This is a genomic window from Polaromonas aquatica, assembly GCF_042659145.1.
In the GTDB taxonomy this organism is placed as follows: Bacteria; Pseudomonadota; Gammaproteobacteria; order Burkholderiales; family Burkholderiaceae_C; genus Polaromonas; species Polaromonas aquatica.
The window spans coordinates 1-109,769 of record NZ_JBHSRS010000018.1 but is presented as its reverse complement, the minus strand read 5'-3'; the positions used below and the strand labels follow the sequence as shown (position 1 = coordinate 109,769).

Annotated in this window: 114 protein-coding genes, 1 tRNA gene and 2 pseudogenes (1 of these 117 running past the window's edge); 67 read left to right on the top strand and 50 right to left on the bottom strand. The window is 61.7% G+C overall.

Going from position 1 to position 109,769, the window contains the following annotated elements:
* The 3 genes in view from ACFQND_RS08950 to ACFQND_RS08940 are tightly spaced (at most 5 nt apart) and all read left to right on the top strand, a layout consistent with a single transcriptional unit that may run on beyond the window.
* On the top strand, positions 1 to 81 hold the 3' end of the coding sequence (locus tag ACFQND_RS08950; RefSeq protein WP_371439025.1) for a recombinase-like helix-turn-helix domain-containing protein. It extends 168 nt beyond the left edge of the window; the window shows 81 of its 249 coding nt (coding positions 169-249); its start codon lies off the left edge, out of view; it ends in the stop codon at positions 79 to 81.
* A gap of 1 nt (position 82) precedes the next feature.
* The gene (locus tag ACFQND_RS08945; RefSeq protein WP_371439024.1) at positions 83 to 1,117 is read left to right on the top strand and encodes a Rieske 2Fe-2S domain-containing protein; all 1,035 of its coding nucleotides are present in this window, start codon (positions 83 to 85) and stop codon (positions 1,115 to 1,117) included.
* Positions 1,118 to 1,122: 5 nt separating this feature from the next.
* Positions 1,123 to 1,902 carry an SDR family oxidoreductase gene (locus ACFQND_RS08940; RefSeq protein WP_371439023.1) on the top strand — a complete coding sequence of 260 codons (780 nt, stop codon included), beginning with the start codon at positions 1,123 to 1,125 and terminating at the stop codon, positions 1,900 to 1,902.
* A gap of 227 nt (positions 1,903 to 2,129) precedes the next feature.
* Here ACFQND_RS08940 and ACFQND_RS08935 read toward each other — a convergent pair whose 3' ends face one another.
* Positions 2,130 to 2,978 carry a ChaN family lipoprotein gene (locus ACFQND_RS08935; protein ID WP_371439022.1) on the bottom strand — a complete coding sequence of 283 codons (849 nt, stop codon included), beginning with the start codon at positions 2,976 to 2,978 and terminating at the stop codon, positions 2,130 to 2,132.
* A gap of 92 nt (positions 2,979 to 3,070) precedes the next feature.
* Between ACFQND_RS08935 and ACFQND_RS08930 the strand changes: the two genes are divergently transcribed.
* Positions 3,071 to 4,204, top strand: a complete 1,134-nt coding sequence (locus tag ACFQND_RS08930) for an AbrB family transcriptional regulator (RefSeq protein WP_371439021.1) — start codon at positions 3,071 to 3,073, stop codon at positions 4,202 to 4,204.
* Between the two features lie 74 nt (positions 4,205 to 4,278).
* Here the strand turns inward: ACFQND_RS08930 and ACFQND_RS08925 are convergent, their stop codons facing one another.
* The 3 genes from ACFQND_RS08925 to ACFQND_RS08915 form a co-directional block, all read right to left on the bottom strand.
* The gene (locus ACFQND_RS08925; protein WP_371439020.1) at positions 4,279 to 4,560 is read right to left on the bottom strand and encodes a BTH_I0359 family protein; all 282 of its coding nucleotides are present in this window, start codon (positions 4,558 to 4,560) and stop codon (positions 4,279 to 4,281) included.
* Between the two features lie 132 nt (positions 4,561 to 4,692).
* Positions 4,693 to 5,841, bottom strand: coding sequence for a DUF3108 domain-containing protein (locus tag ACFQND_RS08920; RefSeq protein WP_377413161.1), 1,149 nt, complete (start codon positions 5,839 to 5,841; stop codon positions 4,693 to 4,695).
* Positions 5,842 to 5,845: 4 nt separating this feature from the next.
* Entirely contained in the window at positions 5,846 to 6,646 is an 801-nt protein-coding gene (locus tag ACFQND_RS08915; protein ID WP_371439151.1) for an IclR family transcriptional regulator, read from the bottom strand.
* Positions 6,647 to 6,823: 177 nt separating this feature from the next.
* On the opposite strand from ACFQND_RS08915, the gene ACFQND_RS08910 reads away from it, so the two are divergent.
* Entirely contained in the window at positions 6,824 to 7,810 is a 987-nt protein-coding gene (locus tag ACFQND_RS08910; protein ID WP_371439018.1) for a fumarylacetoacetate hydrolase family protein, read from the top strand.
* 67 nt (positions 7,811 to 7,877) lie between these two features.
* Positions 7,878 to 8,846 (top strand): Bug family tripartite tricarboxylate transporter substrate binding protein, encoded by a 969-nt coding sequence (locus ACFQND_RS08905; protein WP_371439017.1) that lies wholly within the window; start codon positions 7,878 to 7,880, stop codon positions 8,844 to 8,846.
* A gap of 116 nt (positions 8,847 to 8,962) precedes the next feature.
* Here ACFQND_RS08905 and ACFQND_RS08900 read toward each other — a convergent pair whose 3' ends face one another.
* The 4 genes from ACFQND_RS08900 to leuC are packed head-to-tail and all read right to left on the bottom strand — an operon-like array spanning position 8,963 to position 12,442.
* Entirely contained in the window at positions 8,963 to 9,376 is a 414-nt protein-coding gene (locus ACFQND_RS08900) for a VOC family protein (protein ID WP_371439016.1), read from the bottom strand.
* A gap of 12 nt (positions 9,377 to 9,388) precedes the next feature.
* Positions 9,389 to 10,426 carry a LacI family DNA-binding transcriptional regulator gene (locus ACFQND_RS08895; protein WP_371439015.1) on the bottom strand — a complete coding sequence of 346 codons (1,038 nt, stop codon included), beginning with the start codon at positions 10,424 to 10,426 and terminating at the stop codon, positions 9,389 to 9,391.
* The gene (gene leuD, locus ACFQND_RS08890; RefSeq protein WP_371439014.1) at positions 10,414 to 11,022 is read right to left on the bottom strand and encodes a 3-isopropylmalate dehydratase small subunit; all 609 of its coding nucleotides are present in this window, start codon (positions 11,020 to 11,022) and stop codon (positions 10,414 to 10,416) included. Before leuD ends, ACFQND_RS08895 begins: the two co-directional genes overlap by 13 nt.
* 1 nt (position 11,023) lies before the next feature.
* A complete protein-coding gene (gene leuC, locus ACFQND_RS08885; protein ID WP_371439013.1) occupies positions 11,024 to 12,442 on the bottom strand; it encodes a 3-isopropylmalate dehydratase large subunit in 1,419 nt (472 codons plus the stop codon).
* A gap of 195 nt (positions 12,443 to 12,637) precedes the next feature.
* Here leuC and ACFQND_RS08880 point away from each other — a divergent pair, with 195 nt between their 5' ends.
* The 7 genes from ACFQND_RS08880 (at position 12,638) to ACFQND_RS08850 (ending at position 19,023) form a co-directional block, all read left to right on the top strand.
* The gene (locus ACFQND_RS08880) at positions 12,638 to 13,654 is read left to right on the top strand and encodes a Bug family tripartite tricarboxylate transporter substrate binding protein (protein ID WP_371439012.1); all 1,017 of its coding nucleotides are present in this window, start codon (positions 12,638 to 12,640) and stop codon (positions 13,652 to 13,654) included.
* Between the two features lie 16 nt (positions 13,655 to 13,670).
* Complete coding sequence (locus tag ACFQND_RS08875; protein WP_371439011.1) at positions 13,671 to 14,846, top strand: mandelate racemase/muconate lactonizing enzyme family protein; 1,176 nt, start codon at positions 13,671 to 13,673, stop codon at positions 14,844 to 14,846.
* 23 nt (positions 14,847 to 14,869) lie between these two features.
* The gene (locus tag ACFQND_RS08870) at positions 14,870 to 15,784 is read left to right on the top strand and encodes a ketopantoate reductase family protein (protein ID WP_371439010.1); all 915 of its coding nucleotides are present in this window, start codon (positions 14,870 to 14,872) and stop codon (positions 15,782 to 15,784) included.
* Positions 15,785 to 15,841: 57 nt separating this feature from the next.
* Positions 15,842 to 16,165, top strand: a complete 324-nt coding sequence (locus tag ACFQND_RS08865) for an antibiotic biosynthesis monooxygenase family protein (protein WP_371439009.1) — start codon at positions 15,842 to 15,844, stop codon at positions 16,163 to 16,165.
* A 241-nt stretch (positions 16,166 to 16,406) separates the two neighbouring features.
* Positions 16,407 to 17,258, top strand: coding sequence for a PhaM family polyhydroxyalkanoate granule multifunctional regulatory protein (locus ACFQND_RS08860; protein WP_371439008.1), 852 nt, complete (start codon positions 16,407 to 16,409; stop codon positions 17,256 to 17,258).
* 71 nt (positions 17,259 to 17,329) lie between these two features.
* The gene (locus ACFQND_RS08855; RefSeq protein ID WP_371439007.1) at positions 17,330 to 18,628 is read left to right on the top strand and encodes an FIST signal transduction protein; all 1,299 of its coding nucleotides are present in this window, start codon (positions 17,330 to 17,332) and stop codon (positions 18,626 to 18,628) included.
* A 2-nt stretch (positions 18,629 to 18,630) separates the two neighbouring features.
* Positions 18,631 to 19,023, top strand: coding sequence for a hypothetical protein (locus ACFQND_RS08850; RefSeq protein ID WP_371439006.1), 393 nt, complete (start codon positions 18,631 to 18,633; stop codon positions 19,021 to 19,023).
* A gap of 27 nt (positions 19,024 to 19,050) precedes the next feature.
* On the opposite strand, the gene ACFQND_RS08845 is transcribed toward ACFQND_RS08850, so the two are convergent.
* A complete protein-coding gene (locus tag ACFQND_RS08845; RefSeq protein WP_371439005.1) occupies positions 19,051 to 19,782 on the bottom strand; it encodes a helix-turn-helix domain-containing protein in 732 nt (243 codons plus the stop codon).
* A 203-nt stretch (positions 19,783 to 19,985) separates the two neighbouring features.
* On the opposite strand from ACFQND_RS08845, the gene ACFQND_RS08840 reads away from it, so the two are divergent.
* The 10 genes from ACFQND_RS08840 (at position 19,986) to ACFQND_RS08795 (ending at position 29,646) form a co-directional block, all read left to right on the top strand.
* Entirely contained in the window at positions 19,986 to 21,965 is a 1,980-nt protein-coding gene (locus tag ACFQND_RS08840) for an MFS transporter (RefSeq protein WP_371439004.1), read from the top strand.
* On the top strand, positions 21,962 to 22,318 hold the full coding sequence (locus tag ACFQND_RS08835) for a DUF805 domain-containing protein (RefSeq protein ID WP_371439003.1): 357 nt from the start codon (positions 21,962 to 21,964) through the stop codon (positions 22,316 to 22,318). The genes ACFQND_RS08840 and ACFQND_RS08835 overlap by 4 nt, the downstream gene beginning before the upstream one ends.
* Positions 22,319 to 22,344: 26 nt before the next feature.
* Positions 22,345 to 23,709, top strand: a complete 1,365-nt coding sequence (locus tag ACFQND_RS08830) for an FAD-binding oxidoreductase (protein ID WP_371439002.1) — start codon at positions 22,345 to 22,347, stop codon at positions 23,707 to 23,709.
* Positions 23,710 to 23,723: 14 nt separating this feature from the next.
* Complete coding sequence (locus ACFQND_RS08825) at positions 23,724 to 24,602, top strand: methyltransferase domain-containing protein (RefSeq protein WP_371439001.1); 879 nt, start codon at positions 23,724 to 23,726, stop codon at positions 24,600 to 24,602.
* Positions 24,599 to 25,636, top strand: coding sequence for a hypothetical protein (locus tag ACFQND_RS08820; protein ID WP_371439000.1), 1,038 nt, complete (start codon positions 24,599 to 24,601; stop codon positions 25,634 to 25,636). The genes ACFQND_RS08825 and ACFQND_RS08820 overlap by 4 nt, the downstream gene beginning before the upstream one ends.
* 19 nt (positions 25,637 to 25,655) lie before the next feature.
* Positions 25,656 to 26,645, top strand: coding sequence for an alpha/beta fold hydrolase (locus ACFQND_RS08815; RefSeq protein ID WP_371438999.1), 990 nt, complete (start codon positions 25,656 to 25,658; stop codon positions 26,643 to 26,645).
* 130 nt (positions 26,646 to 26,775) lie between these two features.
* On the top strand, positions 26,776 to 27,243 hold the full coding sequence (locus ACFQND_RS08810) for a YiaA/YiaB family inner membrane protein (protein WP_371438998.1): 468 nt from the start codon (positions 26,776 to 26,778) through the stop codon (positions 27,241 to 27,243).
* A 24-nt stretch (positions 27,244 to 27,267) separates the two neighbouring features.
* Complete coding sequence (locus tag ACFQND_RS08805) at positions 27,268 to 27,726, top strand: hypothetical protein (protein ID WP_371438997.1); 459 nt, start codon at positions 27,268 to 27,270, stop codon at positions 27,724 to 27,726.
* Positions 27,727 to 27,744: 18 nt separating this feature from the next.
* On the top strand, positions 27,745 to 28,560 hold the full coding sequence (locus tag ACFQND_RS08800; RefSeq protein WP_371438996.1) for a DUF2145 domain-containing protein: 816 nt from the start codon (positions 27,745 to 27,747) through the stop codon (positions 28,558 to 28,560).
* Between the two features lie 36 nt (positions 28,561 to 28,596).
* A complete protein-coding gene (locus ACFQND_RS08795; RefSeq protein ID WP_371438995.1) occupies positions 28,597 to 29,646 on the top strand; it encodes a serine endopeptidase in 1,050 nt (349 codons plus the stop codon).
* 3 nt (positions 29,647 to 29,649) lie between these two features.
* Here the strand turns inward: ACFQND_RS08795 and ACFQND_RS08790 are convergent, their stop codons facing one another.
* The 5 genes from ACFQND_RS08790 to queA are packed head-to-tail and all read right to left on the bottom strand — an operon-like array spanning position 29,650 to position 35,431.
* A complete protein-coding gene (locus ACFQND_RS08790; protein WP_371438994.1) occupies positions 29,650 to 31,419 on the bottom strand; it encodes an ArnT family glycosyltransferase in 1,770 nt (589 codons plus the stop codon).
* On the bottom strand, positions 31,419 to 31,934 hold the full coding sequence (locus ACFQND_RS08785) for a GtrA family protein (protein WP_371438993.1): 516 nt from the start codon (positions 31,932 to 31,934) through the stop codon (positions 31,419 to 31,421). Before ACFQND_RS08785 ends, ACFQND_RS08790 begins: the two co-directional genes overlap by 1 nt.
* Positions 31,931 to 33,181 carry a glycosyltransferase family 9 protein gene (locus ACFQND_RS08780; protein WP_371438992.1) on the bottom strand — a complete coding sequence of 417 codons (1,251 nt, stop codon included), beginning with the start codon at positions 33,179 to 33,181 and terminating at the stop codon, positions 31,931 to 31,933. Before ACFQND_RS08780 ends, ACFQND_RS08785 begins: the two co-directional genes overlap by 4 nt.
* Before the next feature lie 3 nt (positions 33,182 to 33,184).
* Entirely contained in the window at positions 33,185 to 34,348 is a 1,164-nt protein-coding gene (tgt, locus tag ACFQND_RS08775; protein WP_371438991.1) for a tRNA guanosine(34) transglycosylase Tgt, read from the bottom strand.
* Between the two features lie 30 nt (positions 34,349 to 34,378).
* The gene (gene queA / locus ACFQND_RS08770; RefSeq protein ID WP_371438990.1) at positions 34,379 to 35,431 is read right to left on the bottom strand and encodes a tRNA preQ1(34) S-adenosylmethionine ribosyltransferase-isomerase QueA; all 1,053 of its coding nucleotides are present in this window, start codon (positions 35,429 to 35,431) and stop codon (positions 34,379 to 34,381) included.
* Between the two features lie 17 nt (positions 35,432 to 35,448).
* Here queA and recG point away from each other — a divergent pair, with 17 nt between their 5' ends.
* The 4 genes from recG to ubiA all read left to right on the top strand — a co-directional run bounded on the left by recG (position 35,449) and on the right by ubiA (position 40,955).
* Positions 35,449 to 37,605: an ATP-dependent DNA helicase RecG gene (gene recG, locus ACFQND_RS08765; RefSeq protein ID WP_371438989.1), complete on the top strand. Its 2,157-nt coding sequence runs from the start codon at positions 35,449 to 35,451 to the stop codon at positions 37,603 to 37,605.
* 870 nt (positions 37,606 to 38,475) lie between these two features.
* The gene (locus tag ACFQND_RS08760) at positions 38,476 to 39,459 is read left to right on the top strand and encodes a LysR substrate-binding domain-containing protein (protein WP_371436755.1); all 984 of its coding nucleotides are present in this window, start codon (positions 38,476 to 38,478) and stop codon (positions 39,457 to 39,459) included.
* Positions 39,460 to 39,580: 121 nt separating this feature from the next.
* The gene (locus ACFQND_RS08755; RefSeq protein WP_371436756.1) at positions 39,581 to 40,081 is read left to right on the top strand and encodes a Dps family protein; all 501 of its coding nucleotides are present in this window, start codon (positions 39,581 to 39,583) and stop codon (positions 40,079 to 40,081) included.
* 13 nt (positions 40,082 to 40,094) lie between these two features.
* Positions 40,095 to 40,955, top strand: coding sequence for a 4-hydroxybenzoate octaprenyltransferase (gene ubiA, locus ACFQND_RS08750; protein WP_371436757.1), 861 nt, complete (start codon positions 40,095 to 40,097; stop codon positions 40,953 to 40,955).
* Between the two features lie 125 nt (positions 40,956 to 41,080).
* Here ubiA and ACFQND_RS08745 read toward each other — a convergent pair whose 3' ends face one another.
* The 3 genes from ACFQND_RS08745 to ACFQND_RS08735 all read right to left on the bottom strand — a co-directional run bounded on the left by ACFQND_RS08745 (position 41,081) and on the right by ACFQND_RS08735 (position 43,493).
* Positions 41,081 to 41,314 carry a hypothetical protein gene (locus tag ACFQND_RS08745; RefSeq protein WP_371436758.1) on the bottom strand — a complete coding sequence of 78 codons (234 nt, stop codon included), beginning with the start codon at positions 41,312 to 41,314 and terminating at the stop codon, positions 41,081 to 41,083.
* Positions 41,315 to 41,447: 133 nt separating this feature from the next.
* On the bottom strand, positions 41,448 to 42,281 hold the full coding sequence (proC, locus tag ACFQND_RS08740; RefSeq protein ID WP_371436759.1) for a pyrroline-5-carboxylate reductase: 834 nt from the start codon (positions 42,279 to 42,281) through the stop codon (positions 41,448 to 41,450).
* A 6-nt stretch (positions 42,282 to 42,287) separates the two neighbouring features.
* On the bottom strand, positions 42,288 to 43,493 hold the full coding sequence (locus tag ACFQND_RS08735) for an esterase-like activity of phytase family protein (RefSeq protein WP_371436760.1): 1,206 nt from the start codon (positions 43,491 to 43,493) through the stop codon (positions 42,288 to 42,290).
* A 93-nt stretch (positions 43,494 to 43,586) separates the two neighbouring features.
* Between ACFQND_RS08735 and glpK the strand changes: the two genes are divergently transcribed.
* The 25 genes from glpK to ACFQND_RS08610 all read left to right on the top strand — a co-directional run bounded on the left by glpK (position 43,587) and on the right by ACFQND_RS08610 (position 61,190).
* A complete protein-coding gene (gene glpK / locus ACFQND_RS08730) occupies positions 43,587 to 45,131 on the top strand; it encodes a glycerol kinase GlpK (RefSeq protein ID WP_371436761.1) in 1,545 nt (514 codons plus the stop codon).
* A 234-nt stretch (positions 45,132 to 45,365) separates the two neighbouring features.
* On the top strand, positions 45,366 to 46,952 hold the full coding sequence (locus tag ACFQND_RS08725; RefSeq protein ID WP_371436762.1) for a glycerol-3-phosphate dehydrogenase/oxidase: 1,587 nt from the start codon (positions 45,366 to 45,368) through the stop codon (positions 46,950 to 46,952).
* A gap of 251 nt (positions 46,953 to 47,203) precedes the next feature.
* Entirely contained in the window at positions 47,204 to 47,572 is a 369-nt protein-coding gene (gene rplN, locus ACFQND_RS08720) for a 50S ribosomal protein L14 (RefSeq protein ID WP_371436763.1), read from the top strand.
* A gap of 9 nt (positions 47,573 to 47,581) precedes the next feature.
* On the top strand, positions 47,582 to 47,902 hold the full coding sequence (rplX, locus tag ACFQND_RS08715) for a 50S ribosomal protein L24 (RefSeq protein WP_371436764.1): 321 nt from the start codon (positions 47,582 to 47,584) through the stop codon (positions 47,900 to 47,902).
* 2 nt (positions 47,903 to 47,904) lie between these two features.
* Positions 47,905 to 48,444: a 50S ribosomal protein L5 gene (gene rplE / locus ACFQND_RS08710; RefSeq protein ID WP_371436765.1), complete on the top strand. Its 540-nt coding sequence runs from the start codon at positions 47,905 to 47,907 to the stop codon at positions 48,442 to 48,444.
* A gap of 8 nt (positions 48,445 to 48,452) precedes the next feature.
* Entirely contained in the window at positions 48,453 to 48,758 is a 306-nt protein-coding gene (rpsN, locus tag ACFQND_RS08705; RefSeq protein ID WP_077592484.1) for a 30S ribosomal protein S14, read from the top strand.
* 18 nt (positions 48,759 to 48,776) lie between these two features.
* Positions 48,777 to 49,172 carry a 30S ribosomal protein S8 gene (gene rpsH, locus ACFQND_RS08700; protein ID WP_371436766.1) on the top strand — a complete coding sequence of 132 codons (396 nt, stop codon included), beginning with the start codon at positions 48,777 to 48,779 and terminating at the stop codon, positions 49,170 to 49,172.
* A gap of 25 nt (positions 49,173 to 49,197) precedes the next feature.
* Positions 49,198 to 49,731, top strand: coding sequence for a 50S ribosomal protein L6 (gene rplF / locus ACFQND_RS08695; RefSeq protein WP_371436767.1), 534 nt, complete (start codon positions 49,198 to 49,200; stop codon positions 49,729 to 49,731).
* 11 nt (positions 49,732 to 49,742) lie between these two features.
* Positions 49,743 to 50,108, top strand: a complete 366-nt coding sequence (gene rplR / locus ACFQND_RS08690; RefSeq protein WP_007869273.1) for a 50S ribosomal protein L18 — start codon at positions 49,743 to 49,745, stop codon at positions 50,106 to 50,108.
* A 17-nt stretch (positions 50,109 to 50,125) separates the two neighbouring features.
* The gene (gene rpsE / locus ACFQND_RS08685; RefSeq protein WP_188709721.1) at positions 50,126 to 50,644 is read left to right on the top strand and encodes a 30S ribosomal protein S5; all 519 of its coding nucleotides are present in this window, start codon (positions 50,126 to 50,128) and stop codon (positions 50,642 to 50,644) included.
* A gap of 21 nt (positions 50,645 to 50,665) precedes the next feature.
* Entirely contained in the window at positions 50,666 to 50,848 is a 183-nt protein-coding gene (gene rpmD / locus ACFQND_RS08680; RefSeq protein ID WP_293405198.1) for a 50S ribosomal protein L30, read from the top strand.
* 9 nt (positions 50,849 to 50,857) lie between these two features.
* On the top strand, positions 50,858 to 51,289 hold the full coding sequence (gene rplO, locus ACFQND_RS08675) for a 50S ribosomal protein L15 (protein WP_371436768.1): 432 nt from the start codon (positions 50,858 to 50,860) through the stop codon (positions 51,287 to 51,289).
* A gap of 19 nt (positions 51,290 to 51,308) precedes the next feature.
* On the top strand, positions 51,309 to 52,628 hold the full coding sequence (gene secY, locus ACFQND_RS08670; protein ID WP_371436769.1) for a preprotein translocase subunit SecY: 1,320 nt from the start codon (positions 51,309 to 51,311) through the stop codon (positions 52,626 to 52,628).
* Positions 52,629 to 52,646: 18 nt separating this feature from the next.
* Complete coding sequence (infA, locus tag ACFQND_RS08665) at positions 52,647 to 52,865, top strand: translation initiation factor IF-1 (RefSeq protein ID WP_007869286.1); 219 nt, start codon at positions 52,647 to 52,649, stop codon at positions 52,863 to 52,865.
* Positions 52,866 to 52,894: 29 nt separating this feature from the next.
* On the top strand, positions 52,895 to 53,008 hold the full coding sequence (rpmJ, locus tag ACFQND_RS08660) for a 50S ribosomal protein L36 (RefSeq protein ID WP_028820150.1): 114 nt from the start codon (positions 52,895 to 52,897) through the stop codon (positions 53,006 to 53,008).
* Between the two features lie 24 nt (positions 53,009 to 53,032).
* Complete coding sequence (gene rpsM, locus ACFQND_RS08655) at positions 53,033 to 53,398, top strand: 30S ribosomal protein S13 (RefSeq protein ID WP_371436770.1); 366 nt, start codon at positions 53,033 to 53,035, stop codon at positions 53,396 to 53,398.
* 12 nt (positions 53,399 to 53,410) lie between these two features.
* The gene (gene rpsK / locus ACFQND_RS08650; protein ID WP_371436771.1) at positions 53,411 to 53,815 is read left to right on the top strand and encodes a 30S ribosomal protein S11; all 405 of its coding nucleotides are present in this window, start codon (positions 53,411 to 53,413) and stop codon (positions 53,813 to 53,815) included.
* 131 nt (positions 53,816 to 53,946) lie between these two features.
* Entirely contained in the window at positions 53,947 to 54,570 is a 624-nt protein-coding gene (gene rpsD / locus ACFQND_RS08645) for a 30S ribosomal protein S4 (RefSeq protein ID WP_371436772.1), read from the top strand.
* Positions 54,571 to 54,663: 93 nt separating this feature from the next.
* Positions 54,664 to 55,653, top strand: a complete 990-nt coding sequence (locus ACFQND_RS08640) for a DNA-directed RNA polymerase subunit alpha (RefSeq protein WP_371436773.1) — start codon at positions 54,664 to 54,666, stop codon at positions 55,651 to 55,653.
* Between the two features lie 84 nt (positions 55,654 to 55,737).
* Positions 55,738 to 56,139 carry a 50S ribosomal protein L17 gene (gene rplQ / locus ACFQND_RS08635; RefSeq protein WP_371436774.1) on the top strand — a complete coding sequence of 134 codons (402 nt, stop codon included), beginning with the start codon at positions 55,738 to 55,740 and terminating at the stop codon, positions 56,137 to 56,139.
* Between the two features lie 18 nt (positions 56,140 to 56,157).
* Positions 56,158 to 56,234: transfer RNA gene (locus tag ACFQND_RS08630), tRNA-Met, on the top strand.
* Positions 56,235 to 56,468: 234 nt separating this feature from the next.
* A complete protein-coding gene (locus ACFQND_RS08625; protein ID WP_371436775.1) occupies positions 56,469 to 57,158 on the top strand; it encodes a DUF3348 domain-containing protein in 690 nt (229 codons plus the stop codon).
* A 2-nt stretch (positions 57,159 to 57,160) separates the two neighbouring features.
* Positions 57,161 to 59,779, top strand: a complete 2,619-nt coding sequence (locus ACFQND_RS08620; RefSeq protein ID WP_371436776.1) for a DUF802 domain-containing protein — start codon at positions 57,161 to 57,163, stop codon at positions 59,777 to 59,779.
* The gene (locus tag ACFQND_RS08615; protein ID WP_371436777.1) at positions 59,776 to 60,426 is read left to right on the top strand and encodes an OmpA family protein; all 651 of its coding nucleotides are present in this window, start codon (positions 59,776 to 59,778) and stop codon (positions 60,424 to 60,426) included. Before ACFQND_RS08620 ends, ACFQND_RS08615 begins: the two co-directional genes overlap by 4 nt.
* The gene (locus ACFQND_RS08610) at positions 60,423 to 61,190 is read left to right on the top strand and encodes a DUF2894 domain-containing protein (RefSeq protein WP_371436778.1); all 768 of its coding nucleotides are present in this window, start codon (positions 60,423 to 60,425) and stop codon (positions 61,188 to 61,190) included. Before ACFQND_RS08615 ends, ACFQND_RS08610 begins: the two co-directional genes overlap by 4 nt.
* A gap of 403 nt (positions 61,191 to 61,593) precedes the next feature.
* Here the strand turns inward: ACFQND_RS08610 and ACFQND_RS08605 are convergent, their stop codons facing one another.
* The 3 genes from ACFQND_RS08605 to ACFQND_RS08595 all read right to left on the bottom strand — a co-directional run bounded on the left by ACFQND_RS08605 (position 61,594) and on the right by ACFQND_RS08595 (position 65,620).
* Complete coding sequence (locus ACFQND_RS08605) at positions 61,594 to 62,826, bottom strand: phospholipase A (protein ID WP_371436779.1); 1,233 nt, start codon at positions 62,824 to 62,826, stop codon at positions 61,594 to 61,596.
* A 27-nt stretch (positions 62,827 to 62,853) separates the two neighbouring features.
* Positions 62,854 to 63,240 (bottom strand): hypothetical protein, encoded by a 387-nt coding sequence (locus ACFQND_RS08600; protein ID WP_371436780.1) that lies wholly within the window; start codon positions 63,238 to 63,240, stop codon positions 62,854 to 62,856.
* 247 nt (positions 63,241 to 63,487) lie between these two features.
* Positions 63,488 to 65,620 carry an ATP-dependent helicase gene (locus tag ACFQND_RS08595; RefSeq protein WP_371436781.1) on the bottom strand — a complete coding sequence of 711 codons (2,133 nt, stop codon included), beginning with the start codon at positions 65,618 to 65,620 and terminating at the stop codon, positions 63,488 to 63,490.
* A gap of 99 nt (positions 65,621 to 65,719) precedes the next feature.
* Between ACFQND_RS08595 and ACFQND_RS08590 the strand changes: the two genes are divergently transcribed.
* Positions 65,720 to 66,673, top strand: coding sequence for an AEC family transporter (locus tag ACFQND_RS08590; RefSeq protein ID WP_371436782.1), 954 nt, complete (start codon positions 65,720 to 65,722; stop codon positions 66,671 to 66,673).
* Between the two features lie 103 nt (positions 66,674 to 66,776).
* On the opposite strand, the gene ACFQND_RS08585 is transcribed toward ACFQND_RS08590, so the two are convergent.
* The 4 genes from ACFQND_RS08585 to ACFQND_RS08570 all read right to left on the bottom strand — a co-directional run bounded on the left by ACFQND_RS08585 (position 66,777) and on the right by ACFQND_RS08570 (position 70,608).
* Positions 66,777 to 67,922, bottom strand: coding sequence for a Bug family tripartite tricarboxylate transporter substrate binding protein (locus ACFQND_RS08585; RefSeq protein ID WP_371436783.1), 1,146 nt, complete (start codon positions 67,920 to 67,922; stop codon positions 66,777 to 66,779).
* A gap of 194 nt (positions 67,923 to 68,116) precedes the next feature.
* A complete protein-coding gene (locus tag ACFQND_RS08580) occupies positions 68,117 to 68,452 on the bottom strand; it encodes an aromatic ring-opening dioxygenase subunit LigA (protein WP_371436784.1) in 336 nt (111 codons plus the stop codon).
* Positions 68,453 to 68,560: 108 nt separating this feature from the next.
* Positions 68,561 to 69,529, bottom strand: coding sequence for a PDR/VanB family oxidoreductase (locus ACFQND_RS08575; protein WP_371436785.1), 969 nt, complete (start codon positions 69,527 to 69,529; stop codon positions 68,561 to 68,563).
* The gene (locus ACFQND_RS08570; protein WP_371436786.1) at positions 69,529 to 70,608 is read right to left on the bottom strand and encodes an aromatic ring-hydroxylating dioxygenase subunit alpha; all 1,080 of its coding nucleotides are present in this window, start codon (positions 70,606 to 70,608) and stop codon (positions 69,529 to 69,531) included. The genes ACFQND_RS08575 and ACFQND_RS08570 overlap by 1 nt, the downstream gene beginning before the upstream one ends.
* Before the next feature lie 120 nt (positions 70,609 to 70,728).
* Here ACFQND_RS08570 and ACFQND_RS08565 point away from each other — a divergent pair, with 120 nt between their 5' ends.
* Positions 70,729 to 71,697: a LysR family transcriptional regulator gene (locus ACFQND_RS08565; protein ID WP_371436787.1), complete on the top strand. Its 969-nt coding sequence runs from the start codon at positions 70,729 to 70,731 to the stop codon at positions 71,695 to 71,697.
* Positions 71,698 to 71,834: 137 nt separating this feature from the next.
* Here the strand turns inward: ACFQND_RS08565 and ACFQND_RS08560 are convergent, their stop codons facing one another.
* From ACFQND_RS08560 to ACFQND_RS08520, 9 genes are all read right to left on the bottom strand, one after another.
* Positions 71,835 to 72,692, bottom strand: coding sequence for a DODA-type extradiol aromatic ring-opening family dioxygenase (locus ACFQND_RS08560; RefSeq protein WP_371436788.1), 858 nt, complete (start codon positions 72,690 to 72,692; stop codon positions 71,835 to 71,837).
* Positions 72,689 to 73,405, bottom strand: coding sequence for a glutathione S-transferase N-terminal domain-containing protein (locus ACFQND_RS08555; RefSeq protein WP_371436789.1), 717 nt, complete (start codon positions 73,403 to 73,405; stop codon positions 72,689 to 72,691). Before ACFQND_RS08555 ends, ACFQND_RS08560 begins: the two co-directional genes overlap by 4 nt.
* 428 nt (positions 73,406 to 73,833) lie before the next feature.
* Positions 73,834 to 76,065, bottom strand: a complete 2,232-nt coding sequence (gene priA / locus ACFQND_RS08550) for a replication restart helicase PriA (RefSeq protein ID WP_371436790.1) — start codon at positions 76,063 to 76,065, stop codon at positions 73,834 to 73,836.
* Positions 76,062 to 76,391: a hypothetical protein gene (locus tag ACFQND_RS08545; RefSeq protein ID WP_371436791.1), complete on the bottom strand. Its 330-nt coding sequence runs from the start codon at positions 76,389 to 76,391 to the stop codon at positions 76,062 to 76,064. The genes priA and ACFQND_RS08545 overlap by 4 nt, the downstream gene beginning before the upstream one ends.
* A gap of 51 nt (positions 76,392 to 76,442) precedes the next feature.
* A complete protein-coding gene (gene hemE, locus ACFQND_RS08540; RefSeq protein ID WP_371436792.1) occupies positions 76,443 to 77,552 on the bottom strand; it encodes a uroporphyrinogen decarboxylase in 1,110 nt (369 codons plus the stop codon).
* Positions 77,553 to 77,715: 163 nt separating this feature from the next.
* Positions 77,716 to 78,450: a hypothetical protein gene (locus ACFQND_RS08535; protein ID WP_371436793.1), complete on the bottom strand. Its 735-nt coding sequence runs from the start codon at positions 78,448 to 78,450 to the stop codon at positions 77,716 to 77,718.
* A 10-nt stretch (positions 78,451 to 78,460) separates the two neighbouring features.
* Positions 78,461 to 79,444: an alpha/beta hydrolase fold domain-containing protein gene (locus ACFQND_RS08530; RefSeq protein WP_371436794.1), complete on the bottom strand. Its 984-nt coding sequence runs from the start codon at positions 79,442 to 79,444 to the stop codon at positions 78,461 to 78,463.
* Positions 79,445 to 79,506: 62 nt separating this feature from the next.
* Positions 79,507 to 79,938 (bottom strand): CoA-binding protein, encoded by a 432-nt coding sequence (locus tag ACFQND_RS08525; RefSeq protein ID WP_371436795.1) that lies wholly within the window; start codon positions 79,936 to 79,938, stop codon positions 79,507 to 79,509.
* 21 nt (positions 79,939 to 79,959) lie between these two features.
* Positions 79,960 to 82,155 carry a protein-disulfide reductase DsbD family protein gene (locus ACFQND_RS08520; RefSeq protein WP_377413124.1) on the bottom strand — a complete coding sequence of 732 codons (2,196 nt, stop codon included), beginning with the start codon at positions 82,153 to 82,155 and terminating at the stop codon, positions 79,960 to 79,962.
* Positions 82,156 to 82,286: 131 nt separating this feature from the next.
* Here ACFQND_RS08520 and ACFQND_RS08515 point away from each other — a divergent pair, with 131 nt between their 5' ends.
* The 4 genes from ACFQND_RS08515 (at position 82,287) to ACFQND_RS08500 (ending at position 87,330) form a co-directional block, all read left to right on the top strand.
* Positions 82,287 to 83,888, top strand: a complete 1,602-nt coding sequence (locus ACFQND_RS08515; RefSeq protein ID WP_371436797.1) for a B12-binding domain-containing radical SAM protein — start codon at positions 82,287 to 82,289, stop codon at positions 83,886 to 83,888.
* A 458-nt stretch (positions 83,889 to 84,346) separates the two neighbouring features.
* Positions 84,347 to 85,186, top strand: coding sequence for a creatininase family protein (locus ACFQND_RS08510; RefSeq protein ID WP_371436798.1), 840 nt, complete (start codon positions 84,347 to 84,349; stop codon positions 85,184 to 85,186).
* A 217-nt stretch (positions 85,187 to 85,403) separates the two neighbouring features.
* Entirely contained in the window at positions 85,404 to 85,862 is a 459-nt protein-coding gene (locus ACFQND_RS08505) for an Lrp/AsnC family transcriptional regulator (RefSeq protein WP_371436799.1), read from the top strand.
* Positions 85,863 to 85,986: 124 nt separating this feature from the next.
* Positions 85,987 to 87,330: a PQQ-dependent sugar dehydrogenase gene (locus ACFQND_RS08500; protein ID WP_371436800.1), complete on the top strand. Its 1,344-nt coding sequence runs from the start codon at positions 85,987 to 85,989 to the stop codon at positions 87,328 to 87,330.
* 57 nt (positions 87,331 to 87,387) lie between these two features.
* On the opposite strand, the gene ACFQND_RS08495 is transcribed toward ACFQND_RS08500, so the two are convergent.
* From ACFQND_RS08495 to ACFQND_RS08430, 14 genes and pseudogenes are all read right to left on the bottom strand, one after another.
* Positions 87,388 to 87,777: a thiol-disulfide oxidoreductase DCC family protein gene (locus ACFQND_RS08495; RefSeq protein ID WP_371436801.1), complete on the bottom strand. Its 390-nt coding sequence runs from the start codon at positions 87,775 to 87,777 to the stop codon at positions 87,388 to 87,390.
* Positions 87,774 to 88,322, bottom strand: a complete 549-nt coding sequence (locus ACFQND_RS08490) for a DUF4166 domain-containing protein (RefSeq protein WP_371436802.1) — start codon at positions 88,320 to 88,322, stop codon at positions 87,774 to 87,776. Before ACFQND_RS08490 ends, ACFQND_RS08495 begins: the two co-directional genes overlap by 4 nt.
* Positions 88,319 to 89,434: a saccharopine dehydrogenase family protein gene (locus ACFQND_RS08485; protein WP_371436803.1), complete on the bottom strand. Its 1,116-nt coding sequence runs from the start codon at positions 89,432 to 89,434 to the stop codon at positions 88,319 to 88,321. Before ACFQND_RS08485 ends, ACFQND_RS08490 begins: the two co-directional genes overlap by 4 nt.
* 138 nt (positions 89,435 to 89,572) lie before the next feature.
* The gene (locus tag ACFQND_RS08480; protein ID WP_371436804.1) at positions 89,573 to 89,857 is read right to left on the bottom strand and encodes a hypothetical protein; all 285 of its coding nucleotides are present in this window, start codon (positions 89,855 to 89,857) and stop codon (positions 89,573 to 89,575) included.
* 414 nt (positions 89,858 to 90,271) lie between these two features.
* Positions 90,272 to 91,417 (bottom strand): hypothetical protein, encoded by a 1,146-nt coding sequence (locus tag ACFQND_RS08475; protein WP_371436805.1) that lies wholly within the window; start codon positions 91,415 to 91,417, stop codon positions 90,272 to 90,274.
* 95 nt (positions 91,418 to 91,512) lie between these two features.
* A complete protein-coding gene (locus ACFQND_RS08470; RefSeq protein WP_371436806.1) occupies positions 91,513 to 92,181 on the bottom strand; it encodes a histidine phosphatase family protein in 669 nt (222 codons plus the stop codon).
* Positions 92,182 to 92,233: 52 nt separating this feature from the next.
* A complete protein-coding gene (locus ACFQND_RS08465) occupies positions 92,234 to 93,190 on the bottom strand; it encodes a threonine dehydratase (RefSeq protein WP_371436807.1) in 957 nt (318 codons plus the stop codon).
* Entirely contained in the window at positions 93,191 to 93,901 is a 711-nt protein-coding gene (locus ACFQND_RS08460) for a VOC family protein (protein WP_371436808.1), read from the bottom strand. It lies immediately after the preceding gene.
* A 21-nt stretch (positions 93,902 to 93,922) separates the two neighbouring features.
* Positions 93,923 to 94,879, bottom strand: coding sequence for a PhzF family phenazine biosynthesis protein (locus ACFQND_RS08455; protein ID WP_371436809.1), 957 nt, complete (start codon positions 94,877 to 94,879; stop codon positions 93,923 to 93,925).
* Positions 94,880 to 94,900: 21 nt separating this feature from the next.
* Positions 94,901 to 95,155, bottom strand: a pseudogene (locus tag ACFQND_RS08450) (glutathione binding-like protein); the annotation flags it as partial.
* Between the two features lie 270 nt (positions 95,156 to 95,425).
* Positions 95,426 to 95,584, bottom strand: a pseudogene (locus ACFQND_RS08445) (glutathione S-transferase); the annotation flags it as partial.
* Positions 95,585 to 95,607: 23 nt separating this feature from the next.
* The gene (locus ACFQND_RS08440; RefSeq protein WP_371436810.1) at positions 95,608 to 96,774 is read right to left on the bottom strand and encodes an aminotransferase-like domain-containing protein; all 1,167 of its coding nucleotides are present in this window, start codon (positions 96,772 to 96,774) and stop codon (positions 95,608 to 95,610) included.
* Positions 96,775 to 96,792: 18 nt separating this feature from the next.
* The gene (locus ACFQND_RS08435) at positions 96,793 to 97,752 is read right to left on the bottom strand and encodes a DMT family transporter (protein WP_371436811.1); all 960 of its coding nucleotides are present in this window, start codon (positions 97,750 to 97,752) and stop codon (positions 96,793 to 96,795) included.
* Entirely contained in the window at positions 97,749 to 98,360 is a 612-nt protein-coding gene (locus ACFQND_RS08430) for a LysE family translocator (protein WP_371436812.1), read from the bottom strand. Before ACFQND_RS08430 ends, ACFQND_RS08435 begins: the two co-directional genes overlap by 4 nt.
* A gap of 109 nt (positions 98,361 to 98,469) precedes the next feature.
* Between ACFQND_RS08430 and ACFQND_RS08425 the strand changes: the two genes are divergently transcribed.
* The 6 genes from ACFQND_RS08425 to gudD all read left to right on the top strand — a co-directional run bounded on the left by ACFQND_RS08425 (position 98,470) and on the right by gudD (position 104,631).
* The gene (locus ACFQND_RS08425) at positions 98,470 to 99,906 is read left to right on the top strand and encodes an aminotransferase-like domain-containing protein (RefSeq protein ID WP_371436813.1); all 1,437 of its coding nucleotides are present in this window, start codon (positions 98,470 to 98,472) and stop codon (positions 99,904 to 99,906) included.
* A 37-nt stretch (positions 99,907 to 99,943) separates the two neighbouring features.
* The gene (locus ACFQND_RS08420; RefSeq protein WP_371436814.1) at positions 99,944 to 100,300 is read left to right on the top strand and encodes a VOC family protein; all 357 of its coding nucleotides are present in this window, start codon (positions 99,944 to 99,946) and stop codon (positions 100,298 to 100,300) included.
* A gap of 57 nt (positions 100,301 to 100,357) precedes the next feature.
* Positions 100,358 to 100,981: a Pr6Pr family membrane protein gene (locus tag ACFQND_RS08415; protein WP_371436815.1), complete on the top strand. Its 624-nt coding sequence runs from the start codon at positions 100,358 to 100,360 to the stop codon at positions 100,979 to 100,981.
* A 156-nt stretch (positions 100,982 to 101,137) separates the two neighbouring features.
* A complete protein-coding gene (locus ACFQND_RS08410; RefSeq protein ID WP_371436816.1) occupies positions 101,138 to 102,172 on the top strand; it encodes a LacI family DNA-binding transcriptional regulator in 1,035 nt (344 codons plus the stop codon).
* Positions 102,173 to 102,323: 151 nt separating this feature from the next.
* Positions 102,324 to 103,286: a Bug family tripartite tricarboxylate transporter substrate binding protein gene (locus ACFQND_RS08405; protein WP_371436817.1), complete on the top strand. Its 963-nt coding sequence runs from the start codon at positions 102,324 to 102,326 to the stop codon at positions 103,284 to 103,286.
* A 10-nt stretch (positions 103,287 to 103,296) separates the two neighbouring features.
* Positions 103,297 to 104,631, top strand: a complete 1,335-nt coding sequence (gene gudD / locus ACFQND_RS08400) for a glucarate dehydratase (protein ID WP_371436818.1) — start codon at positions 103,297 to 103,299, stop codon at positions 104,629 to 104,631.
* A 147-nt stretch (positions 104,632 to 104,778) separates the two neighbouring features.
* On the opposite strand, the gene ACFQND_RS08395 is transcribed toward gudD, so the two are convergent.
* Positions 104,779 to 105,672, bottom strand: coding sequence for a LysR family transcriptional regulator (locus tag ACFQND_RS08395; RefSeq protein ID WP_371436819.1), 894 nt, complete (start codon positions 105,670 to 105,672; stop codon positions 104,779 to 104,781).
* 89 nt (positions 105,673 to 105,761) lie between these two features.
* On the opposite strand from ACFQND_RS08395, the gene ACFQND_RS08390 reads away from it, so the two are divergent.
* From ACFQND_RS08390 to ACFQND_RS08380, 3 genes are read left to right on the top strand one after another with little or no spacing between them, the layout of a single operon-like run.
* A complete protein-coding gene (locus ACFQND_RS08390) occupies positions 105,762 to 107,135 on the top strand; it encodes an acyclic terpene utilization AtuA family protein (RefSeq protein ID WP_371436820.1) in 1,374 nt (457 codons plus the stop codon).
* Positions 107,132 to 107,506, top strand: a complete 375-nt coding sequence (locus ACFQND_RS08385; protein ID WP_371436821.1) for an AtuA-related protein — start codon at positions 107,132 to 107,134, stop codon at positions 107,504 to 107,506. Before ACFQND_RS08390 ends, ACFQND_RS08385 begins: the two co-directional genes overlap by 4 nt.
* 15 nt (positions 107,507 to 107,521) lie before the next feature.
* Positions 107,522 to 108,505: a Bug family tripartite tricarboxylate transporter substrate binding protein gene (locus tag ACFQND_RS08380; protein ID WP_371436822.1), complete on the top strand. Its 984-nt coding sequence runs from the start codon at positions 107,522 to 107,524 to the stop codon at positions 108,503 to 108,505.
* 25 nt (positions 108,506 to 108,530) lie between these two features.
* On the opposite strand, the gene ACFQND_RS08375 is transcribed toward ACFQND_RS08380, so the two are convergent.
* Positions 108,531 to 109,334, bottom strand: a complete 804-nt coding sequence (locus tag ACFQND_RS08375; protein WP_371436823.1) for an alpha/beta hydrolase — start codon at positions 109,332 to 109,334, stop codon at positions 108,531 to 108,533.
* A 132-nt stretch (positions 109,335 to 109,466) separates the two neighbouring features.
* The coding region (locus ACFQND_RS08370) for a hypothetical protein (protein WP_377413111.1) at positions 109,467 to 109,769 on the bottom strand (303 nt) is incomplete at its 5' end.

The window sequence follows — 109,769 nt, the reverse complement described above, 5'->3', positions numbered from 1 at the left end:
AAGGGTGGCCCGCTTGGCCCCAACGGTGAGTTGTGGACTGCCGAGTCCTTTCAGTCCGTGATGAAAACATTGGGAGAGTGACATGAATACCGCAACCGCTACTGCAACTGCTGCACCCACCGCTGCCGACGTCGACAAGCTGCTCGAACGCGGCCTGTACGACCTCTGGTACCCGATCTGCCCTTCGCATTTCGTCAAGGAGCGCCCGGTGTCCCTGCGCCGCCTGGGTTACAAGATCGCCGTCTGGCGCGATGCGACGGGCGCCGTCCATGCGCTGGAAGACCACTGCCCGCACCGCGGCGCGCCGCTGTCCATGGGCGTCAACCTGGGTGACCGCCTGGCCTGCCCGTACCACGGTGTTGAAGTGCGTTGCGACGGCACGGTGACCAAGGTCCCGGCCAGCCCCGGCTGCACGCTGGAAGGCTCGCGCGCAGCGCGCTCCTTCCATGTGGTCGAGGCGGCCGAGTCGATCTGGCTCTACAACAGCCGCGAGTATGTTGAAACACCACCGCCCTTGAAGCTGCCTGAGGAAATCAGCGGCCCCGACTGGAGCTCTTTCCTTTGTTATGTCGAATGGCGCGGCGACTACCGCTACGTTGCCGACAACGTGATGGACCCGATGCACGGCAGCTTTGTGCACAAGCAGTCGCACTCCATGAGCGAGGGCGACATCAGCGCCAAGTTCAAGCTGCGCAAGACCGACACTGGCTTCATGTTTGAAAAAGACGGCCAGCGCGACGTGAACTTCGACTGGGCCGAGTGGGCTGATACCGGCACGCAATGGATGCGCCTGGCGATTCCTTATCCAAAAACCGGCGGCCCCGGCGGCAGTTTTACCGTGATCGGCAGCTATACCCCTGTGAGCCCGCAGTTGTCGGTGGTGTTTTTCTGGCGCTGCCGCAAGGTCAGCGGCTGGCAGCGCGACGTCTGGCGTTTCCTGTACCGCAACCGGCTGGAAGAGCGTCACTGGGTGGTGCTGGAGCAGGACCGCGTGATGCTGGAAACCATGGAGCCCGATGCCAACCAGCGCGAGCATCTGTATGAACACGACGTCGGCCTGTCGCGCCTGCGCAAGACCATGCAGAACCTGGCCCTCAAGCAGCTGACAGCAAAGTAAGCACCATGGATTTCGAAATTGCCGGCCGCAAGGCCCTGGTCTGCGGCGCCAGTGCCGGTCTGGGTTTTGCGTGCGCCCAGGCGCTCGCAAAAGAAGGTGTTGAACTGGTGATCGCCGCGCGTACCGAGGCGCCTTTGAAAGAAGCCGCAGACAAGCTGGCTGCGCTTTCAAACGCGCCGGTTTCATGGGTCGCCGCGGACGTGACCACCGCAGAAGGGCGCGCGCGCATTTTTGCGGCGCACCCGGAGTTTGACATCGTGGTCACCAATGCCGGCGGTCCGCCGCCCGGTGATTTCCGCGACTGGGACCGCGAGGCCTGGCTGCGCGCACTCGACGCCAACATGCTCAGCCCGATAGAGATCATCCGCCAGACGGTGGACGGCATGATGCAGCGCGGTTTCGGCCGCATCATCAATATCACCTCCAGCGCCGTGAAGTCGCCCGTGGACGGTCTTGGCCTGAGCACCGGTGCCCGCAGCGGCCTCACGGGCTTTGTGGCGGGACTGGCGCGTACTACGGTAGGCCGTGGCGTGACCATCAACAACATCCTGCCGGGCACTTTTGATACCGCGCGTCTGGCCGGCAACTTTGCGGCGCAGGCGCGGCGTGAAAACGCCACTGTGGAAGAGGTCCGCGAAAAGCGCCTGGTCAAACACCCGGCGCACCGCTTCGGCCGGCCGGAAGAGCTGGGCGCTGCCTGCGCCTTTTTATGCAGTGCGTATGCGGGTTATATCAACGGGCAAAACCTGTTGATGGATGGTGGCTCTTTCCCCGGCGCCTGGTAATTCATTCCATTTCTACTTCAGCGCGATATGTCGTTGCCCTGCCTTGCCGTGCTGTAGCACTGTCTGCGGCAGTGCGCCTAATCTCGCATTGAATTAGCAATGGAATTGGGGACCTTCTGCGCCGCGAATTCAGTGATACCCGTTCACCCCGAGCCTGTCGAAGGGCTTCGACTGGCTCGATCAGGAGGGTATACAGGTGCCCTACAGGTGCCCGTATAGCGTGCGTTCTACCGCCCGCTCTGGGCCTTGAATTTCGCGCAATAGTCAACTTCGGGCACGGCCGGCGTGGCCCAGGTGGCGTCGAAATTTGCTATCTTTTCAGTAGCTGCCTGCGTGCGTTCCACCTGCATCAGGACCGCTTTTGACTGAATATCTGGCGGCAGGTGCTGCGGCACGCCCAGTGTGCGGTCTGCATGCCCGCTGCCTGTCAGCAGCAGCACCACCTTGCCCGGCAGTACGGCCTGGAGCAGTGTGTTGGCCATGCTGATGTCCTTGGCTATCTGTATGCGCGTCATGGGTGTGATCTGGTTTTCGGGCAGCAGGTTGCAGTGGCCTAAACGAATCGACTGCTGCTGCGCCTTCAGCGCCGGGCCGGGCAACTGCATATCCAGCTTGCCATCGGCCATGCTGTCCTGCATGCGTGCGCGCGGCAGGTTGGCGCCCAGCACCGGAATGTCTGCGCGCACGGCCGTCATCACGGCGGGGCCATAGGCCTGCCATGGCCAACCTTTGTCGCTCCACTTCAATGCGCTTTTTACCTGCTGCTCGCTTGAGCTGGGGTGGAGTTTGGCTGTGCTCACGCCGGCATCGGCCATTTCCAGCGCTACGGCTGCCAGCTGCCCGCGTGCGGCCAGCAGCGCGATCACCTGCTGCTCTATCTGCTGGTGTTCTGCTGCATCGTGCTGTTCGCCCAGCAGCAGGACGCTGGTGGGTAACAGCGGGTCCAGCCGGGCTGCGGTTACGGCAGCCACGCTGTCGCTGAGCGGCCGCAGGACTGGCGCTTCAGGCTGGCTGGCGCAGCCGCCAAGCAGCGCCGCTGTGGCGAGGCAAATCAGGGCCTGGGATTGGCGTGGCAAAAAGAATGGGGGCATCGGTGGATACTAATGCCTAAAGCCGCGTTGCGTGTGTATCTCCGTACGCCGCGCCCGCCTCCATTTTTATCTCCGCCATGTCCCAGAACTTCAGCCAGCGCTTTTCGACCCAATCCCGATTTGCTCCCGCCCGCATTGTTTTGACGCTGTTGCTGGCGTTCGCCGCAGCGGAATTGTGTGTTGTGCTGCGCACGCCCCTGCCGTGGATGATTGGCCCCTTGCTGACGACGGCTGTGCTGTCCATGCTGGGCACGCCGACGCAGAGCTGGACGCCGCTGCGCAATACCGGGCAATGGACTATTGGCTGCGTGCTGGGGCTTTATTTCACGCCGCAGGTGGTGGCACTCGTGGCCGGTTTATGGTGGGCGATTGTGCTGAATATTGTCTGGGCCCTGCTGTTGGGCCTGCTGCTTGGGGCATGGCTGCACCGTGTGCACGAAGGGCCGGGGCTGTTTCATATCGCGGGGCTGACGCGCACCACGACTTATTTTGCGGCGCCTGTAGGTGCGGCTTCCGAAATGACGCTGATGGCCGAGCGCCATGGCGGGCGGACCGAGCTGGTGGCTTCGGCGCACAGCCTGCGGGTGCTTCTGGTCACGCTGATCATCCCCTTCGGTTTTCAGTGGGCGGGCCTGCATGGCCTGGACAGCACGCTGCCCGGCGCGCGTGTTGTGCACTGGCCTGGGTTGGCGCTGTTGGCCGTGTTGACGGGCGCGGGCTGCTGGGCCATGCTCAGGCTCAAACGTACCAACCCGTGGTTTATTGGTGCCTTGATCGTGTCGTTGTTGCTGACCGCATTTGGTGTGACCCTGTCGGCCGTGCCGCAGGCCATGACCAATGCCGCGCAACTGGTGATTGGCATCAGCCTTGGCGTTCGTTTCACCCGTGGTTTTGTGCACCTTGCGCCGCGCTGGCTGGGCTCGGTGGCGCTGGCAACGGTCGCGCTGATCTTGCTGTGCGCCGGTTTTGCCTGGGCACTGGCGCAGTTCATGCCTGTGCACTGGGCGACCCTGCTGCTGGGCACTTCACCGGGCGGTATTGCCGAGATGGCGATCACGGCCAAGGTGCTGCAGCTGGGTGTGCCGCTGGTCACGGCGTTTCATGTCACGCGGCTGGCGGCGGTATTGCTGATTGCAGAACCCATGTACCGCTGGTTGTATGAAGCCCGGGGCGCAGGCAATTTTCCGACGGGCCACCCCTGGGAAAATTAGCCCCCTCGGGGGGCATCCTTCGACAAGCTCAGGATGAACGGGGAAGTGCAGTGAGCGAGCGTGGGGCGGTATTGCTAATGGAGCGAAATTGGCGTGTTGGCCAGCCCGCTGTAGCTTTCCAGCGTGTCTTCAATCTCCTGCTGGGTCGGCGTGTTCTGTTCCCAGGCGCTCAGGCGCAGCTGGAACATCTCGGCCCAGGAGCCGTCGAGGTAGACCTCCTTGCCGGAGCGTTTGTCCACAATCTCAAAGCCGTTGCGGGCGAGTTGGGGAATGGTGGGGGCAGGCGCGGACTCTTCCGGGGCGTTGGCGTGAATTTGCACCACCACAAAAGATTCCGAGTCGTAGAGCATGTGCATGGATGTTGTCCTTTGGTATTCAGATAGCAACGAAGCTGCCAAGTTCAAGGCCTGCAGGACAAATCGGCGCGATTCGTAAAATCGCGCCCGCAAGTCCAAAAAACGCACACTTTCGACGGGTTTATTCAGCGTTCAGGGCCTGATGAGTTCGCTCAGCTGCTGGTCGACGAAGTCGCCGTTTTGCTGGGTGATCCGGTTGCGTACCGGGAGGTAGCCCAATGATGGCGCGTACCAGACCTCCACTTTCTGGTCGTACTCGCGGCGCGGCATGCGTGTCAGCTTGAGCGCCGTGACCTCGCCGTTGGGCAGGCTGAGTTTTTCTTCGGTTTCCACCGTGAAGGTCCAGGTGTCCGCATCGCGCGGCCCGGCAGTGTACAGCGTGATGCTGCTGCCGGCCGGGAAGGCGTCGGGTTTTCCGGCAAGCATGCCGCCCATCTGCAAAAAGACGCTCACACGGTCTTGCGCACCTTCGATCCACGGCAGGTCCGGCGTGTTGGCGCTGAAGGTGATTTTGCCTTTGTCCGCCTCGAAATGTGCGGCCTGCTCGCTCCTGAACTTGTCCGCAAAACGTATGGGCGCCAGCCCGGTCGGCGTGATCTGGCCGGCGCTTGTCATGCTGCGCGAGCCTATGAAAAGTGCGCTGACCTTCATGCTGGCTTCGTACTGGCTGCCGGCGTTTTTCCAAACCAGTTCCGCATCCGCCCGGTAGGTCAGGCCCTTGGAGGCGCCGATTGCCTTGTACTTGAGGAGCACCGAGTCCTGCAGGGCCATGGCTGTGACCGGCGTGGTTTTCGGGCCGGCCGGCAGGGTGCTTGTCGTTGCGGGTGTGCTGGAGGCGGCGCCCGATGCAGGCAGGTCCGGCGCGGCCGTGGGTGTCGCGCTGGCGGGTGTGCTGTCGGCGCCTGTGGGCGCACTGTCTGCGGGGTTTTGCTGGCCATCGGATGCTACGGAATCCATAGCTGCCTGCGCAACATCTACGGGGGGCAGGGGTTGATCTGATGCTGAATCGGGGGCTGGAGCGGGCTGCGCCGCGGGTTTTGGCCGTGCAGGCCTGACGGGTTTTGCGGGCCGTGCCGCTGGCGCCGGGGCGGCCTCGGGTGCGGGCTTTGGCTCGATGCTGCGTGTAGCAAACACCCGGGTGCTGAAGGCATCGGGGTCCAGCCTGGCGCCCAGCCGGGTTGGCGAAGCCTGCAGGACCAGCACATGTGCGGCAACCACCAGCGCGCCCAGCGCAAGCAGCAGGCGCCAGGGTGGGGCTCCTGATCCGGTGGCCATTGTCATGCGCTCATGCCGCCATAAAACCCAGGTCCGCAGAAAGCTGCGCCGCCGCCGCCTTGAGCGGTGTGGCCACCGCGCCGTCCCAGGCCGGGTCAAAGTTTGCCAGCGAACCCAGCGCCACCATGCCCAGCACCATGTGGCCATCGGCGTCAAACACCGGCGCGCAAAATCCGGCCACGCCTGGCAACAGGGTGTTCACCACTCTTGCCAGGCCGTGGTGGCGCACTTCATCGAGCCGCTCCGTCACCTCCGCCATGTTGGCCGGCACGTCCTGGTGCCCGGCCTTTTGCGCCCTGGCCAGTTCTTCCTTGAGCAGCAGGGCAAGCCGGTTCTTGAGGGCATTCTGGCGCGCCGTCATGAATGCGGAGAAACACAGGCCGGTGGCCGATGACAGCAGGGGCATCACATCACCCAGCCGCAAATTGACCGTGATGGTTTGCGGCGACTCTTCCCAATGGATCATGGTCGGCCCCTGGTTGCCCCAGACGGCGAGCGCCAGGGTCTGGCCTATCTGCTCCATCAGCGGGCCCATGCGCTGGCGTGCCAGTTTCACACTGTCAAGTCTTGAAAGGGAAGCAAGCCCTAACTTTAGGGCAGCAGGGCCGAGGTCGTAGCGGGTTGTTGCTGCATCCTGGATGACAAGCTCCAGCCGCTGGAAGCTGACCAGGTAGCGGTGCGCCTTGGCCGCACTCATGCCTGCGGCGGCGGCCAGGTCGCGCAGCATCAACGGACCCCGCGATGCGGCAAGGACCTGCAACAAGCTGAAACCCACTTCTACCGACTGTATGCCCGCGCGCTGTGGTGCCAGGTCTGTCAGGCTCGTTTCTTCTGCTGGATCAACTCTCTCGTTCATGCCGTTGAATTAGGATTTAGAATTACATTTAGGTAAACTGATTTCACTTATCGTAACTCCAGAATGCTTGGTAGCGGGTTGGCTTGATAGACTGACCCGGCAACAGGCTGAAAATTCACCGACAGGAAACTGATGAAACTCGCTACTTATAAAGATGGTTCACGCGACGGCCAGCTCGTCGTGGTCTCGCGCGACTTGTCTACCGCGCATTATGCGACGGGCATCGCCAGCAAACTGCAGCAGGTGCTGGACGACTGGAACTTCATGGCACCGCAGCTGCAGGACCTGTACGAGACGCTCAACAACGGCAAGGCGCGCCATGCCTTCCCGTTCGACCCGGCCCAGTGCATGGCCCCGCTGCCCAGGGCCTACCAGTGGGCCGACGGCTCGGCCTTTATCAACCACGTCGAGCTGGTGCGCAAGGCGCGCAACTCCGAGGTGCCACAAACGTTTTACACCGACCCGCTGATGTACCAGGGCGGCAGCGACGACTTTATCGGTCCCTGCGACGACGTGGTGGTTGCCGACGAAGCCTTCGGCATCGACTTTGAAGCCGAGGTGGCCGTCATCACCGCCGACGTGCCCATGCGCGCCAGCCCCGAGCAGGCGCTTGACGGCATACGCCTTGTGATGCTGGCCAATGACGTTTCGCTGCGCAACCTGATCCCGGATGAACTGGCCAAGGGCTTTGGCTTTTTCCAGAGCAAGCCGGCCACGGCCTTCAGCCCGGTGGCGGTCACGCTCGACGAGCTGGGCGATGCCTGGCAGGGTGGCCGCCTGCACATGACACTGCAAAGCACCTGGAACGGCCGCAAGGTCGGCATGTGCGAGGCCGGCCCCGAGATGACTTTTCATTTCGGCCAGCTGATCGCCCACATCTGCAAGACCCGTAACGTGCGCGCCGGCAGCATCGTGGGCTCGGGCACCGTGAGCAACAAGGACTGGAGCCACGGCTACAGCTGCATCGCCGAAAAGCGCGCGATTGAAACCATCGAAGACGGCAAGCCGAAAACCGCCTTCATGAAGTTTGGCGACACCATCCGCATCGAGGTCAAGGGCAAGGACGGGCAATTGGTGTTTGGCGCGATCGAGCAAAAAATCGCGGCATGCACTGCCTGACCAGCCGGTACTGGACGCATTAAATTCATTCAACCGTTAGAACTCACAACAAAAGGAAGACAAGCACATGCAACGCCGTCAATTACTTGCCGGGCTGGCTGCCACCGCAGCCGCCACCGCCACGCCCTGGGCCAGCGCCCAAAGCGAGCAGCCCATTCGCTGGATCGTTCCCTATCCTGCCGGGGGCGGCACCGACGTGCTGGCGCGCACCATGGCAGAGGCCATGCGCGGCGCCATGGGCCAGCAAATCCTGATTGACAACCGCCCCGGCGCTGCGACAAACATAGGCGCCGAGCTGGTGGCCCGCGCCAAGCCCGATGGCCTGACGTTGATGTCCGCCGACAACGCGGTGCTGGCCTTCAACGAGCACCTTTTTTCGAAACTGCCTTACAACCCTGAAAAAGACTTCACCTATGTAGGCGGCCTCACGCGCTTTGCGCTGGCGCTGGTGGTCAATCCGGCATTCGAGGCCAAGACCGTGCGCGAGTTCATCGCCTACGCCAAGGCCAACCCCGGCAAGCTCAACTACGCCTCGCCCGGCAACGGCTCGCCGCACCACCTGGCCATGGAAATGTTCAAGGTGCGCACCGGCACCTTCATCACCCACATTCCCTACCGTGGCGCGGCGCCTGCTGTGCAGGACGTGATGGGCGGGCAGGTGCCGTGCATGTTCCTGGACCTGGCCGCCGGCCTGCCGCTGATCCAGTCGGGCAAGGTGCGTGCGCTGGCCATAGGTGCGCCCAAACGGTTTGCCTCCTTGCCGTCGGTGCCCACACTGGCTGAAGCCGGCGTGCCGGACACCGAGGTGTTTGCCTTTCAGGGCGTGCTGGCCCCGGCCGGCCTGCCTGCCGCGCAGTTGCAGCGCCTGAACGGTGAAATCAACAAGGCGCTGGCCAGCCCCACCGTGCAAAAACGCATGGCCGACTTCGGCATGGAGTCGATAGGCGGCACGCCGGAGCAGTTCCATGCCATGGCACGTGCCGAATCGCAGCGCTGGGGCCGCATCATCAAGGCTGCGAATGTGAAGCTGGATTAAGCCGCCGGTGAAAGGCTGCAGCGCCTGATTTTTAAGTAAAAAAGGCCTGCAGCCCCAGATGTATGAGCGCAGCCAGCTATAAAAAGAGTAGCGAAGTTGCCGATCCTGTCGCCGGCTCAGGCCGCGTAAAGTGCGTCCAGCGACCTGAAGCCCTTGATCTCCAGCGGGTTGCCAAAGGGGTCGCAGAAAAACATGGTCCATTGCTCGCCGGGCTGGCCTTCAAAACGTACCTGGGGCTCCAGCACAAATTCTGTGTTGGCGGCCTTCAGGCGTTCTGCCATGGCCTGCCATTCGGGTAGCGCGAGCACCAGCCCGAAGTGCGGCATGGGCACCAGCTTGTCGCCGACGTGGCCGGTGCGTTCCGTCTTGAACGGCTCGCCCAGGTGCAGCGAAATCTGGTGGCTGAAAAAATCAAAATCCACCCAGGTGTCGGTGCTGCGGCCCTCGGCGCAACCGAGCACGCCGCCGTAAAAGCGGCGCGCAACATCCAGGTCCCTGACATTGAAGGCAAAGTGAAACAGGCTTTTCATACCTGAAGCTTATCAGCCCGCGGTCAGGATGCGGGCCGAGCCGCGCAGCACCAGCGAGGGTGCAAAACGCGACGGCTGCGGGCAGGCATCGCCGCCCGTCACGCGCGGCAGCTCGGTGCGCGCCAGCAGCAGGCTGGTGACATAGGCGCCCATTTCCTGCACCGGCAGGCGTACCGTCGTCAACCCGCTGCCCATCAGTTCAAACCAGACCGGGTCACCGTAACCGACGATGGAGACATCCTCCGGCCACTGCAGGTTGAGGCTGCGCAGCGCCTTCAGCGCGCCTATGGTGAGGCTGGAGCTGCCCATGACCAGCGCGGTAGGGCGCTGGCTGCCGCTCATGAGCCCATGCACCGCATGGTGCGAAAACTCGGGCCGCGGCTGGCCGAGGGCGACGCGGTCCGGGTTCAGCCCGTGCTCGATCATGACGGCGCGAAAACCCGCCAGCCTGTCCCTGCCGCAACTCAGGTCGGTGCCTGTGCCCACATAGGCAATGTCGCGATGCCCGTAGGTCACCAGGTGCCGGGTGGCGGCGCTGACGCCCAGGTAGTCGTCGATGACCACGGCTTCGTGCGGCAGGCGTTCGTCCTGGCGCACCAGTTGCACGGCATTGGCGCCGGCCAGCAGCTCCAGCGTCTGTGCCTTGGGCGATGCCGTGGGCGTGATGATGATGCCGGCGGCCCGCGCGACGATCAGCGCGCGCAGGTCGTCCATCTCGCGCTCGGGGTTGTCCTCGGTCACGCTCAGGGTCAGCTGGAAGCCGCGCGCCGCCGCCGCATCGGCCACGGTCTTGGCGATGGACGCATAAAAATCGTTCTGGATGTCCGGGATGATCAGCCCTATGGTCGGCCCGTGCTGGCCGCGCATGCTTTGCGCCGAGCCGTTGGGGACGTAACCCAGCTCCCGCGCCAGTGCGCGCACGCGCAACTTGGTCTCGGCCTTGATTTTCGGGTGGTCGGCCAGTGCGCGCGACACCGTGGTGTGCGACAGCCCGAGCGTGCCGGCCAGGTCGCGTATGGTGACGACGGGTTTGCTGCTTACAGTGTCCAAGGCCGTTCCAGTCCGTCATGGCGCGCAAACGCCGCAATGTGTTGTTCCATCTTCAGTGTCAGGGCGATTTCATCGGTGCCGTCCAGCAGGGCGCGGCGTCGGCCTTCGTCCATGGTGAATCCATGCACGGCTGCGTCAGGGCCTGTGACCTCCCTGCGCAACAGGTCTACGCGGCAGTGTACGCCGGGCGTTGCCTGGATTTGCCGCAGCATGGCAGCAACCGTGCTGTCCGGGAGGACGACCGGCAGCAGCCCGTTCTTCAGGCAGTTCTCGTAAAAGATCGGGCCGTAGCTGGGCGCTATCACTGCGCGTATGCCGTAATCCAGATGCGCCCACACCGCGTGTTCGCGTGAAGAGCCGCAGCCGTAGTTGGCACCGGCCACCAGTATGTTTGCGCCGCGGTAGGCCGGCTGGTTCAGCACGAAGTCCGGCTTGTCACCGCCCTGCTCGTCGTAACGCCAGCTGCCGAACAAACCGGTGCCCAGGCCGTCGCGTTCGACGGTGACCAGCCAGCGCTGCGGCACGATGGCATCGGTGTCCACGTTTTCGCGGTCCATGGGCAGGGCAATGCCGCTGACTTGATCGAAGGCTTGCATGTCAGGATTCCAGGGTTCTGTGGTCTACGATCACGCCGGCAATGGCCGCTGCGGCTGCGCTGGCCGGGCTGGCCAGGTGGGTGCGGGCGCCCGGCCCCTGGCGGCCTTCGAAATTGCGGTTGGAGGTGGCGACGCAGCGTTCGCCGGCGGCGACCTGGTCGGCATTCATGCCCACGCACATGGAGCAGCCGGAGTTGCGCCATTCAAAACCGGCGTCCAGGAAGACTTTGTCCAGCCCCATGGCTTTGGCCTCGCGCCGCACTGTCATGGAGCCCGGCACCACCATCGCCCGGACGGACGCGGCGACCTTGCGGCCCCTGGCTACACGCGCTGCGGCGATCAGGTCGGACAGCCGGCCGTTGGTACAGGAGCCTATGAACACGCGGTCAATCGCCAGCCCCTCGAGGCGCTGCCCGGGCCGCAGGCCCATGTAGGCATACGCCTTGGCCAGCACAGCGCGCTCGCTGTCGCTGGTGGATGTATCGGGCGCCGGCAGCGACTCACCTAAGCCAATGACCTGGCCCGGATTGGTGCCCCAGGTCAGCTGCGGCGACTGCAGGTTGATGTCCAGTTTGAGCTCGGTGTCGTAGCGGCTGCCCGGGTCGGAATACAGCTGGCGCCAGGCTTGCAGGGCTTCATCCAGCTTCGGGATTTGCCGGCCGTGCGCAGCCATATAGGCCAGGGTGACCTCATCGGGCGCGATGCAGGCGGCGCGCGCGCCGGCTTCAATCATCATGTTGCACAGCGTGAAGCGCGCCTCCATTTCCAACGCCGTGACAAGCGGGCCGGCAAGCTCCAGAAAACCAACCGAAGCACCACGCACGCCAATGCTGCGTATGACATGCAGGGCCAGGTCCTTGGCCGTCAGGCCCTCGGCCAGCGTGCCGTCCAGCGTCAGGCGCATGGACTGCGGGCGCTGCATGGCCAGGGTTTGTGTGGCCAGCACATGCTCGACCTCGGAGGTGCCTATGCCCCAGGCCCAGGCACCCAAAGCACCCAGGGTGCAGGTGTGGCTGTCGCCGCAGACCAGGGTCATGCCGGGCTGCACCAGCCCCTGCTCGGGCGCCACCACATGCACGATGCCCTGGTCGGGGTGGCCGATGTCGAAGTGCCGGATGCCGAATTCCTGCGCATTGCGGCGCAGCGCCAGGATCATTTCCGTCCCGCCCGGAACGGTGGCGTCGCTGCGGTCCACGTCGGTCGAGACGATGTGGTCGGCAATGGCCACGGTTTTTTCAGGGTGGCGCACGGTGCGCCCGGCCTGCCGCAAGCCGGAGAACGCCTGTGGGCTGGACAGGTCATGCAGCAGGTGGCGGTCTATCTGGATCAGGCTGCGCCCGTCATCAAGCCGGGCAATCTGGTGCGATGCCCACAACTTGTCGAACAGGGTGCGCGCGTGCTGGGAGGCAGGTTGGGCCATGGTTTGCAGTAAATGGGAGTGTACGTTTGGCTGGGTTATGAAATTGCACACGTGTGCTTCATGCGGCTGAAATCATACGCCATGAGGCTATTGAAGGGAATAGCTGTGTTGACAGCCGATTTGAAAACACGTAAATTCCAGATTAATGCACACGTGTGTATTTTCAAAAAACCAACCCAAACAAGAGACAAAACCATGCAGCCTGCCCAGCGAATCTTCCGTTTTCGTACTGTTCTTGCGATGTGCCTGGCCGGCTTTGCCGGTCTGATCGGCCTTGGCCAGCCGGCCTGGGCGCAGGCGGACGCCGCCAAAAGCTACCCCAACAAGCCGATACGCCTGGTGGTGCCGTTTGCCGCCGGCGGCACCAGCGACGTGCTGGCCCGCCTGATTGGCCAGAAGCTGGGCGAAGCGCTGGGCCAGCAGATCGTGGTGGACAACCGGCCCGGTGCCAATGGCAATATCGGCAGCGACGCAGTCGCCAAATCTGCCGCCGACGGCTACACACTGCTGCTGGCCGCCGACGGCACGATAGTGATCAACCCCAGCCTGTATTCCAACCTGCCCTTCAACCCGGAAAAAGACTTTGTCCCGATCACGCGCGTGGCGCTGGTGCCGCTGGTCCTTGTGGCGAATCCCACACTCAAGGCCAACACAGTGAGCGAGCTGATCGCCCTGAGCAAGAAGCCGGACTCGCAGCTTGACTTTTCCTCAGCGGGGCCCGGCAGCACCGGGCACCTCGCGGGCGAGTTGCTCAAGAGCCAGTCCGGCCTGCGCATGACGCACATTCCCTACAAGGGCGGCGGCCAGGCCATCACCGACGTGGTTTCCGGCCAGGTGCCGCTGCTGGTGACGGCGCTGGCGACCGCCGGCCCTTTCCTCAAGAGCGGCCAGCTCAAGGCGATTGCCGTGACCTCCAGCACACGCATGCGCAGCGCGCCTACGATCCCAACGGTGAACGAAACCGGCGTGGTCGGCTTTAATGTCTCGTCCTGGTACGGCATCATGGCACCGGCAGGCACGCCTGCGCCCATCGTCAAGCGGCTGAATTCCGAACTGATGAACGTGCTCAAGCAACCTGATGTCAAGGTCAGGATGGAAACGCTGGGCGCCGAACCCATGGGCGACACGCCCCAGGAGTTCGCCGCCGTCATCAACAAGGATCTGGCGCGCTGGGCACGCATCATCAAGGTCGCCAACATCAGTTTTCAATAAGGCACGGCACGCATCTATGCGCATCACAGACATCCGGGAACTTTCAGTTCCCCTGCAGGGCAATATCGCCAACGCACTGGTCAATTTTTCCGAACACACGGTCTCGCTGGTCGCCGTGTTTACCGACGTGGTCCGCAACGGCAAGCCGGTTATAGGGCTTGCCTTTGACTCCATTGGCCGCTATGCGCAGGGCGGCATCCTGCGCGAGCGCATCATCCCGCGCGTGATGACCGCCGCAACGGCATCGCCCGGCAGCCTGCTGGATGCGGCCGGTACGGGTTTTGATATTGCAAAGCTGCTGCAGGTGATGCTGCGCAACGAAAAACCCGGCGGCCACGGGGACAGGGCTGCTGCGATAGGCGCGCTTGAACTGGCCTTCTGGGACCTGAACGCCAAGCTGAACGACGAACCAGCCTGGCGCACCATCGCCCGCCACTTCGGCAGCGAGCCCGCCGTGCAGGGCGTGCATGTGTACGCGGCCGGGGGTTATTACTATCCGAACGACACGACCGCCCGCCTGCGGGATGAGTTCCGGGCATACCAGGACCTTGGCTTTAACGCCTTCAAGATGAAGATAGGCGGCGCCACACTGGCCGAGGACATGGCGCGCATCGAGGCTGCGCTCACGGTGGCGGGCAGCGGACAGCAACTGGCGGTCGATGCCAATGGCCGCTTTGACCTGGCTACGGCGCTGGCCTATGCACGCGCCATCGAGCCCTACGGCCTGCGCTGGTATGAAGAGATCGGCGACCCGCTGGACTACGACCTGAACCGCCGCGTGGTTGAAAGCTATGCCGGCCCGGTGGCCACGGGTGAAAACCTGTTCTCGGTACCGGACGTCAACAACCTGCTGCTGTTCGGCGGCATGCGGCCCGGGCATGACGTGTTCCAGATGGATGCCGGCCTGAGCTACGGCCTGGGCGAATATGTGCGCATGCTCAACGCCATGGAGGCGCGCGGTTTCAGCCGCGGCGATGCGCACCCGCACGGCGGGCACCTGATCAACCTGCATATCGCTGTAGGTCTGGGGCTGGGCGGCTGCGAGGCTTACCCCGGCGTGTTCCAGCCCTTTGGTGGTTATCCGGCGGGTTGCGCGGTGGGCTGCGGCCTTGTCAAGCCGACGGGTGCGCCCGGCTTTGGGCTGGAAGAAAAAATCGAGCTGGCGGAATCCATCCGGAACCTGACGAATTGATAAAACGAATCGGAGACATCAAGATGAAAGTTGCAATCGTCGGCTGCGGCGCCATGGGTTCGGTTTACGCCGGGCTGCTGGCCGGCGCGGGTAATGAGGTGATGGTGGTGGACCGCTGGCAGGCCCATGTGGACGCCATCCGCACGCAGGGCCTGCGCGTCGAAGGTGCCAGCGGCGACCTCGTGGTGCAACTGCAGGCCTATACCCAGGCGCCGGTGCAGGCAATGGACCTGGTGATCATCGCGGCCAAGGCCGTGCAGGTTGGCGACGCTGCCCATGAAACCAAAAAACTGTTGGGCCCGCAGACCGTGGTGCTGACCATACAAAACGGCCTGGGCAGCGCCGATACCGTTGCTGAAATCGTAGGCAAGGAGCGGCTGGTGGTGGGCATCGCTGCCGCCTTCGGCGCGTCGCTGCGCGGTCCCGGCCATGCGCACCACAACAGCATGAATGCCGTCAAGATGGGCGCTTATGCCGGCCTTGCTGCGGCGCGTGTCGAAGAGGTGGCGGCGCTCTGGCGTGGCGCCGGCTTCACGGCCGACGCCGTAGACAACGTGGCCGCCATGCAGTGGGAAAAACTGATCTGCAACGTCGCCTTCAGCGCGCCCTGCGCACTGACCGGCCTGACGGTGGGGCAGGCCATGGACGATCCCGACATGGGCCCGACAGGCCTTGCGGCTGCGGTGGAGGCCTGGAAGATCGCGCTGGCCCGCAAGGTGCCCATCAGCGTGACTGACCCCGAAGCGCATGTGCGCGCCTTCGGTGAGAGGGTGCGCAACGCCAGGCCGTCGGTGCTGCTGGACCACGATGTGCGCAGGCCCAGCGAAATCGACGTGATCAATGGCGCCGTGCCGCGCGAGGCCGCCAAATGCGGGCAGTTTGCCCCTGTCAATGCCACGCTGACGGCGCTGGTCAGGCAGCGCGAACGAAACTTCTGAGGCCGGCAGTGCCTGCACCCGCGCGAACAGCGGCCTTTCATTCAGTCCGGGGTTTTTATGATTCTTGAGCTTGCCAGTCTCCATATCGTCCCGGGCCGGGAAGCCGGCTTTGAGGCGGCGTTTGCCCAGGCGTGTCGCATCATCGCCGGCGCGCCCGGCTACCTGTCGCACCAGCTGCAGCGTTGTGTGGAAGAGCCCGGCCGATACTTGCTGCTTGTGAACTGGCGCACGCTGGAGGACCACACGCTGGGTTTTCGGCAGGTGCCGGAGCATGACGAATGGAAGCGCCTGCTGCACCCCTTCTACCAGCGCCCACCTGCGGTCGAGCACTATGCCATGGTGGCTTCGTCAGGTGGGCCGGATGATGGTATTGCTATCTAATTGATAGCTGGTTGCGCGCGTATTACGGCGACCACAGGCCTTTTTCGCATTAAAACGTTCCTGTTGTACACGTTTTGGGCCTCAAGCGCCGCCGTTTGAGCTGCGCGGGCCAAAGGCGAAAAAATGGGTTGACGAAGCGCGCCGGCGTTGCACAATGAAGGTGCCTGCCTGGGACTGCCATGCACATGCAGGGCAGGCATCCAGACAGATGCAATATTGCACAACACGCCAGGAGACAAGCATGAGTGACGCGGACAACCCTTCTTTTCCAGGTTTCGGCAAGTTTGTGCCCGGTTTTGATTTTTTGCAGAACCTCGCAACCCAGGCAGCGGGCAGCGCAGCGCAAAAGATCCCGCAGTTGCCCAACCTCGGCAACTGGGTTGCGCCCACGCTCAATGTGGAAGAACTCGACAAGCGCATCGAGGAGCTCAAGGCGGTGCAGTTCTGGCTGGACCAGAACGCCACGGCATTGAAGGCCACTATCCAGGCGCTGGAGGTGCAAAAAATGACGCTGGCCACGCTCAAGGGCATGAACTTCAATATGGGCGATGTCGCCAACGCCTTCAAGCTCAAGGTGGCCGACAGCATGGCCGGTGGCGTGCAGCGCGTGGCCGACAAGGCCAGGAGTTTTTCCGGGCTGGAGATTCCGCCGGCGAATTTCCAGACTGAAAAACCTGCTGCGAATGCACCCAAAGCCCGGGCGACAAAAACAAAGGCAGCCAGTGCGCCTGCTGCCGGTGTGGTGGACCCCATGCAGTGGTGGGGTGCGCTGACCCAGCAGTTCCAGACCATTGCAACCGATGCGATGAAGGACGCCGCCAAAAAGACCGCCATGGATACAGGCAAAAGCCTGGCCACCGGTCTGGCCAAGGACGCCATGAAAACCGCCACAGGCATGGCCAGGGGCATGGCGGAGAGTGCAGGTAAAACGGTGGCAGGCGGCGCACGCGCGGCCATGAACACGGCCTTGCGCAGCAGCCAGGCATGGCCTTCGCCCGTGGCGGCCAAACCCGCATCGCGGGCCAAACCGGCACCTGCAAAATCCGCCAAAGCGGCACCGGCCCGCAAGGCCGCCCGCAAAACTGCCCGCTGACTTCCACCACCATCCAACAACCAGACTCAGGCACCAGACCGGATTCACACGCCCAGTCCTTGCAAGCGCCCATGAAACTTTTCCCCTACGGCCACGCCACCCATCCGCAATGGCAGATGGCGGCCGGCCTTGTGCTTGCGCAATTGCGCGCCTACATGGCCCTGCCCGGCTACGCCAGTGCGCCCACCCTGGCGCTGCTTTACATCACCGACCATTACGCCGCGCAGGCGCAGGACATCCTCGACTATTTAAGCGCCGAGCTGCCCGCGGTCACGGACTGGAGCGGCACCGTGGGCGTCGGCATTGCGTCAAACAACGTCGAGTACTTTGACGAGCCCGCGCTTGCCGTGATGCTTTGCGAGTTGCCGCATGACCAATACCGCGTGTTCTCGGGCGTGTCGCCTTTGCCGCCGGCAAGCCTGGGACTTTTCAAGGCGCACACGGCACTGGTGCATGCCGATGCGGGCACACCCGACGTAGCCGAACTGATAGACGAGATGGCCCAGCGCACCGAAAGCGGCTATGTCTTTGGCGGCCTGGCGTCCAGCCGCTCCGGCACCGTGCAGTTTGCACTCAGCGGCCATGGCAACGTCAAGGGCCAGGGCGCTGCCAGTGGCGTATTCAGCGGCGGCCTGAGCGGCGTGGCTTTTGCGCGCGACCCTTCCGGCGGCATGGTGCTGATGTCGCGCGTGACGCAGGGCTGCCAGCCGGTATCCGGCAACCATGAAATCACCGCATGCGACGGCAATGTGGTCACAGAGCTGGACGGCCAGCCCGCACTTGACGTGATGCTGGAAGACCTGGATGTTTCCCTTGACGAGCCGCGGGAGGCGCTTGCAAAGGTCCGCAACACACTGGTCGGCCTGAGCCATCCGGAAGACATGCCCAGCGGCCCGCGCATACTGCATGCCGGGCAGTTTGGCTCCGAAGTGCTGGTGCGCCACCTGATAGGGCTGGACCCGGCGCGCAAGGGAATTGCCATCACCGATACCCCGGTCGTGGGCATGGCGCTGGCGTTTTGCGAGCGCAACCGCGAAGCCGCGCGCGCCGACCTGGTCCGTGTGTGCGCCGAAATCCGCGAAGAGCTGGAGCCCGAGGAACTCACACTTGAAATCGCCAGCGCCCTGAACCTGCCGGAGGCCGAATCCGCCCCGCATGCGGCCAGGCGCATTGCCGGTGCCATATACGTCAGTTGTTCCGGGCGCGGCGGCCCGCACTTCGGTGCGCCCAGCGCCGAGCTGCAGATCGTGCGGCGCGCTTTGGGCGATGTGCCTCTTGTGGGTTTTTTTGCGGGCGGTGAAATTGCACGCCACCACTTGTATGGCTACACCGGCGTGCTGACAGTGTTTACGGAAATGCAGGAATCCTGAACATGATTATTTTCAAAACCATCGCGCGGGCAATGCTGTCTGCCCTTTGTGCCCTTGCATTCTTTGCCGGCACTGCTGGCCAGGCCGCAGCGCAGTCCAGCGAGTGTGTGGTGGACCAGTACAACAACACGGTCTGCCCGCCGGCCAAAACCCTGTGCCTGCAGGAAAGCAGCAGCCGCCAGGTCAAGTGCTCGCCGCCCGACGGCGGCGTGATTGTGGACCGCTACGGCAAGGCGCAGTGCGGTGTGGGCCGCTGTGTGCTGGACATACGCGGTGACCCCTTCTGCGCGAAAGACAGCGGTGGCGCTGCCGCCAAGGGCCAGTATGGTGATGCCGTGTGTACCGGTGGCTGCGCAAAAGCGCAGGCGTCCCTGTGTACAACGCTGACGCGCTAACGGAATCAATACCCTCCGGGCAGTTTTTCACCGCCGCAATGCGGTAAAAGCCTCAAATTCCCAGCTTCGCATCCCGAGCAACAGGGTGTAGCCTTCGCGGTCTTTCTCGGCCAGCTTCTGGTCGGCTTGGTGTTGCTGTGCAAAGTCCTGCGCAACCCGCTGCATGCGTTCGAAAAACGATGGCGCCAGGCTGCGGCTGACGGAACCATGCACCAGCAGCAGGCCTTCGCCGTCGCCATCAAAGCCGCCTGAAAAATAATCCAGCAAGGCGTTGTCGCGAAAGTAATCCATTACCGGGCCGTGCGGCCGCCAGCGAAAGGTCTTGGCGAGTTTGAGCCGATAGCGGTTCATGGCCTTGAGTTCGATGATGCCAATGCGGTCCAGCTGCGCCAGGTACTGGATGCACTCGGCCTGCGTCAGGCGGTAGCTGTGGGTTATCTGCTCCAGCGTCCATTGTGAGAGCACGCAAATCGCCGTCAGCAGCAGCTTCTTGTCGGCGACCACGGCTTTTTCCTGGGCCTCCGTGAGGCCCGCAAGCAGCGGCTGCATGTCGGCCACGCGCTGGGCGAGGTCGGCAAAGTCGAGTTTGAGCGCACGGCAGATTGCATCAATGCGCGACAGCGGCATGTCGCCCCTGGCCAGCATGCGCTTGACGCTGGACTCCGCCATGCCCAGCGCAAGCGCCAGGTCGGCATAGGTCATCTGCGCCGCCTTGAGTTCTTTTTTCAGGACGATGACAAGGTCGGCACTGGTGCTCATGAAAACTCCCGGGGTAAAACCTGCTGAGAAGTATTGATTATCGATACTTCAGGTGTTGCCATGCCGGCTTGTGCCGATAAGTCGCATTGTTTTTATCCGGGCGGGCCAGACTCCATGTGCCTGAAGGAGCGACCTGGAAATCAGGGCAGAATCGCTCTGGGCATTGCCATCCATCCAGCAAAAAAACTGAAAAGAGGAGTCGCATGAGTGTTGATCTAGCCAGCCAGGACAGCCCCGCATCCGCGTCGCTGTCGCCGCCGCCCTTGCATGAGCACCCGAACCAGTTTGCGCTGTTAAAGCAGCGCCGCTTTGCACCTTTTTTCTGGACCCAGTTCTCGGGGGCCGCCAACGACAACCTGTTCAAGTTCGGCTTCACCGTGATGGTGACCTACCAGCTCAGCGTGAGCTGGCTGCCGCCCGCGATGGCTGGCCTGGTGATTGGCGCGCTGTTCATCCTGCCGTTTTTGCTGTTCTCCGCCACCAGCGGCCAGCTTACCGACAAGTTTGAGAAGACCCGCGTGATCCGCTTTGTCAAAAACCTGGAGGTGGTGATCATGCTGATTGCCGCCTTCGGGTTCATGAGCAACAACGTCAATGTGCAGGTGCCCGTGCTGCTGGGCTGCACATTTTTGATGGGTCTGCATTCCACGCTGTTTGGCCCGGTCAAGTTTGCCTATCTGCCGCAGGCCCTGAACGAGCGCGAACTGACGGGCGGCAACGGCATGGTCGAGATGGGCACCTTTGTGGCCATCCTGCTGGGCAATATCGTGGGCGGCCTGATTGTGGCCATACCCCAGGTCGGGCCCGACTATGTAGCCATGGGCTGCGTGTTGCTGGCCCTGGCCGGCAGGGCGGTTTCCCAGTTCATCCCGCAGGCGCCGGCAACAGACCCGGACCTCAAGATCAACTGGAACCCCATCACCGAAACCTGGCGCAACCTCAAGCTTGCCAACAGCAACGTGGTGGTGTTCCGCTCCATGCTGGGCATCAGCTGGATGTGGTTTTTTGGCGCCGTGTTCCTGAGCCAGTTCCCGAGTTTTGCCAAGGAGGTGATGCACGGCAACGAGCAGGTGGCATCGCTGCTGCTGGTCGTTTTTTCAATCGGTATTGCCACCGGCTCCTTGCTGTGCGAGGTGCTCAGCAAACGCCACGTCGAGATCGGGCTGGTGCCGCTGGGTGCCATAGGCATGAGTGTTTTTGCGATAGACCTTTATTTCGCATCGCGCAGCATGCCGCCGTCCGGGATCATGGGCGTTGCCAGCTTCATGTCCCAGCACTACCACTGGCGCGTGATGATCGACCTGGCCCTGCTCAGCCTGTTTGCCGGGCTATACAGCGTGCCCATGTACGCCCTGATCCAGCTGCGCAGCCAGCCCACGCACCGCGCCCGCATCATTGCCGCGAACAACATCCTGAATGCCCTGTTCATGATCGTCTCGTCGATCCTGGCCGGTGCGCTGCTCAAGGCCGAATTCAGCATCCCGCAGATTTTTCTTTTTGTCGGGCTGGCCAATGCAGTCGTGGCGTTTTATATCTTCATGCTGGTGCCCGAGTACCTGCTGCGCTTCATCGCGCTGATCGCTTCGCGCCTGGTCTACCGCTTCAAAATCACCGGTGACGACAACATCCCCGCGCAAGGCGCCGCGGTGCTGACCTGCAACCATGTGAGCTTTGTCGACCCGGTGTTGCTGATGGCCGCCAGCCCGCGTCCCATCTACTTTGTGATGGACCACCGCATCTTCAAAATGCCGGTGCTGGGCTGGCTGTTCCGCCTGGCCAAGGCGATCCCGATTGCACCGCGCACCGAAGACCCGGCGCTGTACGAGGCGGCCTTTGAGGCGGCCGCCAAGGTGCTGCGCGATGGCGATCTGCTGGCCATCTTCCCCGAAGGCGGCATCACCAAGAACGGCGAACTTCAGACCTTCAAGGGCGGCATCATGAAGATTCTTGAAAATGCCGAGCGTGATGGTTTGCAGGTGCCGGTCGTTCCCATGGCGCTGACCAACCTCTGGGGCTCATTCTTCAGCCGCGTGGAAAAAGGCACGGCCATGGTCAAGCCTTTCCGCCGCGGGATATTCAGCCGCGTGGGCTTGAATGTCGGGGCTCCCCTGGCGGCTGAAAGAGTGGCGCCTGAGAGCCTGCACGCCGAAGTGGCACAACTTCTTCAACGGGGAAACGCATGAAATCGCTTCAGTTTTTCAAGGCCGGGGGGCGCTTGTCCCGCGGAGGTTTCTGGCTTCATGGGCTTGTCGTCTGGGGCGTGCTCTACTTGGTGTGGAGCGCCCTCGGCAGCTCTACGGCAAGCGCGCTGACGTGGCTCGTCAACCTGCCTGCGCTGGCGGCGCTGGTGCTGCTGTGCATCCGGCGGCTGCATGACCGGAATTACTCCGGCTGGTGGTTGCTGCTTGTAGCCGTTCCTGTGGCGGGAGCGCTCTGGCTGGTCTGGCAGCTGGCCTTGCGGCGCGGCGTTCCCGAAGGTAACCGCTGGGGCCCGGACCCGTTGTTGCCGCGTGGCGACTATCTCGTGGTTCGCTAAGGCTCAGCAAAAAAAGGAAGCAAGGGATGCAGCAAAACACATTGATCGTCAACGACGTCACCGGCCTGAACCCGGTGGCGGTCTGGGCCATCAGCAAGCCGAAAACCGTGGCCGACGTGGCCGACGCCATACGCCGCACCGACGGGCCGCTGTCCGTGGGCGGCGGGCATTTCAGCATGGGCGGCCAGACAGCCAGCCCGGGCAGCCTGCACCTGGACATGCGCGAGATGAACCAGGTCATCGCATTTTTCCCGCAAGACAAGGTCATCCGCGTGCAGGCAGGCATTCGCTGGTGCGATATCCAGCGCTTTGTCGACCCGCACGGCCTGGCTGTCAAGATCATGCAAACCTATGCGAACTTCACGGTGGGCGGTGCGCTCAGCGTCAACTGCCACGGCCGTTACATGGGCCTGGGCGCTGTGGTGATGTCGGTGCGAGAGATCCGCGTGGTGCTGGCCGACGGCAGCGTGCAGGATGCTTCGCCTTCCGTCAATGCGGAACTCTTTTATGCGGTGATCGGCGGCTACGGCGGTGTGGGCGTGATCGTTGAGGCCGAGCTGGACCTGGCAGACAACACCAAGGTCAAGCGGCTGGCCCGCAAGATGAGCGCCGCCGAATACATCAGCCACTTCAAGGCCAAGGTCAGGCATTTTCAGGACGCGGTTTTTCACAATGCCGACCTGTACCCGCCGCATTACCGCAAGGTGCGTTCCGTCACCTGGTCGCGCACCGACGAGGCCACCACCGAGCCCAGGCGTCTGCAGCAAGGCGGCGAAACCTACCCCGTGAACCGCTATTTTGTGTGGGCCGTGACCGAAACCCCCTTCGGGAAATGGCGGCGCGAATACCTGATCGATCCACTGCTTTACTTTTTCCGCAAGGTGCACTGGCGCAACTTCGAGGCGGGTTACGACGTGGCTGAGCTTGAGCCGGCTTCGCGCAAGTACACGACCTATGTGCTGCAGGAGTACTTCATTCCGGTGGAGCGTTTTGACGACTTCGTTCCGGTGATGGCGGAGATCCTGCAGCGCTATCGCGTCAATGCGCTCAACGTGTCGGTGCGGCATGCGCGGCCGGATCCGGGCACCCTGCTGGCCTGGGCCAGGGGTGAGACCTTTGCGTTTGTTCTTTATTACAAGCAGCGCACCCGGGACAACGCGATCAACCGCGTCTCGGTCTGGACACGCGAGCTGATCGATGCGGCCATCCGTGTTGGTGGCAGCTACTACCTGCCCTACCAGCCGCATGCGACGGCGGAGCAGTTCCATGCCGCCTATCCACGGGCCAAAGAGCTGTTCGCGCTCAAACGCAAGCTCGATCCGCAGTTCCGCCTGCGCAATGTGCTGTGGGACAAGTACTACGCCCCGACGCTGAACGACGCCAACACCTGAAGACAGGGCCTGCCATGACCACCACCTCACCCGCCTCGGAATTCCGTGCCGTTTTCAGTGCCACCCGCTGGCACGACGGTTTTTACAAGTTCCTGCAGAACATCTACCGCCTTTATCCCGAAGACCGGTTTCACACGCTGATCAAAAACACCTCGGCCGAACTCGACAGCGATGAAGCCATTTACCGCAGGCTCCAGCGTGAGCTGCCGAAGATCAAACCCTTCATGGCGGACCTGACCCTGGCCTTGCCGGCGCTCTTCAAGCAGAAGAAGGAAATGGCCGACCAGACGCAGCGGCTCCTGGGCGGCAAAAAACAGATTGACGGTTATGTGGAGATCGGCTCCACCGGCCGCTATATCAGCGAGCTGAAGAAGCGCATCAAGGTGACCGGCCCCATCACCCTGGTGAACGATGTGGCGCCTGCCAATTCACCGGTGGACATCGCCGAGCGCGGCGGCCTGTTCAAGATCGGCAGCTTTGTGCCGATGAACGACTATGACCCGCTGCCGGCCAGCCTTCCCGATGCCAGCGTGGAACTGGTGACCTGCTACATCGGCCTGCACCACTGCCCGCTGGACAAGCTGGACGCCTTTGTGGCCTCCATCGTGCGTGTGCTGAAACCGGGCGGCATGTTCATCCTGCGTGACCATGACGTCACAACGCCCGAGATGTTCACGTTTGTCTCGCTGGTGCATACCGTCTTTAATGCCGGTCTGAACGGTGCCTGGGAAACCAACCAGCGCGAGCTGCGCTACTTCCGGCCAGTCGCCGAGTGGGTTGCCTACCTTGGTGAGCGCGGACTGAAGGACAGCGGCAAGCGCGAGTTGCAGGCGCACGATCCTTCCGACAACGTGCTGCTGGCGTTCACCAAATCCGGCGGGGCTGCCGCGTGAGGCGCTGGCTGCGCAATCTCGCGGTTGCAGTTGCGTTTGCCGCGCTCGTGGGTGTGGCGCCGGCCGCCGGTCCTGCGCCGGTGGCCGGGCCCGAGCATGTGCGCGGCGTCGAGCAGACGCTGCTCACTTACCCCGAGTGGTTCCTGGTGTTCAGCCCCTATGAGTACGGCGAGTTCATAGGCGCCAGCGCGCCCAGCCGCTTTCCTTTTTACGGCCATATCGGCCAATTCTGGGAAAGCTACAAAGCCGTCTTTGACGAGACACGCCGCCGCGGGCTCGACCTCAACCCGGGTTACCACCTGATGATCATGGTGATCGGCACCAGCACCACGGTCGAGTACGCGGTCAAGTCGGCCTATGAGACGCTCATCGGGCGCCTCGCCGAATCGCTGTCTGGCGGGCCCACGCCCGAGGACAGGCATGCGGCCGGCGTTGCGCAGGACTATGTACGGTTCATCCGCGTGGAGCCCTGGTACCTGTATGACTTCGACAAGGCGCTGGCAGGCCTCTGGCGCGATGTGCCTCTCACCGGGCCGGACATGCTCCGCAAATGGGAGCGCCGCTTTGCACTCACGACCGAATACCTGGTCAAGGCGGGTTATGCCCGGCTGATCAAGCTGGGCACACAGACGATTTACGACGCGCCATTGCCGGTCACAGCCGTGGTGGCCAAGCCTGTGCCGCGGGCTGAGGCCGCGCTGCCGGAACTGAAAGTGCTCTCGTCGACGCCCGACGGCTCGGCGCTGGTCACCATCCCCCGCTATGAGGCTTTCATGGGCTATGCGCAGGCGCTGGCAATGCAAGGCGTCAATTTCAGCGAGATCGCGGGCAACAGCTCATTCATCCTGGTCAGCCTGCTGGCGCCTGAAGCCTGGGCGCCCGCCAGCCCCGCCACGCCATTGCTCAGGCAAGCCATCCTGACCCGGCCCGGAACCCAGCGGGTCGTGCTGACGGTGCCAGTCAAAGACCTGGCCGAGTCGCTGCGCCAGTGGCAGGCCGCCAGACTGCAGGTGGAGCACGTTTTTGACTACTAGGCGGCGGGAGGGAAAGCCGGTGCGCCGTTGGCTCGTTTACCCCTGGCGTGTGTTTCTTGCGCTGGTAGCTTGCCTGTTGCTGGTGGTGGCTTTTTCGTGGGCCCGCATGCTGTGGGTTGAGGACCACAGCCCGCGTGAGGCGGCGCCCAGGCAGGGGCGTTGGCTGCATGCGCATGACGTCGAGTTGTATGTGCAGGAGTTCGGCGACCCGGCCGCGCCGCCTCTGGTATTGACCCACGGCACCGGCGCCTGGAGCGGCACCTGGGACCAGAACGTGCAGGCCATGGCGGCTGCCGGCTATCGCGTCATTGCGGTCGACCTGCCGCCCTTCGGCTTCAGCACGCGGCCGGCCGCGCGGGATTACAGCCGTGCCGCGCAGGCGTGCCGGATCATCGGGTTGATCGACGCATTGAAGCTTGGCCCGGTGACGTTGCTGGGCCATTCTTATGGCGGTGGGCCGGCAGCCGAAGCCGCCATGCTGCAACCGGATCGCGTGCGCCACCTCATCCTCGTCGATGCGGCGATCGGCCTGATGGAATATCCGGCACCGGCGACAAGCGGCGGCGTGGCGGCGAGCCTCTTCGGCATTCGCCCGCTGCGCACGGCGCTGATTGCCACGGTGGGCACCCAGCCTCTGTTCAGCGAGTTCTGGTTGCGCCAGTTCGTGGCCCGCAAGGAGGTCGTCACGCCTTCGCGCACGGCCATCTATCGCCAGCCTTTTGTTGTGGACGGCTTCAGTGCCAGCCTGGGCGACTGGGCCGCGCAATTTGCCGGTGAGAGCGGCAAGTCCCTGAGCGAGACGCCTGAAGGCTTTCGCCAGTTGCCCATGCCGTTGACCTTGGTCTGGGGGCAAGAGGACACGATCACGCCGCTGCCCCAGGCCCAAACCCTGCAGCGCCTGGTCGCCGGATCAAGACTGCTGGTATTGCCTGGTGTCGGTCATATTCCGCAAATTGAGGATCCGGCCCTGTTCAATAGGCGCATGACCGAGGCACTCAAGTATCCCTAGACCTGGTTTCTTGAGAAAGTATCGAAATTCAATACTCTTCGATCATTGTTGAAGGTCTGTATCGTTATCTGCGCGATTTTGAGGCGGTGGCCCGCACAGTAGCGGCACCTCAACAACCTCAAAGGTTTTTATGCAGACGCTGATACACCGTGATTCCAAACCCTGGCAGCTTCAGGTCTGGGCTTCGTTCCAGATTGCTATTTTTCTCTGCGCGGTGGGCTTGTCCTGGCTGCCCGGCAAGGATCTGGATCGCGCTTTCATGGTCATGGGCTATTTCTTCTGTCTCTCGGCCGCCTTTGTGCTGGCCAAGTACGTGCGAGACCAGGAACAAAGCAAGGCCGAAGGCAAGCTGGCCGATACGCCCATGTTCAAGTTGGTGGTGTGGGGCGGCTTCTTTCTGGCGATGTCGCTCACCGGCTGGGGCCTGTGGCGCATGGAAATCAACGAGACCTACAAGGCGTTTCTGGGCGTCAGCTGGCTTTACCTGATCACCTGCAGTTTCACGCTGGCCAAGACCCTGCGCGACCGGCACGAAGCCGACCTGAACGAAGCCCGCCTTGGTGCCCGTGCCGCACGCGGTGCGACTGAAATTGAATAACAGAGCAACACCCCAGGAGTCATCATGAAGAAGATATTTGCTACATATTTGATAGCTGGTTGCGCACTGTTTTCATTGGCTACGGCCTCAATGAATGCCCAGGCGCAAACGGAAGCGTCTGCGCTCAGCGCGGTTTCAACCCTGCCGGTGGCGTCGGTGTTTGTGGGTGCCAGCGCGGCAGCCGGTGCCGTGGTGGCCGTGCCTGTCGTGTTGTCCACTGCCGGGACGGTGCTGGTGGTCAAAACCGTTGAGAGCACAGCGCGCGGTACTGTCTACGTGCTGGAGCGCGCTTCCGACGGTGCGCGCGCCAGCATAGAGCTTGTGGGCAAAGGCATCAGCGGTGCTTCCATGGTGGCAGGTACATCCGTTGTGGTGAGTGTCATGGGCGCAGGCGTGCTGTTGTCTGCGGCCGGAGAGGCGATTGCCTTTATTCCCAATGCACTGGGCCGTGCCTTGCTGCACAACGAGCGCCTGACCTACTAAGCCGGGAAAGACATGGCCATGAAAGCATTGATGCAATTCCTGTCGGCAGGGCTGTTGACCGGCAGCCTGCTGCTTTGCCCGGCAGCCCATGCCGGGCGTTCCTGCGATGCCAAAAAGACCACGCTGCAAACGGTGGAGCGCGGCTTGGCGCTGGCCGAAAAAACCCAGGCCGCGCTCAACGCCAGCGGTGAAAAAGTCGTGCTGCTGGCGCGGGCCGGGCAGGACCTGGGCAAATACGGCGTGCGTTATTCGCACCTGGGGCTGGCCTGGCAGCAACCCGACGGCCAGGGCGGGACGACCTGGCGCGTGCTGCACAAGCTCAACGAATGCGGCACCAGCGAATCGGCCATTTACCGCCAGGGTTTGGGCGAGTTTTTCCTGGATGACCTGTGGCGTTTCGAAGCCGCCTGGGTGGCGCCCACGCCGGAAGTCCAGGCGCGGCTGCTGGTCCTGCTGCAGGACCCGGCCCGGGCCATCAGCCTGCACCACAAGCGCTACAGCATCGTGAGTTACGCCTGGGGCCGCAAGTACCAGCAGTCCAACCAGTGGGCGATTGAAACCATTGCCGCGGCGATGGAGCCGCAAGTCAGGACGCGTGAACAGGCGCAGGCCTGGCTGCAGTTCAAGGGCTACCAGCCGGCTGTCCTCACGCTTGGCCCTTTGACTCGGCTGGGCGGGCGCCTGACGGCTGCCAATGTGGCGTTTGACGACCACCCCAGCGAGAAGCGGTTTTCAGACCGCATCGAAACGGTCACGGTTGATTCGGTTTTTGACTGGCTGCCGCGTGCACAATTTGCCGCGCCCGGCAAACCGCCGGTCAGCGTCAGGCTGTAATCGGCAATACTCTTCTTTTCAGGAAATGGAGCCCTTATGAGCAAGTCCCTGCGACTGACAGAAAAATGGATGCACCGCGGCCTCTGGCTGGTGGCCATCGTGTTTGCCGGATTCCTGATTGGCCTGGGTGGCACGCTGGTGGGCGACCTGCCACAGGTGGAAAAAAAGCTCTCGCTGGATGACTACATGGATGCTGGCACCACAAGTGCGTTGCGCAACAGCATCAAGAATGCCGAGCGTGCCGGGCGGGATGCCGATGAAGCGTTGCAGCAGGCGCAGCTCAAGCGCCGGGCTGCCCAAGCCGATTCCGCTGCGGCCCGCGAGACCTTTAACAACTGGCTGTCAACCCGCCGCGCCACGCAGCAGGCCGACCAGGACCCGGAACTGCTGGCGCGCACCCGGGCGCTGGACGCCCTGAAGGACAAGGAGCGTGCCGCCGGTGTGGCGGTTGAAGCCCAGCAGCAGGCCGCACTGGATGCGCAGCAGACGGCCCAGCGCGAGCGCCGCAAACTGGACGAGCTGCAGCAGGTGGCGCAGCAGCAGCTCAATGCTGAGTACCGCCGCGTGGAGTTGCGCGTCTTTTTGTACCGCCTGGCGCTGACACTTCCCCTGCTGGTGGTGGCCGGCTGGCTGTTTGTGAAAAAGCGCAAGGGCACCTACTGGCCTTTTGTCTGGGGTTTTGTCATCTTTGCCCTGTTTGCGTTTTTTGTCGAACTGGTGCCCTACCTGCCGAGTTATGGCGGTTATGTGCGCTACATCGTCGGGATCGTGGTCACGGTGCTGGTGGGCAGGCAGGCCATCGTGGCGCTGAACCGTTACCTTGAAAAGCAGAAACTGGCTGAACAGCTACCCGATGTGCAGCGCCGCGAAGAACTCAGTTACGACACCGCACTGACGCGCCTGTCCAAGGGGGTCTGCCCGGGCTGCGAGCGCGCCGTCGACCTGAAGAACCCGGAAATTGATTTTTGCCCGCATTGCGGCATAGGCCTGTTTGACCATTGCCTCAAATGCACGACGCGCAAGAGTGCGTTTGCGAAGTTCTGCCATGCCTGCGGCACGGTCAGCGGCCAGCACAAGGCTGCCTGAATTTCAGGGCCGTTCCACCAGGTATTCTTTGGCGTACCAGAAGGTCTCGGGGCTGGTGATCGCGGCCCAGGTACCTTCTTTCGGGTCCTGCCGCGAACGCACATCCCAGCGCACGTCAATGATGCGGCACTGCGCACAAGGTGCCTGTCCTGCACGCCGCGCGACCAGTGCGTAGCGGCTGGTTTTGAACAGGACCTGGACTTCGGCGTCCGTGTAGTCCACCGGCTGTGGTGCATCGTAGGCAACGATTTTTGCGCCCGGGAGCAGGAACTGGTAACGCTCAAACTGGCCGTTGAAGTTGTTGGGCACGCTGATTTGCTGCCCTTTCATCTTTGCAATGGTTTCGGGGCGGAAGTGACCCAGCGCGCCATTGAATGGCGCGGTGGTCCAGGCCAGCGCAAACAACACAGCAAAACCGGCGATGGCCGTCATCGGCCTGGCGGCCTCTTTTTTTGCGAAACCGAAAACGCAGGCGATGGCTGTCAGGAGCAGCAGCAACCAGAACAGCGGTGAATAGGCCCCCAGGTCTTGCGTGGCACGCACCGCGCCATAAGCAATCAGCCCCATCGCCATCGCGCCCAGCAGGCAGAACAGCAGCGTCAGGCTGAACCATATGCGTGCGATACGTTCCCAGTACAGCGCGATCAGCACCGCCACGGCCGGCATGGCCGGAATCAGATAGCGTGCAGAGCGCTGGTCGGGCAGCATGAACACCAGCGCCAGTGCCAGCAGCCAGAGCCACAGGACTTTTTCGCCATCGCTGATGGTTTGTGCTGTGCCCCGGCGCAGGCGGTAGCTGCGCCATGCGGTCCAGACGCAGCCCACCGACAGCGGAAACAGCAGGCCGGCATTGACGAAATAGCCGGTGAGTATGGTCAGTATGCCGCCCGAGCCGCTAAAGGCCTGCTTGAGGTAGCCGGGGGATGATTTGAACTTGCCGGCGTTTTCACCGACCACAAATTCGCGCCACACCTCGCCGGGCAGCGGGTCCACTGCAAACCACAAGCCAAACACGGCCAGCGCGATGGCGCAGATGGCCGCCACCTTGAAACCGTCGAACACAATGCCCCGGCGAAAGACCTGCCACGGCGCCTTGCGCGCATGCAGTACCTGGTAACACAGCGCCAGCCCCAGGCCTACAGGCGCGACCATGGCAAAGGATTTGTAGAGGCAGCCAATGCCTATGGCCACGCCCGCCACCAGCGGAAACTTCCAGCGCGACGCCAGCAGTTGCGAAGGCGACCAGGCCAGGGCAAAAAACACGCCGCACAGCCAGAAGGTTTCGGGTGCGCTGGTCAGGTAGGGCCGGCCATAACGGTAGGTGCTGAAAAACGAAAGAAAGACGATGGCCGCGATGGCGCCCATGACCGTGGCCTGGTGGTTGGGCTGTGCGCCAGCGGTATTGCCCCCGGTACGAACAATCTTCCAGGTCAGCAGGCCGGCCATAAGCGCCGTGGCCCATATATACACCACGCTGGGCAGACGCAGGTTTAACAGCGTCCAGTGATCGCCCCAGCCGCCCGCCAGCATGGCCTGCCAGAACAGCAGCGGTGGTTTGGTGTTGCGCATGAAGTCGTAAGAACTCACCAGCGGCAGCCAGTGGCCGCTTTCGGCCGTCAGGCGTGCGATGTGCGCGTAAACAAGTTCATCACCGTTGCGCGGGATGTGGTCGCCGCCCAGCTGGAACAGGTAGCCGAGCGCCACCACCAGCGCCAGAGCCAGCCATAACAAATGCCCAGGCATGCGGGTTTTGGGTTGTTGCTGGCTGCTCATCATGGGTGGCCGATGGGTGAGTCCGATGGATCGGGCGGCTCGTTTTTGCGCCGGCGAAATGTCAGCCGGTCGTTCGCCAGGAAGTTGAAGGCGCTGGCCAGCGCAATCGCGAGGATGTTGGCAATCGCGTAATGCAGGTAAATGGCCAGCCATTTCGTCACCAGGAACTGGATGAGGATGGAGAGTGCCGCCGCCATCACATACTTGGCAAACAGCACCAGCGCGGACTGCTGCACGGCGTTCTGGCGGTCATGCCAGGTCATCCTGCGGTTCCAGTAGAAGTTGCTTATGGTCGCGATGGTGATGGCCAGTGCAATCGAGTAGTTCAGGCGGTCATGCGAATCGGCAATGTGCCGGAACAAAAACTCCTGCGAGAAGGCCAGCACGGCAATGTTGATCACCGTGCCGCTCGCCCCCACCAGGCCGAACTTGATAAAACGCCAGCGCGCCATGGGCTGCAGCTTTGGCGGCAGAAGCGCAATCAATTTCTCGGCAACGCTCCTCAAGACGCTCATGCGGCTACCGCCTGGTCCTGTTGCAGGCATTCACGCGCCTTCGCCAGCACCGTTTCGGGGGCGATCACCTTGAGGCACTGGTTGTCGCCATCGCAGTAAGACGAGCGGTGGTTGTAGGCGGTCAGGCAGGGCGAGCACGGGTACTGGCTGTAAAAAGAGTGGCAGCGAGGCGTCAGCGGTGCGTAAAGGCCGGGTGTCTCGGGGCCGAACAGCATCAGCGTCCAGATGGGCGTGAGTGCGGCAAATTGGCCCGGCCCGCCATCATTGGTCACCAGCAACTTGGCGACATGAAACAGCGCCAGCAATTCCGCAATCGAGCGGGTATAGCCGGTCAGGTCAATCGCAGCGCTACCTGAGGATGCCGGGAATGCCCGGTTCACATTGGCCACCAGTTGCTGCGCGAGCGCCCGGTCATCCTTCAGCCCGATCACGGCAACGGCATAACCGTCGGCAACCAGGCCTTCGCACAGCGTGGTGTAGGAGGCCAGCGGCCAGGCGCGTATCGGCAGGATGCCGCCGCCCGGGTACACCAGCACCAGAGGCTTGCCGGCAATCGCCGGAAAGTCCTGCGCCAGGCGGCGTTCTATGTCGGGCTTCAAGGCCGGGTCCAGCTGCACATGCGGCGGCGCTTTGCCGGCCAGCATCACCGGCAGTTTTGACCTGGGCACGGCCGTTGAGTCAATCGCGCGTGCCAGCGTCAGAAACTGCGCGCTGATGTGGTGGTAGGGGTTGTAGGGCACCGGCCGGTTGATGTGCGAGCCGCGGTACAGGCCTTCCTGTGTGTGGCGATGAAAGCCGACACGAACCGAGGCGCCGCTGGCAAAGGACAGCAGGCTGCTTATGCGTGAAAAAAGCTCGCAGTCAATCGCCACGTCCACATGGGCCTGGCGCAGTTCCTTGACGGCCTTCCAGAGGCTGGACAGCAGGCCGGACAGCGATTTGTCATCCACCGTGTGCACATGCGCAGGGTCGACCACCTGCATGAGGTCGAGGATTTCGCGGTTCTTGCCGAACAGCAGGGCGTGCAGCTGCGCATCCGGGTAGCGTGTTTTCAGGCGCGTGAACATGTCGTGCGCAAGCACCAGGCTGCCCATTTCAGACAGCAGGATGATCACGATGGCGCGCGGCGCCTTGTCTGCGACACCCGATGGCCTGAACGGGCTGGTGATGGCGTTTGCCAGCGAGGCTGCCGCGCACAACGGTATGCCCACCCAGCGGTCTATCCAGCGCTGAACGTTGATGTTCATTGCCTAGACGCCCCGCTTGCGGTCGGCGTGGAACTGGACCACAAATGCGCCAAAGCGTCCGGCGTCCAGCGCATCGCGGACTTCCTGCATCAGGTTCAGGTAGTAGTGCAGGTTGTGGATGCTCGACAGCATGGGGCCCAGCATTTCGCCGCAGCGGTCCAGGTGGTGCATATAGGCACGGCTGAAGTTTTGGCAGGTGTAGCAGTTGCAGGTCGCATCGACGGGTGCATCTTCGGACTTGTAACGCGCATTGCGGATTTTCAGGTCGCCAAAACGCGTGAACATATGGCCGTTGCGTGCATTGCGCGTCGGCATCACGCAGTCGAACATGTCGACGCCAGCGCCCACGCCTTCGACCAGGTCTTCCGGCGTGCCCACGCCCATCAGGTAACGCGGCTTGTTGGCCGGCAGGCGGTGCGGCGTGTGCGCCATGATGCGCTGCATCTCTTCCTTGGGCTCGCCCACGCTGACGCCGCCAACCGCGTAGCCGGGGAAGTCCATCTCGACCAGCGCGTCCAGCGATTCCTGGCGCAGGTTCTCAAACATGCCGCCCTGCACGATGCCGAACAGTGCATTGGGGTTGCCGAGTTTTTCAAACTCGTCCTCGCAGCGTTTGGCCCAGCGCCGGCTCAGCTCCATGGAGGAGCGCGCCTCGGCTTCGGTGGTGATGTGGCCCTTGGTGTCGTAAGGCGTGCATTCGTCAAACTGCATGACGATGTCGCTGTTCAGTATGGTCTGGATCTGCATGGAGATCTCGGGCGTCAGAAAGAGTTTGTCGCCGTTGACGGGCGATGCAAACTTCACGCCCTCTTCCGAAATCTTGCGCATCTCGCCGAGGGACCAGACCTGGAAACCGCCGCTGTCGGTCAGTATGGGTTTTTGCCAGCTTTCGAATTTGTGCAGGCCGCCAAACTGTTTCATGATGTCCAGCCCGGGCCGCATCCACAAATGAAAGGTGTTGCCCAGGATGATTTGCGCACCCATGTCGTGCAGCGACTGCGGCATCACGCCCTTGACGGTGCCATACGTGCCTACCGGCATGAAGATGGGGGTTTGCACAACGCCGTGGTTGAGCGTCAGTTTGCCGCGCCGGGCATGGGTGCCGAGGTAGGCACCCTGGCTTTCGGTGCCGGCCGGGTCGGTTTTCAGGACTTCAAATTCAAGCATCGGTCAATTGTCGCAGGTGTGCTTTTCCCGTCAGGCCGCGGGTTTTCGCGCCAGCAGCATGGAATCCCCATAGCTGAAAAAACGGTAACGCTGGGCAATCGCATGCCGGTACAGTGCCATGATGTGCTCGTAACCCGAAAACGCGCTGACCAGCATCATCAGGGTGCTTTTGGGCAGGTGGAAGTTGGTCAGCAGCAGGTCCACCACGGCGAATTCAAAACCCGGCGTGATGAAGATATTGGTGTCATTGCAGTCCGGGCCGAATTTGGCGTTCGATTCCAGCGCCCTGACCGTGGTGGTCCCAACGGCCACCACCCGTCCGCCGCCCGCCTTGCAGTCGGCAATCGCCTGCAGCGTGGCGGACGGCACCTCAAAACGCTCGAAATGCATCACGTGGTCGGCGATGTTCTCCGCCTTCACGGGCTGGAAGGTGCCGGCGCCTACATGCAGGGTCACATTGGCGCGCTGTATGCCGCGTGCCTCCAGTTGCGCCAGCACGGCTTCGTCAAAATGCAGTGCCGCTGTAGGCGCGGCGACCGCGCCGGGAGCCCTGGCAAACACCGTCTGGTAACGCTGCTCGTCATCTGCCGAATCAGTGTGGGTGATGTAAGGCGGCAGCGGCACATGGCCGTGCTGCGCCATCAGGGCATAGGGGTCGCTGCTCATGCGAAAGCGGTACAGCGGCCCGTCAGCATTCGGCCAGCGGCCCAGCAGGGTGGCGGTAAAACCACCGTCCATCTGCATCACGGCGCCGGGGAGGGGCTTTTTGCTGACCTTCATGTGGGCCGCGACTTCATGGCCGGCATCAGCATGGTGTGACAGCACGCGCTCGATCAGCAACTCCAGCCGGCCGCCGCTGGATTTTTGCCCGAACAGCCGCGCCTTGACCACCCTGGTGTCGTTGAACACCAGCAGGTCGCCCGGCATCAGCAGCCCCGGCAGGTCGGTAAACCGCCGGTCTACGAGTGCGGGTTCACGCCCGTCCAGCAGGCGCGAGGCGCTGCGCTCGGCGGCGGGGTGCTGGGCGATGAGTTCTTCGGGGAGTGTGAAATCAAAATCACTGAGGCTGAAATGCGTCTTCATGAAGGCACAATTGTCCCATGCCGCCACCTGCCAAACAGGCCCCACCAACAGCCCCGGCCCCTGCGGCCAAAACGCAGGCCGTGGCAGCGCCCAAATCGCAGCCGCAGAAGGCGCTCGAAAAAATGGGCTTGCGCCGCGACATCGACCTGGCCTTGCACCTGCCGCTGCGTTACGAAGACGAAACCCGCATCGTGATGCTGAAAGACGCGCGCGACGGCGATATGGTGCAAATCGAGGGCCAGATTACACACAGCGAAGTCACCTTCCGGCCGCGCCGCCAGTTGCGTGTGACCATAGATGACGGCAGCGACACCTGTGTGCTGCGCTTCATCAATTTTTACCCTTCGCACCAGAAAACCCTGAGCGTCGGGGCCCGCGTGCGTGTGCGCGGCGAGATCCGGGGCGGTTTTGTGGGCCGTGAAATGGTGCATCCCAGCTTCAAGCTGGCGGGCGGTGAACTGCCGGGCGCGTTGACGCCGGTGTATTCCACCGTGGCCGGTTTGCCCCAGGCCTATTTGCGCAGGGCCGTGCTGGGCGGTCTCGGCCGGGCCGACCTGAGTGAGACCATTCCTGCCCCATTTTTAAGGAAAACACCCTCGCAGCCCTTGTTGAGCCTGCGCGACGCGCTACAGTTTTTGCACCACCCGACGCCGGATGTGGCACTTTCCACGCTTGAAGACCACAGCCATCCGGCCTGGCAGCGCCTGAAGGCCGAAGAATTGCTGGCCCAGCAGCTGTCGCAGCTGCAGGCCAGGCGCGTGCGGGCTGCGATGCGCGCCCCGGCCCTCAGCGGTCCGGCGATGCGCGGACCCGCCGCAGATGGTGCCTCCCTGCAGGGACCGCAGTGCACGCTTTATGAGCAGTTGCTGGAGCGCTTGCCGTTTCGGCTCACGGCAGCGCAGCAGCGGGTTTGCGCCGAGATAGCGCTTGACCTGCAGAAAAACATCCCCATGCACCGCCTGCTGCAGGGCGATGTGGGCTCCGGCAAGACCGTGGTGGCGGCGCTGGCGGCGGTGCGTTGCATGGACGCCGGCTGGCAGTGCGCCCTGATGGCGCCCACGGAGATCCTGGCGGAGCAGCATTTCCGCAAACTCATTGCCTGGCTGGAGCCGCTGGGCATCAGGACCGTATGGCTCACCGGCAGCCAGAAGGCAAAAGAGCGGCGCGAATCGCTGGCCATGATCGCCAGCGGCGAGGCGGCGCTGGTGGTGGGCACGCATGCGGTGATCCAGGACAAGGTTGTTTTCAAAAACCTGGCGCTGGCCATCATCGACGAGCAGCACCGCTTTGGCGTGGCGCAGCGGCTGGCCCTGCGCAGCAAGATGAGCGAGGGCGGGGAGGAACCACACCTGCTGATGATGACCGCCACACCGATCCCACGCACTTTGGCCATGAGTTATTACGCCGACCTGGATGTGTCGACGATTGACGAGTTGCCGCCCGGCCGTACGCCCATCGTGACCAAGGTCGTCAACGATGCGCGCCGTGACGAGGTGATAGAACGCATTCGCGGCCAGCTGGCTGAGGGCCGGCAGGTGTACTGGGTTTGCCCGCTGATTGAAGAAAGTGAATCGGTTGACCTGGTCAACGCCACGCACACGCACGAGGCCCTGAGCAACGCCTTGCCCGGCGTGCTGGTCGGCCTGCTGCATTCGCGCATGTCGGTCGCCGAGAAAAAAGCCGTGATGGGGCTGTTTACCGACGGGCTGATGGGCGTGCTGGTCAGCACCACGGTGATCGAGGTCGGCGTGGATGTGCCGAATGCCTCGCTGATGGTGGTCGAGCATGCCGAGCGTTTTGGCCTGTCGCAACTGCATCAACTGCGCGGCCGGGTCGGGCGCGGGGCTGCGGCTTCTGCCTGCGTGTTGTTGTATTCAACCGGCGATGCGCCGCGGCTGGGTGAGATGGCCCGGGCCAGGCTCAAGGCGATGGTGGAGACAAACGACGGCTTTGAAATCGCCCGGCGCGACCTGGAGATTCGCGGGCCCGGCGAGTTTCTGGGGGCCCGGCAGTCGGGTGCGCCTTTGCTGCGCTTTGCGGACCTGGAGGAGGATGCGGACTGGCTGGCCTGGGCGCGGGATCTGGCGCCCCGGATGCTGGACCGGCATGCCGAGTTGGCGCATCGGCATATTTTGCGCTGGCTTGGGGGCAAGGCTGAGTTTTTGAAGGCCTGAAATTGCTATTTAATTGATAGCTGATTGCGCTTGTTCCTGTTGGGTCAGGGCCCTGCTTTGTGCTTGAAAAGGGCTCTTTGGGGGCTTGAGATGCGCTTTTTCTGGTTTGTGGGGCTGAATCTGGCTTCAGTACGGCATTTTTGGTAGTTGAATAGGCTGCTGGCCCAATGTTGTTGTGCGTGGCCAGCTATTGAATTTATAGCGGCCAATCAACCGTTCGGGCTGAGCTTGTCGAAGCCTTCGCTGGTTTGGGTGTGTTGCCCTTCACTGGCAGGCCGGGGGTAGCCCGGCGGCTAGTCACTTTCTTTTGCTTCGCCAAAAGAAAGTAACCAAAGAAAAGGCGAGCCGCAGTCAGGGTCGCTTCGCGATACCTTGCGGTGCTCGGAAGAGCCGGAAATTTCAGAAACTTGTCTGCTGCGCAGCCTTCGGACATCTGAAATTTTTATCCGTCTCCCCCTGTGCTGCTCAGCCCTGCCAGAACGGCACTGCGGGATCGGGAAAAAATACAGGGCCGGGTTTCGCAGAACGCATCGCGTTCTGCTCCCCGAATTTGTTTTCCCTAAAGCCCGTCCTGGCTGGGCCGAGCAGCGCAGATGGAGGCGGAAGGTCGGGCCAAACTTGTTTGAGCCGCAGGCGAGTTGTTTGGACCGCCGCCGGAATCGAGCAGCGCAGGTTGCCCGTAACGAAGTGAAGGGACCCAGACTGCGGGTCGCCTTCTCTTTGCTTACTTTCTCTTGGGCAGAAGCCAAGAGAAAGTGAGTCGCCCGCCGGGGTGAGACCCGGCCTGGTCATGAAGGGCACAGCATCAAAACTCAAACAGACCCGGAAGAGACCATCGCGGGCAGCTCCGAAAAGCCGCACAATAAGCCCATGACGCTGACCGAACTCAAATACATAGTCGCCGTAGCCCGGGAAAAGCACTTCGGCAAGGGCGCCGACGCCTGTCACGTCTCGCAGCCCACCCTCAGCGTCGCCATCAAGAAGCTTGAGGAGGAACTCCAGGTCAAGCTTTTTGAGCGCAACGCCAATGAAATCACCGTCACCCCGCTGGGTGAAGAGATCGTGCGCCAGGCGCAGAGCGTGCTGGAGCAGGCCGACAACATCCGTGAGATCGCCAAGCGCGGCAAGGACCCGCTGGCCGGCGCGCTGCGGCTGGGGGTGATCTACACGATTGGCCCCTACCTGCTGCCGGATCTGGTGCGCCAGGCGATTGCGCATACGCCGCAAATGCCGCTGATGCTGCAGGAGAACTTCACCGTCAAGCTGCTGGAGGAGTTGCGCAACGGCGAGATCGACTGCGCCATCCTGGCCGAGCCTTTCCCGGACACCAACCTGGCGATTGCGCCGCTGTATGACGAGCCTTTCATGGCGGCGGTGCCCAGTGCGCACCCGCTGGCGGCGCGCACCAGCATCACGGCTGAAGAAATCAAGAAGGAAACCATGCTGTTGCTTGGCAATGGGCATTGCTTTCGCGACCATGTGCTGGAGGTTTGCCCGGAGTTTGCGCGTTTTTCCAGCAGTGCCGACGGCATCAGCAAGAGTTTTGAAGGCTCCTCGCTGGAGACCATCAAGCACATGGTGGCTGCCGGCATGGGTATCACGCTGGTGCCGCGCCTGAGCGTGCCCAAGGAGGCGCTGGCCGAGCAGTCTGCCGGCAAAAAAGGCGGCAAAAGCAAATCGAAAGTGGCGGCGGAGCAGCCGTCGTTCATCAAATACCTGCCTTTTGACGGGCATATCCCTAGCCGGCGCGTGGTGCTGGCCTGGCGCCGCAGCTTCACGCGCTACGAGGCCATTGCCGCGCTGCGCAACGCCGTTTATGCCTGCGAGCTGCCGGGTGTGACCCGGCTGTCCTGAGGCGTCTTTGGGGCGTCTATCGCTGCCATAGCCTGCGGCGGTTGCCGTGCCCGGCCTGATTTTGTAAAGTCACCGTTCCAGCAGAGTTACTCTCAAGTCGTTTTCAAAAAAAGGAAAAACCATGGCCAAAGCCTCAGCCAAACCAGCGCCTTCCATCAACATCGGCATCAGCGAAAAAGACCGCGCGGCGATTGCCAAGGGGCTGAGCCGCCTGCTGGCCGACACCTACACGCTGTACCTCACGACGCACAACTTTCACTGGAACGTGACGGGGCCGATGTTCAACACCCTGCACCTGATGTTCATGACGCAGTACACCGAGCTGTGGGCCGCGGTGGACCCGGTGGCCGAGCGCATCCGTTCGCTGGGCCATCCGGCGCCCGGCTCTTATGCGCAGTTCAGCAAGCTGGCTTCGATTCCCGATGCACCTGCCACGCCGCCCAAAGCCCTTGAAATGGTGCGCATCCTGGTGCAGGGCCATGAAGCGGTGGCACGCACCGCGCGCGAACTGTTTCCGCTTGCCGACAAGGCCAGCGACGAGCCGACGGCCGATTTGCTGACGCAGCGGCTCACCGTGCATGAGCAGACCGCGTGGATGCTGCGCTCGCTCCTGGAAGAGTGAAGGGCGTCCTGGCTTGTTAAAGCAAAAACTCGATCTCTACCTCCAGCTGATCCGTTGGGACCGCCCGGCCGGTTGGCTGCTTTTGCTCTGGCCCACGCTGTCGGCGCTGTGGGTGGCAGCGCATGGCTTTCCCGGCTGGCACTTGGTGCTGGTGTTCACGCTGGGGACCTTTTTGATGCGCAGCGCGGGCTGCTGCCTCAACGATGTGGCTGATCGCGACTTTGACCGCCACGTCAAACGTACGGCGCAGCGGCCCGTGACCAGCGGCAGGCTCTCCAGCAGGGAAGCCCTGCTGGTGGGTGCCGTGCTGGCGCTGCTGGCTTTCGGGCTGGTGCTGACGACAAATATTGCTGCGATCCAGTGGTCTTTTGCCGCACTGGCCGTCACGCTGATCTACCCATTTGCCAAACGTTATGTCTCCATGCCGCAAGCGGTGCTGGGCGTGGCTTTCAGCTTCGGCATCCCTATGGCCTTTGCCGCTGTGCAGTCGCGCGTGCCCATGCTGGCCTGGGTGCTTTTGTTCGGCAACCTGTTCTGGGTGATTGCCTACGACACCGAGTACGCCATGGTGGACCGCGATGACGACCTGCGCATAGGCATGAAAACCTCCGCCATCACCCTGGGGCGCTTTGACGTGGCTGCGGTCATGCTCTGTTACCTGTTTTATCTGCTGATCTGGGCTTTGGCCCCCGTTGTACCTGCGCAGTCAGCTATATATTTAATAGCGATTGCCGTCGCCGGGCTGCAGGCGCTGTGGCATGGCTGGCTGATCCGAAAACGCGAGCGTGACGATTGCTTCAAGGCCTTTCGCCTCAACCACTGGCTGGGGTTCACGGTGTTTACCGGCATTGCCGGCTCCTGGCTGGTGGCTTGAGCTTTTGAGTCAGCCCTTGCGAGTGCCAGGGGCACAAAAGAAAAAGCCCGCGGAAAGCGGGCTTTTTTGTGGCTTGGGCCTGGCTGCCGGGTCGCCCCGGCAGGTCAGCCTGTGCGCTGCCTTGATCAGGCGGCTTTTGGTGCGGCCTTGGCTTTGGCTTTTGCCTTGTGCTTGGCTTTGTGTTTTGGTTTGGCCTTTGCCTTGGCTTTTGCGGGTGCAGCAGCGGGAGCGGCTGCTGGTGCAGCGGCAGGAGCAGCTGCCGGGGCGCCGCCGGTTTGGGCGGATGCCGGTGTGGAGATCACAGCCAGTGGCATGGCCAGAACAGCAGCGCTTGCGAGGATGGACAGGAATTTTTTCATGGTGACTCCAGTGAATTGATAGATTTTGCTTTTTTCGCCTCTGTCGCTAACTTCAGGGCTAACGGCGGCAGCAGGACATTTCCTTAACGCCCTTGGGTAAATTCCGGTTGACCGGGAAATGCCGGCCGGGGCTTCAGGCCGAGCCAAACTCGTCGCCCAGTTCCCGGGCCCGTTGTTTCGCGGCGTGCATGGCCCGTATAAAAAGCAGCTTGACGTGGTCCTGCTCCATGGAGGTCAGGGCGGCGTAAGTGGTGCCGCCTTTGGAGGTGACCCTGGCGCGCAGGATTTCAGGCGGCTCGTCGGATGCCCTGGCCAGGGCCGATGAGCCCACAAACGTGCCTACCGCCAGCTTGTGCGCCTGCTCGCGGGACAGGCCCATGCCCGTGCCGGCATCGATCATGGCCTCGATGAAATAAAAGACATAGGCCGGGCCGGAGCCTGAAATTGCCGTGACGGCATCCAGGTGGGTTTCCTCGTCCAGCCAGACATATTCGCCGGTGGTCTTGATCACGCGCTCCACCGCCAGCCGGTCAGCCGCCGTGACGGCGCTGCGCGCGAACAGGGCCGTCATGCCCTGGCCCACCAGTGCCGGCGTGTTGGGCATGGAGCGCACCACGCGCTCGGTGCCCAGCCAGTGCGCGATGCTGTCCGAGCGTATGCCCGCGGCCACGCTCAGGTGCAAGGCGTGTTTGGTGTGAAAACGGGTTTGCAGCGCCGCTTCCTTGAAGGTCTGGGGTTTGACGGCCCAGACCACCAGGGCGGCGCTGGCCAGCTGCGCGCTGGGGCCTTCACTGGTTTGAACGCCGAACTGCTTTTTGAGTTTGCTGCGCTGCTCCTCAAACGGCTCTACAACCTGGATGTGGCCGGCGGCCGTTCCCTGCTTGAGCAGGCCGCCAATGATGGCGCTGGCCATGTTGCCGCCGCCTATGAAGGCGATGTGGTCACTGGTGCTGGATGAGGAAGTCATGGGTGGTCAATCAAAAAATTCAAAGGCCAGCAACTGGGTGATTTGCCGGGTATTGAAATTGTCGTCGCTGATAAAAACAAGGCTGCGGTTGCCGTTGGGCAGTCGCGGCCCCCAGGTCATGCCTTCGGTATTGTCCAGCCGCTCAAGCCGCCGGCCGGTGCCCGGACCGATGAAAGCCGAGAAATCAGCCAGCAGGAGTTTGTTCACCGGCTGGTAGGCCGCGCCCTGCAGGGCGGGCAGGGCCAGCGTGTCGGAGCCTTGCCGCGTGTCGATCAGGTACAGGCGCAGCGAGTTGCTGGCGTCCGTGCCGTAGCCGGCCATGTAGGCGCGTTCCAGCACCAGCATGCGGTCCGCGTCCAGCATCAGGATTTCGCTGATGCCGTTGTCGGCGCGGGTGGCGGGCGGCACAGGCGCATGCGGAATCGCATCGGGAATGTAGGCGATCTGCCGCAGCGCGCGGCCGCTGGCGAGATCGATCTGGGTAAACCGGCAGGGCCCGCCCGGTGCCTGCACGGTCGGCAGGGGGCCGTCCTGCAGCATGGGGCCTTCCATTGAAATCCAGGCGCTGTTGCCATCGGGCGTGAGCGTCAGGCCCTCGAAGGTGAGGTTGCTGCGCGGCCCTTGCAGGAGGCCGAAGTCAAACATCGCAGGCAGGGCAAATTTGCGCAGCAGCGTGCCGTCCAGCCGGGTTTCACTCAGAGACGGTGCCACACCTGCCAGCGCATTGCCTTCGCTGGTCCAGAACAGCGTCTGGCTGGCCGCGCGCCAGCGTATGGACTCCGGGTCCAGCACTTCGCGGCCCCGCAAAATGGCCGGGTAGGCCGAGCCGTCGGCCTGGCGCAGGCTGGTCACGCCGGTGATCTCCGGCTGGCCCAGATGGTCGGCATCCAGCGGGATTTTTGCCGTGTAAAAGCGGGCCGGATTGCGGCTGGAGCCGTCGTCGCTGAGCAAAAAATACTGGCCGCTGGCCGGGTCGTAGTCAATGCCCGACAGGCCGCCCACGGTGGTGCCCTGGAACTGCAGGCGGCTGGGCAGCCTGGCCTCGCCTATCAGGCGCAGCCGGGCGCTGGGTGGCGAAGCCGGCACCGCTGGCGTAGCCGTGACGGGGGTGGTTGGCGCGCAGCCCGTCAGGCCCAGCATGGCGCTGGCGCCTGTGGCCAGGAGCAATTGGCGCCGGGTCAGTGCGGCGCCGGTATTTGGGGCAGGGGGCATGGTGCTTTCGGGTACTTTACGGGTCAGTCCGCAATGGTAGCTGGGGAAAGTGATGTCTTTACGCCTTGCTGCAATGCGTTAACCTTGATTGCCATGAGCTACATACTCGCACTTGACCAGGGCACGACCAGTTCGCGGGCCATTTTGTTTGACCACGCAGGCGGCGTTGCGGCGCTGGCGCAGCAGGAGTTTCGCCAGATATTTCCCCAGCCCGGCTGGGTCGAGCACGATGCGCGCGAGATCTGGGCTGCGCAACTCGCGGTAGCCCGGGAATGCATGCAAAAAATGCCTGTAGCCGGCGGTAATCAGGCGCAGCAGGCTATTGATTCGATAGCAAATCCGGCGGGCCGGGCAAACAGAATCGTCGCCATAGGCATCACCAACCAGCGTGAAACCACGGTTTTGTGGGACCGCAAGACCGGTGAGCCGGTTGCCAACGCCATCGTCTGGCAGGACAGGCGCACCGCAGGCCGTTGCGACCAGCTGCGCGAAGCCGGCCACGCCGACCTGATCCAGCAAAAAACCGGGCTGCTGCTGGATGCCTATTTTTCAGGCACCAAACTCGAATGGCTGCTTAACGAGGTGCCCGGCGTGCGAGCCCGGGCCGAAAAGGGCGAACTGGCTTTCGGCACCATGGACAGCTGGCTGGTCTGGAACCTGACCGGTGGGCGTGTGCACGTCACCGACGCCAGCAATGCCTCGCGCACCCTGCTGTTCAACCTGCACAGCATGCAGTGGGACGATGAACTGCTGGCCCTGTTCAATATTCCCGCCTCGGTGCTCCCGAAGGTGGTTGCCAGCAGCGGCGTGATGGCTGAAACCGACGCGGCGCTGCTGGGCACGCCCATCAGGATCGCCGGCATGGCGGGTGACCAGCAGGCTGCTACCTTCGGCCAGGCCTGCCTGTCGCCGGGCATGGCTAAAAACACCTATGGCACGGGCTGTTTCATGCTGATGAATACGGGCGGCAAGCCGGTGGTCTCCAGCAACAAGCTGCTGACCACGGTGGGCTGGCGCATGGACAAAGACACTTATTGCCTGGAAGGCAGCGTTTTTATGGCCGGCGCCACCATACAGTGGCTGCGTGACGGCCTGCAGATCATTAAGTCGGCCGCAGAGGTGCAACCACTGGCCGAAAGCGTGCCCGACAGCGGCGACGTGTACCTGGTGCCCGCTTTTGCCGGCCTGGGTTCGCCCAACTGGGACCCTTACGCCCGCGGCGCGTTGCTCGGCATGACGCGCGGCACCACCCGCGCCCACATCGCCCGGGCCGCGCTGGAGGCCATCGCGCTGCAAAGCGCCGATGTGTTTTCCGCCATGAGCCGGGACGCCGGACTGCCGCTGCAGGAGTTGCGCGTGGACGGCGGCGCCAGCCGGAACGATTTGCTGATGCAGATCCAGGCCGACTTTCTGGGCGTGCCGGTGGTGCGCCCCCAAGTGACGGAAACCACGGCGCTGGGCGCGGCCTACCTGGCGGGGCTGGCGGTCGGCTTCTGGCGCGACACCGATGAAATCGTCGCCCATTGGCGTGTGGACCGCCGTTTTGAGCCGCAAATGGGCGCGTATGCCCGTGCGGCCAAGCTGGCGCGCTGGCACAAGGCGGTGGAGCGTTCCAGGCAGTGGGCTGAAGCGGATTGATATTGCTATAAAAATAATAGCTGGTTGCGCTGGATATACGCCGGCCAGAGCCATTTATCGTCATAAAAATGGCATTTTCAGGCTCTGCGTGTGGGTTTTTGCCCCGGGTTTCAAGGAAAAAAGAGCTTTGGCCCAATAACAACAGGCGCAAGCAGCTATTAAATAAGGAGCAATGAATGGCTGCGGCGATGCCGGCCCCGTACAGATCGTAAATAGGCTCTTACACTGGATGCCATGATCCGTGCCCACCTGATCGCACAACTCGCCAGGCCTGTGACATACGACCTTGCCGTGATTGGCGGCGGCGCCACCGGTCTGGGCGTGGCGCTGGACGCCGCGGCGCGCGGGTTCTCGGTGGTGCTGGTGGAGTCGCACGACTTTGCCAAGGGCACCTCGTCACGCGCCACCAAGCTGGTGCACGGCGGTGTGCGTTACCTGGCGCAGGGCAATATCTCGCTGGTGCGCGAGGCCTTGCATGAACGCACCACCCTGTTGGCCAACGCGCCGCACCTGGCCCAGCCGCTGGCTTTTGTGATGCCGTCCTACAAGTTCTGGGAGGCGCCGTTTTACGGCGTCGGGCTCAAGATGTATGACGCGCTGGCCGGCAAGGCCAGGCTGGGGGCCACGGAGTTCCTGAATCGCGCCCAAACCCTGGCGCTGCTGCCCAATACCAAACACCGGGGGCCCAAAGGGCACCTGAAAGGCGGCGTGAAGTACTGGGACGGCCAGTTTGACGATGCGCGCCTGGCGCTGGCACTGGCCCGAACGGCCGCCGCGCAGGGGGCGTTGCTGATCAACTACTGTGCGGCAACCGCCTTGCTGCACGAGGGCGGCAAGCTGGTCGGCCTGCAGGCCAGGGACCAGGAGACCGGCCTGACTTATGAAGTGAAGGCTGACTGCGTGGTTAACGCTGCCGGTGTCTGGGTGGACCAGTTTCGCATGGAAGACGGCAAGGCCATTGGCCGGGACGTGAAGGCCATGGTGGCGCCCAGCCAGGGCGTGCACATTGTGGTGGACCGTTCGTTCTTGCCCGGCGACCATGCCATGCTGATCCCCAAAACAGCCGACGGCCGGGTACTGTTTGCGGTGCCCTGGCTGGGCAAAACGATTCTGGGCACCACCGACACGCCACGCCACGACCTGGCGCGCGAGCCGCTGCCTTTCAAGGAAGAAGTCGACTTCATACTCGGCGAATCGGCCCGCTACCTGACAAAGGCACCCGGCCGGGCAGACATCAAAAGTATCTGGGTAGGCCTGCGGCCGCTGGTCAAACCCGCGGATGACGACGGCGACAACACCCAGGGCCTGTCGCGCGAACACACGGTCCTGGTGAGCAAAAGCGGCCTGGTGACGGTCACGGGCGGTAAGTGGACGACCTACCGGGCCATGGCCGAAGACGTGATGGACAAGTGTTTTGCTGCAAAACTGCTGCCGGCGCGGCCCGGCGCGGTGACCACGCAGCTGCGGCTGGTGGGGGCGCAGGCCGGAACGGGCCGCGGCGCAGGCCACAGGGTTAGTGATGCGCCCGGCATACATCTATATGGCAGCGAGGCGCCGGCTGTGCTGGCCTTGCCTGGTGCCGCGCGCCTGCTGGGCGGCGGGCTGACCGAGGCCATGGTGCGTTTTGCCGCCCGCCACGAGTACGCCAGGACCGTGGAAGATGTGCTGGCGCGCCGCTCCCGGCTGCTGTTCCTGGATGCGGCGCTGGCCAGGTCGCTGGCGCCCGAGGTGGCCGGATTATTGCGGCTGGAAACCGGTGTCGATCCCGCGCTGGAGGCATTCCTGGCGCTTTGCGACCAGTATTTGCAGCTGCCGGATTGACCTGTCCTGCCTTTGGGTAGGTCTTTTGGCGTTTTTCCCTGGTTTTGTGGGTTTATTTACACCAAGGGGTGTTGACAGCCCATAAGCCTTTGATGATAATCGTGGGCTTCGCTCCAAAAAGCGGAGAATTCTGACTTAAATAGCCTAATTGGAAGCATTGCAAGTGGTTTGCAGTGTGGACGACGGGCCCAAGACTGATTGGTCTGCTACCTGAAAAGGCTGCAAACCGGTGCAAGTTGGGAACAAATTAAATGATTCAAACGCAATCCAAACTCGATGTTGCTGACAATACGGGTGCTAAGTCCGTGATGTGCATCAAGGTGCTGGGTGGTTCCAAGCGCCGGTACGCCAGCGTCGGTGACATCATCAAGGTCAGCATCAAAGAAGCCGCTCCACGTGGCCGCGTCAAAAAAGGCGAGGTTTACAGTGCAGTGGTCGTTCGCACCGCCAAGGGCATCCGCCGCGGCGATGGTTCGCTCGTCAAATTCGACGGCAACGCAGCAGTGTTGCTTAACGCCAAGCTGGAGCCCATCGGCACCCGCATCTTCGGACCAGTGACGCGCGAGCTGCGCACTGAAAAGTTCATGAAGATCGTGTCCCTGGCTCCTGAAGTTCTGTAAGGACACGCCATGAACAAGATTCGCAAAGGCGACGAAGTCATCGTTATCGCAGGCCGCGACAAGGGCAAGCGCGGAACGATCACGCAGCGCACCGACGACAGCCATGTGCTGATCGAAGGCATCAACACGGTGAAGAAACACACCAAGCCAAACCCCCTCAAGGGTACGACCGGCGGCATAGTCGCCAAAAGCATGCCGATTCACCAGTCCAATGTCGCCATTTTCAATGCGGCATCCGGCAAGGCGGATCGTGTTGGTATCAAGCTCCTGGCTGACGGCAAAAAAGTGCGCGTCTTCAAGTCCAGTGGCGACGAAATTAAGGCTGCATAAACATGGCACGCTTGCAACAACAATTCCGCGAAAAAATCGCACCTGCCCTGATTGAAAAATTCGGCTACACATCGCCGATGCAGGTTCCACGCATCACCAAGATCACGCTCAACATGGGTGTGAGCGAGGCGGTTGCAGACAAGAAGGTCATGGACAACGCCGTCGGCGACATGACCAAGATCGCAGGCCAGAAGCCTGTGGTGACCAAGGCCAAGAAGGCTATCGCTGGTTTCAAGATCCGCGAAGACCTGCCCATTGGCTGCATGGTGACCCTGCGCGGCGTGCAGATGTATGAGTTCCTCGATCGTTTCGTGACCGTGGCCCTGCCGCGCGTTCGTGACTTCCGCGGTATTTCCGGCCGGGCCTTCGATGGCCGCGGAAACTACAACATCGGCGTGAAAGAGCAGATCATTTTCCCTGAAATTGAGTACGACAAGGTGGATGCCTTGCGCGGCCTGAATATCAGCATTACCACGACGGCCAAGACCGATGAAGAGTGCAAGGCACTCCTCACCGCCTTCCGTTTTCCGTTCAAGAACTGAGGCGGGCCATGGCAAAACAAGCATTGCTGCAACGTGAACTGAAGCGCGACAAACTCGTCGCCAAGTTCGCCAAGAAACACGCAGAACTCAAGGCAACGTCCAACGACGCCAAGCGCTCCGATGAAGAGCGCGCTCTGGCCCGTCTGGAGTTGCAAAAGTTGCCCCGCAACGCCAACCCTACCCGCCAGCGCAACCGCTGCGCGATCACGGGTCGCCCGCGCGGAACGTTCCGTCAATTCGGCCTGGCTCGCGCCAAGATCCGTGAATTGGCTTTTGCTGGTGATATCCCTGGTATCACCAAGGCAAGCTGGTAAGCATAGGAGAACCACAAAATGAGTATGAGTGATCCTATCGCCGACATGCTGACACGCATCCGCAATGCACAAATGGTTGAAAAAGCCGTTGTGCTGGTGCCGTCGTCAAAAGTCAAGGTTGCCATTGCACAGGTTCTGAAGGATGAGGGCTACATCGATGGCTTCTCCGTCAAGACCGACGAAGGCAAGTCCCAGCTGGAAATCGCCCTGAAGTATTACGCAGGCAAGCCCGTGATTGAGCGCATCGAGCGCGTCAGCCGCCCCGGCCTTCGCGTTTACAAAGGCCACGGCGCCATTCCTCAAGTCATGAATGGCTTGGGTGTGGCAATTGTCACGACGCCCCAGGGTGTCATGACGGATCGCAAGGCACGCGCTACCGGTATCGGTGGTGAAGTTCTTTGCTACGTGGCCTAAGCGGCGGCATTGAGGAGTAACTGAAATGTCTCGTGTAGCAAAAATGCCAGTGTCCTTGCCCCAGGGTGTGGATGTGGCTTTCAAAGATGACCAGATCAATGTCAAGGGTGCCCTCGGTACCCTGGCCCTGGCACAAAATGCGCTGGTCACCATCAAGAATGATGCTGGCAAGCTGACGTTTGCCCCCGCGAATGAGTCGCGTGAAGCCAATGCCATGAGCGGCACCATGCGCCAGCTCGTGAATAACATGGTGACCGGCGTCACCAAGGGTTTCGAGAAAAAGCTGAGCCTGATCGGCGTGGGTTACAAGGCCCAGGCGCAAGGCGCCAAGCTGAACCTGACCGTGGGTTATTCACACCCGGTCATCATGGACATGCCCGCAGGTATCACGGTGGCAACGCCTACGCCTACGGAAGTGCTCATCAAGGGTTCTGATCGCCAGCGTGTCGGCCAGATCGCCGCTGAAGTTCGTGCTGTTCGTCCTCCCGAGCCTTACAAGGGCAAGGGCATCCGTTATGCGGATGAGAAGATCACGATCAAAGAAACCAAGAAGAAATAAGGAGCTGCAACATGTTGACCAAAAAAGAGCAGCGCCTTCGTCGTTCACGCCAGACCCGCATCCGCATTGCCACGCAAGGCGTTGCCCGTTTGACCGTGAACCGTACCAATCTGCACATTTACGCCAGCGTTATCTCTGGCGACGGCACCAAGGTTCTGGCTGCAGCTTCCACCGCGGAAGTGGAAGTCCGCAAGGAAATCGGCGCCTCCGGTAAAGGTGGAAACGTTGCTGCTGCGCAAGCCATTGGCAAGCGCATTGCCGAAAAGGCAAAAGCAGCGGGTGTAGAAAAAGTGGCGTTTGATCGCGCCGGTTTTGCGTACCATGGCCGCGTCAAAGCGCTGGCTGATGCTGCACGCGAAGCTGGTTTGCAGTTCTAAGCAGACTGGAATTAAGTATGGCTAAGTTTCAAGCAAAATCGAACAACGACGCTCCAGACGATGGTCTGAAGGAAAAGATGATCGCGGTCAACCGCGTGACCAAAGTGGTGAAGGGCGGCCGTATTCTCGGTTTTGCAGCACTCACGGTGGTTGGCGACGGTGACGGCCGCGTTGGCATGGGCAAGGGCAAGTCGAAAGAAGTGCCGGCAGCCGTGCAAAAGGCTATGGAAGAAGCGCGCCGCAACATGACCAAGGTGTCATTGAAAAACGGCACGATTCACCACAACGTATTCGGCCACTGGGGTGCCGCCAGCGTCATGATGATGCCGGCAGCCAAAGGTACCGGCATCATCGCCGGCGGCCCGATGCGCGCAGTCTTTGAAGTCATGGGCATCACCGACATCGTGGCCAAGAGCCATGGTTCGAGCAACCCATACAACATGGTGCGTGCAACGATGGATGCGTTGAACAACTCCACCACGGCTTCCGACATTGCAGCCAAGCGTGGCAAATCAGTCGAAGAAATCTTCGGCTAAAAGCTGCCCAGGAGCATTGAAATGACGACAGAGAAAAAAGTTAAGGTTCAGCTGATCAAGAGCCCGATTGGTACCAAGGAATCCCACCGCGCCACCGTGCGTGGCCTGGGTCTGCGCGGTATCAACAGCACCAGCGAACTGGAAGACACACCCGCAGTGCGCGGCATGATCAACAAGATCGCGTATCTGGTCAAGATTGTCTAAGGACTCATCATGGAATTGAATGGAATCAAGCCTGGCCAGGGCGCCAAACATGCCAAGCGCCGTGTCGGCCGCGGCATTGGATCTGGCATCGGCAAGACGGCAGGACGTGGTCATAAAGGCCAGAAGTCACGTGCTGGTGGTTATCACAAGGTCGGTTTTGAAGGCGGTCAAATGCCTATGCAGCGCCGTCTGCCAAAGCGCGGTTTCAAGTCACACAACCTGAAATTCAACGCTGAAGTCACGCTGTCTGCCCTCGAGCAGCTCGGTTTGGCTGAAGTTGATCTGCTGGCGCTGAAAACGGCCGGCCTGGTTGGCCAGCTTGCAAAGAACGTCAAGATCATCAAAACCGGTGAACTGACCAGGGCGGTCAAGCTGAATGGCATTGCTGCAACCGCAGCTGCCAAGTCCGTGATTGAAGCCGCTGGTGGCTCGATCGCTTAATAACTGACTGGATAAATCAGTGGCGACTAACTCGGCTCAAATTGCAAAAACCGGCAAGTTCGGTGATTTGCGCAGCAGGCTCGTGTTTTTGCTGCTGGCGCTGGTGGTGTATCGTATTGGTGCGCATATTCCGGTGCCGGGGATCGATCCGGGGCAGCTCAAGGAGCTGTTCAAGGGCCAGCAGGGCGGCATATTGAATTTGTTCAATATGTTCTCCGGCGGTGCCTTGTCGCGTTTTACGGTGTTTGCGCTGGGCATCATGCCCTACATTTCCGCTTCCATCATCATGCAGCTGCTTACCTATGTCCTTCCGACATTCGAGCAGCTCAAAAAAGAAGGTGAAGCGGGACGCAGGAAGATCACGCAGTACACGCGCTACGGTACCCTGGGCCTGGCCCTGTTCCAGTCGCTGAGCATTGCCGTGGCGCTCGAAAGCTCGCCTGGCCTGGTTCTGGCTCCTGGTTTCGGCTTCCGGATGACCGCTGTGGTGAGCCTGACGGCCGGCACGATGTTCCTGATGTGGCTGGGTGAGCAGATCACCGAGCGCGGTTTGGGTAACGGCATCTCCATCCTGATTTTTGCAGGTATTGCAGCTGGTTTGCCAAATGCAGTGGGTGGTTTGCTGGAGTTGATCCGCACAGGTGCCATGAGCATCCTGGTGGCCATCGTGATCATTGCGGTCGTGGTGCTGGTGACCTACTTTGTGGTTTTTGTCGAACGGGGCCAGCGCAAGATTCTTGTGAATTACGCCAGACGCCAGGTTGGAAACAAGGTTTACGGCGGCCAGTCATCGCACTTGCCACTGAAGCTGAATATGGCGGGTGTGATCCCACCGATTTTTGCTTCGTCGATAATCCTGTTGCCGGCGACCGTTGTGGGCTGGTTCAGCAGTGGTGAAAGCATGCGCTGGCTGAAAGACATTGCCAGCACGCTGACACCGGGACAGCCTATTTACGTGATGCTCTATGCCAGCGCGATTGTGTTTTTCTGCTTCTTTTATACCGCCCTGGTATTCAACAGCCGTGAAACTGCAGACAACCTGAAAAAGAGCGGTGCCTTCATCCCGGGTATTCGCCCTGGTGACCAGACAGCACGTTATATCGACAAGATCCTGGTGCGTTTGACGCTGGCAGGTGCGGTTTACATCACGTTTGTGTGCTTGCTGCCGGAGTTTCTGATTTTGAAATACAACGTGCCGTTCTATTTTGGCGGTACGTCGTTGATGATTATTGTCGTGGTCACCATGGATTTCATGGCCCAGGTTCAAAACTACATGATGTCGCAACAGTATGAGTCGTTGCTTAAAAAGGCGAACTTCAAGACGTCATTGGGTGGTTAATTGGGCAGCTGATGGGATATGTCCAAAGATGACGTGATTCAGATGCAGGGTGAGGTTGTAGAAAACCTTCCCAATGCAACTTTCCGGGTCAAGCTGGAAAATGGACACGTTGTACTAGGGCACATTTCAGGAAAGATGCGTATGCACTACATACGCATCCTTCCCGGCGACAAAGTGACAGTTGAATTGACGCCTTACGATTTATCTCGTGCGCGTATTGTGTTTCGTGCCAAGTGAGCACAGTGGACAAGTTTTAGGAGAAAGTAATGAGAGTTTCAGCTTCGGTCAAGAAAATTTGCCGCAACTGCAAAGTCATCCGTCGCAAAGGCGTTGTTCGCGTGATCTGCACAGACCCACGCCATAAACAGCGTCAAGGCTGATTTCAAGAGTTTTAGAGGACGAACATGGCCCGTATCGCTGGTATCAATATTCCGCCGCAGCAGCACGCCGAAATCGGCTTGACTGCAATCTTTGGCATCGGTCGCACCCGTGCTCGCAAAATTTGCGAGGCATGTGAGATCGCCTACTCCAAGAAAGTCAAAGATTTGACTGATGGAGACCTGGAAAAAATTCGTGATCAGATCGCGCTGTTCACCATCGAGGGTGACCTGCGTCGTGAAACCACGATGAACATCAAGCGCCTGATGGACATCGGCTGCTATCGCGGATTCCGTCATCGCCGCGGTCTGCCGATGCGTGGTCAGCGTACGCGTACCAATGCCCGCACCCGCAAGGGTCCGCGCAAGGCCGCTGCTTCGTTGAAGAAATAATCAAGAGGTCCTATGGCTAAGTCACCAAGCAACAACGCAGCACAGCGTGTCCGCAAAAAAGTCCGCAAGAATGTTGCAGACGGCATTGCACACGTGCATGCATCTTTCAACAACACCATCATCATGATCACGGACCGCCAGGGCAACGCCCTGTCCTGGGCTTCGTCTGGTGGCCAGGGTTTCAAGGGTTCGCGTAAATCGACCCCTTTTGCAGCCCAGGTAGCCTCCGAAGTCGCTGGCCGCGCCGCGATCGAACAAGGCATCAAAAACCTTGATGTTGAAATCAAAGGCCCCGGCCCCGGCCGTGAGTCTTCTGTTCGTGCACTGGGTGCACTCGGCATTCGCATCAACTCGATCGCCGACGTGACCCCTGTTCCGCACAACGGCTGCCGTCCTCAAAAACGCCGCCGTATTTGATCCCGTTGTCCTTGCCGGGCTGGTTGCCGAACGCGACCAACCCGGTGCAGGACGTTCAACCAAGCCCACCGCCGTTAGGCTCACGCCGAAGGCTCCTGCAGCAATGCAGCAGATGACACAAGGACACTCAAGTGGCACGTTATCTCGGCCCCAAGGCCAAACTTTCCCGCCGTGAAGGCACCGACCTCTTCCTGAAGAGCGCCCGTCGCGCAATTGCCGACAAAGCCAAGTTTGATTCCAAACCCGGCCAGCATGGACGCACGTCCGGCACCCGTACCTCCGATTTCGGCCTGCAACTGCGTGAAAAGCAGAAGGTCAAACGCATGTATGGCGTCCTGGAAAAGCAATTCCGCCGTTACTTCGAAGAAGCTGACCGCCGCAAGGGCAACACCGGCGCCAATTTGCTGTTCATCCTGGAATCGCGCCTGGACAACGTGGTCTACCGCATGGGCTTCGGCTCAACCCGCGCTGAAGCACGCCAGCTCGTGTCGCACAAGGCCATCACGGTCAACGGCGGCTCCGTCAATATCCCTTCGTACATGGTCAAGGCCGGCGATATCATCGCCGTGCGCGACAAGTCGAAGAAACAGACCCGCGTGACCGAGGCTCTCGAGCTGGCCAAGCAGGTTGGCATGCCCGCCTGGGTTGACGTGAACGCTGACAAGGGCGAAGGCACCTTCAAGAAGACGCCTGACCGCGACGAGTTCGCCGCCGACATCAACGAATCGTTGATCGTCGAGTTGTATTCACGCTAATTTCGTTCCTGCGGCACGGATCCCCGTCGCCGCAGGTTCTGCTTCGCCGGCCTTATCGGTGTAACGAGCCGAGGGTATTGAGAGGAAGATTGCATGCAGACTAATTTACTGAAACCAAAAACCATTAACGTTGAGCAACTGAGCGCCAACCGCGCAAAAGTGACGCTCGAACCCTTCGAGCGTGGCTACGGTCACACGCTGGGTAACGCGCTGCGGCGCGTTTTGCTGTCTTCGATGGTCGGGCATGCCGCCACGGAAGTCACTATTGCCGGTGTGCTCCATGAGTACTCGTCCATTGACGGTGTCCAGGAAGATGTCGTCAACATTTTGCTGAACCTCAAGGGTGTGGTGTTCAAGCTGCACAACCGTGATGAAGTGACCCTGAGCCTGCGCAAGGATGGCGCCGGCCCTGTGACTGCAGCCGATATCCAGACGCCTCATGACGTCGAGATCATTAACCCTGAGCACGTGATTGTTAACCTGTCGCACGGCGGCAAGATTGACATGCAGATCAAGGTTGAAAATGGCCGCGGCTATGTGCCCGGTACAGTGCGCCGCTACGGCGACGAATCGACCAAGTCGATTGGCCGTATTGTTCTGGATGCTTCCTTTTCGCCGGTCAAGCGTGTCAGCTACACCGTTGAAAGCGCCCGCGTTGAGCAGCGTACCGACCTCGACAAGCTGGTCCTGGAAATCGAAACCAACGGCGCCGTGACCGCAGAAGATGCAGTTCGCGCTTCGGCTAAAATTCTGGTTGAGCAGCTGGCAGTGTTTGCACAGCTGGAAGGCAATGAGCTTGCCGCGTTTGACACACCAGTCCAGCGCAGCTCGCAGCAGTTCGATCCTATCCTGCTCCGTCCCGTGGACGAGCTGGAACTCACGGTTCGCTCTGCCAACTGCCTGAAAGCAGAAAACATTTACTACATCGGCGATTTGATCCAGCGTACTGAAAACGAGCTGCTCAAGACACCGAATCTGGGCCGTAAATCGCTCAACGAAATCAAGGAAGTGCTTGCATCGCGCGGCTTGACGCTGGGCATGCGACTTGAGAGCTGGCCGCCTGCAGGGCTGGACAAGCACTAATTAAACGAACAGACCATCTCTTGGCTGAGATGGCGCACGGGCAGTACCTGATACGGCTGCCTGAATATTAAAAAGGAAATCACCATGCGACACGGACACGGACTACGTAAACTCAACCGCACCAGCGAGCACCGCCTCGCCATGCTGCGCAACATGATGAATTCGCTGCTCCAGCACGAAGCCATCAAGACCACCTTGCCAAAAGCCAAGGAACTGCGCCGCGTTGTTGAGCCCATGATCACGCTGGCCAAAGAGCCAACGCTGGCCAACAAGCGCCTGGCCTTTGACCGCCTGCGCGATCGCGACATGGTCGTCAAGCTGTTCGCTGAACTCGGCCCACGTTACAAGGCCCGTCCTGGCGGCTACACGCGCATCCTGAAAATGGGTTTCCGCGTTGGTGACAATGCACCTATGGCCCTGGTCGAGCTGGTTGACCGTCCTGATGTGGCTGATGCCACTACAGCTGACGCGGCCAAGGCAGAATAGGTTATAATAAATACATATCGCGCGGTGGAGCAGCCTGGTAGCTCGTTGGGCTCATAACCCAAAGGTCGTAAGTTCAAATCTTGCCCGCGCAACCAACATCCAGATCACCAGGTCTGGTAACCAAAACGCCCACTTCATGTGGGCGTTTTGCTTTGTGGCGACATCACCATCAATCTATCGCAGGAGCGCATGCTTTCACGGCCTGCTCAAGGCCGGAAGTGGTCATACAGCGGCCCGCAGCGGCTGATGTCCGTCTCTGGTCTTGCGAACCCCTTCGGCTCAATATCCGACAGCCCTTATTCCCACGTTTAAACGTCAAAGGAATGCATTTGCACAGGAATTTCAGCAGTTCAGGACTGGTCCGTCTGCTCGGTGATCTGGCTTCGGTGGATGTTGAGCCGTCGAAGCAGGACGTTGCAGAGCGACTGGGCGACTGGCTGGACGTTTTTGATGCCATCACGCTCCATGCGGCGCACCAGTCAATCCATGCGCTTGACGGCAAGAACCCATCAGATGCGTTGCCGGCCAAGGCCCCGCCCCTGGAAGACGAATTTCATCGGGTGCGAACGACCCTGGTGAAGGGCATCACGGCAAGCGCCTCGCCTCCTGCCAGCGGAAACCAGGCCAGAAACCACCTGTCCCCCCCGGAAGCTCCTATCGAAACGGACGCAGGTTATGCACCGCATCGCCAGCGTTATCTCGCCCAGCAGCGTCAGATGGTGTTGAGGATTGAGGCTTTGCGTGCCTATGTCCGGGATGCCATGACCCAGGTCTCGCCCCAGCTCGGGCAACTGGCCAGCTTCGATGCCGTGATGGACGAAAGACTCGGTGCCCGGGAGCAAAAACTGCTCTCAACGGTGCCAGTGCTGCTGGAGCGGCGTTTCAAGCATTTGCGTAGTACCCAGCAGCAGGACCTCTTCGGGCAGGAGATGCAGGAGGTCTTGCTGGCGGAACTGGAAGTCCGGCTGCAGCCGGTGGTGGGATTGATAGAAGCATTCAGTAACGAGGTCAAGAAGTAGCCATGAACAGAGTTTTTTTTGCAGTCGCCTTCGCCATCGGTCTGATCACCGTGGCCTGGGTGGGTTGGGGGTTTGTCGGTACGAGCTGGATGGCCCTGGTCATGACGGCGGTGATTGCCGCTGTGTATTTGCTGGGCGCATTCGAACTCAAGCAGTTTCGCGCCGCCACGGCCTCGCTGGCGAAGGCGCTGGCCGACATTGCGCAGCCGCGACCGGACATGAGTGCATGGTTGGGGGGCGTTCACCCCTCCCTGCAAAACGCCGTGCGTTTGCGAATTGAGGGGGAGCGGGTTGGCTTGCCGGGACCGGCGCTGACACCTTACCTTGTGGGGCTGCTGGTGATGCTGGGCATGCTGGGCACCTTCCTGGGCATGGTGGTGACCTTCAAGGGCGCCGTGTTTGCGCTGGAAGGGTCGACGGATCTGCATGCCATCCGCTCGGCACTGGCCGCACCTATCAAGGGCCTGGGGCTGGCCTTTGGTACCTCGGTGGCTGGGGTGGCCGCGTCGGCCATGCTGGGCCTGTTGTCGGCCATCAGCCGCCGTGAGCGGGTGGATGTTGCGCGGCAACTGGACGCCCGGATTGCGACCGTCTTTCGGCCCTTGTCGCTCGCCCATCAACGCCAGGAAACCTTCAAGGCGCTGCAGCTGCAGGCCAATGCCTTGCCCGAGGTGGTCGACAAGCTGCAAGCCATGATGGAGGGCATGGAGCGCCGTAGCCAGCAGTTGAACGAACAACTGCTGGGCAGCCAGGCGCAGTTCCACAGGGAAGTCAGCGTGGCCTACACCGGTCTGGCCGACACCGTGGGGCAGACCCTGAAAGACAGCCTGACGGCCAGCGCAAAGGTGGCAGGCGAAAGCCTCAAGCCCGTGGTCGAAGCAGCGATGACGGAAATTGCGCAGGAATCAAAACGCCTGCACGAACGCGTGAGCGACGCAGCGCAGGCACAGCTGAACGGCCTCAGCAGCGCATTTAGCGCCACTGCCAGCAGCGTGTCCGAGAGCTGGACGACGGCGCTGCAAACCCATGCCCGCACCAGCGAACACCAGGTCCAGGGCCTGGACCGGGCACTGGCCAGCTTCACGGACAATTTCGAGCAGCGCGCCGGTGCCTTGCTGACCACGGTCAACGAGGCCGCGATCCGCTCGCAATCGGAACAGGCCGCCGCGGACAGTCAGCGGCTGGCGAGCTGGACCCAGGCGCTGGAAGCCATGGCGGCCACACTGCACAGCGAATGGCAGAACGTCGGGGCACAGACCCTGGCCCAGCAACAGGCGGTGTGCGAGACGCTGGAGAAAACCGCAGGCGAGATCAACGAACGCGCCAGCCAGCACGCGAGCCAGACCCTGGGCGACATGACGCGGCTGTTGGCGCAGTCCGAAGAACTGACGAGCGCCCGCATCGACGCCGAAGCCCGCTGGGTGCAGCAACACGGCGAGCGCATGGACCAGTTGGCCAGCTTGTTGCGCACGGAACTGGGCACGCTCAGGGATGACGAGGCCTCGCGCGGCAACGCCGCCGTGGAACGGCTCGGCGAGCTGCAGGCGGCGCTGGCCGGTCATCTGGTCACCGTCAACGAGGCCGTGACCAAATCGCAGGCTGAGCAGGCATTGACCGATCAACAACGGCTGGAAGCCTGGGCACAGCAACTGGAGCACATGGCCAGCACGCTGCACAGCGAATGGCAGCGCGCCGGTCTGCAGATGCTGGACCAGCAGCAGGCCGTCTGCCTGGCACTGGAGAAGACCGCAGCAGAAATCACGGAACGCACCAGCCACCAGGCCAGCCGGACGCTGGACGACATGGCACGCTTGCTGGACCGCTCCGAGGAACTGGTCCGCTCACGTGTAGAGACCGAGGCCCGCTGGACTGAGCAGCAGGGCGAACGCATGGATCAACTGACCAGTGTCTGGCGCACGGAACTGGGCGCGCTCCGCGACCAGGAGGCGGTGCGCGGCAACGCCGCTGTCGAGCGTCTGGGCGAGTTGCAGGCGGCACTCGCCACGCATCTGGCAACACTGGGCTCTGCACTGGAAGCGCCCATGACCCGCCTCATGCAAACGGCCTCCGAGGTGCCGCAGGCTGCGGCCGAAGTGATTGCGCAGTTGCGGCAGGAAATGAGCCGCATCACCGAGCGGGACAACCTTGCACTCGAAGAGCGCACCGCCGTGATGGAAAAAATCAATGCGCTGCTGCAGACCATCAACCAGTCCTCGGGCGAACAGCGGGCGGCGATTGAGTCGCTGGCCGCCTCCGCAGCGGCGGTGATGGACCAGGCCAGCCGGCAGTTTGCCGACACGCTGGGCACGCAGGCTGGCAAGTCCGCGGAAGTGGCGGCGCAGGTGGTTGGCAGCGCGGTCGAACTGGCCAGCCTGGGCGAGTCCTTCAACCACGGCGTGCAGCTTTTCAACACCACCAACGAAAAGCTGATTGACAGCCTGCAGCGCATGGAAGGCAGCATGAGCCAGTCCATGGCGCGAAGCGACGAACAGCTGGCCTACTACGTGGCACAGGCGCGCGAGGTGATCGACCTCAGCATCAGCTCGCAGCAAGGCATTGTCGAAGACCTGCGCCAGCTCCACAACAAACAGGCCGAGCTGCCTGCGGGAGTCGCCGGATGACGGACCTTGACGAAAGCGGCGACGGCGTAGAGCAGACCGCGCCGGTCTGGGCCGTTTTCGGTGACCTGATGTCGGGCCTGCTGGGCGCTTTTGTGCTGATCCTGGTCGGGGTGCTGGTGGTCCAGATGGACCTTGTGAGCAACCTGGAAGCCGAGGTGCAAAAGCGGCGGATCGAAGAGCAGCGCCGCATGGCCCTGGAAAAAGCCCTGGCCGTTCCTCTGGCCACGGGCCGCGTCACGCTGAACAACGGACGCATTGGCATCAGCGGCAGCGTGTTGTTCCCCTTGAACTCGGACCAGTTGCGGCCCGACGGCCGCCTGCTGCTCAAAAGCCTGGTGCCGCCCCTGCGGGTCTACCTGGGTGAGCGCGATGAAATGTTGATGGTCAGTGGTTTTACCGACGACAAACCCATACAGGAAGGCAACCAGCGTTTTGCCGACAACCTGGAGCTGTCGGCCCAGCGCGCCCTGACGGTGACCCGTGCCCTGATCGAAGAAGGCATGCCCTCGTCACTGGCCTTTGCCGCAGCCTTTGGCGCAGAGCAACCTGTGGCCTCCAACACCGATGACAAGGGCCGCGCGCTGAACCGGCGTGTGGAAATGGCACCGGTCCCCAAGTCCACCAGCCTGAAGGCCGCCACCCCATGAGTGCGTCGGGTCTTGCCGACATGCCGCATGCGCAGCGGGATGAAGAGCAGTCTCTGCTGTCGTGGCAGGCGTCCCTGCGCAGCCAGGGCGCGCAGCGCCTTGACCCCGCGCGTTTTTATTACCTGGAGCTGCTGTCGCAGCGCCTGGAAACAGCGCCGGCCGGGGTGCGAGGCATCCTGGAAGGCAAGCTCAAAGCTGCACTGGCGGACTATGACGAACGGTTCAGGCAGGCGCAGCAGGTGGCCGGTGACGAGCTGGCGAGCCTGTCCGCCAAACACCCCGACCAGGTTCGTGAACTGCAGCGGCTTTTCGCGGCAGGCGATTTTGGGGCCATGCGCCGGCTGGCCGCACCATCGGCCATCAGCCGGCCCTGCACGCCGCTGGCCCAGCTGAACCAGCACATCCGGGACGCCAGGAAAAACAGCATGGACCAGCACCCGGTAAACGATCTGGGGAGCAGCATGGTCAGCGATATGGCGGCCGGTTCTGAAATGGCGAGCGTGCGCCGCTTCAGGCGGGCGTGGTCCAAAATTGCGGCCGTGGACCAGGTCGACCGGGCCGTTGATCGAGGGCCTGTCAACGCCGGCCCGCTTAACTCGCACATGCTGGTGCTCAGGTCCCTGGCCTTGATGCGCAAGCTCTCACCCGACTACCTGCAGCGCTTTTTGTCGCATGTGGATACCCTGCTCTGGCTCGATCAGGCGAACCAGCAGGACACGCGGGTGAAGGCCAAACCGGTGCGTCGCAGCCGGGCAAAGAAGTGAGCGCGAGTCGCCTGTAATCTTCCGGTCCGGGTTGCGCAAGTGCATGGACCTGCGCTTTTGGATTGCTACAAAAACAATAGCTGGTTGCGCTTGCCTGTATTGGCTGTTGGCCTCTTTTGGGGCTGAAAATACAGGCGCAAACGGTGCCTGGAGCAATACCACAGTCGGGGCTGCAGGGCCAAAAAAACAAGTGATTTATGGCGCTGGCCTCCGTGTTCCGGGCGCAGCCAGCTATGAATTTTATAGCGCTCCCCGGGGCCGGCATCCGCGAGCCCAGCCCGCAGGCTGGTCAATCCTTGAGCATCGCGCTGCACGCAAGCACTGGCGCGGCTTTGCGGGCTTGTTCAGGTCCTTATCCACAGGGTGGCCCACAGCAACTGAGGGTAAGTCTGGGGATGTCTTGCTACCAGTCCACCAGGCTCAGGCCCACGCTCAACACCGTGCGTTTGCGGTTGTAGTCCAGCAGGCTGTCCCCGTAACCGCTGAACAGCTGCACGTGATAACGCAGGCCGGTGTAGGTGGGCGACGAGGCTGGCGCCATCATCCAGTCGATGCGGGTGGAGCCCCGCGCTTCGCTGCGCAGCGAGTGCCGCACGGTCACGCCCAGGGTGTTGTTTTTGCTGATCTGCCAGTTGCCGGTGAGCTCCGCGCGGCCGACGTAGTTTTCAATGCCGGGGTTGTCGTCGTTGACGGCCGATTCCTTGAGCCGTTGCCAGACGCGCCCCTGCAGGGTCAGGCTGGAGGTAGGGCTGAGCATTTTTTCGGCCGCACCCATCAGGTAGACGCGGTTCCAGCTGCGTGACAGCGGCAGCGATTGCCCGTTGGACTGGTGCACCAGCCCCAGTCCCGAGAGCCGGTAATTCCAGCCGCCGGCCATGGGGATCTGGTGCGGGTAGATGTAGATGACTTCGGGCTCATGGTCGGTGTTGCGAAACGGCCGGGAAATCGCCCCGCTGAACAACTGCCAATAACTTTGCTGGGAGTAGCCAAACCACAGCGAGTCATGGTTGTCGTCCTCCCCCGTGCCGCGCGTGAACAGGCCCTTGGCGATCTTGGTGCGTACCGACAGCTGGATCTTGGTTTCGTTGCGGCTGTAGGGCACGCTGGTCGCGGCTGTGTGGCCGGGGCTGGGCGATGAAGGTTGTGTGTTGACGCTGTCGGAGCCGACCACCGCTAGCGAGATCGGCCGGTAGCCACGCAGGGAAAAGGTGTCGCAGTCGGTGCCGCGCTGCAGTTCCCAAAACTTCGACAAGGTGGAGTACTTGTCGTTTCTGCAACCTATGGGCTTGCCGTCGGGTGCTTCAGCGCTCAGTGCGGGCAGTTGCAGCGTGGGTGCGGCAGGCTGGCTTGTGACGGGTGTGGCGGTGATCGCTACAGGCGCCGGAACCGGCATGGCCGGGGGTGTCTGCGCGGCCGCCCAATCCTGAAAGCACTTGAGCTGTGCACCCGGCTCGCCGGCCATGGCCTGGCAGACCTGCCAGCCGGCTGCGGGCAGGCGTTCTGCCGGTGCGCCGGACGATGCCGGGGTTTGGGCTGCGGCCAGTCCGCAAGACAGCAGCGTGGCGCCCAGCAAAACTGCGGAATGTGGGCGGGTGGCGGAGCGGGGCAGTTGCAGTGTCATGTTTTTGGCACTCATGGAAAAAATGATCTGAGCCCCGGGCACTCAGGGCAGCTTGCGCAAGGTGAAGGGCACATCAGGTGCATTGTCGGGTGCGCTGCTGCTGGTGTCCTTCCAGCTGCCCTGGAAGGCCTTGCCGCAAGAGCCTGCCACCATTTCACCATTCCAGGTGCCGGTGATGCTGATGCCGTTGGAGGATTCATCCAGCAGCAGCATGCCATCCTCCAGGTCGCCGGCCAGCGCGGCCTTGGCGGCATGGCCGGCTATTTTGGCGGAGCCGGCGGCTGCGCCCAGGTCCCGGCTGATCATGCCGGCCAGGCTTTCCGAGAATTCCGCATGCCGCTCCAGCAGCATGGTGGCCGTCGCCGGCAGGCCGTCAGGCGGGTTGGTAAAACTTGCGGTCCACAGGCCAAAAAGCTGCTCCGCTTTCATGTCCTGCGCTGCTGGGCAGCCGGTTTTTGCATCATTTTGGGCTCTGGCCCCCGGATTCAGAGCGCAGGCAGCTATTAAAAATGTAGCAATTCGAAGGCGGTTCAAGGTCATGGGCAAGTCAGCAGCGGGGAAAACCGCCCACTATCGCATGAATCCGTGAGGCATCCGTCCGGCGACAGGTAACGCTGAGGTAAAACAGGCGCCTGCAGTTTTACACTGCAGGCGCCTGGATACTGCCTGAATACTCTTAGTTGTTGCTGGAAACAGCAGCCGCGGCGGCAATGCCGTCGGCGGATTTTTTGGCAAATTCAGCACGCAGGGCCTTGAGCTTTTCGCGCGGGTCTTCCTTGACGGTGGTTTTGTCCAGCCCCATCTCCGCAATAAAACGGCTGGGTATGCCGGCAATCGTGTCGCGGCCTTTTTTGCGCCGGCGCAGCCAGTTCACCGCGAGGGTGCGTTGGGCGCGCGTGATGCCCACGTACATCAGGCGGCGCTCTTCCTGCAGCCGGATTTCGATGCTGTCGGTGTTGATGCCGTCGTCGTCATCGAGCTTGAAGGGCAGCAGGCCCTCGTTCACGCCGGCCAGCACCACGTGCGGCCACTCCAGGCCCTTGGATGCGTGCAGCGTGGAGAGCGTCACCACGTCCTGGTCGCCTTCGCGCTCGCTGATGGTGGACAGCAGGGCAATCGTCTGCACCACTTCAAGCATGGTCTTGGTGGGTTTTTCGATGGTGGCGCCCGAGGTGTCGTCAATCTGGCCGCCGCAGCGCTGGGCCATCCAGTCGCAGAAATCCATCACATTGCTCCAGCGGGCGGCCGCGACCTTTTCGCTGTCTTCGCCGTCGTAGAGATGTTTTTCGTAGTCGATCTCTTTCAGCCAGTCGTTGAGAAAGCTGCGGGCGTCTTCTGCGCCCACCGTGCGTTTGGCACGGTACTCCAGGTCGTTCACGAAGCGGCCGAATTCATGCAGCGAGCCGACGGCCTTGGCCGGCAGCACCGAGCCCAGCGAGTTGCTGAACAGCGCCTCGAACATGCTCAGCCTGGATTGATCCGCGAAAGTGCTCAGCGCACCCAGCGTGGTGTGGCCTATGCCGCGCTTGGGCGTCTTGATGGCGCGGATGAAGGCTGCGTTGTTGTCGTTGTTGACCATCAGCACCATCCAGCTGCACAGGTCCTTGATTTCGGCGCGGTCGAAAAAGCTCTGACCGCCTGAGACCTTGTAGGGGATCTGCGCCTTGCGAAAGGCTTTTTCAAAAGGCTTGGCCATGTGGTTGGCTCGGTACAGCACGCAGAAGTCCTTCCACTCCTTGAACTGTTTGCCCTCGGCCAGCAGGGCGCCTTCGGCACGCAGGCTCAGGATGCGCGCCACCACGCGCTCGGCTTCGTGCTCCTCGCTGTCGCAGTCGATCACGCGCACCGGCTCGCCCTCGCCCAGCTCACTGAACAGGGTCTTGGGAAACAGCTTGGGGTTGGGCCCGATCACGTTGTTGGCGGCGCGCAGTATGGCGCTGGTGGAGCGGTAGTTCTGCTCCAGCTTCACCACCTTGAGGTTGGGGTAGTCCTGCGGCAGCTTTTTCAGGTTGTCCAGCGTGGCGCCGCGCCAGCCGTAAATCGACTGGTCGTCGTCACCCACGGCGGTAAAACGCCCGCGCTCGCCCGCCAGCAGCTTGAGCACTTCGTACTGCGTGGCATTGGTGTCCTGGTACTCGTCCACCAGCACATGGCACAGCGCGGCCTGCCATTTGTTGCGCACGTCCTCGTGTTCCCTCAGAAGTTTCAGCGGCAGGCTCACCAGGTCATCAAAGTCCACACTCTGGTAGGCCGTCAAACGCTCTTCGTAGCGTGCCATGACCAGGGCGATTTGCCGCTCTTCATCGCCGTTGGCCTGCCCGGCGGCCTGTGCGGCATTGAGCCCCATGTTTTTCCAGCCGCTGATGGTCCACTGCCACTGGCGCGCCGTGGCCACATCGACGCTGCCGCCTGCGTCCTTGATGATGCTGGTGACGTCATCGCTGTCAAGAATGGAGAACTGGGGTTTCAGGCCCAGCACGGCGCCGTCCTGGCGCAGCATGCGCACGCCCAGTGCGTGAAAGGTGCAGATCAGCACGCCCCTGGCCTGCTTGCCTATCAGGGCCTTGGCGCGCTCGCGCATCTCGGCGGCGGCCTTGTTGGTGAAGGTGATGGCAGCGATCTGCTCGGGCTTGAGCCCCGACTGGATCAGCCGGCCTATCTTCTGTGTGATGACGCGTGTCTTGCCCGAGCCGGCGCCGGCCAGCACCAGGCAGGGGCCGTGCATATAGTTGACGGCTTCCTGCTGGGCGATGTTCATGCCGGTGTTGGCAAGGGAGGCGGCGGGAGATGCTGGCGGGGAGGACGACATTCAGGCAGACGGCGAGAAAAAGGCAGAAGAAAAAAGCGGGGGCAGCGGGCATCATAGCCAGTCGGCGCAACACCAACATTGCGGGCGACAATCAGCTTTGTGCTAGGCATTCTTCTCGTCACCTTTCCTTTTTTCGCGCTCGTGCTGTGTGGTTATGTCGCCACCCGCCGTGCTTTCCTGCCGCTGGCCGCGATTCCCGGGCTCAACGCCTTTGTGCTGTATTTCGCATTGCCGTGCATGTTGTACCGCTTTGGCGCCAATACGCCGATCAGGCAGCTGCTGGACGGCAAGCTGATTGCGCTTTACACCTTGTGCGCGCTGATCATGGTGGCTTTCACCATTGCCGTGACGCGCAACAAACGCATGGGCTGGAACGATGCGTCCTTTGGCGCGCTGGTCGCGGCTTTTCCCAACACTGGTTTTATGGGCGTGCCGCTGCTGGTTGCCCTGCTGGGCGCGCAGGCGGCCGGCCCGGCGATTGTCACCATCGCGGTGGACATGCTGCTGACCTCGTCGTTGTGCATCGCACTGTCGCGGCTCGACAGTGCGGACGAGCACGGTGCCGCGCGTGCGGCCCGGCTGGCGCTCAAGGGTGTGCTCCTCAATCCGCTGCCCTGGGCGATTGTGCTGGGCGGCCTGTCGTCGGCGCTGGCGCTGGGATTGCCCAGACCGATCATGGACACGGTCGGCCTGCTGGCCGATGCCGCATCACCCGTTGCCCTGTTCACCATAGGCGCCATACTGGCGCGTTCGCAGATGCAGAACACGGCCCGCACGCCGCTGGCCGATTATGTGCCGGTGGCACTCATCAAACTTGTCGTGCATCCTTTGCTGGTCGGGCTTTTGGGCCTGGCCGCGATCGCTGCCGGCGTGCCGCTGGACCGCTTTGCGCTGACCGTCGTGGTGCTGGCCGCCGCATTGCCCAGCGCCAGCAACATCGCCATACTGGCCGAACGTTTTGGCGCCGACAACGGGCGGATTGCGCGGATTATTTTGTTGTCTACCGTGCTGGCGTTTTTCAGTTTCTCTGCGGCGGTGGCGCTGCTTACCTGAGTACTTGGCTGCTTGAGCCTTCTGTGGGCAAACGTGGTGAACGCTTAGCTGCGACGCGAGGTTTACGAAAACATCAATAAGCAGTACTGTGCGCAGTCAGCTTTCATTCCGCCCGAATGCCGCTCCGGCGAATTAGGGGTTGCCACAGCCTCCTCTCGGCTGCGGCGTATTCGTTCATGAAGTTGGCATTGCTCGGGCTGACCTCGATGCCCAAGTCATTCAATTTGCGCACAACATCGGGCGTCGTCACCGCCTTTTGCAGTTCCACGGACAACTTGTCAATCACCGGTTTGGGCGTCGCCTTTGGAACAGCAACACCTTGCCAAGCGTAGACCTCCAGATCCTTGTACCCAAGTTCTGCAAAGGTGGGAACATCAGGCAACGCAGGCATACGCTTGGCAGACAGCACCGCCAATGCACGCAACCTGCCTGCGGTGATCATGGGCAACCCGCCTCCGCTTTCAACGATCATCATTGGTACTTGGCCACCGGCCACGTCTTGCACGGCAGGCGCCGCGCCGCGATATGGCACGTGGACCGCAAACAGGCCAAGACGCAGTTTGATCAATTCCATTGCCAGGTGGTGCGGTGAACCAACGCCCGGGGAGGCGTAGCTGAACTTGCCAGGCGACTTTTTGACAATGTCCATCCACTGCTGCGCGGTGGTGATGCCGCTATTGGGGGAAACAGCCAAGATCAGGGGAAAACGCGCCATCAGGCCTACAGGTGAGAGGTCGCGCTCTGGATCGTAGCCAAGCTTCTTGTAGAGCACGGGGTTGAATACCAGCACGGCGTTATCTGCCGTTACCAGGGTGTACCCATCGGGGGAGGATTTTGCAGCCGTCTCAGCCGCAATGCTAGATGCAGCGCCAGGCTTGTTGTCGATCAGCACTGGCTGCCCGAGTTGCACGGACATCTGATGGCCGACGGTGCGTGCCAGGAAATCAGTCCCCCCGCCAGCCGGGAATCCGACCAGCCAGCGAATGGGTTTATTGGGAAAGTCCTGTGCGTGGACATGGGGCATGGCTGTGCCGAAAAGGATTATGGTTAAAGCCGTCGCGAATGGATTCGCGAGCAGTCGGGCTAATTGAGGAACGAAAGAAATCATGTTTGTCTCCTGGAGTTGGTAATCGTGATGCTGCCGGTTACTTAATAAGTTGGACATCAAATAGCAGTTGAGGTATTGAGTTTTCATCCCTTCCATAATGAAGTTAAGAGAAGTGAAATTCGAAGCGACCTGATAGGCCATAGTCCGCATCTAACGCATCACCTTTTTGAGCAACAACTGGACGGGTAAAGGAACCGGCCCACACGACATCGCCTGCTTTTTTACGTGGCGATCCAGTTGCGGCGCGTCCAGTCCACCACACAGCAACGTCGTCCCCTTCTTCGTACCTAACCCGATGTAGCTGCGAACCTTTGCCAGGTGCAGATACAACAAGCTCATACGCCTGCGATTCGGTCGTCTTGCGAGGTTGTCATTGTGTAGATGCCGGCTCGTACTGGACCGAACTTATGCACTCCTTCGCGCATTGCCGAAATGTAGTCAGCCCAGGGCATTCCAAGTAGTGCCGCGAAGTGCATCAGCAGTTGTCCGTTGCACCCCAGGACATATATCTTCCCGATATCTCCGCGATCAATTGCTTCGCGCTCCTCGTCCGTGAGCTCAAAGGTGTCGAGCAGCTTCGCCCGCTCCTTCCCATCCTGCTGGTAACGGCGTTGCACTTCGACATCGCGATTCAGTGCAAAGAAGAACTTCTGCATCGTGTAGAGGCTCATCGTCAAATTTCCCAATGTGATGTAAGGCATAAATTGATCGCTATCGCGACGGCCTTGGTAATAACTACTCCGACTTTCAGATGGCAATGCGGGGGAATGCGAGCAGCATTACAGGTCCAGCACTAGCCGCGCTGAGCGGGCCCGCGATACGCAGATAATCATTGACCGACCCGCATCGCGCTCCTCCTGAGATAGCGCGTAATCAAGGTGCTCGACTTCTCCCTCGAAAACCGCGGTTTCACAAGTGCGACATAGACCCTCTCTGCACGAAGACGGCACGCTAATCCCATGGGCGTCCAATACATCCAGAATGCTTTTGTCCGGCGGCACATGAAAGGAGCGGCCGCTTTTGCGCAGATCGATATCAAATGCTCCCGCTGAGTCCGCAACGTCGGCGACCGGCATGGGAGCTGCGAAATACTCGAAATGCAGGTTTTCAGCGGGGAGGTGCCCCGCATGGGTTCGGATGGCCTCCATCAAACCGTTTGGGCCACAGCAATAGATATGCTCCCCGTCTTGAACATCGGTCAGCATTTGGCGTACGTTCAGCCCTTCCCTCCCACACTGCGAGTCGAAGTGGAAGCGAACCGATTTCCCATGAGCGCTTAAGGCCTCATAAAACGCTGCGCGTTGCGGGCTACGGACGGCATACACAAGCCTCCAGTGACGTTGGTTTGCAATACACCACTGGATCATTGTCATGATGGGTGTGATACCAATGCCACCGGCAACAAATAGGTAGCTCCTGGCATCAGTTCTCAAGCGGAAATTGTTGCGCGGCGCACTCGTGTTGAGTGTTATTCCGCGTCGCAAGGCCTGATGCACAAAAGTTGACCCACCGCGGCCGTTCGGCGCACGGCCCACACCTACGACGTATCGCTCCCGCTCGCGGCTGTCATTCGTGATCGAATAGTGCCGCACCATGCCATTGGGTAGCGATATCTCGAGATGCGCCCCTGGTTCGAAGGCCGGCAATGGGGCGCCCTGTGGGTCTCGCAACTCCACCAGGAGGACATCACGCGCTTCGGCCTGCACGTCACTCACTTGGAGAACGAGGCTATCGTTCATTTTTGCCATCACGCGACCGCAGCTTCTTTCTGCAATGCGGCGTTCTGTTCCGCTTTCAGAGCCTCGGCGAATGCCCAGCGGAAGTGCGACAGCGGCGCGTCGGCAGCGATTGCAAGCATTTTGAAGTCCGGGTCCGCGTCCAGCAGTTTCTGTTGTCCTTCGATAAAACCCTTGTCCTCATAAAACCCTTCTTCAATGCTGTTCCGCAGCGAGATCGCAATGTTTGGATCCTGGAGATCGAAGTCATGGAGATAGTTCCAGAAGAAGTGGGTACTGCGCCGGGTTTCAGGCGTCATGAACTGGCAGTTGCAGTAGCGACGCGCACCCTCCTGTTTGCCTTCTTTCAAACCACTTCCAGCAGGCGAGAAGGTGGTGTACAGGTAAAACATGCCGGGAATCTTCATGTGCCCGATGTTCTTGCGGTCCACCTTGTCCAGCTTGTTTGGAATGACTTTGCGGTGGTAGGGCGGTGAATCCGAGTCCATGTGCCACCGCTCTACGCGAAATCCATCATCAAGCCGCTCGATCGCTGCTGGCTTGGTTGTGTAGGCATATTCTTCGGAGCCGCCTAGAGTGTTCGTGTGTACGAAGGCAAGGTGTGCAAAGTCACTCAGGTTGTCGACGATCAACATCCAGTTAGCGTCGTAGTGCATGTAGTCTGGGATGCCCCGCCATTTGGGGTCTCGCAGCGCCGGAAAATCCACGATATCCGCCGGGTCAGCAAGCTCAGCGTCTCCCATCCAGATCCAAATAATTCCGTCACGCTCGACCACCGGATAGCTTCGTACCCCCAATTTGGGCGGGATTCTTTCTTGACCTGGAATCTCAATGCACTTGCCTGAGGGTTCGAACTTCATGCCGTGGTACATGCAACGCAGGCAATCGCCCTCGATACGACCCATGTCCAATGGAGCTGCGCGGTGGCAACAGCGATTGTCCAGCGCCACAACACGGCCACTTTCTCCGCGATAAAGGACGACGGGCAACTCGAGGATCGTCCTGGCCATTTTTTTGCCGTCTATGAGGTCGTGCGACCATGCCGCGACGTACCAGCAGTTCATGAGAAAAATTCCATCCTTGTGCGCCATCCTTCATCTCCTAATGTGAGTGGTTTGATTGAATCGAAGGGTGTGAGCGTAAGGGCAGGAATGCGCCGGACATAGAGGGTGCAGATGGACATTCTGTCCAATAGATTGGACAATCAATGCATGACAACAAACTGGGATGACTACGATCTGTTCTGTTATGTGGTCGAGCATGGCAACTTCTCGGCGGCAGCACGCTCACTTGATCGTCCCAAGTCGAGCCTTAGTGCAGCGGTGATCCGCCTTGAAACTGCGCTGCAGGTACGTTTGTTAGAGCGGACTACGCGCAAGCTGAGAATGACCGAGGCTGGCGAAGCACTCTTTCATGGCATGGGACCGTTGTTTGCGTCGCTGCGCGAAGCCCATCGGGCAGCGATCGAACAGCGTCAAGGAGTTAGCGGCACACTACGTATTGCATCGCCCTACGAGTTTGCGGCTGAGCATCTGGCTCAGGTGGTGTGTGCCATGATGGGTAGGTATCGACAGTTGAACATAGAGCTCAACGTGCATCACGCGTCCATCAATCCGCTAGACCAGGGCTATGACATGGCCTTCGCCATGTTGGAGTCCTCGCTGCCAGCTTCGACGATTGTGGTCCGCAGAATAGTTTCATTGGAACGCAAGCTTTATGCTGCACCTGGGCTTTTACAGGCGCATCACTTTCCAAGCACTCCGCGCCAATTGGCGCAAATGCCGATGCTTGTAGGTTTGAACGACACCGAGTGGCGCTTGAGGTCACCAGACGGCAACACGGAAAGAATCCCGCTCCAGTCACCTCGATTGGTCAGCGGCAATGCCGATGTACGATTGCAGGCTGCGATTGCAGGGCTGGGTGTGATGCGTGTGACGAACACGTTCGCGGCCCCCGCGATCAGAGCCGGTCTGCTTCAACCTCTGCTCACGGACTATAGCTGCGATCCGCTCAGGGTTTATGCGCTGCTGCCAGCTAAACGGTTAATGCCGGAGAAAGTTCGCGTCTTCCTTGATATCCTGGAGACGCAAGTACAAGAGAACGTCGCAGGCCGAGCAGCCCCCCCTGGTTGGACCAATCGACGACTCATGGATGCGGCATCTATGGGCAACAAAGAGTGATATTAGTGATGCCCTCTAGCCATACCGTAGTTGATTGCATTTTTTGATACGAAGGGTATGACTTCACTCGAGATGGCACTTGTGAGCCGCCCCTTGCTGATTTAAATAAAACCCGTGCCTCTTGAAAAGGTTTTAAATCACTGCGTGACGGAGCCGCCCTTTTCAACAAGTTTCTCACCTGTGGCCATTATCCCAATGGAGCATCCGCAGGAAAAGATGGGGATCGGCTCGTAACACAAAATCTCGCCAGTGCTACCCGCGCATGCCCCGGCCACGGCTATGTAGGTCCGAATCTCGTACCCGCCCTGGCCTCCGTCGCGCTGGGTTTCTTCGTCGGAATAAGCGCACATCGCATCGCGGTCGTTGCGTGTCCAGCGCGCCAGAAAATCGCGATCCCAAGGTTCGTTTATGCGTCCAGAGTCCGGCGTGCATGGCCAGTGTGAAATGCCGCCGGTACCGACAATCGCAACGCGCGCCGACATGGCATCGGCAGCGCGCCGTATTGCCTCGCCGAGCGCATATGCGCGATGAAGTGGTGCCAGTGGCGGGCCTTGGCAATTTATGTTGATAGGAATAATGGGCAGGTCGTTGTGTGGGGCGAGATGATGCAGCGGAACCATAATCCCGTGATCTAGCTTCCACTCTTCGCAGACGGCGAGGTCCACGGTTTGTATCATGCCTTCGATAAGTTTCATCGAAAGGGAGCTGTTGCCTGGTACGTGGCGGCGTGGAATTCCCAGCCATTGGGGATTTTCTATAGGACCTTCATAACGGTCAGCCATGCCGACCGCAAAAGATGGCATGTTGTTCATGAAGAAATTGGCGAAATGCTCGGCGCCGACTACGACCAAGATGTCTGGCCGAGTCGCCAGCATTGCCTCGCGCATGTCTTGGTAAGCTCTCTCCAGCCTCTCAAGTTGTTCCGGGTCGGCGCTCTCGCGACGCGCTGTAATACCTGGCCCATGGCTGCATACGCCTGCGAAGACTAGGCTCATGCGACCTCCGTCGTGGAGGCGTCAGCACCAGTGAACTCTATCGGCAGTTCGTAAGGGCGCACGCCACGCTCGCGAGCAACCACTTTGCGGACGGAGTTACGTTGCCAAACCAGATGTGCCAGGGCTCGATAACGCGATCTTTCTGGCATTTCGCACCCCAAACGCTCATCGAAACTCCAGAGATAGAACACAAATAGGTAAGCGTCCACGGCACTGAACGCATTGCCCAGCGCATATATGTTCCCGCTCAGGCGTTGTTCAACAGTCTTTAATGCGTGCAGGAGACGCTCTTGACCCCGGACACGCACGGACTCTACTGCCTCAGGACTATCGCCGCCATAACTTTGCGGACGGAAGACTGCGCGGTATGCTGGATGGAGGCTGCTTGAGATGAAGTTCATCCATTCGTGAGCACGCGCTCGTGCCAGAGTGCCGGGCCGCGGCAGCAGCTCGCGTTCTGGAACCAGGTCGGCCAAGTAGGTAAGCAAAGCCTGCGATTCCGTCAGAATCTGCTCGCCGATCGCGAGGGAAGGGACTGTACCACTGGGGTTGAGCAGCAGGTAGTCGGCACCGCGGTGTTCACCAGCCCGGATATTGACGGACCTGGCTGAATAACGCAGACCAGACTCCTCAAGCACGATGTGAGGTGCCAGTGAGCACGCTTTCGGGCTGTAGTAAAGGGTTAATTCAGGAGGGAAGGGGGTTGTGTTCATTGGAATTTGGATTTGCCGAATGTGAGGGCAGTCTATAGAGGAGGCTTGCTCAAGATAAGAGGTCAGCGATAGACAAACTGTCCATTTTTTTGGACAGTGGAGACCATTCGAACCGTCTCCAAGAGTGTTCGTTAGCTGTCTTCCTGGTTTTGCGACATCAGTGCCGAAGTGTTTGTGTCGCTGCGGCCAGAGGTTGGGTCTTGGCTAGTAGTGTGAGGCAGCTTTCGCCAGCGTTTCAACTTCAACGCTGAGCCCCCGCTTTTCGGCGAGATCGCGAGGATGATCTACCGGCTGTTCAAAGGCAAGGCCTGCCCGCCGATTAGAAACCTCGAGGGACCGGAGTCAGTTTGCGGCAGCACATGACTTGTGCATGTTCGTCAGCCGGCACGGGTCAACCACTGACGATCCATAGCGATAGCGCCACCGCATCAAATCGCAATCGGATCCACATCAATCGCCCAGCGCACCAGGCTTTTGAATTCGGCCTGCCTGCGGGTTTCAAACAGCAGCGGCTGCCAGGCCGCCAGGAAACGCTGCAGCGCGGCGCGTGAAGGGCTTTCAACCAGCATCTGCGCGCGTTCTATGTTGGCCACGCGCTGTATGGTCATGGGCACCGCCGGGTAGGGCGTGACCAGGCCCTGGCCGTCAAGCTCGCTGGCCTGTGCGGCGGCTGCAGCGGCATTTAAAAAGCCTTGTGCGACTTCCTGCTCACGCGCCTCTGCGCGTACCAATGCCGAGAAGCCGAAGGGCGACATGGCCGCGGCCTGGCGTTCTGCCAGTTGCTGGTCTGCAAACTTCGGGTAGTCGTGTTGTTTCAGCGCTGCAAACAGCGGGTGTGTGGGGTGAAAGGTTTGCACCCACATCTCGCTGGCCTCGCTGTGCCGGGCATCGCGCCCGGCGCGGCCGGCCGCCTGCATCAGCAGGCTGAACAGGCGCTCGGGTGCGCGGAAGTCGCTGGAAAACAGTGCGCCGTCAGGGTTGATGGCCGCCACCAGCGTGATGTGCCGGAAGTCATGGCCCTTGGCAATCATTTGTGTGCCGACCAGCACGTCGACCTCACCCGAGTGCACGCTGGCCAGTTGTGACTCCAGCGCGCCCTTGAGCCGTGTGGTGTCTGCATCAATGCGCGCAATGCGTACTGCGCTGCCGTCGGGTCGGGTCACGCCGGTCAGCAGCTCCGCCAGGTGTTCTTCAAGCCGCTCGGTGCCGCGGCCTACAGGCGCAATATCGATATTGCCGCAGGCCGGGCAGGCGCGCGGCACACGTTCGGTGAAACCGCAATGGTGGCAGCGCAGGGTGCGGTCAATTTTGTGAAAAACGCGATAGGCGCTGCAATGCGGGCATTCGCTTTTCCAGCCGCAGTCGTGGCAGGCCAGCACCGGTGCATAACCGCGGCGGTTCAAAAAAATAAGCGACTGCTCGCCGCGTGCAATGCGCTGCGCGATGGCGTTGACCAGCGGCGGCGCAATCACGCAATGTTTGGGCTGGTGGTTCATGTCCACCCCTCTGACCTGCGGCAGCCTGCCAATGTGGACGCCGCCTTCAGGCGCAGGCCAATTTTCCGACGGGCCGCCCCTGAGTTCACGAAGTGCGGCGGAGCCAAAATTAGCCCCCTCGGGGGGCAGCGAGGACACGCCAGTGCCGGGCGAGGGGGCCATGCTGGCGCCCACCCGCTCATTCATGGTCAGCCGCTGGTAGCGGCCGGTAATGGTGGCTTGCCAGCTTTCAAGCGAGGGTGTTGCCGAACCGAGCATGACACGACAGGCATTGCCCGAACTTGCCTCTTGCGCCTCCAGCCTGGCGCGGTACACCGCCAGGTCGCGCGCCGAGTAGCGTGCGCCTTCCTGTTGTTTGTAACTCGGGTCGTGTTCTTCATCAACCACGATCAGCCTCAGGTTCGGCATCGAGGCCAGCACCGCCATGCGTGTGCCCAGCACCATGCGTGCGTGGCCCGCATGGGCCGAGAGCCAGCTCTTCAGCCGCTGGGCCGGGGTGAGGCCGCTGTGCAGGGACACCACGCGTTCCTTGCCGAGGTGGGCAAACCGCTCCTGGAAGCGGGCCTGCAACTGCGGCGTCAGGTTGATTTCCGGCACCATGACCAGCACCTGGGCATCCGGGTCCTGCGCCAGCACCCTGGCGGCCGCGTGCAGGTACACCTCGGTTTTGCCGCTGCCGGTGGCACCAAACAGCAATGCAGGCCGGGTATCGGCATCAAATTCGGCCAGGGCCGCCGCCTGCTGAGCGCTGAGCGCTATTGAATTTGTAGTGTCCTGGGCATGGCTGGAGTCAAGTACCGGGCGCTTGAGCCGGCGCGCCAGCTGCACGCCGGTCATTTCCCTGAGCTGGGGCGGCAGTGCGGCCAGTGCGACCTCGCCCAGCGAGCGCTGGTAGTAGCCCGCGGTAAACCCGACCAGCCGCCGCCAGGTGGCGGACAGGGGGGCCAGGCCTTCGAGCGTGCCGCTTATATTGCGCGCCTGCGTTTCAGCCAGGCCGCCGCTGTCGGCCAGATTTTCCCAGACCACACCCAGAACCTCACGTTTGCCCAAAGGGACACGCACCAAAGTGCCGGGGCTGAGTGCTGACTCACTTCGATAGGTCAGTGGGCCGGCCACCGCACTGTGCGCGGGGGTGGCCACCACGACGTTGAGCCAGTGAGTCATGAGATGTAAACAATTGTTGAAGAATCTGTAAAGACACTTACGAAAAGCCTTCTAAGTGCTTGATTTAACGGTGCTTTACAGATTTCCAAGTTTTCTGTGGATAACTTTGTTGATAGCTTATCTGCGTTCACGCGGAAGCCTTGTAAATCAAGGCTTTGCTTAGAATGCCCGGAAAAAAAGCAATTTAAAGAACCTATATAAATCAACAACTTACAAGCGCTATTGCTTTGATAGCGAAGCAAGTCAAAGACTTGGGTTCTTGCCGCACCGCAACACAGATTTTGTGCATAAGTCAAAGCCCCGAAGCCGGATTTTGTGCTAGCCATGGTCTAAAACCGGTGTTTAAGGCCTGTAGATAAGCACATACCCAGCATCCCCTATCCGGTTACAGTACGCATTCTTCGAGAGTGAGTGTGCACTGCGCTGACCAGGATTTCGACGTTTTCCGGCGGTGTGTGCTGGCTGATGCCGTGGCCGAGGTTGAAAATATGGGTAGGACCGGGGTTTTTCGGGTCATTGTGCGGCCGGCCAAAACTGTCCAGCACTTTCACCACTTCCGCCTCGATTTGCGCCGGGTTGGCAAACAACACGTTCGGGTCCAGGTTGCCCTGTAATGCTTTTGCATTCGGTCCGTTTTCCCCAACGCGCGCCCGAGCCTGGCCCAGGTTCACGGTCCAGTCCAGCCCAAGTACCTCGCAGTCGAGCTGGCCCATGGCTTCCAGCCAGAGGCCGCCGCCCTTGGTGAACACCAGGCGCGGGATCACCACGCCGTCGTGCTCACGCTTGAGCTGAGCCAGCACGCGCCGGGTGTAGGCCAGGCTGAATTCATGGAAGGCAGCATCGGCCAGCACGCCACCCCAGCTGTCAAAAATCATCACTGCCTGCGCGCCGGCTTCGATCTGCGTGTTCAGGTAGGCGGCGACCGAGTCGGCGTTGATGGCCAGCATCCTGTGCATCAGGTCCGGGCGCTGGTACAGCATGGTCTTGACCAGTCGGTAGTCGTCGGAGCCCGCGCCTTCGACCATATAGCAGGCCAGCGTCCAGGGGCTGCCCGAAAAGCCGATCAGCGGCACCCGGCCGTTGAGCGCCTTGCGGATGGATGTGACGGCATCAAACACGTAACGCAGCTTGTTCATGTCGGGCACTTCAAGCTTTGCCACAGCAGCCTCGTCGCGTACCGCGTGGGCAAATTTGGGGCCTTCACCCAGCGCGAACGACAGGCCCAGGCCCATGGCGTCGGGAATGGTCAGGATATCGCTGAAAAGGATGGCCGCATCCAGCGGGTAGCGTTCCAGCGGCTGCAGGGTGACTTCTGTGGCGTAGTCGGTGTTGGTGGCCAGGCCCATGAAGCTGCCGGCCTGGGCGCGCGTGGCGCGGTACTCAGGCAAATAGCGGCCGGCCTGGCGCATCAGCCAGACGGGGGTGTGGTCGGTGGCCTGGCGCATGCAGGCGCGCAGAAAGGTGTCGTTTTGGAGGGGAGCAAACATCCCCCAATTGTCTCATTCCCTTTTTACTTCACTGCGATATGTCGTTGCCCCACCTTGCCGTGCTGGGGCACTGCCTGCGGCGGTGCGCCTAATCTCGCTGCGAATTAAAAAGGGAATGCGGTCCTGGCTGCTGGCGGGGGGATTGTTTTGAGTCTGATTTGGTTCAGCGCACGGGCAGGAACTGCAAAAACGTGCCGCCAAGCAGATTTTGTACATAAGTGATCACGGCGCGGCGGTATTTCTCGGTCAACACCACCGAGAGCAGGTCCAGCCGGCCGATCACCTTGCCGAATTCGCGTTCGAAACTCAGGTTGCGCTCGCGCTCGGTGATTTCGTCGGCCAGCAGCAGCGGCTGGCCTGCGGCATTGCGCCTGGTGGACAGCATCCACACCGCGATTTCAATGTTGCGGGCCGCGTTGTAGATGTACTGCGCATCCAGCGCATCGGTCAGGTAAAAAATGGTTTTGTTGCCGTGGGCCGTGACCAGCATGTCGGCGCTGGCGTAAATAAAGGCGGCCACCCGGTCGCCCCTGAAGTCTGGTCCCAGGGCCAGCGACAGCGCTGCAATGTCGCGTTTGCCCTGCAGGTCTGCCCAGGGGCTGCGGCCGTCAATGGCCGCGCGCAATTTCTCAAGGGCAGCCTCGCGGGTGGGGCTGGCCTTGCGCCATTCCGCCGGATTGCGCCGGTAGAGCTTGTCGGCCAGGCGGAGCAGGCTGTCGATGTTGTCACGCATGCCCAGCGTGGCCATGCGGTTCACGTCCGACTGGGCCAGCTCCGACGACGCCATGGGCGCGCCCTGGGCTTCACCGCGGGGCGTGGGCGCGGGTGGCCCGCTGGCGCAGCCGGCCAGCAGCAGTGCTGCAACAAGCCATGCGGGAGCCACGGATTTCAGTGCCATGGCGACGGGCTCAGGCCGGGGCGGCCGCGCTTTCGGGCTCGCGAAGGCCGGCCTGGACGGCGAATGCATCCAGCCCGGACAGCATCAGGTGGCGTGCGGCCTTGCTGGCATGCTGCAGGCGGGCAAAGTCATGCGGCATGCCGGGCGCACCGTAAAACTCACAGCGTGCGCCGGCTTCTTTCAGCCAGTCGTGCAAGGCCGCAGCATCATCATGTGCGCCATCGTGCTCGGCGGCAATGATGACCACCAGGGGCGGGCGCTGTATCGGCTGGTTGCCATGCAGCAGCACGGCGCGCTCATTCCAGATTTCCCAGCGGCCGCCCAACAGGCTGTGCCAGCTGCGCACGGCGTCGTCGCGCGAGAACGTCAGCGAGTTGGCGCAGCGGATATAACTTGCGGTGTTGAAGTCGGGCTTGACCAGCGGTGTCAGCGCCAGCACGGCGTCCACGCTGCCGGGTGCCTGCCTGGCCAGCCGCCAGGCTGCCTGCAGCCCGAGGTGGGCGCCGCTGCCGTCGCCGCCCACCAGCAGTCGTTCGGTGTTGACGCCCAGCTTCTCGCGTGCCTTGCCCAGGGTGATCAGGACTTGTTGTGCCTGCTCGGCGGCCTGCACAAAGCCGTGGGCGACCGGCAGAGGTACATGCACGCTGGCAATCGCCACCTGCAGGTCACTGCTTAGCTGGCGGCACAAGGCGTCGTGGCTGGCCAGACTGCCGGCAACCCAGCCGCCGCCATGGAAATAAGCCATCAATACCGGCCTGGGCACGCCCTCTGGCAGGTACAGGCGTGCGTCCAGCCGTGTTTTTTCACCGGACGCGAGGACATTGAGATGGAAAACCCCGGCATTCACCCGGAGTGGCTCGGGAGGCCCCGGCAGGGCGCTGGAAACCGCTTCATAACGCTGTATGAAAGCCGCCAGGTCATTCGGGTCGCGGGGCAAGGGGTGCAGGGTTTGCAGGCCCTGCAGGAACTGGAGCAGTTCGGCGTCCATCAGCATGGGGTGGGGCAGGCAACAGGCATGCCCTACTTTACCCGTGAAGCCTGCCGGTTTGAAGCCGCCTACAGCAGGTTGCTGGAGAGCAGTACCCTATGGTCGATCTTCAGGCAGTGGTCCTGCACCACCAGCAGGCCAGCGGCCTCGGCCTTTGCTGCGGCTGCTGCATTGCTGATGCCCAGCTGCATCCACACGGCCCTGGCGCCTATGGCAATCGCCTCGTCCACGATGGGCGGAATGTCTTCGCTGTTGCGAAAGCAGTTCACCAGCTCGATTTTTTCGTGCGCTGCTGCATCGGCCAGCGTGGCATAGGCTTTTTCGCCCAGCACTTCGGTTTCATTCGGGTTGACCGGGATGATGCGGTAGCCGTGGCCCTGCATGTAGCGCGCCACATCAAAACTGGCGCGGTGCGGTTTGTGCGACAAGCCGACCACCGCAATCGTGCGGCAGTGCTTGAGGATGTGCGGTATGCGGTCGGCGGGTGCTGGCGGTTTCATGGGGTGTATGGCGTTCTGGTTTTACAGTTTAGCCAGTTCGGCCCTGACATCATCGACCGACAAAATCTCGGACAGCACCACAGGCGCGCGGCCGGGTTTGTAGATCACATACACCGGCACGCCGCTGCGGCCCAGCTGGCTCAAGGCGGCCGTCACGGCCGGGTCGCGGCGCGTCCAGTCGGCGCGCAGCAGGTTTACCTTTTTGGCCGCCATGTCGGCCATCACATCGGCATTGGCGAGCGTGGTCTTTTTGTTGTATTGACAGGTCACGCACCAGGCCGCCGTGAAGTCCACAAACACGCTTTGGCCCTGCGCGTTGAGCTGCTCTACACGGCCGGGCTCCCAGGCCTGCCAGCCATTGACGGCCTGGTTTGAGGTGGGTCCCTCCTGCAGCCTGACCACGTTCGGGCCAAGCGCCCAGAGTGCGCTGGCCAGCAGCAGCACACTCACGCTTGCCAGTGCGGTTCTGGCGCGGCCCTTCAGCGTCAATGCCCAGATCGCCAGCGCCAGCAAGACCAGCAGGGCGAGCAGTGCACCCGCGCCGTCAATGCCGCTTTGTTGGCCCAGCACCCACACCAGCCAGGCCACCGTCGCAAACATCGGGAAAGCCATCAACTGCTTGAAGGTCTGCATCCACGCGCCGGGGCGCGGCAATGCGCGCGCCACGGCCGGTACCGCGCTCGCGGCAAGGTAAGGCAGTGCCATGCCCACGCCCAGCGCAGCAAAGATGGCCAGAGCCTGCACGGCCGGCAGGCCGAGTGCAAACCCAAGTGAGGCGCCCATGAACGGCGCGGTGCAGGGCGATGCAATCGCGGTTGCCAGCACGCCCGACAGGAAAGCATTGATGGTCGGGTTTTTTGACTGCAGGTTGGCGACGCGGCCGGGCAGGAAGTTGCCAAACTCAAACAACCCCGCCAGGTTCAGGCCCATCAGTGTGAAGAGCACCGCCAGTGCCGCCACCACCGCCGGGCTTTGCAGTTGAAAGCCCCAGCCCAGTTGTTCACCCGCAGCGCGCAGGCCCAGCAGCAAGGCGCCGAGAGCCAGGAAGGACAGCACCACACCTGCGGTGTACGCCAGCCCGGTGCTGACTCGCGTGGCCTGGTCCTTGACATGCACAAAACCGACGACCTTGATGGCCAGCACCGGAAACACGCAGGGCATCAGGTTAAGAATCATGCCGCCCAGCAGGGCCGCGAACAGAGCTGCCACAAGGCCCAGGGGTGCGGCATTGTTGGCCTGAATGGGCGCAGCGCCTGCCGAGGCATTGGCCTTGAGGGCAGCCTCAAGCGCCGGCGGCACTATCGCTGCTGCAGCCAACTGTGGCCACTCGCCCTTGACCGGGGCCTCGATGCGGTAAGCCGCGTTGTCCACGGCGACAACCAGCGGCATCATGGCCGGACTTTCGCTGCGCTGGCCCGAGAGCGGCACCTGCGCCGTCCACAGTGCGCCCTGCCAGGCTTGTTGCCATTGCGCTGCGGGCTCGATCACACCGGCGGTCTCCGGGAAAAACGCCAGCGTCTTGCCTTGCAGCGCCGCGGGCAGGCCAGCCAGCGAAACCTTGATGGCTTTGCCGCTGACCTCAACCTGGCTGCTGCCTGCGGGCAGGGATTTGGGCGTGGCCGCAAAAGTGTCCTGGAACAGTTTGCTGCTCATGCCGGTTGAGCTCCTGACCGGGATGCTCAGCGAAAAGTCACCTTCTTGCGGAATGCATTCCTTGCGGCAGACCAGCCAGGCCGCTTTCAGCTTGACGTCGAGCTGCGAGGCGCTGAAGTTCTGGGCGACGGTGAGCGGCACGGGCAGGAGAATGGTGTTTTCGTAGCCGTAGTTGGCCAGTGTGCCTATAGGTATTTTTTTAGGCGTGGGCCAGGCGATCTCGCCTGCCGTGACGCCGGCAGGCAATACCCAGTCCAGCAATGTGGGCAGGCCGGAATCGCCGGAGTTCTTCCAGTAGGTATGCCATTCGGGCTGGTGGTCCAGTTGCAAACCCAGCCACACCTGCTTGCCCGGCCCCACGCCATCAGGTGCCCAGGCCAGCAGTTCGGCGCGCACCTGGTCGGTGGTGACAACCGGGCTGCGCGCACTGCTGCTGCCTGCGCCGGGCGCATTGCCAAGCACGCTATTTGTAATGATTTGGGCATTGGCGCCCATGGAAATTGCGCAACCAGCTATAAAAATCGTAGCAAATAGCCTGGCAAGGAAGGGACGCTTGAAATTCATGATCAGGGTGTGAGCAGGGGGGAGGGCATTAGTTCCTGATGGGGTTTTTGCAAGGTGTAGCCTTATGCATTGGTCCGGTATCCCGGGTATCTATTACAGGCCATCTGGGGACTAACTCCGATAATAAGGTCATGCAGCGCATCGCCACCCCCATCGTTCTGGCCACATTGAACGCCAAATACATTCATGCGTCGCTGGGCCTGCGTTACCTGCTGGCAAACATGGATAAGCATGGCGGCGCGGGCCTGCGTGCCAAAACGCGGTTGCGCGAGTTTGTGATCCAGCAGCGCCCCACACAGATTGTCGAAGAGTTGCTGGCGCTGCAGCCCCAGGTGATTGGCCTGGGCATCTATATATGGAACGTCGTTGAAACCACGCAGGTGGTACGGCTTTTGAAAACGCTGCGGCCTGACATCAAGGTCGTGCTGGGCGGGCCGGAAGTCAGTTTTGAAACCGACAGCCAGGAAATCTGCCGGCTGGCCGACCATGTGGTGACCGGCTGGGGCGATGTGAGTTTTCCCAAACTGTGCCGCGCTCTGCTCGATGGACCCAAACCCCTGATGAAGGTGATTGCCGGTGAACAGCCCGCGCTGGAAGCCCTGGTTCTGCCCTACAACGAATACACGGCGGAAGACCTGGCCAAGCGCCTGCTGTATGTCGAAGCCTCGCGCGGCTGCCCTTTTAAATGCGAGTTCTGCCTGAGTTCGCTCGACAAGACCGCCTGGGCGTTTGAGCTGGACATTTTCATGGCCGAGATGGATGCGCTGTACCAGCGCGGCGCGCGCAACTTCAAGTTTGTCGATCGCACCTTTAACCTGAAGGTCGATTTTTCGGTTCGCATCCTGCAGTTTTTCCTGGATCGAATCAAAACCACGCCGGATATTTTTGTGCACTTTGAGGTCGTGCCCGACAGCCTGCCGGATCGCCTCAAGGTGTTGATTGCGCAGTTCCCGGCCGGCTCGCTGCAATTTGAAGTGGGTATACAGAGTTTTAACCCCGAGGTGCAGCAGCGCATCTCGCGCAAACAGGACAACAACAAGACAGCCGACAACCTGCGCTGGCTGGTCAACGAAAGCCTGGCGCATGTGCATGCCGACCTGATTTTTGGCCTGCCCGGTGAAACGCTGGAGAGTTTTGCGCAGGGCTTTGACCGGCTTTACGAACTGGCACCGCACGAGATCCAGTTCGGCATTTTGAAGCGCCTGCGCGGCACGCCCATCACGCGGCACACGGCGGACTTTGCGATGGCCTATGACCCGCAAACGCCGTACACGATTTTGCAGAATTCGACGATTGATTTTGTCACCATGCAGCGCATCAACCGCTTTGCACGCTATTGGGAAATGGTGGCGAACTCGGGGCGCTTTTCCGCTGCATTAAAGCTGCTGCTGGAGCCGGGTTCTGCTTTCCAGCACTTTCTTGATTTCAGTGACTGGCTTTGGCACAGCACCGGCAAGACGCATGAGTTTGCGCTGGAGAAACTGGTTGATCTTCTGTTTGAGCATCTCACTGCTGTTCGCGGGCTGGGTGAAGGTGATGTACGTGCGGCCTTGCTGGCGGACTACAGGGCCAGCGGGGCTCGTGGTCGGCCGCATTGTCTGGCTGAGTTGTTGAGTGCAGAGCGGATCGCTTCGCCAGCCGCTTCCGGAAAGTTGCGGGCTGAGCGGCAGGGGCGGCATGTGAGTCAGCAGGTGCATAGGGATGAGATTCAGAAGGCTGCGGCGGCTGCCTGAGCCTGGTTTTTTGATGAAGTAGGGCTCTGGCCGTCTGGAAATGCGCGCGGCCAGCTATTGAATTTATAGCGGCCGACCAACCAACCGTTCGGGCTGAGCTTGTCGAAGCCTTCGCTGGTTTGGGTGCTTTGCCCTTCATTACCAGGCCGGGACTCGCCCCGGCGGGCGACTCACTTTCTCTTGCTTCGCCAAGAGAAAGTAAGCAAAGAGAAGGCGACCCGCAGTCTGGGTCCCTTCGCTGACGCTACGGGCAACCTGCGCTGCTCGATTCCGGCGGCGGTCCAAACAACTCGCCTTCGGCTCAAACAAGTTTGGCCCGATCTTCCGCCTCCATCTGCGCTGCTCGGCCCAGCCAGGACGGGGGTTAGTGAAATGAATTCGGATTCGGGGATCCGGCCTGGTAGTGAAGGGCGATCTGCTCAAACGACAACAAACCCAAATGGCATCAAAATACGCCAATGACCCCAGCCGCAAAGCCATCACCAGCCCACCCCTATTTCTGGGCCGACCTGAAAAGCCCTGACTTCGCAAACCTCGATCTCTCCCGGGTCATCGCGGTCCTGCCGGTTGCGGCCACGGAGCAGCACGGCCCGCACCTGCCGCTGAATGTGGACGCAACACTGGTCGATGGCGTGATCGCCGCCGCGTTGCCGCACCTGACACCAAATCCGCCGGTACTTTTTCTGCCGACACAATCAATCGGCTTTAGCCCCGAGCACACGGCCTTTGCCGGCACGCTGACCCTCAAGGCCGAAACGGTGATCCGGCTATGGACCGAGCTGGCCGAGTCGGTGGCGGCCACGGGCGTCAAAAAACTGGTGCTGCTCAATTCACACGGCGGCCAGGTGGGGCTGCTGGACGTGGTGGCGCGTGATCTCCGGGCCCGGCTGGGCATGCTGGTCTATAGCGTGAACTGGTTCAACCTGCCGCTGGGCGATGCAGTCACGGGACTGTTCAGCGCGCAGGAGCATCGCTTCGGCATCCATGCGGGCGAGATTGAAACCTCCATGATGCTGGCGCTCAAGCCGGAGCAGGTCGATATGGCGAAGGCGCAGAACTTTCACTCAACCTCGCAGGACCGTTCCGAAAAATTCAGCATCCTGGGCGATGGCCGCAGTGCCAAGCTGGCCTGGCAGATGCAGGACTACAACCCGCAGGGTGCGGCGGGCAATGCCGCTGCCGCCACGGCAGACAAGGGCCGCGCGTTGCTGGGCGCGGCAGGTCGCAGCCTGGCGCAATTGCTGGCCGAGATCGACCAGTTGCCGGCCGACACACTGGCAAATAAACCAGCGTTCTGAGTGCGCTGGCGGCTAGCCGCTGGCCACCAAAAAATCAAAGCCCCCAGCGAGCGGTAACCTGCTGGGGGCTTTGTTCTGTCAGTCGGGCCGGTAAGTCCGTTGCCATGGAAGAAAGTATCTCCCACGGGGTTCCGAATAATTTGCCTGATTTGCTGCTGAATTTTATAAAAACAGATAAAAAATCTTTCAAAGTCAGAATTTCAGCTAAATTAGCTGAATGGATACTTTGGACCGGAAAATCCTTCAGGTGCTGCAGGCCGACGCACGCACCAGCCTGCACGATATAGGCCAGGCGGTGGGCCTGAGTCCTTCGCCCTGCTGGGGCCGCATCAAAAAGATGGAAGAGGCCGGCGTGATCGAGGGTTACACCGTGCGGCTCAATGCGCAGGCGCTGGGCCTGGGCGACACGGTGATGGTGCAGGTCACGCTGGACAGCCACTCTGACAACACGCTGGAGAAATTCGGCGAAACGCTGGCAGCCATTCCCGAAGTGATTGAGGCCTGGCTGGTATCGGGTGAGTACGACTACTTGCTGCGCATTGCCGTGCAGGACACCAAGGACTACGAACGCCTGCTGCGCGAGCGGCTCTACAAGATCAAGGGCATACGTCACAGCAAGTCCAGCTTTGTGCTGCGCACCCTGAAAAAGGCCGACCTTCCGCTGTTGCCGGGCTAAGGCCAGGTTGGGGCCGGCCGCTGACAGCTCTGCGCGGGGCTGGCTGACAGTTTGGCCGCAAATGCACCGACACACTGGGTGGGGCGCCGCATTGATGCGGCATTCGGCATCCACGGGGGGATTTATGCGTTCACCGGCTTTTATTCGAAAAACATGGTTTGCGGCTGCAGTGTGTGCAGTGATTGTGGGCGGCCTGGTCGCCTGCGGTGACACCGCCCTGCTGCCGCCCGAGGCGGGCATGGGCGCCAACCCCACCTTGCCGCAGCCCAAACACAGCTTTATCCCCACGGTCAACATTGCGCCTGCCAAGGGCTGGCCCGAGGGCCTGATGCCGACACCCATGGCCGGCCTGGAAGTGACGGCCCTGGCCGCCGGGCTGGAGCATCCGCGCTGGGTCTATGTGCTGCCCAACGGCGACATGCTGGTGGCCGAAAGCAATGCGCCGCCCAAGCCCGACGATGGCAAAGGCATCAGGGGCTGGTTCATGAAGCTGGTGATGGGCCGGGCGGGTGCCGGCGCGCCCACCGCCAATCGCATCACACTGCTGCGTGATGCCGACGGTGACGGCAAGGCAGAAACCCGCACGGTGTTTTTGCAAAACCTCAACTCACCGTTTGGCATGGTGCTGGTGGGCAATGATTTTTACGTGGCCAACACCGATGCCGTGCTGCGCTTTCCTTATCAGAGCGGGCAGACCAGCATCACCGCGGCGCCCGTCAAGGTGGTGGACCTGCCGGCCGGCCCCATCAACCACCACTGGACCAAAAACATCATCGCCAGCCTGGACGGCAGCAAACTCTATGTCACGGTCGGCTCCAACAGCAATGTGGGCGAGCGTGGCGTTGAAGCCGAAGCTGGCCGCGCCGCGATCTGGGAGGTGGACGCCAAAACCGGTGCGCACCGCGTGTTCGCCTCCGGCCTGCGCAACCCCAACGGCATGGGCTGGGCACCGGAAAGCGGCGCGCTCTGGACTGTAGTGAACGAGCGCGACGAGATCGGCAGTGACCTGGTTCCCGACTACCTGACCTCGGTGCGCGACGGCGCGTTCTACGGCTGGCCCTACAGCTACTACGGCCAGCACGTGGACGAGCGCGTCAAGCCGCCGCGGCCCGACCTGGTGGCGCGGGCCGTTTCGCCCGACTATGCACTTGGCTCGCATGTGGCGCCGCTGGGCATGGTGTTTTCTGAAGGCAACGCGCTGCCGCCGTCGCTGGCCGCGGGCGCGTTCGTGGGTGAGCACGGCTCCTGGAATCGCGTGCCCTACAGCGGCTACAAGGTCGTGTTTGTGCCTTTTCGTCAGGGTCAGCCATTTGGCTTGCCGGTGGATGTTCTGACCGGTTTCCTGAGCCCCGAAGGCCACGCCTATGGCCGGCCGGTGGGGGTCGCCATGGACAAGCGCGGTGCGCTGCTGGTGGCCGATGACGTGGGAAATGTGGTCTGGCGCGTCAGCGGTAGTCAGCAGAAATAGCCCGGTTCTGGCCGCACATTGCCACCCGACGGATGGGCTGCGCAAGAATGGATCATTTCAATCCAGGAATCGCTTCGCTACTTTGGAGTCGGGCACCAGGCAGTACTCGCTCCTGCCGAACAACCAGTACCTGTTTCGCGCAATTAATCGATAGAGTCCATTTCTCAAGGGCGCAGGTACCAGCCAGGCCGCCCAAGCGGCGCGCCATGGCCACCCCAATGCATGAAGAATGCGAAGAATGGCGTCCGTGTGTTGCCAGGATTGGCCTCTGTCGACGAGAAGGAGCGTCTGCAACCCTTCAACCTGGAGCCCGGCATCCGCCAGCAGCCTGCGGCCCACATCGCCCTGAATCGCTGCAAATTGAAACCTGCCGCGTCTGTCGTGCTTCAGCAGGAACTGCACCCATCCGTTGCATAGCAAACACTGCGCATCAAACACCACAATCATGAGGCCATCTCCATGGGCAATACCAGGTGACCACGGTAGCTAGCGACGACACCCACGAATGGGACGGTTGCCTCGATTCGAAACTGCAATTGGTCACCCGCCCCAGCTTCCTCGGCCACGATGCGCGGCGCAAGCCAGGCAGGACAGCGAAGGCCGAGAAAATGCAGTCGCAGCAATCGCATCACAAGGCGTTTTTCGGTCGCGGCAAGTTCAAACGTTAATCGCGCGGCACCGAGTGACTCGACAATTTCCCGTTCGCGGCGATGAAGTGTCGAACGCATGACTTGCGTCGGGAAGAAGCGGGTCCACGTCTCGTAATTAGGTTCTGCTTGCAGCTCAAAACGGATTGGCCCTTGGCTCGCGCGCATCGGCGTACCGAGGCCGAACGCTAGCAGTTTCGCGAGTACGGAATGAGGCGCTATTGTCTCGACCCAGCCTTGCAGTTCATGGTGGCCGGACAGGCGATGAAATCTCTGCACCGCCATGCCGAGCGTTGAGAACTCCACCCCCATCACCTGCTCATACATGGACGTCGTCTCTGTCATGGCTGGAGTTCAACCATTTGAATGTCCAGACCTTCCGTCTCATTCATGAAATCTTCGAGAGACAGCAGCCCCGTACAAGGGCGAGCGCCGGTGCATGCAAGGGTGCCAGAGGCAAGCTTTCGCACCAAGGCAGTAGCGGCCAGCGTTGGAACGAATGGGCCATCTCCCGAGCCTGCGACGAGCACCCAGGCGCGTTCGCGGAGGATGCCCAGGTGGTCGCGGCCATTGACGGTAACGTGCATTGCGCCCGTATCCGTTCCCCATGCCTTGAACCAGTCGGCTGCACGTTTCAGCCGGCCAGCATGAACTGACCAGTTGTCTACCACGCCTAGGCGCGCCAACCAAGCCATCAAATTCATCCCTCTATGGAGAAACGAGAGCTCAAGGCCTGCACCAAAGCGTACCACCGGAGCACCCGCGTACCGATGAGGAAGGAGTGAAAGGTCGGGTACATCGCAGGGAGAGAGAAGGCGTTCCCCCACAGGCCCAGGGTACCGATGTCGATAGGAGCCGAGCCAGCCGAACCCCCGCTCTTGACCGCTTGTCGCTAGGCGTTTACCGCAGTAACTCAGGATTCCAGCGACAGTCGAGAGGCCGCGCTCAGTTCGATTTCCCGGGCTGATGCCTATGTCTATGGAGTCGATGGACTTCATTCCGGAGGTGAGTCGGTCAACGACTGCGGAGGACAGCGCGGGGACAGAACTTGCCCCGCTCGTCAGTATTACCCCATGCGCAGCCGCGCTTTTTTGCAGCGTTTCGATGCCACAGACGAAGTCTCGGCCATCGGCAAGGTCGACGTAGTGGACAGCCGCATTGGCACAAGCCTGGGCGACGCGATAGTCCTGGCCTTGAAAGGGTCCCGAAGTGTGAATTACCAGGGCAACACCAAGTCGATGGAGTCTCGCTTCGAGGCCCGCAGCCATCGCGTCCAACACCACGTGACTGAGAGTTGCACGGGAGTCCGCCTGTAGGCGGTCGACGAGCGCTTGTGCCGCCACACCGGAGCGGCCCGCAACGATGACGTGCAAGCCGTCCTGGCGCGCAAGTCGCGTCACCAGCCTGCTTCCGAAGAATCCGTAGCCGCCGATGACCATCACCCGATATTCGTGCATGTCTTAGTCTAGACGGTCCCTGTAGGGGGGACTCCCGTTTGTGAAGGTAAAGCGCTCAGTTGCTGGGCAAAGCGCTGAAATGTTGGCTGTTGGCCGAAAAATCCATCTGGCTTTGCGGGCGTTTGACCAGAAAATTCCTCAAGAAAGACCTGTAGCCTTTGTGGCCCGGTTAGCTGCAAATATTTCGACGGCCGTCGCCATCAAAAATGCAGCAATGCCGCCAGCTGCGACCAGAGGAACGAATATTTCGTAGAAACCTGCGGGGGGCGATGCAGCCAAAAAAAGTATGGCTGTCAGGCTGATCCCTGCAAAGGTGACGAGCCATACCCGCATCGTTGAGTTCACCAATTTTCGACGAGCAAGAACATGACAAACACCTGCTCCAATCGCAGGAAGAAAACCAACAAGATAGCTGTATTGCATGGAGACAGAGAGCAAGCTCATCCCGCCAGACCAAGCCTCGGTGTCCGTACGCCCGAGAAAACTTGCATACAGGGCGTGAGGTAGCCATGTCGTTGACCAGAAGGCGATAGCCCCGAGAAGAGGCCCTAACAGGGCGTACGAAACTATTAGCATGATTGTTGTGAAAGTGGCGGTGGTTTACTATTTTGAGCGCGCTGTTGAATGCCTGCTTCAAGCTGATTCGGGCCAGTCATGTGGTCGGCCACATCGACCACTTCCGTTGCATTGCGGTCCATAGGTACCTTAGTGCGAACAGTTGTTTACGACTTTAGCTGCGCGGAACACCCGGGTCGTGCATGATTTTTGAAAAAAGAGCCTGAGGTTAAGGTGGAGTGCGCGCGGTAAGCTATAAAAATAATAGCAAATGCCGCCGCCTCAAAAAGCCGGAAGCACCATGTCTGCCGTGCCCGGGCAGACGCCGCGCGGGTATTCGCGTGAGGTGTCTATACAACCGCCCGACTGGTACACGCCCTTGGGCTCGCGCAGGCGCAACATCAACTCGAGGATTTCCGCCGACTGCTTCGCATCGGCCATCGAATCCTTCACACGCGCTTCGACAATGCTTTCGTTGATCTGCAGCTCGCCGGCCGAGTCGGTGTAGGTGGCGTGGCGCCAGTGGAACAGCTCCAGGCATTTGGCTGTCAGTGTGTAGGGTTGCTCGCGTTTCCAGAAGTTGGTGAAGAGGCCGCCGCCCAGGTAAAACACCCAGGAGCCTTCGTAGCCGGTGACGTCGGACGAATGCGCATCGGGGTTGCGAAACCAGAGGCGGTCGCCGGGTACGTAGTATTTGGGCGGCAGCGGTGCTTCCATGGAGCCGTATTCATATAAAAACACATCATGGAACTGGCCCGACATGATGGGACGGCGCTCCCACTGCTGCTGCAGCGCCTGCATCAGCGCCGGGTTGCAATGCTCCAGTTCCTGCGCGATGGCCAGCAGGATCACGTACTCGGTGGCGCGGTAGCAGGAAAACGAATACAGCTTGCCGGAGGTGTCGGGCTGCGTCGCCTTTTGCAGCGCCGGGATCAGCGCATGGCCGGGCCGCACGGTGAAGCCCTTGCCGGCTATGTAGGTCCAGCAGTCTTCCGGCCGTTCGGCTTCGGTGGTGTGAAAGGCCAGCGCCGTCTTGCGTGCGGCCAGCACGATGTTGCGGCGTATGCGCATTGCCGATGCAAGCTCCGTATGGCCGGCAAATTCAAAGCCGACCGGGCTCAGCAGCATGGCCAGCAGGATCTCGCGCTCCAGGTCTTCGGCCTGGCCTTCGGTGTCCAGTTGCAGGCGCTGGTTCAGGCCTGTGGTGTCCAGTCCGGGCGCCCACTGGGCAGCCAGATGGGGTCGCAGGTAAAAGCTTCTGGCTGTGCCGGCGCCGCATGGCTGTACTGCGCTTTCAACGGCGTCCTGAAGTCCGAGTTGTTCCAGTTGTGCGAGGAAGTTGTCGCTGGCGGCTGCCAGCGTATCGGCAGTTTTTGTATGGAAGCGAATGCCGCCAGAATGCGGGCTGTAGCTTGGGATGGCGGTCATGTTGCCGCAAAGTATCTTTGCTCGCGGCGGATCAGGCAAGACAGGGAAACCACCCAGTCCGGCACAGGTGTGGGGCGTTTAGAGGGCGGTTTTTCTCAGGCGTAAGTGACCCACTCCGCATGCTCAGGCGCATCCAGATGCGGTAGCGTGTTGTAGGTCACCAGCATGTGGCGTTTGGGTGTGAATGCGAATTCGGTCACGGAACTGTTGCGTATGCGCAGGTTCAGTTCTATGGTGGTTTCGGGGCTGGTTCCAAGCACATGGCCCACGGCGGTGGCGATCGGCCCGCCGCTGGACACCAGCAGCACATTGCCCGTGTAGCTTTTGCGGACGTGGTCCAGCGCGCTGGTCACGCCGTTCACAAAACCGCTGTAGTCCGGCATGCCTTTAGGGCTGACCACGCCGTCCATCCATTGTTTCAGGCCGTCGCGCAGCAGTCGAAAGTGGCTGCGGTACATCTCGGGTGAGGTCGGTTTTTCGAGTTTGTGCGGATGGATGGTGGCTATCACCGCCGTGCTGTCGTATTCATTGAGCCCGGGCCACTGGGTGGCTTGCGGCTGCGTCCCCATGCCTTCACATATTCCCGCAAAGGTGTTGATCTGGCGCTGCAGGGTGCCGGTGAGCGCGGCATCAAATGTGATGCCCTTGTGCCTGAAGTACTCGCCAAGCCGCACGGCTTGCCGCGTGCCCAGCTCGCTGAGCACATCGTAATCATCTGCGCCAAACGAGGCCTGGCCGTGGCGCACAAGGTAGAGAGTTCCCATGTGCGGATTGTGGCGAAGCCCCGCCGGGTTTTCAGTCCCGTGCGTGACCCGTTCAGGCCTGCAGTAGCACCTTGGCGACAGTGGCCGTGTCCACATTGCCGCCGCACAGGGTGGTGCCGACCACCTGCCCCTTGAGGCTGGCGCGCTGCTGCATGGCCGCGGCAAAGCTGGCGGCGCCTGCACCCTCGGCCACGTTGTGCGTGTCGGCATAGAGGTCGCGCATGGCTTGGGCCACCTCGTCGTCGGTGATTTTCACGATGTGGTCAACGTGTGGTGCGAGCATGTCCAGGGCGCCCTGGTCGGCAACGCGGCAGGCCATGCCGTCGGCCAGTTGGGTGGTAACGGGGGACTCCACCACGCGGCCCGCGGCCAGCGAGTCGGCATAGGTGGTGGCATGCGCGCTCACCACACCGACTATGCGCAGGCTGCGCCCCAGCGCGAGTTTTGCGGTGATCGCCGCGCACAGGCCCGAGCCCTGGCCAATCGGCACGTACACCACGTCAAGCTGCGGCACGGCCAGCATGAACTCCCACCAGTAGGTTGCCACGCCGCGCAACAGGTCGGCGTGAAAGCTGGGCACCATGTGCGCGCCGCGTTCTGCGGCGAGCCGGATGGCAAATTCGCGGCTTTCCTGGAAGTCCTGGCCATGCTCGATCAGGGTCACGCCCAGTGCCCGCATGGCCGCGTTCTTCTCCAGCGAATTGCCGTGGGGGACAACAATGGTGCAGGCCACGCCATTGGCACGTGCCGCCCAGCCTATGCTCTGGCCATGGTTGCCGCGGGTGGCGCTGATGACTTCGGCGGGCAGCGCGCCGCTTGCCTTGAGCGCTTCAAAATAGGTCAGCCCGCCGCGTATCTTGAAAGCGCCCACCGGCGTGTGGTTCTCGTGTTTGATCCAGCAGGCTGTGCCCAGGCGCTGGCTCGACAGGTCCCAGCGGTATTGCGGCGTGGCCTGGAATTCGCGGTACACCACGCGGGCGGCGGTCTCGATGTCCTGCAGGGTCAGCATTCAATGGCCTTTTGATTCAAGCGTGACGGTACCGCGCGGTGTTTGCAGTGTGGCGACAAGGTTGGGGCGCCCCTGCACGACAGCCACATTCACCAGTCCTATCGCTTCATGGGCTGCAGTCAGGGCCTCGGGCCGCGCATGGCTGGCCTGCAACGATTGCAGGGTGATGCCCGAGGGCGGCAGGCTGCCAGAGGGATGGATGTCGCCCCATTCAATCAGTGTCGGCAGGCCGCCATAAAAAAGCCGCTGCCCGTCTTCGCGCACCGTGATTTTCCAGCTCAGCAGGCCTTGTGCTGTCATGCGCGAGGCCTGCAGCAGCTCGCCGCGATCCAGTCCCAGGCGCGCCAAGGCCTTGGTGCCGGCCTGCGCATGTGCGGTGCTGGCGACAAAGTGCACCAGTTGCGGACCATGCGACGAAAGACTCGCCTGCAGGACCCGGTCATCAAGGTCGAACCAGCGTTTGGCGCCTTCAGGACGGGCGCAGGCAGCTCCTGGATTGATAGCAATGATCTCCAGATAGGCGCCAGGAAATACCGGCGACGCAATGCTGACGATCCGGTTGTGTGTGCCCATCAGCGGGTGTTCGCCGCCCGGCCCGGGCGTGATGCCCAGTACGCGTTCGCACCACTGCACGCCTTCGGCCAGGCTGGCAGCGGCCACCACAAGGTGGTCTACGCTTGACGTTGGTGCTGCTGCCGCGCCGGTGTTCATGATTTGCGCTTGAACGGAGTCTTAAAGCGTGACGCTGCCGTCCAGGCAGGTGACGGACTCGCCGCCTACCCAGACCTGTCCTGAGCCCGTCGAAGTGGCCTGGCCGCTGCTGTCGCGCTCCAGGTAGACCAGCCCCGCACGCCCCAGGCAAACACCCTGTGAGGCGACGTAGCGGTCAGGTGTGTAGCCCTCGGCCATCAGCCATTGCGCCAGGCTGGCATTGAGGCTGCCGGTGACCGGGTCTTCGTTGATGCCCATGGGCGCGGCAAAGGCGCGTACTTCCATATCGGCGGCCGCAGGGGTGTCCGCTGCCGCTGCATGGCCGAAGGCTTTTGCTTCGCGGTTGGCGCGTGCTATCAGCGGCGGAGCTTCGGCTTTTGGGTAGAGGGCGGCAACACCAACCTTGACGTTCAGCTTTGCCAGTTCCAGGTTGTTGGGTGTTAGCTGCAATACGGTTTCGGGGCTGTCCAGCAGCAGGCCCAGCCAGACGGGGCCGTTGTCCAGCAATTGCGCGGCCGCAATTTGTGTGGCCTTCAAACCCAGCGCTGCCGCGACCTGGGCCAGCACGACCGGGCTGGACGAGGAGCGTTTGAGTGGCGGTGCGGCAAATGCCAGACGGCCAGCCCCTTCATGCCCCGGTTCGCGACGAATATTGACCAGGCCTACCTTGCATTCCTGCACGATGATGTCGCGGCGCTTGGGTTTTCCGCCCGCCTGCAGCCAGCTGTGGCAACTGCCCAGCGTCGGGTGGCCGGCAAAAGGCATTTCGCCGCCGGGCGTGAAGATGCGCACCTTGTAGTCGGCGGATGCATCCTCTGGCGGCAGCAAAAAGGTGGTTTCCGACAGGTTGGTCCAGTGCGCAAAACGCTGCATGGCGGCAGTGTCCAGGCCGCGCCCGTCCAGCACCACGGCCAGCGGGTTGCCGTAGTAAGGGGTTGCGGTGAAAACATCAACCTGCTTGAAGGGGCGTTGCTGCATGGGTTTCTTTCCGGCTTTTTTCTAGGATAGGGGCAGATCCAGCACGCCTTTGCTGGTTTGCCGGGCGCTGATGTTGGCGTACCAGCGCTCGATGTTGGGCCGGCTCTGGCGCGTTTGCGGCAGGCCAAACCAGCGCTGCACTTCGCAGGCCAGCGGAATGTCGGCCATGGTAAAACGTTCGCCGACCATGAAGCTGCGTCCCGCAAGATGTGCATCCAGCGTTGCCATCAGCGATTCAACGGCGGCGTTGGACTCGGCAACCTGCGCCATGTCGCGCTGGCCGGCCGGTGTACGTATCAGTTGCCAGAAGCCGGGACGGCTGGCCGGGTTCACGGCGGTTTGTTGCCACTCCATCCAGCGCTCGGCGTCAAAGCGCTCGCGCAGATCGGTGGGGTACAGCGGGCCGGGGGAAGGCCGCCGCGCCGGGCCGCCCCAAGCAAGGCGCGCCCCCTCGGGGGGCAGCGCAGCACGCGAAGCGGCAAGCGTGGGGGTGTCATATTTTGCGCACAGGTAACGCACGATGACATTGGACTCCCACAGCACATAACCGTCGTCGTCGATCACGGGCACCAGCGAGTTGGGGTTGAGCTCCATGTAGCCGGGCGTCTTCACAACGCCAAACATGCCGCCGGCCTCCGTGCGCTGAAAGTCCAGCCCCAGCTCCTGCGCCGTCCAGACTACTTTTTTGACATTGACGGAGCTCATGCGGCCCCAGATATGCAGGCCGTTCATCGCTGGTTCTCACTGAAGACCTGCGCCAGCGCCGCGATGCCGGTGTTGATCTGCTCGACCGTGGATGTCACAAAGGACAGGCGCAAGGTGTTGTGCTCCGGCGTGCCGCTGTAAAACGGTGCGCCCGGCACATAGGCCACGTTGCGTTCCACGGCCAGCGGCAGCAGATCCACGGCGTTCATGCCTTTTGGCAGCTTGAGCCACAAAAACATGCCGCCGTCGGGTTTGTTCCAGGTCACGCCGCTGCCTGCCAGGTTGGCTTCGAGGGCCGCAAGCATGGCGTCGCGTTGCGCCTTGTACAGCGCCCGTATGGTCGGTACATGCTGGTCCAGGAAACCGTCTTTCAGCACCTCATGGACCATGCGCTGGTTAAAGCTGGGTGTGTGCAGGTCCGCCGCCTGCTTGGCCTGCAGCAGTTTGGGATAAAGCGCTTTTGGGGCAACCAGGAAACCCAGGCGCAGGCCGGGCGCCAGCGTTTTGCTGAACGAGCCCATGTAAATGCAGCCCTCCGGGTTGCGCGCCGTGAGAGGCAGTGGCGGCGGCGCATCAAACCACAGGTCGCCGTAGGGATTGTCTTCAATGATGGGAACACCCAGCCTGGCGGCCGCGGCACTCAGCGCGGCACGGCTGGCTTCGTTCATCGAATTGCCGGTGGGGTTCTGGAAGTTGGGCAGCAGGTACAGAAAGCGTGCCCCGGCGGCCTTGGCAGCCAGGTCCTGCAGGTCGATGCCGCCCGCATTGCTGGCGACACTCACAAACTCCGGCTCCATGGGCGTGAAGGCCTGCAGCGCGCCCAGGTAGGTGGGCGTTTCAACCAGTACACGCGAGTCCTTGTCGATCAGGATCTTGGCAATCAGGTCCAGCGCCTGCTGGCTGCCGGTGGTGATCAAAACCTGGGCGGGGTCTATATCCCAGGGCAATGACGCCGCCACCCATTCACGCAGCGGGCCGTAGCCTTCGCTGGCTGCGTACTGCAGCGCCGCCTCGCCATCGCTTCCAAGCACGTTGGCGCAGGCCTTGGTAAAGGCGGCGATGGGAAAGGTTTTGGGCGAAGGCAAGCCGCCTGCAAAGCTGATGATGCCGGGTTTTTCCGTGACCTTGAGGATCTCGCGTATCACCGAGGGGTTCATCTTTTCGGCGCGGTCCGCCATTTTCCAGTTCATGCTTGCATCCAGTTCATCTCATTTTTCTCCTTGATTGATCACAGCGGCCGGCAGGCCTACGGGCATCTTTTTGCCTACAAATACGGTGGCGATCACCGCCACGCCAAAGCACAGCGTCACGGCATCCAGCGGCTCGCCCAGCAGCGGCACGGCGAACAGCAGGCTTAAAAACGGTTGTACCAGCTGCACCTGGCTGACACGCACAGCGCCGCCCAGTGCCAGGCCGCGGTACCACGCAAAAAAGCCCAGCCACATGGAGAATACCGCGACATAGGCAAAAGCCCACCAGCTCGCTGCCTGGATGGCATACACATCTGCGGGCGCGCTCAGGAATGCCATGGGCACGGTGACGGGCAGGGACATCACCAGCACCCAGCAAATCACCCGCTCTGCGCCTAGCGAGGGCGTCAGCCGCGCGCCGCCTATGTAGCCGAATGCGGCGCTGGCCATGGCGAGCAGTAAAAACACGTCTGCCAGGTGGAGGCTGAAATGCCCCGTGGCATCCTGCGAGCGAAGCACCATGAACGCCAGCACCAGCAGCGTGCCCAGTACAGCACAGCCCCAGAACGCCGTGCTGGGTTGTTGCCGGAACCACAGCGCGGCCACCATCGCCGTGGCCAGGGGCAGCAAGCCCGTGACCACCGAGCCGTGCGTGCTGGGCACGTACAGCAAGGCCAGCGACATGAACAGCGGAAACCCGACCACCACACCGAGCGCGGTAAAGGCCAGCAGACCCCATTCATTGCGCGAGGGGACGTGCTTTTCACCGCGCGTGTATTGCAGCAGCAGGTAAATGACAGACAGCACGCCGGCCACGGCGGCGCGGCCGAAAGTGACAAACCAGGGCGAGAGCTGCGGTGCGCTGCTGGAGCCCACAGCCAGCTTGGTCAGCGGCAGGGTGGCGGAAAAAATCACTATGCCCAGCAGGCCTATCCACAGGCCCTTGTTGATTTGTTTCGTGTCGTGAACGGGGGTCATAGGGTCAACATCCAGAGTGCGGTCAGCACCAGCACCAGCGCCATGATGCGGTTAAAGGCCCGCAGCCTGCGGCCCGAGCCATCAGGGCCGGCCAGCCACTCCCGCAGCAATGAGCCGGCCAGCGCATAAGTGAGGTTGCTGACAAAGGCATAGGCCAGCATCACGGGCAGTACCACGGCAAAACGCTGGCCGGGGTCGGCACGTCCGGCAATCCAGCCGCTGACGATGGCGAGGGCCAGCATCCAGGCCTTGATGTTGACAAACTGCAGCGCCGCGCCTTGCCAGAAGCCCACGTTCAGGCGCGCTGCATCGGCCTGGCTCAATTGGCGCGAGCGGGCAATTTTTGAGGCCAGCCAGAGCAGATAACCAACACCCACCAGTTTGATGAGCCAGCTCAGCAGCGGCACGGCCAGCACCAGCGCACCCAGGCCCATGGCGCAAAGGCTGAGCAGCACGCCCCAGCCGACCGGCACGGAGCACACAAAGGGCAGCGCACGGCGCAGGCCGTGGTTGGCCGCCAGGGCGGTCGAGAGTGTGGTGTTGGGGCCGGGCGAAAAACTCATCGCCGTGGCCAGCACCAGCAAAGCGGTGAACTCTTGCCAATTCATGGCCTTCACTTTATAGTTGAAACCAGCACACTATCAATACAGTTGTGCAAACAAAATCCCAAACTGTACTGTTTGCTTTGGCAGCACAGCCAGCACCGGAGATCCCGCCATGTTGTTGAAAGCCGCGTCCCAGTCCCTGACCGAGCAGCTCGCCGGGCGCTTTGCGGAACGTATTCGCAACCGGCTGCTGGCTTCGGGGGCGCGCCTGCCCTCGGTGCGGCAATGCGCGCAGCAACAGGGTGTGAGCGCCTCCACCGTGGTGGCCGCGTATGACCGGCTGCTGGCCCAGGGGTTGGTGGAAGCCCGTAAAAATCGCGGTTTTTATGTGCGGGAAATGGCTACAGCCCAGGAGGAACGTGCGCAACCAGCTATTAATTCAGTAGCGTCAACAAAGTCATCCACGGGCTTCCAGCCGCAGCACAACCCGGTCAATGCCACCGCGCTGATACGCGGAATGTTCCACGGCAGCAGCGACAAGGCGCAACCCGGCATGGGCGTGTTTCCCATGGACTGGCTGGAGACCAGCTTCATGCCGGCGGCGGTGCGCCGCGTCACCAGCGCGCGTGCCTTGCAGGAGTTTTCGCTGAACTACGGCGAGCCGGCCGGCGACAGCGGCTTGCGTCAGGCATTGTCAAAAAAACTCGCCAGCCTCAACATCCCGGCCGCGCCCGAGCAGATCATCACCACGGTGGGTGCCACCCATGCGCTGGATATTGTGAGCCGCACCCTGCTGCGTGCCGGTGACTACGTCATGGTCGAAGAACCCGGCTGGGCCATAGAGTTTGCGCGGCTGGCGGCCATGGGCATGCGCATACTGCCGGTGCCGCGCCGGGCCGACGGGCCGGACCTGGAGGTGATGGCTCGTTATTGCGAGGTGCATGCGCCCAAGCTGTTTGTCAGTGTCAGCGTGTTCCATAACCCGACCGGTTATTGCCTCACGCCCGGCAGCGCGCACCGCGTTTTGCAACTGGCCAATACACACAACTTCCACATTGTTGAAGACGACACCTATAGCCACCTGGCGCCTGAACATGCGACGCGCCTGTGTGCGCTCGACGGCCTGCAGCGCACGGTGTATGTCAGCGGTTTTTCCAAGATTTTGGCGCCCGGCTGGCGCGTCGGTTACCTGGCGGCGCCGCCCGAGCTGGTCGAACGCCTGCTGGACACCAAGCTGCTGGCCACCCTGACCACCCCGGCCCTGCTGGAAAAAGCCCTGGCCTGGTGCATAGACCAGGGGCAGTTGCGCCGCCATGCCGAACGCATACGCACACGGCTGGACATTGCCCGTGCCCGCAGCGTCAAACTGGCGCTGGCACACGGCTGCAGTTTTGCGGCCGAGCCGGCGGGCTTGTTCGGCTGGGTCGAAACCTTGGTTGACACCGATGCGCTGGCCCAGCGCATGCTGGACGAAGGTTATCTGCTCGCGCCCGGTGCGCTCTTTCATGCAGCGCGCCAGCCGAGTACGCTGATGCGCATCAACTTTGCGACCACGCAGGATGCGGCCTTCTGGAAAGTGTTTGCGAAGCTCAGGGATGGCATGAAGTGAAAATGGGCGGCAACACACACAACACAAAGGCTGGGTCATGACAGGAAAAAACCGGAACCACCGGATCGACAACATTGAATTCAACGTTGCGGACATCGCCCGTTCCAAAACGTTTTACGGCCAGGTATTTGGCTGGACCTTCACCGACTACGGCCCGGCCTACAGCGAGTTCAGCGACGGTCATCTGGCCGGTGGTTTCACCACAACGGCAGCAGTCAGGCCAGCGGGTGGCCCGCTGGTCATCCTGTATGCCGACGATCTGGCCGCGACCCAGCAGCGGCTGGAGCAGGCCGGGGCGGAAATTGTCCTGCCGGTCTTCGCCTTTCCCGGCGGACGGCGTTTTCACTTCAAGGACCCGGATGGTTATGAGCTGGCGGTCTGGTCGGCGGACTAAGGTCATTCTTTACTGCAGCAGCCCGCACCCCACCGATCTGTCGCCAGCTGGAAGCCCATGCCTTCACAAAGCAAACTTTTAAGCATCACCACCTGGTTGCTGGGGCTGCTGACGCTGGTCGCGATGGCTACGCAGTTGACGATTCATCTGCGGCTCAACTTCAGCCTGGTGAATTTTTTCAGCTACTTTACCAACCTGGCCAACCTGTTGGCTGCCCTGGTGCTGATTGCGACGGCATCCCTGCGCCTGGCATCACGCGAGTTGTCACCGGCGCTGGAGTCGGCACGCGCCGTCTCGGCCGTCAACATGGCGGTGGTGGGCATTGTGTTTTCTGTGCTGCTGCGCAACGTCGATCTCGGCAGCCTGCAGCCCTGGGTGAATGTGCTTTTGCATTACGTCATGCCGGTGGCGGTCATGCTGGAGTGGCTGCTGCGCCCGCCCCGGACCCGTTTCACGGCCAGGCATGTGGGGCTGTGCCTGGTGATCCCGCTGGTGTACCTGGCTTATGTGCTGGTTCGCGGCGCTGCCATCTCCTGGTATCCCTATCCTTTTCTCAATCCGGCCCATGCCGGCGGTTACGGCGGCGTCGCGCTGTATGTTGCCGGGATCGCGCTGGTGTTCTGGCTGGTGGCCTGCTTGTTGTTGATCGTGCCCAAACGCCGTCAGGTCCGCAATCACTAGTCATTTAGGCCTGTAGCCCTTTAGTAGTGAGCGCAAATAGCTATTAAATTAGTAGCGGATCGGATGAGGCTTTGACCTGAACTGTGGCCCGACCCTGCCGGGGCAGGGCGAAAGAAAGCTGCGGCCGCGCGACACAGCTGCGCCTAGAATCCGGCGATGAATGACGAAGACAACACGCCGGCACGGCGCACCCGCCGGGGCAGCGGCGCGGTCACCCTGCATGACGTGGCCAGACTGGCGGGTGTAGCGCCCATCACGGCTTCGCGCGCGCTGAACACGCCGGGCCAGGTCTCCAAGGCCTTGCTCGAAAAAGTCAACGATGCGGTGGCCCGCACGGGGTATGTGCCGAATCGCATGGCCGGCGGCCTGGCTTCGGCGCGCAGCCGCCTGGTGGCGGCGCTGGTGCCCACCATCTCCGGGCCGGTGTTTATGGAAACCGTGCGTTCACTCAATGAAGCCCTGGCTGCCCAGGGTTACCAGTTGATGCTGGGCCAGAGCGGTTATGCCGATTCGCGTGAAGACGCCTTGCTGGATGCCATCATCAGCCGCCGGCCGGACGGCATTGTGCTGACCGGCATCATGCATTCGCCGGAAGGGCGCAAACGCCTGCTGGCCGCCGGCATCCCGGTGGTTGAAACCTGGGACCTGACGCCCACACCTATAGACATGCTGGTGGGCTTTTCGCATGTGGACGTGGGCCGCGCGGTGGTGGATTTTTTGTACGCCCGGGGTCGTCGCCGCCTGGCCGTGATCGCCGGTGACGACGAACGCTCCAAGCGGCGCCAGCAGGCTTTCCAGGCTGCGGCGCATGCCGCCGGCCTGGGCGAGGTGGCCGTGGTGATTGTGCCGGCGCCGACCACTTTAAAGAGCGGGCGCAGCGCGCTGCTGCAGTTGCTGCAGACCTCGCCTGGCCTGGATGCGGTGTTTTGCAGCTCCGACCTGCTGGCTTTGGGCGTCATGACCGAAGCGCAGTGGCGGGGTATCAAGGTGCCCGAACAGCTGGCGGTGCTCGGGTTTGGCGACCTGGAGTTTGCCGCCGACCTGCAGCCGGCCCTGACCAGCGTGCGCATAGACGGCATGGCGATTGGCCGACAGGCCGCGCAATTTATCGTGGACCGGGCCGAAGGCCGCCCGGTCGATACGCGGGTGGTGGATGTGGGCTTTTCCATCGTTCCTCGCGACAGCACCTGAAGACCTCGAACCCCGAAGTTTCCCGTCTTGACTTTTGAAAAGGTAGCGCTACCATTTGTCGGTATTTGCCAACGCTACCTTGGTTTTCCCGTGTCAGGACTGGGAAGGTAGCGCTTGCCGCCGCTACTCATAACCTCCGGAGACATCCCTCATGAAAAAACTGTTCACCGCACTCGCGATCAGCCTGGCTTTCAGCGCCGCAGCACAAGCCCAAGCCTGGCCCAGCAAATCCGTGACCCTGGTTGTTCCTTTCCCGCCCGGCGGCTCCACCGACACGGTAGCCCGCGCCATCGCCCCCAAGCTGACCGAAAAGCTGGGCCAGCCTTTTGTGGTGGACAACAAGGCCGGTGCCACCGGCACGATTGGTGCGACGCAGGTCAAACGTTCGGCGCCCGATGGCTACAACTTCCTGGTGACCTCGCTGGGCCCGCTGGTGATTGCGCCGCACCTGATCCGTAACATGCCTTACGACACCTTGAAGGACTTCGACACCATCACCGTGGCCGTGCAAGCGCCCAATGTGCTGGTTGTGCCGGCCAGGTCGCCTTACAAAACCGTGGGCGCTTTGGTGGCTTACCAAAAGCTCAACCCCGGCAAGATGTCGTTTGCCTCTTCGGGCAATGGCTCCAGCGACCACCTCACGGCCGAGCTGTTCTGGCAGCAGACCGGCACCAGCGGCACGCATGTGCCCTACAAGGGCGGCGCACCGGCGATCACCGATTTGCTTGGCGGCCAGGTCGATGCCTCGTTCCAGAACATCAACGCCGTGTTGCAACACATCAAGTCCGGCAAACTGACGGCGCTGGCCATCACCTCCGGAAAACGCTCGGCGCTGCTGCCTGACGTGCCCACGCTGGGCGAGGCCGGCATGAAAGACCTGGTGGTGTATTCCTGGCAAGCCGTCGTGGCGCCCAAAGGCCTGCCGGCCGACGTGCGCGCCAGGGCCCATGCCGCCATCGTCGCCGCGCTGAATGACCCGCAGATCAAGCAGCAGTTTGTCTCGGTCGGTTTTGAAGTGGTTGCCAACACGCCGGAACAGTTCGCCACCTTCCAGCAGCAGGAATTTGCGCGCTGGAAAAAAGTCATTGAGACCGGCAAGATCAGCATTGATTGAGCAAGCCGACATGCCCATGAACACCACTCCCCGCATCACCGCCCTGCGTGTGATCCCCGTCGCCGGCCGCGACGGCATGCTGCTGAACCTCAGCGGCGCACACGGCCCATTTTTCACGCGCAACCTTTTGATCCTCACCGACAACGCCGGGCGCACCGGCGTGGGTGAGGTGCCGGGCGGCGAAAAAATCCGCCAGACCCTGGAAGATGCCCGCGACCTTGTGGTCGGCCAGCCCATAGGCGCGCACCAGCAGGTCTTGCAGCAGGTGCAGCGCCAGTTTGCCGACCGCGATGCCGGCGGCCGCGGCCTGCAGACCTTTGATTTGCGCACCACCATCCATGCCGTGACGGCCATAGAGTCGGCCTTTCTGGATTTGCTGGGCCAGCACCTGGAAGTGCCGGTCGCGGCCTTGCTCGGCGAAGGCCAGCAGCGCGATGCGGTCGAGATGCTGGGGTACCTGTTTTTTGTCGGCGACAAATCCAAAACGAACTTGCCTTATGCGAGTGAGCCGGAAGCCCAAGACGCCTGGTCGCGCCTGCGCCACGAAAAAGCCATGACACCCGATGCCATCGTGCGCCTGGCCGAAGCCGCGCATGAACGTTATGGCTTTAACGACTTCAAACTCAAGGGCGGCGTCTTGCGCGGCGAGGAAGAAGTCGACGCGATGCGTGCGCTGCATGAACGTTTCCCCGAGGCCCGCGTCACGCTGGACCCGAACGGCGGCTGGCTGCTCAAGGATGCTATCCGCCTGATGCGTGACATGCGCAGCGTGGTGGCGTACGCCGAAGACCCCTGCGGCGCCGAAGAAGGTTTCTCGGGCCGCGAGGTGATGGCCGAGTTCCGCCGTGCCACCGGTCTGCCCACCGCCACCAACATGATTGCCACCGACTGGCGCCAGTTGAGCCATGCGTTGTCGCTGCAGTCGGTGGACATTCCCCTGGCCGATCCGCATTTCTGGACCATGGCCGGCTCGGTCCGTGTGGCGCAGACCTGCCGTGATTGGGGCCTGACCTGGGGCTCGCATTCCAACAACCATTTCGACGTGTCACTGGCCATGTTTACCCAGGTCGGCGCCGCCGCGCCTGGCCGCGTGACCGCTATCGACACACACTGGATCTGGCAGGACGGCCAGCGCCTGACCAAAGAGCCTTTGAAGATCGAAGGCGGCCTGGTGCAGGTGCCGAAAAAGCCGGGCCTGGGTGTCGAGCTGGACATGGTCGAGGTCGAAAAAGCGCACCAGCTCTACAAGCAGCACGGCCTGGGCTCGCGCGACGATGCGGTGGCCATGCAAAGCCTGATTCCTGGCTGGAAGTTTGATCCGAAACGGCCGGCATTTGACCGTTGAGGCACGGGTGGCTTGCCCGCTGACCGGGCCTCATACGGATTTGCGTTTGACCGTCAAGAACCGTTCGGGCTGTGCCCGTCGAAGCCTCGCGTGGCGCTTCGACAAGCTCAGCGTGAACGGATTTATCTTTTCGAACGTAATTGGGTATCAGCCCCGCATCCGCAACACAATCAAATCATGCAAGGCCTGCGCAGCCACGGACAGGCTGCCTTCCTGCCTGCGCACCACATAGATCTTTCGTGTCAGGTTTTTGGCGGCCAGCGGCCGGGTCAACAAACCTTCACGTTCAAAGTGAAACAGCGTGAGCGCCGGCACCACACTGATGCCCAGGCCCGCTTGCACCATGCCCGTTACGGTGGCCAGCTGGTCCACTTCAAGCAGGGTGTTTGTCTGCAACGGGTGCAGCGCAGCGTCCAGTGCCTGGCGTACGCTGCTGTTGCGTGACATGTGGATAAATGGGTAAGGCGTCAGCTTTTTGAGCGTCAGCACTTTCTCGCTGGCCAGCGGGTGGTCCTTGCGGCACACCAGGTAGAACTGGTCGGTGCACAGCAATTGGGTGCTGAGCCCCGCGTGGCTCGCGCCTGTGGAGGCGAGTGCAAAGTCGGCCTTGCCACTGCGCACCAGGTCTATGCAGGGGTCCGACAAAAAGTCGCTGAGGTTCAGTTCAATGCCCGGCCAGGCGGCCTTGAACTCGGCGAATATGGCGGGCAACCAGCCTGCCGCGAGTGAGGGCAGGGCGGCGACATGCACGCGGCCTTTCCTGCGCTCTACGTGGTCGCTCAGGTCGCTGACAGCGACCCCGAAGTCACCGAGCAACTGGCGCGCCGAGGTTTCAAACAAACGCCCTTCGGCTGTCAGCTGCACGCTGCGCGTGTCGCGGTCAAACAGGCGCGTGCGGAGTTCGCTTTCAAGGGTGCGGATCAGGGCGCTGAAGGCTGGCTGCGACAAATGGCATGCGGTGGCAGCGCGTGTGAAACTGCGCTGGTCGGCCAGCGCCAAAAATGCACGCAGTTGCCTGGTGGAAAGATTGGGGCTGGCCAATTGATTTGATTTTCAAGTTAATCGATATGAATTTTCTATTTTACAAATAGAAAGTGAAGGCGCCAAATTCAGCGCCCGGAACACACTTTATGCACGCACCTGATTTACCTCCTTTGCTGATTGGCTGCGCCGCCGGTTTTTCCGGTGACCGGGTTGATGCCGCCGCCGCCGTGGTGGACACACTGATACAGCGCGGTGGGCCGGCCTTCCTGATTTTTGAAACACTGGCCGAGCGCACGCTGGCGCTGGCGCAGTTGCGCCGGCGTGCGGATCCCGACGCCGGCTTTGAGCCCTTGCTGGACGATATGCTGCGGCCGGTGCTGGCGCGTTGCCTGCAGCACAACATCCGCATCGTCGGCAACTTTGGCGCGGCCAACCCGCTGGCGGCGGCGCGGCTTATCCGCCAGATGGCCGGGGAACTGGGCCTGCCCGCGCCGCGCATTGCCGTGGTCGATGGTGATGATTTGTCGGGCACGCCGCATCGCCAGTTGCTGCGCGGGCAACTGGGCGCGGCGATTGATGGCATCCAGATGGTCAGCGCCAATGCCTATATAGGCGCTGAAGCGATTGCCGCTGCGCTGGATGCGGACGCGCAGATCGTGGTCGCCGGGCGTGTTGCCGATCCGTCGCTGACGGTCGGCCCGGCGATGTCGCATTTTGGCTGGCGTGCCGACGACTGGGATCTGCTGGCTCGCGCCACCATGGCCGGGCATCTGCTTGAATGCGGCGCGCAGGTCTGCGGCGGCTACTTTGCCGACCCGGCTTACAAGGATGTGCCGGATCTGCATGCAGTCGGTTACCCGATTGCAGAAATCAGCAGCGACGGCCATTGCGTCATAGGCAAGGCGGCGCATACCGGCGGCCTTGTCAGCCTGGCCGGCGTCAAGGAGCAACTGCTGTATGAAGTGCATGACCCGGCCGCTTACCTGACGCCCGACGTGGTCGCCGACATCAGCGGCGCACAGCTCAGGCAGGTTGCACCGGACCGCGTGGCACTGACAGGTGTGCGCGGCCACGCGCGGCCGGCCAGCCTGAAAGTCAATGTTTGCCATGAGGGCGGCTGGCTGGCAGAAGGTGAGATTTCTTATGCGGGACCGCGCGCAGAGGCGCGCGCCCGCCTGGCCGCAGAGGTGTTGCGCAAGCGCCTGCCCGCTTTGAACCTGCGCGTGGATTTGATAGGCGCGCTGAGCATCATGGGCGACGATGCCGGCCGGCTGCTGGCGGTCACGCCAGTTGGCGACGCCCGCGATGTGCGCCTGCGGGTAGCCGCGACCCATGCTGACCGGGCGCAGGCCGAGCGCCTTGCCAGGGAGGTTGTGGCGCTTTATACCTGTGGCCCGGCCGGCGGCGGCGGTGTTCGTACTGCACTGACACCGCGGCTCAACACGCTGTCGTGCCTGGTGCCGCGTGAAGCCGTGTCCGTGCACTTCGAGATGCTTGATGCTTTGCCGGAGGCCATGTGAAGACATCAGTGATCACTGTGCCGCTGTACCGCGCCGCCCACGGCCGCACCGGCGACAAGGGCAACCGCTCCAACATCAGCGTGATTGCCTGGCACCCGGATCTTTACCCGGTTCTGCTGGCGCAATTGACAGAGGCGGCGGTGGCCCGCCACTTTGCACATCGCCTGCCCAGCCGCGTGCAGCGGTTTGAGCTGCCGCTGCTGCACGCCATGAACTTTGTGCTCGACGACGTGCTGGATGGCGGCGTCAACGATGCGCTCAACCTGGATACGCACGGCAAGGCCTTGTCGTACTGGCTGCTCGATTTGCCTGTAGAGATTCCCGCGTCGCTGGCACCTCTTCTGGCGGGTCCGGCGACGGCTGATTTTTAACCAAAAGGAGACAAGATGAACCCATTAACAAGCGCCCGGATCCGGCCGGTCATGCTGGCGGCCGCTGCAGTTTGCGCGCTTTCACCCTTGCTTGCGCAGGCCCAGGGCTTTCCCGACAAGCCCATCACGTTCGTGGTGCCCTTTGCCGCCGGCAGCGCCACCGACCAGCTGGCGCGTGCCATCGGCCAGGCCATGACGAACGCCAACAAGGTCAGCGTGGTGGTGGACAACAAGCCCGGCGCCAACAGTTTTATAGGTGCGCAGGTGGCAGCCAAGGCCAAGGCAGACGGTTACACCGTCTTCATCACCACCAACACCACGCAGTCTGCGAATGAGCACCTGTTCAAAAAACTGCCTTACGACCCGGTCAGGGACTTCGCACCACTGACGGCGCTTGGCCGCGGCGGTCAGATCATGGTGGTCAACCCGGCGCTGCCGGTCAAAAGTGTTGGTGACTTCATCGCACTGGCGAAATCAAAACCCGGCAAGATGTCTTTTGGCAGCGGCAGTTCGTCAAGCCGTGTGGCGGGCGAGCTGTTCAAGCAGATGACGGGCACCTACATCCTGAACATTCCGTATAAAAGCAACCCACCGGCGGTGACCGACCTGCTGGGCGGCCAGATCGACATGATGATCACCGACATGGCCACCGGCCTGCCGCAAGTCAAGGCCGGCAAGCTGAAGGCCCTGGGTGTGTCCACCCGCCAGCGCTCCCCGCTGGCACCCGAGGTGCCGACGATTGCCGAGGCGGGAGTGAAGGGCTACGAGATGACCTACTGGTTTGCGGCCTACGCGCCGGCCGGAACGCCTGCCGATGTGGTGGCCAAACTGAGCGACATGCTGGTCAAGGCGGCGCACAGCAGTTCCGCCGCACCGTTCTATCAAAGCAGCGGCACTGAAATCTTCACCAGCAGCCCGGAAGAGCTGCGCAAGTTCCAGGCGGAAGAGACGCTTAAATGGGGCCGCATCATCAAGGGCGCGGGCATAGAGCCGGAATGACGGCGATGGTGGTTTGCCGGGGGACTTATTTCGCCAGCATCCATGCCACTGTTTGCGTCACAACCTCGGCCTCCAGGCCGTTGAAGCCATGGTAGGCAAAGGCCTCGCAGGGGTCGCCTCGGTTGTTGCCGCCCTTGAAGCTCAGCAACTGCTTGCGCGGTGCGCCGGTGAGCTGGTCCATCAGGCGGGGTATCTCACTGAAAGAGCAGAGGCGGCAGCCGTCCTGCTCGTGGTGCACGACCAGCACCGGAATCCTGAGTTTGCCTAAAGGCATGTTGGGCACGGCGCGGCCGCGTTCATCGCTGAGTATGGTGGAGGTCAATACCAGGCCGTCAGGGCCTGCCTTGCCAGGGTCCCCGCTGAGCTCGGTCGCCACAAAGGCGCTGGACTGTGTGCCGCGGCTGGTGCCGACCAGCCAGACCGGCACACCGGTCTGCGTGCGCACCCAGGCCATGACGGCCTTGATGTCGGCCAGGTGCTCCGGCGTTTGCCGGAAACCGCTCAGATAGGGAGAGGTCTGGCGGTCTGAGGGTGCATCGACGACCACGGTCATCAGCCCCTGGTCCACAAACATCTGGCGCGAGCGAATCAGGAAGTTGCCCTTGCCCTGCCGCAACTCGCCGTTGTCGGCCACCTGCAGGATGCCATTGCCGCCGGTAAAAAGAATCGCCACAGCCTTGGGTTCGGCCGGCGCCAGAACCAGCACCCGCTGCGTCACGCCCGGCCGGGTGGGAATATCAACAACCCTGGGCGCTGTCTGTGCGTGGGCGAGGCCGACGCAGCAGGCCATAAAGGAGATCGCGAGCCAGGTGCAGAGTGTTTTGCGCATGATGGCGTTTATCGTAGCCTGCCGCGTTCTTTGTGGGGAGATATTTTGGGCGACAAAAAGCCCCGCAAAGCGGGGCTTTTTGTTGTTCTCAGCCAGCCAGGAGAGGAGCCTGGCGGCGGTTGAGAAGAGGACTTAGCGGTAGATCTTGCGATTGCTGCCGTCCAGGATGACATAGTGACGAGCCTCTTCACGCACTTCAGCACGGGTCAGGGCGGTAGGAGCAGCAGGAGCCGCAGCAAAAGCAGCTTCCTGGCTGACAGGCAGGGCACCAGCCTGGCGGGCCTGCAGGTACTGGCCGGTCACTTCGGCACGGCTCACATTGCTGGCAGTGGCCACGGGATTGATGGCCAGGGCGGCTTCACCGTACAGATTGTTCTGGGCAAAAGCACCGGAGCTACCCATGGCAGCAAGAGCAACAACAGCAGAGGCGATAAA

What these genes read in the sequence shown, in the direction of transcription:
- ACFQND_RS08945 (WP_371439024.1), top strand. Translation starts at nt 83, where the DNA reads ATGAATACCGCAACCGCTACTGCAACTGCTGCACCCACCGCTGCCGAC.
- ACFQND_RS08940 (WP_371439023.1), top strand. Translation starts at nt 1,123, where the DNA reads ATGGATTTCGAAATTGCCGGCCGCAAGGCCCTGGTCTGCGGCGCCAGT.
- ACFQND_RS08930 (WP_371439021.1), top strand. Translation starts at nt 3,071, where the DNA reads ATGTCCCAGAACTTCAGCCAGCGCTTTTCGACCCAATCCCGATTTGCT.
- ACFQND_RS08925 (WP_371439020.1), bottom strand. Translation starts at nt 4,560, where the DNA reads ATGCACATGCTCTACGACTCGGAATCTTTTGTGGTGGTGCAAATTCAC.
- ACFQND_RS08920 (WP_377413161.1), bottom strand. Translation starts at nt 5,841, where the DNA reads ATGACAATGGCCACCGGATCAGGAGCCCCACCCTGGCGCCTGCTGCTT.
- ACFQND_RS08910 (WP_371439018.1), top strand. Translation starts at nt 6,824, where the DNA reads ATGAAACTCGCTACTTATAAAGATGGTTCACGCGACGGCCAGCTCGTC.
- ACFQND_RS08905 (WP_371439017.1), top strand. Translation starts at nt 7,878, where the DNA reads ATGCAACGCCGTCAATTACTTGCCGGGCTGGCTGCCACCGCAGCCGCC.
- ACFQND_RS08900 (WP_371439016.1), bottom strand. Translation starts at nt 9,376, where the DNA reads ATGAAAAGCCTGTTTCACTTTGCCTTCAATGTCAGGGACCTGGATGTT.
- leuD (WP_371439014.1), bottom strand. Translation starts at nt 11,022, where the DNA reads ATGCAAGCCTTCGATCAAGTCAGCGGCATTGCCCTGCCCATGGACCGC.
- leuC (WP_371439013.1), bottom strand. Translation starts at nt 12,442, where the DNA reads ATGGCCCAACCTGCCTCCCAGCACGCGCGCACCCTGTTCGACAAGTTG.
- ACFQND_RS08880 (WP_371439012.1), top strand. Translation starts at nt 12,638, where the DNA reads ATGCAGCCTGCCCAGCGAATCTTCCGTTTTCGTACTGTTCTTGCGATG.
- ACFQND_RS08875 (WP_371439011.1), top strand. Translation starts at nt 13,671, where the DNA reads ATGCGCATCACAGACATCCGGGAACTTTCAGTTCCCCTGCAGGGCAAT.
- ACFQND_RS08870 (WP_371439010.1), top strand. Translation starts at nt 14,870, where the DNA reads ATGAAAGTTGCAATCGTCGGCTGCGGCGCCATGGGTTCGGTTTACGCC.
- ACFQND_RS08865 (WP_371439009.1), top strand. Translation starts at nt 15,842, where the DNA reads ATGATTCTTGAGCTTGCCAGTCTCCATATCGTCCCGGGCCGGGAAGCC.
- ACFQND_RS08860 (WP_371439008.1), top strand. Translation starts at nt 16,407, where the DNA reads ATGAGTGACGCGGACAACCCTTCTTTTCCAGGTTTCGGCAAGTTTGTG.
- ACFQND_RS08855 (WP_371439007.1), top strand. Translation starts at nt 17,330, where the DNA reads ATGAAACTTTTCCCCTACGGCCACGCCACCCATCCGCAATGGCAGATG.
- ACFQND_RS08850 (WP_371439006.1), top strand. Translation starts at nt 18,631, where the DNA reads ATGATTATTTTCAAAACCATCGCGCGGGCAATGCTGTCTGCCCTTTGT.
- ACFQND_RS08845 (WP_371439005.1), bottom strand. Translation starts at nt 19,782, where the DNA reads ATGAGCACCAGTGCCGACCTTGTCATCGTCCTGAAAAAAGAACTCAAG.
- ACFQND_RS08840 (WP_371439004.1), top strand. Translation starts at nt 19,986, where the DNA reads ATGAGTGTTGATCTAGCCAGCCAGGACAGCCCCGCATCCGCGTCGCTG.
- ACFQND_RS08835 (WP_371439003.1), top strand. Translation starts at nt 21,962, where the DNA reads ATGAAATCGCTTCAGTTTTTCAAGGCCGGGGGGCGCTTGTCCCGCGGA.
- ACFQND_RS08830 (WP_371439002.1), top strand. Translation starts at nt 22,345, where the DNA reads ATGCAGCAAAACACATTGATCGTCAACGACGTCACCGGCCTGAACCCG.
- ACFQND_RS08825 (WP_371439001.1), top strand. Translation starts at nt 23,724, where the DNA reads ATGACCACCACCTCACCCGCCTCGGAATTCCGTGCCGTTTTCAGTGCC.
- ACFQND_RS08810 (WP_371438998.1), top strand. Translation starts at nt 26,776, where the DNA reads ATGCAGACGCTGATACACCGTGATTCCAAACCCTGGCAGCTTCAGGTC.
- ACFQND_RS08805 (WP_371438997.1), top strand. Translation starts at nt 27,268, where the DNA reads ATGAAGAAGATATTTGCTACATATTTGATAGCTGGTTGCGCACTGTTT.
- ACFQND_RS08800 (WP_371438996.1), top strand. Translation starts at nt 27,745, where the DNA reads ATGAAAGCATTGATGCAATTCCTGTCGGCAGGGCTGTTGACCGGCAGC.
- ACFQND_RS08795 (WP_371438995.1), top strand. Translation starts at nt 28,597, where the DNA reads ATGAGCAAGTCCCTGCGACTGACAGAAAAATGGATGCACCGCGGCCTC.
- ACFQND_RS08790 (WP_371438994.1), bottom strand. Translation starts at nt 31,419, where the DNA reads ATGAGCAGCCAGCAACAACCCAAAACCCGCATGCCTGGGCATTTGTTA.
- ACFQND_RS08785 (WP_371438993.1), bottom strand. Translation starts at nt 31,934, where the DNA reads ATGAGCGTCTTGAGGAGCGTTGCCGAGAAATTGATTGCGCTTCTGCCG.
- ACFQND_RS08780 (WP_371438992.1), bottom strand. Translation starts at nt 33,181, where the DNA reads ATGAACATCAACGTTCAGCGCTGGATAGACCGCTGGGTGGGCATACCG.
- tgt (WP_371438991.1), bottom strand. Translation starts at nt 34,348, where the DNA reads ATGCTTGAATTTGAAGTCCTGAAAACCGACCCGGCCGGCACCGAAAGC.
- queA (WP_371438990.1), bottom strand. Translation starts at nt 35,431, where the DNA reads ATGAAGACGCATTTCAGCCTCAGTGATTTTGATTTCACACTCCCCGAA.
- recG (WP_371438989.1), top strand. Translation starts at nt 35,449, where the DNA reads ATGCCGCCACCTGCCAAACAGGCCCCACCAACAGCCCCGGCCCCTGCG.
- ACFQND_RS08760 (WP_371436755.1), top strand. Translation starts at nt 38,476, where the DNA reads ATGACGCTGACCGAACTCAAATACATAGTCGCCGTAGCCCGGGAAAAG.
- ACFQND_RS08755 (WP_371436756.1), top strand. Translation starts at nt 39,581, where the DNA reads ATGGCCAAAGCCTCAGCCAAACCAGCGCCTTCCATCAACATCGGCATC.
- ACFQND_RS08745 (WP_371436758.1), bottom strand. Translation starts at nt 41,314, where the DNA reads ATGAAAAAATTCCTGTCCATCCTCGCAAGCGCTGCTGTTCTGGCCATG.
- proC (WP_371436759.1), bottom strand. Translation starts at nt 42,281, where the DNA reads ATGACTTCCTCATCCAGCACCAGTGACCACATCGCCTTCATAGGCGGC.
- ACFQND_RS08735 (WP_371436760.1), bottom strand. Translation starts at nt 43,493, where the DNA reads ATGCCCCCTGCCCCAAATACCGGCGCCGCACTGACCCGGCGCCAATTG.
- glpK (WP_371436761.1), top strand. Translation starts at nt 43,587, where the DNA reads ATGAGCTACATACTCGCACTTGACCAGGGCACGACCAGTTCGCGGGCC.
- ACFQND_RS08725 (WP_371436762.1), top strand. Translation starts at nt 45,366, where the DNA reads ATGATCCGTGCCCACCTGATCGCACAACTCGCCAGGCCTGTGACATAC.
- rplN (WP_371436763.1), top strand. Translation starts at nt 47,204, where the DNA reads ATGATTCAAACGCAATCCAAACTCGATGTTGCTGACAATACGGGTGCT.
- rplX (WP_371436764.1), top strand. Translation starts at nt 47,582, where the DNA reads ATGAACAAGATTCGCAAAGGCGACGAAGTCATCGTTATCGCAGGCCGC.
- rplE (WP_371436765.1), top strand. Translation starts at nt 47,905, where the DNA reads ATGGCACGCTTGCAACAACAATTCCGCGAAAAAATCGCACCTGCCCTG.
- rpsN (WP_077592484.1), top strand. Translation starts at nt 48,453, where the DNA reads ATGGCAAAACAAGCATTGCTGCAACGTGAACTGAAGCGCGACAAACTC.
- rpsH (WP_371436766.1), top strand. Translation starts at nt 48,777, where the DNA reads ATGAGTATGAGTGATCCTATCGCCGACATGCTGACACGCATCCGCAAT.
- rplF (WP_371436767.1), top strand. Translation starts at nt 49,198, where the DNA reads ATGTCTCGTGTAGCAAAAATGCCAGTGTCCTTGCCCCAGGGTGTGGAT.
- rplR (WP_007869273.1), top strand. Translation starts at nt 49,743, where the DNA reads ATGTTGACCAAAAAAGAGCAGCGCCTTCGTCGTTCACGCCAGACCCGC.
- rpsE (WP_188709721.1), top strand. Translation starts at nt 50,126, where the DNA reads ATGGCTAAGTTTCAAGCAAAATCGAACAACGACGCTCCAGACGATGGT.
- rpmD (WP_293405198.1), top strand. Translation starts at nt 50,666, where the DNA reads ATGACGACAGAGAAAAAAGTTAAGGTTCAGCTGATCAAGAGCCCGATT.
- rplO (WP_371436768.1), top strand. Translation starts at nt 50,858, where the DNA reads ATGGAATTGAATGGAATCAAGCCTGGCCAGGGCGCCAAACATGCCAAG.
- infA (WP_007869286.1), top strand. Translation starts at nt 52,647, where the DNA reads ATGTCCAAAGATGACGTGATTCAGATGCAGGGTGAGGTTGTAGAAAAC.
- rpmJ (WP_028820150.1), top strand. Translation starts at nt 52,895, where the DNA reads ATGAGAGTTTCAGCTTCGGTCAAGAAAATTTGCCGCAACTGCAAAGTC.
- rpsM (WP_371436770.1), top strand. Translation starts at nt 53,033, where the DNA reads ATGGCCCGTATCGCTGGTATCAATATTCCGCCGCAGCAGCACGCCGAA.
- rpsK (WP_371436771.1), top strand. Translation starts at nt 53,411, where the DNA reads ATGGCTAAGTCACCAAGCAACAACGCAGCACAGCGTGTCCGCAAAAAA.
- ACFQND_RS08640 (WP_371436773.1), top strand. Translation starts at nt 54,664, where the DNA reads ATGCAGACTAATTTACTGAAACCAAAAACCATTAACGTTGAGCAACTG.
- rplQ (WP_371436774.1), top strand. Translation starts at nt 55,738, where the DNA reads ATGCGACACGGACACGGACTACGTAAACTCAACCGCACCAGCGAGCAC.
- ACFQND_RS08620 (WP_371436776.1), top strand. Translation starts at nt 57,161, where the DNA reads ATGAACAGAGTTTTTTTTGCAGTCGCCTTCGCCATCGGTCTGATCACC.
- ACFQND_RS08615 (WP_371436777.1), top strand. Translation starts at nt 59,776, where the DNA reads ATGACGGACCTTGACGAAAGCGGCGACGGCGTAGAGCAGACCGCGCCG.
- ACFQND_RS08610 (WP_371436778.1), top strand. Translation starts at nt 60,423, where the DNA reads ATGAGTGCGTCGGGTCTTGCCGACATGCCGCATGCGCAGCGGGATGAA.
- ACFQND_RS08605 (WP_371436779.1), bottom strand. Translation starts at nt 62,826, where the DNA reads ATGAGTGCCAAAAACATGACACTGCAACTGCCCCGCTCCGCCACCCGC.
- ACFQND_RS08600 (WP_371436780.1), bottom strand. Translation starts at nt 63,240, where the DNA reads ATGAAAGCGGAGCAGCTTTTTGGCCTGTGGACCGCAAGTTTTACCAAC.
- ACFQND_RS08595 (WP_371436781.1), bottom strand. Translation starts at nt 65,620, where the DNA reads ATGTCGTCCTCCCCGCCAGCATCTCCCGCCGCCTCCCTTGCCAACACC.
- ACFQND_RS08585 (WP_371436783.1), bottom strand. Translation starts at nt 67,922, where the DNA reads ATGGCCTATCAGGTCGCTTCGAATTTCACTTCTCTTAACTTCATTATG.
- ACFQND_RS08580 (WP_371436784.1), bottom strand. Translation starts at nt 68,452, where the DNA reads ATGAGCCTCTACACGATGCAGAAGTTCTTCTTTGCACTGAATCGCGAT.
- ACFQND_RS08575 (WP_371436785.1), bottom strand. Translation starts at nt 69,529, where the DNA reads ATGGCAAAAATGAACGATAGCCTCGTTCTCCAAGTGAGTGACGTGCAG.
- ACFQND_RS08570 (WP_371436786.1), bottom strand. Translation starts at nt 70,608, where the DNA reads ATGGCGCACAAGGATGGAATTTTTCTCATGAACTGCTGGTACGTCGCG.
- ACFQND_RS08565 (WP_371436787.1), top strand. Translation starts at nt 70,729, where the DNA reads ATGACAACAAACTGGGATGACTACGATCTGTTCTGTTATGTGGTCGAG.
- ACFQND_RS08560 (WP_371436788.1), bottom strand. Translation starts at nt 72,692, where the DNA reads ATGAGCCTAGTCTTCGCAGGCGTATGCAGCCATGGGCCAGGTATTACA.
- ACFQND_RS08555 (WP_371436789.1), bottom strand. Translation starts at nt 73,405, where the DNA reads ATGAACACAACCCCCTTCCCTCCTGAATTAACCCTTTACTACAGCCCG.
- priA (WP_371436790.1), bottom strand. Translation starts at nt 76,065, where the DNA reads ATGACTCACTGGCTCAACGTCGTGGTGGCCACCCCCGCGCACAGTGCG.
- ACFQND_RS08545 (WP_371436791.1), bottom strand. Translation starts at nt 76,391, where the DNA reads ATGGCTAGCACAAAATCCGGCTTCGGGGCTTTGACTTATGCACAAAAT.
- hemE (WP_371436792.1), bottom strand. Translation starts at nt 77,552, where the DNA reads ATGTTTGCTCCCCTCCAAAACGACACCTTTCTGCGCGCCTGCATGCGC.
- ACFQND_RS08535 (WP_371436793.1), bottom strand. Translation starts at nt 78,450, where the DNA reads ATGGCACTGAAATCCGTGGCTCCCGCATGGCTTGTTGCAGCACTGCTG.
- ACFQND_RS08530 (WP_371436794.1), bottom strand. Translation starts at nt 79,444, where the DNA reads ATGCTGATGGACGCCGAACTGCTCCAGTTCCTGCAGGGCCTGCAAACC.
- ACFQND_RS08525 (WP_371436795.1), bottom strand. Translation starts at nt 79,938, where the DNA reads ATGAAACCGCCAGCACCCGCCGACCGCATACCGCACATCCTCAAGCAC.
- ACFQND_RS08520 (WP_377413124.1), bottom strand. Translation starts at nt 82,155, where the DNA reads ATGAATTTCAAGCGTCCCTTCCTTGCCAGGCTATTTGCTACGATTTTT.
- ACFQND_RS08515 (WP_371436797.1), top strand. Translation starts at nt 82,287, where the DNA reads ATGCAGCGCATCGCCACCCCCATCGTTCTGGCCACATTGAACGCCAAA.
- ACFQND_RS08510 (WP_371436798.1), top strand. Translation starts at nt 84,347, where the DNA reads ATGACCCCAGCCGCAAAGCCATCACCAGCCCACCCCTATTTCTGGGCC.
- ACFQND_RS08505 (WP_371436799.1), top strand. Translation starts at nt 85,404, where the DNA reads ATGGATACTTTGGACCGGAAAATCCTTCAGGTGCTGCAGGCCGACGCA.
- ACFQND_RS08500 (WP_371436800.1), top strand. Translation starts at nt 85,987, where the DNA reads ATGCGTTCACCGGCTTTTATTCGAAAAACATGGTTTGCGGCTGCAGTG.
- ACFQND_RS08495 (WP_371436801.1), bottom strand. Translation starts at nt 87,777, where the DNA reads ATGATTGTGGTGTTTGATGCGCAGTGTTTGCTATGCAACGGATGGGTG.
- ACFQND_RS08490 (WP_371436802.1), bottom strand. Translation starts at nt 88,322, where the DNA reads ATGACAGAGACGACGTCCATGTATGAGCAGGTGATGGGGGTGGAGTTC.
- ACFQND_RS08485 (WP_371436803.1), bottom strand. Translation starts at nt 89,434, where the DNA reads ATGCACGAATATCGGGTGATGGTCATCGGCGGCTACGGATTCTTCGGA.
- ACFQND_RS08480 (WP_371436804.1), bottom strand. Translation starts at nt 89,857, where the DNA reads ATGCAATACAGCTATCTTGTTGGTTTTCTTCCTGCGATTGGAGCAGGT.
- ACFQND_RS08475 (WP_371436805.1), bottom strand. Translation starts at nt 91,417, where the DNA reads ATGACCGCCATCCCAAGCTACAGCCCGCATTCTGGCGGCATTCGCTTC.
- ACFQND_RS08470 (WP_371436806.1), bottom strand. Translation starts at nt 92,181, where the DNA reads ATGGGAACTCTCTACCTTGTGCGCCACGGCCAGGCCTCGTTTGGCGCA.
- ACFQND_RS08465 (WP_371436807.1), bottom strand. Translation starts at nt 93,190, where the DNA reads ATGCTGACCCTGCAGGACATCGAGACCGCCGCCCGCGTGGTGTACCGC.
- ACFQND_RS08460 (WP_371436808.1), bottom strand. Translation starts at nt 93,901, where the DNA reads ATGAACACCGGCGCGGCAGCAGCACCAACGTCAAGCGTAGACCACCTT.
- ACFQND_RS08455 (WP_371436809.1), bottom strand. Translation starts at nt 94,879, where the DNA reads ATGCAGCAACGCCCCTTCAAGCAGGTTGATGTTTTCACCGCAACCCCT.
- ACFQND_RS08440 (WP_371436810.1), bottom strand. Translation starts at nt 96,774, where the DNA reads ATGAACTGGAAAATGGCGGACCGCGCCGAAAAGATGAACCCCTCGGTG.
- ACFQND_RS08435 (WP_371436811.1), bottom strand. Translation starts at nt 97,752, where the DNA reads ATGACCCCCGTTCACGACACGAAACAAATCAACAAGGGCCTGTGGATA.
- ACFQND_RS08430 (WP_371436812.1), bottom strand. Translation starts at nt 98,360, where the DNA reads ATGAATTGGCAAGAGTTCACCGCTTTGCTGGTGCTGGCCACGGCGATG.
- ACFQND_RS08425 (WP_371436813.1), top strand. Translation starts at nt 98,470, where the DNA reads ATGTTGTTGAAAGCCGCGTCCCAGTCCCTGACCGAGCAGCTCGCCGGG.
- ACFQND_RS08420 (WP_371436814.1), top strand. Translation starts at nt 99,944, where the DNA reads ATGACAGGAAAAAACCGGAACCACCGGATCGACAACATTGAATTCAAC.
- ACFQND_RS08415 (WP_371436815.1), top strand. Translation starts at nt 100,358, where the DNA reads ATGCCTTCACAAAGCAAACTTTTAAGCATCACCACCTGGTTGCTGGGG.
- ACFQND_RS08410 (WP_371436816.1), top strand. Translation starts at nt 101,138, where the DNA reads ATGAATGACGAAGACAACACGCCGGCACGGCGCACCCGCCGGGGCAGC.
- ACFQND_RS08405 (WP_371436817.1), top strand. Translation starts at nt 102,324, where the DNA reads ATGAAAAAACTGTTCACCGCACTCGCGATCAGCCTGGCTTTCAGCGCC.
- gudD (WP_371436818.1), top strand. Translation starts at nt 103,297, where the DNA reads ATGCCCATGAACACCACTCCCCGCATCACCGCCCTGCGTGTGATCCCC.
- ACFQND_RS08390 (WP_371436820.1), top strand. Translation starts at nt 105,762, where the DNA reads ATGCACGCACCTGATTTACCTCCTTTGCTGATTGGCTGCGCCGCCGGT.
- ACFQND_RS08380 (WP_371436822.1), top strand. Translation starts at nt 107,522, where the DNA reads ATGAACCCATTAACAAGCGCCCGGATCCGGCCGGTCATGCTGGCGGCC.
- ACFQND_RS08375 (WP_371436823.1), bottom strand. Translation starts at nt 109,334, where the DNA reads ATGCGCAAAACACTCTGCACCTGGCTCGCGATCTCCTTTATGGCCTGC.